The organism is Streptomyces sp. NPDC049970 (genome assembly GCF_040660235.1).
In the GTDB taxonomy this organism is placed as follows: domain Bacteria; phylum Actinomycetota; class Actinomycetes; order Streptomycetales; family Streptomycetaceae; genus Streptomyces.
Genome location: NZ_JBFALP010000004.1, coordinates 113921 through 227916, shown reverse-complemented (window position 1 = coordinate 227916; position 113996 = coordinate 113921). Strand labels below are relative to the sequence as shown.

General features: G+C 70.9%; 103 protein-coding genes and 4 tRNA genes (1 of these 107 cut by a window edge). 37 read left to right on the top strand and 70 right to left on the bottom strand.

Going from position 1 to position 113996, the window contains the following annotated elements:
• Positions 1 to 43 precede the first annotated feature (43 nt).
• The 9 genes from AB0I83_RS09720 to AB0I83_RS09680 form a co-directional block, all read right to left on the bottom strand.
• Positions 44 to 3943 (bottom strand): DNA-directed RNA polymerase subunit beta', encoded by a 3900-nt coding sequence (locus AB0I83_RS09720; protein WP_356532969.1) that lies wholly within the window; start codon positions 3941 to 3943, stop codon positions 44 to 46.
• Positions 3944 to 4072: 129 nt separating this feature from the next.
• A complete protein-coding gene (rpoB, locus tag AB0I83_RS09715) occupies positions 4073 to 7558 on the bottom strand; it encodes a DNA-directed RNA polymerase subunit beta (RefSeq protein WP_356532971.1) in 3486 nt (1161 codons plus the stop codon).
• Between the two features lie 613 nt (positions 7559 to 8171).
• Positions 8172 to 8552, bottom strand: a complete 381-nt coding sequence (gene rplL / locus AB0I83_RS09710) for a 50S ribosomal protein L7/L12 (RefSeq protein ID WP_356532973.1) — start codon at positions 8550 to 8552, stop codon at positions 8172 to 8174.
• Positions 8553 to 8634: 82 nt separating this feature from the next.
• Positions 8635 to 9192 (bottom strand): 50S ribosomal protein L10, encoded by a 558-nt coding sequence (gene rplJ / locus AB0I83_RS09705; protein WP_363304220.1) that lies wholly within the window; start codon positions 9190 to 9192, stop codon positions 8635 to 8637.
• A 388-nt stretch (positions 9193 to 9580) separates the two neighbouring features.
• Positions 9581 to 10303: a 50S ribosomal protein L1 gene (rplA, locus tag AB0I83_RS09700; protein ID WP_356532977.1), complete on the bottom strand. Its 723-nt coding sequence runs from the start codon at positions 10301 to 10303 to the stop codon at positions 9581 to 9583.
• An 81-nt stretch (positions 10304 to 10384) separates the two neighbouring features.
• Positions 10385 to 10819, bottom strand: coding sequence for a 50S ribosomal protein L11 (gene rplK / locus AB0I83_RS09695; protein WP_356532979.1), 435 nt, complete (start codon positions 10817 to 10819; stop codon positions 10385 to 10387).
• Between the two features lie 178 nt (positions 10820 to 10997).
• Positions 10998 to 11912, bottom strand: a complete 915-nt coding sequence (gene nusG, locus AB0I83_RS09690; protein WP_363304219.1) for a transcription termination/antitermination protein NusG — start codon at positions 11910 to 11912, stop codon at positions 10998 to 11000.
• 73 nt (positions 11913 to 11985) lie between these two features.
• Complete coding sequence (secE, locus tag AB0I83_RS09685) at positions 11986 to 12273, bottom strand: preprotein translocase subunit SecE (RefSeq protein ID WP_356532983.1); 288 nt, start codon at positions 12271 to 12273, stop codon at positions 11986 to 11988.
• Positions 12274 to 12379: 106 nt separating this feature from the next.
• Positions 12380 to 12452, bottom strand: a tRNA-Trp gene (locus tag AB0I83_RS09680).
• A gap of 213 nt (positions 12453 to 12665) precedes the next feature.
• Here AB0I83_RS09680 and AB0I83_RS09675 point away from each other — a divergent pair.
• Together AB0I83_RS09675 and AB0I83_RS09670 are read left to right on the top strand one after the other, a co-directional pair.
• Complete coding sequence (locus AB0I83_RS09675) at positions 12666 to 13892, top strand: pyridoxal phosphate-dependent aminotransferase (protein WP_356532985.1); 1227 nt, start codon at positions 12666 to 12668, stop codon at positions 13890 to 13892.
• Between the two features lie 123 nt (positions 13893 to 14015).
• Positions 14016 to 15029, top strand: a complete 1014-nt coding sequence (locus tag AB0I83_RS09670) for an adenosine deaminase (protein ID WP_356532987.1) — start codon at positions 14016 to 14018, stop codon at positions 15027 to 15029.
• 36 nt (positions 15030 to 15065) lie between these two features.
• On the opposite strand, the gene AB0I83_RS09665 is transcribed toward AB0I83_RS09670, so the two are convergent.
• The 6 genes from AB0I83_RS09665 to AB0I83_RS09640 all read right to left on the bottom strand — a co-directional run bounded on the left by AB0I83_RS09665 (position 15066) and on the right by AB0I83_RS09640 (position 17673).
• Positions 15066 to 16121: a UDP-N-acetylmuramate dehydrogenase gene (locus tag AB0I83_RS09665; protein ID WP_363304218.1), complete on the bottom strand. Its 1056-nt coding sequence runs from the start codon at positions 16119 to 16121 to the stop codon at positions 15066 to 15068.
• A gap of 122 nt (positions 16122 to 16243) precedes the next feature.
• Positions 16244 to 16672 (bottom strand): MaoC family dehydratase, encoded by a 429-nt coding sequence (locus tag AB0I83_RS09660; protein WP_356532991.1) that lies wholly within the window; start codon positions 16670 to 16672, stop codon positions 16244 to 16246.
• Positions 16669 to 17124: a MaoC family dehydratase N-terminal domain-containing protein gene (locus AB0I83_RS09655; protein WP_363304217.1), complete on the bottom strand. Its 456-nt coding sequence runs from the start codon at positions 17122 to 17124 to the stop codon at positions 16669 to 16671. Before AB0I83_RS09655 ends, AB0I83_RS09660 begins: the two co-directional genes overlap by 4 nt.
• Positions 17125 to 17229: 105 nt before the next feature.
• Positions 17230 to 17394: a 50S ribosomal protein L33 gene (rpmG, locus tag AB0I83_RS09650; protein ID WP_003956487.1), complete on the bottom strand. Its 165-nt coding sequence runs from the start codon at positions 17392 to 17394 to the stop codon at positions 17230 to 17232.
• An 88-nt stretch (positions 17395 to 17482) separates the two neighbouring features.
• Positions 17483 to 17555 (bottom strand) — tRNA-Met (locus AB0I83_RS09645).
• A gap of 45 nt (positions 17556 to 17600) precedes the next feature.
• Positions 17601 to 17673: transfer RNA gene (locus tag AB0I83_RS09640), tRNA-Thr, on the bottom strand.
• A 296-nt stretch (positions 17674 to 17969) separates the two neighbouring features.
• Here AB0I83_RS09640 and AB0I83_RS09635 point away from each other — a divergent pair.
• On the top strand, positions 17970 to 19184 hold the full coding sequence (locus tag AB0I83_RS09635; RefSeq protein WP_363304216.1) for an amidohydrolase family protein: 1215 nt from the start codon (positions 17970 to 17972) through the stop codon (positions 19182 to 19184).
• Positions 19185 to 19218: 34 nt separating this feature from the next.
• Positions 19219 to 19875, top strand: a complete 657-nt coding sequence (locus AB0I83_RS09630; RefSeq protein ID WP_363304215.1) for an SDR family oxidoreductase — start codon at positions 19219 to 19221, stop codon at positions 19873 to 19875.
• Between the two features lie 139 nt (positions 19876 to 20014).
• On the opposite strand, the gene AB0I83_RS09625 is transcribed toward AB0I83_RS09630, so the two are convergent.
• Positions 20015 to 20233, bottom strand: coding sequence for a DUF6243 family protein (locus AB0I83_RS09625; protein WP_356532999.1), 219 nt, complete (start codon positions 20231 to 20233; stop codon positions 20015 to 20017).
• Positions 20234 to 20453: 220 nt separating this feature from the next.
• Positions 20454 to 20535 (bottom strand) — tRNA-Tyr (locus AB0I83_RS09620).
• A gap of 162 nt (positions 20536 to 20697) precedes the next feature.
• Between AB0I83_RS09620 and AB0I83_RS09615 the strand changes: the two genes are divergently transcribed.
• Positions 20698 to 21186: a YajQ family cyclic di-GMP-binding protein gene (locus AB0I83_RS09615; RefSeq protein ID WP_356533030.1), complete on the top strand. Its 489-nt coding sequence runs from the start codon at positions 20698 to 20700 to the stop codon at positions 21184 to 21186.
• 188 nt (positions 21187 to 21374) lie between these two features.
• Here AB0I83_RS09615 and AB0I83_RS09610 read toward each other — a convergent pair whose 3' ends face one another.
• From AB0I83_RS09610 to AB0I83_RS09545, 14 genes are all read right to left on the bottom strand, one after another.
• A complete protein-coding gene (locus AB0I83_RS09610; RefSeq protein WP_356533032.1) occupies positions 21375 to 21647 on the bottom strand; it encodes a GlsB/YeaQ/YmgE family stress response membrane protein in 273 nt (90 codons plus the stop codon).
• 83 nt (positions 21648 to 21730) lie between these two features.
• Positions 21731 to 22123, bottom strand: coding sequence for a YccF domain-containing protein (locus AB0I83_RS09605; protein WP_356533034.1), 393 nt, complete (start codon positions 22121 to 22123; stop codon positions 21731 to 21733).
• Positions 22120 to 22983 carry a zinc metalloprotease HtpX gene (htpX, locus tag AB0I83_RS09600; RefSeq protein ID WP_356533035.1) on the bottom strand — a complete coding sequence of 288 codons (864 nt, stop codon included), beginning with the start codon at positions 22981 to 22983 and terminating at the stop codon, positions 22120 to 22122. Before htpX (AB0I83_RS09600) ends, AB0I83_RS09605 begins: the two co-directional genes overlap by 4 nt.
• Positions 22984 to 23202: 219 nt before the next feature.
• Complete coding sequence (locus AB0I83_RS09595; RefSeq protein ID WP_356533037.1) at positions 23203 to 23667, bottom strand: MscL family protein; 465 nt, start codon at positions 23665 to 23667, stop codon at positions 23203 to 23205.
• Between the two features lie 145 nt (positions 23668 to 23812).
• A complete protein-coding gene (locus tag AB0I83_RS09590; protein WP_356533038.1) occupies positions 23813 to 25348 on the bottom strand; it encodes an NADH-quinone oxidoreductase subunit N in 1536 nt (511 codons plus the stop codon).
• Positions 25345 to 26895, bottom strand: coding sequence for an NADH-quinone oxidoreductase subunit M (locus AB0I83_RS09585; protein WP_363304389.1), 1551 nt, complete (start codon positions 26893 to 26895; stop codon positions 25345 to 25347). The genes AB0I83_RS09590 and AB0I83_RS09585 overlap by 4 nt, the downstream gene beginning before the upstream one ends.
• A 27-nt stretch (positions 26896 to 26922) precedes the next feature.
• The gene (locus AB0I83_RS09580) at positions 26923 to 28923 is read right to left on the bottom strand and encodes an NADH-quinone oxidoreductase subunit L (RefSeq protein WP_363304214.1); all 2001 of its coding nucleotides are present in this window, start codon (positions 28921 to 28923) and stop codon (positions 26923 to 26925) included.
• A complete protein-coding gene (nuoK, locus tag AB0I83_RS09575; protein WP_363304213.1) occupies positions 28920 to 29345 on the bottom strand; it encodes an NADH-quinone oxidoreductase subunit NuoK in 426 nt (141 codons plus the stop codon). Before nuoK (AB0I83_RS09575) ends, AB0I83_RS09580 begins: the two co-directional genes overlap by 4 nt.
• Entirely contained in the window at positions 29345 to 29968 is a 624-nt protein-coding gene (locus AB0I83_RS09570) for an NADH-quinone oxidoreductase subunit J (RefSeq protein ID WP_363304212.1), read from the bottom strand. Before AB0I83_RS09570 ends, nuoK (AB0I83_RS09575) begins: the two co-directional genes overlap by 1 nt.
• Positions 29965 to 30702 (bottom strand): NADH-quinone oxidoreductase subunit I, encoded by a 738-nt coding sequence (locus AB0I83_RS09565; protein ID WP_363304211.1) that lies wholly within the window; start codon positions 30700 to 30702, stop codon positions 29965 to 29967. The genes AB0I83_RS09570 and AB0I83_RS09565 overlap by 4 nt, the downstream gene beginning before the upstream one ends.
• Positions 30702 to 31670 carry a complex I subunit 1 family protein gene (locus tag AB0I83_RS09560; protein WP_363304210.1) on the bottom strand — a complete coding sequence of 323 codons (969 nt, stop codon included), beginning with the start codon at positions 31668 to 31670 and terminating at the stop codon, positions 30702 to 30704. Before AB0I83_RS09560 ends, AB0I83_RS09565 begins: the two co-directional genes overlap by 1 nt.
• Entirely contained in the window at positions 31667 to 33142 is a 1476-nt protein-coding gene (locus tag AB0I83_RS09555) for an NADH-quinone oxidoreductase subunit C (protein ID WP_363304209.1), read from the bottom strand. The genes AB0I83_RS09560 and AB0I83_RS09555 overlap by 4 nt, the downstream gene beginning before the upstream one ends.
• Positions 33139 to 33774 carry an NADH-quinone oxidoreductase subunit B family protein gene (locus tag AB0I83_RS09550; RefSeq protein WP_356533049.1) on the bottom strand — a complete coding sequence of 212 codons (636 nt, stop codon included), beginning with the start codon at positions 33772 to 33774 and terminating at the stop codon, positions 33139 to 33141. The genes AB0I83_RS09555 and AB0I83_RS09550 overlap by 4 nt, the downstream gene beginning before the upstream one ends.
• Positions 33765 to 34166 (bottom strand): NADH-quinone oxidoreductase subunit A, encoded by a 402-nt coding sequence (locus AB0I83_RS09545; RefSeq protein ID WP_053930253.1) that lies wholly within the window; start codon positions 34164 to 34166, stop codon positions 33765 to 33767. The genes AB0I83_RS09550 and AB0I83_RS09545 overlap by 10 nt, the downstream gene beginning before the upstream one ends.
• Before the next feature lie 168 nt (positions 34167 to 34334).
• Between AB0I83_RS09545 and AB0I83_RS09540 the strand changes: the two genes are divergently transcribed.
• From AB0I83_RS09540 to AB0I83_RS09520, 5 genes are all read left to right on the top strand, one after another.
• A complete protein-coding gene (locus tag AB0I83_RS09540; protein WP_356533050.1) occupies positions 34335 to 35534 on the top strand; it encodes a sensor domain-containing protein in 1200 nt (399 codons plus the stop codon).
• A gap of 232 nt (positions 35535 to 35766) precedes the next feature.
• Positions 35767 to 37122, top strand: a complete 1356-nt coding sequence (locus AB0I83_RS09535) for a sensor domain-containing protein (RefSeq protein WP_363304208.1) — start codon at positions 35767 to 35769, stop codon at positions 37120 to 37122.
• Positions 37123 to 37345: 223 nt separating this feature from the next.
• Complete coding sequence (locus tag AB0I83_RS09530) at positions 37346 to 38005, top strand: response regulator transcription factor (protein WP_356533081.1); 660 nt, start codon at positions 37346 to 37348, stop codon at positions 38003 to 38005.
• A gap of 353 nt (positions 38006 to 38358) precedes the next feature.
• Positions 38359 to 40314, top strand: coding sequence for a 2-oxoacid:acceptor oxidoreductase subunit alpha (locus AB0I83_RS09525; protein WP_356840180.1), 1956 nt, complete (start codon positions 38359 to 38361; stop codon positions 40312 to 40314).
• Positions 40307 to 41365 (top strand): 2-oxoacid:ferredoxin oxidoreductase subunit beta, encoded by a 1059-nt coding sequence (locus AB0I83_RS09520; protein ID WP_363304207.1) that lies wholly within the window; start codon positions 40307 to 40309, stop codon positions 41363 to 41365. The genes AB0I83_RS09525 and AB0I83_RS09520 overlap by 8 nt, the downstream gene beginning before the upstream one ends.
• Positions 41366 to 41372: 7 nt before the next feature.
• Here the strand turns inward: AB0I83_RS09520 and AB0I83_RS09515 are convergent, their stop codons facing one another.
• Positions 41373 to 41777, bottom strand: coding sequence for a helix-turn-helix domain-containing protein (locus AB0I83_RS09515; protein WP_363304206.1), 405 nt, complete (start codon positions 41775 to 41777; stop codon positions 41373 to 41375).
• A 128-nt stretch (positions 41778 to 41905) separates the two neighbouring features.
• Between AB0I83_RS09515 and AB0I83_RS09510 the strand changes: the two genes are divergently transcribed.
• The 6 genes from AB0I83_RS09510 (at position 41906) to AB0I83_RS09485 (ending at position 47513) form a co-directional block, all read left to right on the top strand.
• Complete coding sequence (locus AB0I83_RS09510; protein ID WP_356533060.1) at positions 41906 to 42766, top strand: SDR family oxidoreductase; 861 nt, start codon at positions 41906 to 41908, stop codon at positions 42764 to 42766.
• 115 nt (positions 42767 to 42881) lie between these two features.
• Positions 42882 to 43892 (top strand): EamA family transporter RarD, encoded by a 1011-nt coding sequence (gene rarD, locus AB0I83_RS09505; RefSeq protein WP_363304205.1) that lies wholly within the window; start codon positions 42882 to 42884, stop codon positions 43890 to 43892.
• Between the two features lie 87 nt (positions 43893 to 43979).
• Positions 43980 to 45596, top strand: a complete 1617-nt coding sequence (locus tag AB0I83_RS09500; RefSeq protein WP_363304204.1) for an FAD-dependent monooxygenase — start codon at positions 43980 to 43982, stop codon at positions 45594 to 45596.
• A 12-nt stretch (positions 45597 to 45608) separates the two neighbouring features.
• Positions 45609 to 46058 (top strand): hypothetical protein, encoded by a 450-nt coding sequence (locus AB0I83_RS09495; protein WP_356840186.1) that lies wholly within the window; start codon positions 45609 to 45611, stop codon positions 46056 to 46058.
• Between the two features lie 130 nt (positions 46059 to 46188).
• Positions 46189 to 46638 (top strand): VOC family protein, encoded by a 450-nt coding sequence (locus tag AB0I83_RS09490; RefSeq protein ID WP_363304203.1) that lies wholly within the window; start codon positions 46189 to 46191, stop codon positions 46636 to 46638.
• A 65-nt stretch (positions 46639 to 46703) separates the two neighbouring features.
• The gene (locus AB0I83_RS09485; RefSeq protein ID WP_356840189.1) at positions 46704 to 47513 is read left to right on the top strand and encodes an HAD family hydrolase; all 810 of its coding nucleotides are present in this window, start codon (positions 46704 to 46706) and stop codon (positions 47511 to 47513) included.
• A gap of 48 nt (positions 47514 to 47561) precedes the next feature.
• Here the strand turns inward: AB0I83_RS09485 and AB0I83_RS09480 are convergent, their stop codons facing one another.
• The 5 genes from AB0I83_RS09480 to AB0I83_RS09460 all read right to left on the bottom strand — a co-directional run bounded on the left by AB0I83_RS09480 (position 47562) and on the right by AB0I83_RS09460 (position 52832).
• Positions 47562 to 48236 (bottom strand): TetR/AcrR family transcriptional regulator, encoded by a 675-nt coding sequence (locus tag AB0I83_RS09480; protein WP_363304202.1) that lies wholly within the window; start codon positions 48234 to 48236, stop codon positions 47562 to 47564.
• Between the two features lie 197 nt (positions 48237 to 48433).
• A complete protein-coding gene (locus AB0I83_RS09475) occupies positions 48434 to 49309 on the bottom strand; it encodes an ABC transporter permease (protein WP_363304201.1) in 876 nt (291 codons plus the stop codon).
• Positions 49296 to 50282 carry an ABC transporter ATP-binding protein gene (locus tag AB0I83_RS09470; RefSeq protein ID WP_363304200.1) on the bottom strand — a complete coding sequence of 329 codons (987 nt, stop codon included), beginning with the start codon at positions 50280 to 50282 and terminating at the stop codon, positions 49296 to 49298. The genes AB0I83_RS09475 and AB0I83_RS09470 overlap by 14 nt, the downstream gene beginning before the upstream one ends.
• 92 nt (positions 50283 to 50374) lie before the next feature.
• Positions 50375 to 51598 carry a DUF2092 domain-containing protein gene (locus tag AB0I83_RS09465; RefSeq protein WP_363304199.1) on the bottom strand — a complete coding sequence of 408 codons (1224 nt, stop codon included), beginning with the start codon at positions 51596 to 51598 and terminating at the stop codon, positions 50375 to 50377.
• Between the two features lie 223 nt (positions 51599 to 51821).
• Positions 51822 to 52832 carry a polyprenyl synthetase family protein gene (locus tag AB0I83_RS09460; RefSeq protein WP_356840194.1) on the bottom strand — a complete coding sequence of 337 codons (1011 nt, stop codon included), beginning with the start codon at positions 52830 to 52832 and terminating at the stop codon, positions 51822 to 51824.
• A gap of 156 nt (positions 52833 to 52988) precedes the next feature.
• On the opposite strand from AB0I83_RS09460, the gene AB0I83_RS09455 reads away from it, so the two are divergent.
• The 5 genes from AB0I83_RS09455 to AB0I83_RS09435 all read left to right on the top strand — a co-directional run bounded on the left by AB0I83_RS09455 (position 52989) and on the right by AB0I83_RS09435 (position 59109).
• Positions 52989 to 54488 carry a peptide MFS transporter gene (locus tag AB0I83_RS09455; RefSeq protein ID WP_356537364.1) on the top strand — a complete coding sequence of 500 codons (1500 nt, stop codon included), beginning with the start codon at positions 52989 to 52991 and terminating at the stop codon, positions 54486 to 54488.
• Between the two features lie 8 nt (positions 54489 to 54496).
• Entirely contained in the window at positions 54497 to 56491 is a 1995-nt protein-coding gene (locus tag AB0I83_RS09450) for a CocE/NonD family hydrolase (RefSeq protein WP_363304198.1), read from the top strand.
• Positions 56492 to 56604: 113 nt separating this feature from the next.
• Positions 56605 to 57834 carry a fumarylacetoacetase gene (gene fahA / locus AB0I83_RS09445; protein ID WP_356537368.1) on the top strand — a complete coding sequence of 410 codons (1230 nt, stop codon included), beginning with the start codon at positions 56605 to 56607 and terminating at the stop codon, positions 57832 to 57834.
• Entirely contained in the window at positions 57831 to 58571 is a 741-nt protein-coding gene (locus AB0I83_RS09440) for a GPP34 family phosphoprotein (RefSeq protein WP_363304197.1), read from the top strand. Before fahA ends, AB0I83_RS09440 begins: the two co-directional genes overlap by 4 nt.
• The gene (locus AB0I83_RS09435; RefSeq protein WP_363304196.1) at positions 58501 to 59109 is read left to right on the top strand and encodes a Uma2 family endonuclease; all 609 of its coding nucleotides are present in this window, start codon (positions 58501 to 58503) and stop codon (positions 59107 to 59109) included. The genes AB0I83_RS09440 and AB0I83_RS09435 overlap by 71 nt, the downstream gene beginning before the upstream one ends.
• A 16-nt stretch (positions 59110 to 59125) precedes the next feature.
• On the opposite strand, the gene recQ is transcribed toward AB0I83_RS09435, so the two are convergent.
• The 15 genes from recQ to AB0I83_RS09360 form a co-directional block, all read right to left on the bottom strand.
• Entirely contained in the window at positions 59126 to 61105 is a 1980-nt protein-coding gene (recQ, locus tag AB0I83_RS09430) for a DNA helicase RecQ (protein ID WP_363304195.1), read from the bottom strand.
• Between the two features lie 135 nt (positions 61106 to 61240).
• The gene (gene nuoN / locus AB0I83_RS09425) at positions 61241 to 62905 is read right to left on the bottom strand and encodes an NADH-quinone oxidoreductase subunit NuoN (RefSeq protein ID WP_363304194.1); all 1665 of its coding nucleotides are present in this window, start codon (positions 62903 to 62905) and stop codon (positions 61241 to 61243) included.
• Complete coding sequence (locus tag AB0I83_RS09420) at positions 62902 to 64473, bottom strand: NADH-quinone oxidoreductase subunit M (protein ID WP_363304193.1); 1572 nt, start codon at positions 64471 to 64473, stop codon at positions 62902 to 62904. Before AB0I83_RS09420 ends, nuoN begins: the two co-directional genes overlap by 4 nt.
• A 2-nt stretch (positions 64474 to 64475) precedes the next feature.
• On the bottom strand, positions 64476 to 66371 hold the full coding sequence (gene nuoL, locus AB0I83_RS09415) for an NADH-quinone oxidoreductase subunit L (RefSeq protein WP_356537379.1): 1896 nt from the start codon (positions 66369 to 66371) through the stop codon (positions 64476 to 64478).
• Positions 66372 to 66383: 12 nt separating this feature from the next.
• Complete coding sequence (gene nuoK, locus AB0I83_RS09410) at positions 66384 to 66683, bottom strand: NADH-quinone oxidoreductase subunit NuoK (protein WP_033297526.1); 300 nt, start codon at positions 66681 to 66683, stop codon at positions 66384 to 66386.
• The gene (locus tag AB0I83_RS09405) at positions 66680 to 67534 is read right to left on the bottom strand and encodes an NADH-quinone oxidoreductase subunit J (RefSeq protein ID WP_356840198.1); all 855 of its coding nucleotides are present in this window, start codon (positions 67532 to 67534) and stop codon (positions 66680 to 66682) included. Before AB0I83_RS09405 ends, nuoK (AB0I83_RS09410) begins: the two co-directional genes overlap by 4 nt.
• On the bottom strand, positions 67531 to 68121 hold the full coding sequence (nuoI, locus tag AB0I83_RS09400) for an NADH-quinone oxidoreductase subunit NuoI (protein ID WP_356537383.1): 591 nt from the start codon (positions 68119 to 68121) through the stop codon (positions 67531 to 67533). The genes AB0I83_RS09405 and nuoI overlap by 4 nt, the downstream gene beginning before the upstream one ends.
• A complete protein-coding gene (gene nuoH, locus AB0I83_RS09395; protein ID WP_363304191.1) occupies positions 68114 to 69562 on the bottom strand; it encodes an NADH-quinone oxidoreductase subunit NuoH in 1449 nt (482 codons plus the stop codon). Before nuoH ends, nuoI begins: the two co-directional genes overlap by 8 nt.
• Positions 69559 to 72066, bottom strand: coding sequence for an NADH-quinone oxidoreductase subunit G (locus tag AB0I83_RS09390; RefSeq protein WP_363304190.1), 2508 nt, complete (start codon positions 72064 to 72066; stop codon positions 69559 to 69561). Before AB0I83_RS09390 ends, nuoH begins: the two co-directional genes overlap by 4 nt.
• Complete coding sequence (gene nuoF / locus AB0I83_RS09385) at positions 72063 to 73436, bottom strand: NADH-quinone oxidoreductase subunit NuoF (protein WP_363304189.1); 1374 nt, start codon at positions 73434 to 73436, stop codon at positions 72063 to 72065. Before nuoF ends, AB0I83_RS09390 begins: the two co-directional genes overlap by 4 nt.
• The gene (gene nuoE, locus AB0I83_RS09380) at positions 73436 to 74251 is read right to left on the bottom strand and encodes an NADH-quinone oxidoreductase subunit NuoE (RefSeq protein ID WP_363304388.1); all 816 of its coding nucleotides are present in this window, start codon (positions 74249 to 74251) and stop codon (positions 73436 to 73438) included. Before nuoE ends, nuoF begins: the two co-directional genes overlap by 1 nt.
• 29 nt (positions 74252 to 74280) lie before the next feature.
• Positions 74281 to 75618, bottom strand: coding sequence for an NADH-quinone oxidoreductase subunit D (locus AB0I83_RS09375; protein WP_356537391.1), 1338 nt, complete (start codon positions 75616 to 75618; stop codon positions 74281 to 74283).
• Positions 75618 to 76328, bottom strand: coding sequence for an NADH-quinone oxidoreductase subunit C (locus AB0I83_RS09370; RefSeq protein ID WP_356537393.1), 711 nt, complete (start codon positions 76326 to 76328; stop codon positions 75618 to 75620). Before AB0I83_RS09370 ends, AB0I83_RS09375 begins: the two co-directional genes overlap by 1 nt.
• A complete protein-coding gene (locus tag AB0I83_RS09365) occupies positions 76325 to 76879 on the bottom strand; it encodes an NADH-quinone oxidoreductase subunit B (RefSeq protein WP_073718467.1) in 555 nt (184 codons plus the stop codon). Before AB0I83_RS09365 ends, AB0I83_RS09370 begins: the two co-directional genes overlap by 4 nt.
• An 18-nt stretch (positions 76880 to 76897) precedes the next feature.
• Positions 76898 to 77257 (bottom strand): NADH-quinone oxidoreductase subunit A, encoded by a 360-nt coding sequence (locus AB0I83_RS09360; RefSeq protein ID WP_003992243.1) that lies wholly within the window; start codon positions 77255 to 77257, stop codon positions 76898 to 76900.
• Positions 77258 to 78220: 963 nt separating this feature from the next.
• On the opposite strand from AB0I83_RS09360, the gene AB0I83_RS09355 reads away from it, so the two are divergent.
• A complete protein-coding gene (locus tag AB0I83_RS09355) occupies positions 78221 to 79051 on the top strand; it encodes a C40 family peptidase (protein ID WP_356537395.1) in 831 nt (276 codons plus the stop codon).
• Between the two features lie 66 nt (positions 79052 to 79117).
• On the opposite strand, the gene mptB is transcribed toward AB0I83_RS09355, so the two are convergent.
• On the bottom strand, positions 79118 to 80602 hold the full coding sequence (gene mptB, locus AB0I83_RS09350; protein ID WP_356840201.1) for a polyprenol phosphomannose-dependent alpha 1,6 mannosyltransferase MptB: 1485 nt from the start codon (positions 80600 to 80602) through the stop codon (positions 79118 to 79120).
• Between the two features lie 58 nt (positions 80603 to 80660).
• The gene (locus tag AB0I83_RS09345) at positions 80661 to 81944 is read right to left on the bottom strand and encodes a geranylgeranyl reductase family protein (protein WP_356537398.1); all 1284 of its coding nucleotides are present in this window, start codon (positions 81942 to 81944) and stop codon (positions 80661 to 80663) included.
• Between the two features lie 97 nt (positions 81945 to 82041).
• Here AB0I83_RS09345 and AB0I83_RS09340 point away from each other — a divergent pair, with 97 nt between their 5' ends.
• Entirely contained in the window at positions 82042 to 82563 is a 522-nt protein-coding gene (locus tag AB0I83_RS09340) for a GNAT family N-acetyltransferase (RefSeq protein WP_363304188.1), read from the top strand.
• Positions 82564 to 82584: 21 nt separating this feature from the next.
• Here AB0I83_RS09340 and AB0I83_RS09335 read toward each other — a convergent pair whose 3' ends face one another.
• On the bottom strand, positions 82585 to 83277 hold the full coding sequence (locus AB0I83_RS09335) for a demethylmenaquinone methyltransferase (RefSeq protein ID WP_356537402.1): 693 nt from the start codon (positions 83275 to 83277) through the stop codon (positions 82585 to 82587).
• Between the two features lie 186 nt (positions 83278 to 83463).
• Between AB0I83_RS09335 and AB0I83_RS09330 the strand changes: the two genes are divergently transcribed.
• Entirely contained in the window at positions 83464 to 84330 is an 867-nt protein-coding gene (locus AB0I83_RS09330) for a DUF3152 domain-containing protein (protein WP_363304187.1), read from the top strand.
• 63 nt (positions 84331 to 84393) lie between these two features.
• Here AB0I83_RS09330 and AB0I83_RS09325 read toward each other — a convergent pair whose 3' ends face one another.
• The 4 genes from AB0I83_RS09325 to AB0I83_RS09310 form a co-directional block, all read right to left on the bottom strand.
• The gene (locus AB0I83_RS09325) at positions 84394 to 85038 is read right to left on the bottom strand and encodes a hypothetical protein (RefSeq protein ID WP_363304186.1); all 645 of its coding nucleotides are present in this window, start codon (positions 85036 to 85038) and stop codon (positions 84394 to 84396) included.
• 7 nt (positions 85039 to 85045) lie between these two features.
• The gene (mqnC, locus tag AB0I83_RS09320) at positions 85046 to 86245 is read right to left on the bottom strand and encodes a cyclic dehypoxanthinyl futalosine synthase (RefSeq protein ID WP_363304185.1); all 1200 of its coding nucleotides are present in this window, start codon (positions 86243 to 86245) and stop codon (positions 85046 to 85048) included.
• 72 nt (positions 86246 to 86317) lie between these two features.
• Positions 86318 to 87988, bottom strand: coding sequence for a protein kinase (locus AB0I83_RS09315; RefSeq protein WP_363304184.1), 1671 nt, complete (start codon positions 87986 to 87988; stop codon positions 86318 to 86320).
• A 415-nt stretch (positions 87989 to 88403) separates the two neighbouring features.
• On the bottom strand, positions 88404 to 89282 hold the full coding sequence (locus AB0I83_RS09310) for a menaquinone biosynthesis protein (protein ID WP_363304183.1): 879 nt from the start codon (positions 89280 to 89282) through the stop codon (positions 88404 to 88406).
• Positions 89283 to 89567: 285 nt separating this feature from the next.
• Here AB0I83_RS09310 and AB0I83_RS09305 point away from each other — a divergent pair, with 285 nt between their 5' ends.
• The 3 genes from AB0I83_RS09305 (at position 89568) to AB0I83_RS09295 (ending at position 93439) form a co-directional block, all read left to right on the top strand.
• On the top strand, positions 89568 to 89771 hold the full coding sequence (locus tag AB0I83_RS09305; RefSeq protein WP_003967102.1) for a cold-shock protein: 204 nt from the start codon (positions 89568 to 89570) through the stop codon (positions 89769 to 89771).
• Between the two features lie 312 nt (positions 89772 to 90083).
• Positions 90084 to 93047 carry a BTAD domain-containing putative transcriptional regulator gene (locus AB0I83_RS09300; protein ID WP_363304182.1) on the top strand — a complete coding sequence of 988 codons (2964 nt, stop codon included), beginning with the start codon at positions 90084 to 90086 and terminating at the stop codon, positions 93045 to 93047.
• Between the two features lie 236 nt (positions 93048 to 93283).
• On the top strand, positions 93284 to 93439 hold the full coding sequence (locus AB0I83_RS09295; RefSeq protein WP_356531580.1) for a hypothetical protein: 156 nt from the start codon (positions 93284 to 93286) through the stop codon (positions 93437 to 93439).
• Between the two features lie 122 nt (positions 93440 to 93561).
• Here the strand turns inward: AB0I83_RS09295 and AB0I83_RS09290 are convergent, their stop codons facing one another.
• Positions 93562 to 94101, bottom strand: coding sequence for a hypothetical protein (locus AB0I83_RS09290; protein WP_363304181.1), 540 nt, complete (start codon positions 94099 to 94101; stop codon positions 93562 to 93564).
• A 214-nt stretch (positions 94102 to 94315) separates the two neighbouring features.
• On the opposite strand from AB0I83_RS09290, the gene AB0I83_RS09285 reads away from it, so the two are divergent.
• The gene (locus tag AB0I83_RS09285) at positions 94316 to 95080 is read left to right on the top strand and encodes a hypothetical protein (protein WP_363304180.1); all 765 of its coding nucleotides are present in this window, start codon (positions 94316 to 94318) and stop codon (positions 95078 to 95080) included.
• Between the two features lie 64 nt (positions 95081 to 95144).
• On the opposite strand, the gene AB0I83_RS09280 is transcribed toward AB0I83_RS09285, so the two are convergent.
• Together AB0I83_RS09280 and AB0I83_RS09275 are read right to left on the bottom strand one after the other, a co-directional pair.
• On the bottom strand, positions 95145 to 97499 hold the full coding sequence (locus tag AB0I83_RS09280; protein WP_363304179.1) for a serine/threonine-protein kinase: 2355 nt from the start codon (positions 97497 to 97499) through the stop codon (positions 95145 to 95147).
• A gap of 247 nt (positions 97500 to 97746) precedes the next feature.
• A complete protein-coding gene (locus tag AB0I83_RS09275) occupies positions 97747 to 98538 on the bottom strand; it encodes a VOC family protein (RefSeq protein WP_363304178.1) in 792 nt (263 codons plus the stop codon).
• Positions 98539 to 98928: 390 nt separating this feature from the next.
• Here AB0I83_RS09275 and AB0I83_RS09270 point away from each other — a divergent pair, with 390 nt between their 5' ends.
• The 5 genes from AB0I83_RS09270 (at position 98929) to AB0I83_RS09250 (ending at position 103393) form a co-directional block, all read left to right on the top strand.
• Entirely contained in the window at positions 98929 to 99576 is a 648-nt protein-coding gene (locus AB0I83_RS09270; protein ID WP_363304177.1) for a TetR family transcriptional regulator, read from the top strand.
• Positions 99577 to 99718: 142 nt separating this feature from the next.
• Positions 99719 to 100384: a pyridoxal 5'-phosphate synthase gene (locus tag AB0I83_RS09265; protein ID WP_363304176.1), complete on the top strand. Its 666-nt coding sequence runs from the start codon at positions 99719 to 99721 to the stop codon at positions 100382 to 100384.
• A gap of 151 nt (positions 100385 to 100535) precedes the next feature.
• A complete protein-coding gene (gene htpX, locus AB0I83_RS09260) occupies positions 100536 to 101447 on the top strand; it encodes a zinc metalloprotease HtpX (RefSeq protein WP_356840650.1) in 912 nt (303 codons plus the stop codon).
• 9 nt (positions 101448 to 101456) lie between these two features.
• Positions 101457 to 102041 carry a hypothetical protein gene (locus tag AB0I83_RS09255; protein WP_363304175.1) on the top strand — a complete coding sequence of 195 codons (585 nt, stop codon included), beginning with the start codon at positions 101457 to 101459 and terminating at the stop codon, positions 102039 to 102041.
• A gap of 170 nt (positions 102042 to 102211) precedes the next feature.
• Positions 102212 to 103393: an NAD(P)/FAD-dependent oxidoreductase gene (locus AB0I83_RS09250; protein ID WP_363304174.1), complete on the top strand. Its 1182-nt coding sequence runs from the start codon at positions 102212 to 102214 to the stop codon at positions 103391 to 103393.
• A 19-nt stretch (positions 103394 to 103412) separates the two neighbouring features.
• Here the strand turns inward: AB0I83_RS09250 and AB0I83_RS09245 are convergent, their stop codons facing one another.
• Together AB0I83_RS09245 and AB0I83_RS09240 are read right to left on the bottom strand one after the other, a co-directional pair.
• Positions 103413 to 104720 (bottom strand): MFS transporter, encoded by a 1308-nt coding sequence (locus AB0I83_RS09245; RefSeq protein ID WP_363304173.1) that lies wholly within the window; start codon positions 104718 to 104720, stop codon positions 103413 to 103415.
• Positions 104721 to 104799: 79 nt separating this feature from the next.
• Positions 104800 to 105225: a DUF2809 domain-containing protein gene (locus tag AB0I83_RS09240; protein WP_363304172.1), complete on the bottom strand. Its 426-nt coding sequence runs from the start codon at positions 105223 to 105225 to the stop codon at positions 104800 to 104802.
• Between the two features lie 60 nt (positions 105226 to 105285).
• On the opposite strand from AB0I83_RS09240, the gene AB0I83_RS09235 reads away from it, so the two are divergent.
• Positions 105286 to 106275, top strand: coding sequence for a helix-turn-helix domain-containing protein (locus AB0I83_RS09235; RefSeq protein ID WP_363304171.1), 990 nt, complete (start codon positions 105286 to 105288; stop codon positions 106273 to 106275).
• Positions 106276 to 106291: 16 nt separating this feature from the next.
• Here the strand turns inward: AB0I83_RS09235 and AB0I83_RS09230 are convergent, their stop codons facing one another.
• The 3 genes from AB0I83_RS09230 to AB0I83_RS09220 form a co-directional block, all read right to left on the bottom strand.
• Positions 106292 to 106744, bottom strand: coding sequence for an ATP-binding protein (locus AB0I83_RS09230; protein WP_356531562.1), 453 nt, complete (start codon positions 106742 to 106744; stop codon positions 106292 to 106294).
• 553 nt (positions 106745 to 107297) lie between these two features.
• Positions 107298 to 107828, bottom strand: coding sequence for an EF-hand domain-containing protein (locus AB0I83_RS09225; protein ID WP_356531560.1), 531 nt, complete (start codon positions 107826 to 107828; stop codon positions 107298 to 107300).
• An 82-nt stretch (positions 107829 to 107910) separates the two neighbouring features.
• On the bottom strand, positions 107911 to 108285 hold the full coding sequence (locus AB0I83_RS09220; RefSeq protein WP_363304170.1) for an STAS domain-containing protein: 375 nt from the start codon (positions 108283 to 108285) through the stop codon (positions 107911 to 107913).
• Positions 108286 to 108619: 334 nt separating this feature from the next.
• Between AB0I83_RS09220 and AB0I83_RS09215 the strand changes: the two genes are divergently transcribed.
• Complete coding sequence (locus AB0I83_RS09215) at positions 108620 to 109180, top strand: sigma-70 family RNA polymerase sigma factor (RefSeq protein ID WP_356840614.1); 561 nt, start codon at positions 108620 to 108622, stop codon at positions 109178 to 109180.
• Complete coding sequence (locus AB0I83_RS09210) at positions 109177 to 110427, top strand: maleylpyruvate isomerase N-terminal domain-containing protein (protein WP_363304169.1); 1251 nt, start codon at positions 109177 to 109179, stop codon at positions 110425 to 110427. The genes AB0I83_RS09215 and AB0I83_RS09210 overlap by 4 nt, the downstream gene beginning before the upstream one ends.
• Positions 110428 to 110460: 33 nt before the next feature.
• Here the strand turns inward: AB0I83_RS09210 and purU are convergent, their stop codons facing one another.
• Positions 110461 to 111357: a formyltetrahydrofolate deformylase gene (gene purU, locus AB0I83_RS09205; protein ID WP_356531553.1), complete on the bottom strand. Its 897-nt coding sequence runs from the start codon at positions 111355 to 111357 to the stop codon at positions 110461 to 110463.
• A gap of 28 nt (positions 111358 to 111385) precedes the next feature.
• Complete coding sequence (locus AB0I83_RS09200; RefSeq protein WP_356531606.1) at positions 111386 to 111832, bottom strand: hypothetical protein; 447 nt, start codon at positions 111830 to 111832, stop codon at positions 111386 to 111388.
• A gap of 174 nt (positions 111833 to 112006) precedes the next feature.
• Here AB0I83_RS09200 and AB0I83_RS09195 point away from each other — a divergent pair, with 174 nt between their 5' ends.
• Positions 112007 to 113269: an ABC transporter substrate-binding protein gene (locus tag AB0I83_RS09195; protein WP_363304168.1), complete on the top strand. Its 1263-nt coding sequence runs from the start codon at positions 112007 to 112009 to the stop codon at positions 113267 to 113269.
• Between the two features lie 72 nt (positions 113270 to 113341).
• On the opposite strand, the gene AB0I83_RS09190 is transcribed toward AB0I83_RS09195, so the two are convergent.
• Positions 113342 to 113996, bottom strand: partial view of a hypothetical protein gene (locus tag AB0I83_RS09190; RefSeq protein WP_363304167.1) — the final stretch only. 767 nt of this gene lie beyond the right edge of the window; the window shows 655 of its 1422 coding nt (coding positions 768-1422); the start codon falls outside the window, past its right edge — the gene reads right to left on this strand; its stop codon occupies positions 113342 to 113344.

Genomic DNA, 113996 nt, shown 5'->3' with positions numbered 1-113996 from the left:
CCCACCCCGTACAAGACGGGATGGGCGCCCTTCTCACTCACTTCTACTGGTTGTACGGACCGTAGTCGTAGTCCTCCAGCGGAACGGCCTGGCCGGAGCCCGTGCCGAACGGCGAGTAGTCGATGTCGTCGTAGCCGACGGCCGAGTACATCGCGGCCTTGGCTTCCTCGGTCGGCTCGACCCGGATGTTGCGGTAGCGGGACAGACCCGTACCGGCCGGGATGAGCTTACCGATGATGACGTTCTCCTTGAGGCCGATCAGGGAGTCCGACTTGGCGTTGATCGCCGCGTCGGTCAGAACCCTGGTCGTCTCCTGGAAGGACGCCGCCGACAGCCACGACTCGGTGGCGAGCGAGGCCTTGGTGATACCCATCAGCTGCGGACGGCCGGAGGCGGGGTGACCGCCCTCGGTGACCACACGACGGTTCTCGGTCTCGAACTTCGAGCGCTCGACGAGCTCGCCCGGCAGCAGTTCCGCGTCGCCGGACTCGATGATCGTCACACGGCGCAGCATCTGCCGGATGATGATCTCGATGTGCTTGTCGTGGATCGACACACCCTGCGAGTTGTAGACCTTCTGGACCTCGCCGACCAGGTGGACCTGGACCGCGCGCTGACCGAGGATCCGCAGCACGTCGTGCGGGTTGGTGGCACCGACGGTGAGCTTCTCGCCCACCTCGACCGCGTCGCCCTCGCCGACCAGGAGACGGGCACGCTTGGAGATCGGGAACGCCGTCTCCTCGCTGCCGTCGTCCGGGGTGACGACGAGCTTCTTGGTCTTCTCGGTCTCCTCGATGCGGACCCGGCCCTTGGCCTCCGAGATCGGGGCGACACCCTTGGGGGTACGCGCCTCGAAGAGCTCGACGACACGGGGCAGACCCTGCGTGATGTCGTCACCGGCCACACCACCGGTGTGGAAGGTACGCATCGTCAGCTGGGTACCGGGCTCACCGATGGACTGGGCGGCGATGATGCCGACCGCCTCACCGATGTCGACCAGCTTGCCGGTGGCGAGCGAGCGTCCGTAGCAGAAGGCACAGGTGCCGACCGCGGACTCACAGGTCAGGACCGAGCGGGTCTTGACCTCCTCGACGCCGGCGCCCACGAGGGCGTCGATCAGGACGTCACCGAGGTCGACGTTGGCAGGCGCGATCACCTTGCCGTCGATGACGACGTCCTCGGCGAGCATGCGGGCGTAGACCGAGGTCTCGACGTCGTCCGTCTTGCGGAGGACACCGTCGGCACCCTTCACCGCGATCTTCAGCTTGAGGCCGCGGTCGGTGCCGCAGTCCTCCTCGCGGATGATCACGTCCTGCGAGACGTCCACCAGACGACGGGTCAGGTAACCCGAGTCGGCGGTACGCAGGGCGGTGTCCGCCAGACCCTTACGGGCACCGTGCGTGGAGATGAAGTACTCCAGGACGGTGAGGCCCTCACGGAAGGACGCCTTGATGGGACGGGGAATCGTCTCGTTCTTGGCGTTCGACACCAGACCACGCATACCCGCGATCTGACGCATCTGCATCATGTTTCCTCGGGCACCCGAGTCGACCATCATGAAGATGGGGTTCGTCTTCGGGAAGTTCGCGTTCATCGCCTCGGCAACCTCGTTGGTCGCCTTGGTCCAGATCGCGATGAGCTCCTGCGTGCGCTCGTCCTTGGTGATCAGACCGCGCTCGTACTGCTTCTGGACCTTCTCGTCCTGGTCCTCGTACCCCTTGACGATGGCCTTCTTGGCCTCGGGGACGACGATGTCGGAGACGGCCACGGTGACGCCGGAACGCGTCGCCCAGTGGAAGCCCGCGGCCTTCAGGTTGTCGAGCGTCGCCGCCACGATGACCTTGGGGTAGCGCTCGGCCAGGTCGTTGACGATCTCGGAGAGCTGCTTCTTGCCCACCGAGTAGTCGACGAACGGGTAGTCCTCGGGCAGCAGCTCGTTGAAGAGCGCGCGGCCCAGGCTCGTACGCAGCCGGAAGGTGTCCCCCGGCTGGTACTCGGGCTCGCCCTCCTCGGCGACCGGCGGCACCCAGCCGCGCGGGGGCATGGTGCCCACCGGGAAGCGGATGTCGACCTTGGCCTGGAGCGACAGCTCGCGGGCGTCGAAAGCCATGGTGGCCTCGGCCGTGGAGCCGAACGCGCGGTCCGTGCCCTTGACGTCGCGGCCCTCTTCGTCCGTGGTGAGGAAGAAGAGGCCCAGCACCATGTCCTGGGTCGGCATGGTGACGGGACGACCGTCGGCCGGCTTCAGGATGTTGTTCGAGGACAGCATCAGGATGCGGGCCTCGGCCTGCGCCTCCGCGGAGAGCGGCAGGTGCACGGCCATCTGGTCACCGTCGAAGTCCGCGTTGAACGCGGTGCAGACGAGCGGGTGGATCTGGATGGCCTTGCCCTCGACCAGCTGCGGCTCGAAGGCCTGGATGCCGAGGCGGTGCAGGGTGGGCGCACGGTTCAGCAGCACCGGGTGCTCGGCGATGACCTCTTCGAGGACGTCGTACACGACGGTGCGGCCACGCTCGACCATGCGCTTGGCCGACTTGATGTTCTGCGCGTGGTTGAGGTCCACCAGGCGCTTCATCACGAACGGCTTGAAGAGCTCCAGCGCCATCGCCTTCGGCAGACCGCACTGGTGCAGCTTGAGCTGCGGACCGACGACGATCACGGAACGCGCGGAGTAGTCCACGCGCTTGCCGAGGAGGTTCTGACGGAAACGGCCCTGCTTGCCCTTCAGCATGTCGCTGAGGGACTTCAGGGGACGGTTACCGGGACCGGTGACCGGGCGACCGCGGCGGCCGTTGTCGAACAGCGCGTCGACGGCCTCCTGCAGCATCCGCTTCTCGTTGTTCACGATGATCTCGGGGGCACCGAGGTCGAGGAGACGCTTGAGGCGGTTGTTGCGGTTGATCACACGGCGGTACAGGTCGTTCAGGTCGGAGGTCGCGAAGCGGCCACCGTCCAGCTGCACCATCGGACGCAGGTCCGGCGGGATGACCGGCACGCAGTCGAGCACCATGCCCTTGGGCTTGTTGCTGGTCTGCAGGAACGCGGAGACGACCTTGAGGCGCTTGAGCGCACGGGTCTTCTTCTGGCCCTTGCCGGTACGGATGATCTCGCGGAGGCGCTCGGCCTCCTCGTCGAGGTCGAAGGACTCCAGGCGCTTCTGCAGCGCGGCGGCGCCCATGCAGCCGTCGAAGTACGTGCCGAAGCGGTCACGCAGCTCGCGGTAGAGCAGCTCGTCGCCCTCGAGGTCCTGGACCTTGAGGTTCTTGAAGCGGCTCCACACCTCGTCGAGACGGTCGATCTCGCGCTGCGCACGGTCGCGCAGCTGCTTCATCTCACGCTCGGCACCTTCGCGCACCTTGCGGCGTACGTCGGCCTTGGCGCCCTCGGCCTCGAGCTCGGCCAGGTCGGTCTCGAGCTTCTTGGCGCGGTTCTCGAGGTCCGAGTCGCGACGGTTCTCGACCTGCTGGCGCTCGACGGAGACGTGCGCCTCCAGCGACGGGAGGTCACGCGTGCGGCGCTCCTCGTCGACGAACGTGATCATGTACGCGGCGAAGTAGATGACCTTCTCGAGGTCCTTCGGCGCGAGGTCCAGCAGGTAGCCAAGACGCGACGGGACGCCCTTGAAGTACCAGATGTGGGTGACGGGAGCGGCAAGCTCGATGTGGCCCATGCGCTCACGGCGCACCTTGGCGCGCGTGACCTCGACGCCACAGCGCTCACAGATGATGCCCTTGAAGCGGACACGCTTGTACTTGCCGCAGTAGCACTCCCAGTCCCGGGTCGGACCGAAGATCTTCTCGCAGAAGAGTCCGTCCTTCTCGGGCTTGAGCGTGCGGTAGTTGATGGTCTCCGGCTTCTTCACTTCGCCGTGGGACCAGGTCCGGATGTCGTCCGCGGTGGCAAGGCCGATCCGCAGCTCGTCGAAGAAGTTGACGTCGAGCACTTGTCGTCAATCCCTCTTTCGGGGGTTCGAGCCCCCTCGCTTCACGCGAGAAATCGGGGCACTTCAGCAATGGTCTGAACGGGTCCGGGGAGAGCCGGCCGGATCACTGGGATCCGGCCGGCCAACCCGTCAGACCTCTTCGACGCTGCTCGGCTCTCGCCGGGACAGGTCGATACCGAGCTCCTCCGCCGCGCGGAAGACGTCCTCGTCCGTGTCGCGCATCTCGATGGACATGCCGTCCGAGGACAGCACCTCCACGTTGAGGCAGAGCGACTGCATTTCCTTGATGAGCACCTTGAAGGACTCGGGAATGCCCGGCTCGGGGATGTTCTCGCCCTTGACGATCGCCTCGTAGACCTTCACGCGGCCGGTCACGTCGTCGGACTTGATCGTCAGCAGTTCCTGGAGGGCGTATGCGGCGCCGTAAGCCTCAAGGGCCCACACCTCCATCTCGCCGAATCGCTGCCCACCGAACTGCGCCTTACCACCCAGCGGCTGCTGCGTGATCATGGAGTACGGGCCGGTCGAACGCGCGTGGAGCTTGTCGTCGACCAGGTGGTGCAGCTTGAGGATGTACATGAACCCGACCGAGACCGGCGCCGGGAACGGCTCGCCGGAGCGGCCGTCGAACAGCTGGGCCTTGCCGGAGGGCTGGACCAGCCGGTCGCCGTCGCGGTTCGGGATCGTGGCTCCGAAGAGACCCGAGATCTCGTCCTCGCGCGCACCGTCGAAGACGGGGGTGGCGACGTTGGTGCCGGGGGCGACCTGGTCGGCACCGATGGCCTGCAGGCGCTGGGCCCACTCGTCACCGAGGCCGGAGACGTCCCAGCCGCGGCTGGCGAGCCAGCCGAGGTGGATCTCCAGGACCTGTCCCGGGTTCATTCGGGACGGGACACCCAGCGGGTTCAGGATGATGTCGACCGGGGTGCCGTCCTCCAGGAACGGCATGTCCTCGATCGGCAGGATCTTGGAGATGACGCCCTTGTTGCCGTGACGGCCGGCGAGCTTGTCACCATCGGTGATCTTGCGCTTCTGCGCGACGTAGACGCGGACCAGCTGGTTCACGCCCGGCGGCAGCTCGTCGCCCTCTTCGCGGTCGAAGACGCGGACGCCGATGACCTTGCCGATCTCGCCGTGCGGGACCTTCAGCGAGGTGTCGCGCACCTCGCGCGCCTTCTCACCGAAGATCGCGCGGAGCAGACGCTCCTCCGGGGTCAGCTCGGTCTCGCCCTTGGGCGTGACCTTGCCGACGAGGATGTCGCCGGCGACGACCTCGGCACCGATACGGATGATGCCGCGCTCGTCGAGGTCCGCGAGGACCTCCTCGGAGACGTTCGGGATGTCCCGGGTGATCTCCTCCGGGCCGAGCTTGGTGTCACGGGCGTCGACCTCGTGCTCCTCGATGTGGATCGAGGAGAGGACGTCGTCCTGCACGAGGCGCTGCGACAGGATGATCGCGTCCTCGTAGTTGTGACCCTCCCACGGCATGAACGCGACGAGCAGGTTCTTGCCCAGCGCCATCTCACCGTTCTCGGTGGCCGGCCCGTCGGCGAGGACCTGGCCCTCGATGACGCGGTCGCCCTCGGAGACGACGACCTTCTGGTTGACCGACGTGCCCTGGTTGGAGCGCGAGAACTTGGCGATGCGGTACGTGGTGTACGTACCGTCGTCGTTCGTGACGGTGATGTAGTCCGCGGAGACCTCCTGGACCACACCGTCCTTCTCGGCCTTGAGCACGTCACCGGCGTCGGTGGCGCAGCGGTACTCCATGCCGGTGCCGACGAGCGGCGCCTCGGACTTGATGAGCGGCACCGCCTGACGCATCATGTTCGCGCCCATGAGGGCACGGTTGGCGTCGTCGTGCTCCAGGAACGGGATCATCGCGGTGGCGACGGACACCATCTGGCGCGGCGAGACGTCCATGTAGTCGACGTCGTCGCCCGGGATGTAGTCGACCTCTCCGCCACGACGGCGGACCAGGACACGCGGCTCGGTGAACCGCATCTCCTCGGAGAGCGTCGCGTTCGCCTGGGCGATCACGAAGCGGTCTTCCTCGTCGGCGGTGATGTAGTCGACATCGTCGGTGACCATGCCGTCGACGACCTTGCGGTACGGCGTCTCGATGAAGCCGAACGCGTTGACGCGGCCGTACGAGGCGAGCGAACCGATCAGACCGATGTTCGGGCCTTCAGGGGTCTCGATCGGGCACATGCGTCCGTAGTGGGACGGGTGCACGTCTCGGACCTCGAAGCCGGCCCGCTCACGGGACAGACCACCCGGGCCGAGCGCCGACAGACGGCGCTTGTGGGTGAGACCCGACAGCGGGTTGTTCTGGTCCATGAACTGCGACAGCTGGCTGGTGCCGAAGAACTCCTTGATGGAGGCGACGACCGGCCGGATGTTGATCAGGGTCTGCGGCGTGATGGCCTCGACGTCCTGGGTCGTCATGCGCTCACGCACGACGCGCTCCATACGGGCGAGGCCCGTACGGACCTGGTTCTGGATGAGCTCGCCGACGTTGCGCAGACGGCGGTTGCCGAAGTGGTCGATGTCGTCGGTCTCGACGACGATCGTCCGGCCGGACTCGCCGACGGTCTCGAGCTCACCGGCGTGCAGCTTCACCAGGTACTTGATGGTGGCGATGATGTCGTCGCTGGTGAGGACACCGGCGTCGAGCGGCTCTTCGGCGCCGAGCTTCTTGTTCACCTTGTAGCGGCCGACCTTCGCGAGGTCGTAGCGCTTCGGGTTGAAGTAGAGGTTCTCGAGCAGCGTCTGAGCGGCCTCGCGCGTCGGCGGCTCGCCGGGACGCAGCTTGCGGTAGATGTCGAGCAGCGCGTCGTCCTGGCCCTGGGTGTGGTCCTTCTCCAGGGTGGCGCGCATGGACTCGTACTCGCCGAACTCCTCCAGGATCTGCTCGGTGGTCCAGCCGAGAGCCTTCAGGAGGACGGTGACCGACTGCTTGCGCTTGCGGTCGATGCGGACACCGACCATGTCGCGCTTGTCGATCTCCATCTCCAGCCACGCACCCCGGGAGGGGATGATCTTGGAGGAGAAGATGTCCTTGTCGGACGTCTTGTCGATCGAGGAGTCGAAGTAGACACCCGGCGAGCGGACGAGCTGCGACACGACGACACGCTCGGTGCCGTTGATGACGAAGGTGCCCTTGTTGGTCATGAGCGGGAAGTCGCCCATGAAGACCGTCTGGGACTTGATCTCGCCGGTCTCGTTGTTGGTGAACTCGGCCGTGACGAAGAGGGGCGCGGCGAAGGTGAAGTCGCGCTCCTTGCACTCGTCGATCGAGTTCTTGGGAGGCTCGAAGCGGTGGTCGCGGAACGTGAGCGACATCGACCCGGAGAAGTCCTCGATCGGCGAGATCTCCTCGAAGATCTCCTCCAGGCCGGACTTTGTGGGGACGTCCTGTCCACTGTCCAGAGCAGCCTCGACGCGAGCCTTCCAGGCGGCGTTGCCGAGGAGCCAGTCAAAGCTCTCGGTCTGCAGCGCGAGGAGGTTCGGAACCTCGAGGGGCTCCTTGATCTTTGCAAAAGAGATGCGCAGCGGGGCGGTGCTGGCACCGTTGTTCGTATTCGAGGTCGAGGCGTTGCGCGAGGCGGCCAAGAGGGGGTCCTTCCGAGGGCTCGGACTCACTACGCGCGTACCGGCCCCCAAGCCGCACACAGAGACAGGGATCCCAAGGTCAGGGAAAGTCCGGTCATCGGTGCTGAGCGTGGGCATGCCCCTGGTGACGGGCAGGAGGCAGCTAACAGGCAGCGCAAAGGGTCAGTGTAGCCAAGCGGCACACTGATGTCCAGTCGGGGTTCTCAGAGACCCACGTTGCTTCCAACAGCTGTTCTCAACACCTATGAATAGCCCTCGCGCGATGTGCGCTCTTCTTTACTGCCCTCTTCGCTCTCGATCCATGCCTCGGATGCGGATCGAGATGACGACGCGTCCTGAGAATTGCGCGCCGCGTGCGGTTCGTCAAGGCCCCGGGGCCCCGGCGGATGTCCGCCGATCTTCACCTGCGCCCGGAGGACGCCTGTTGACGGCCCTTGGCGCGCTCCGGAGAAACGCACGGCGAAGATCACCCTACTCGCCGCGGACGGAAGATCAAGGGACCCTCGGAGGGCATGCCGAAGGGCGACCACCCGGATGGGTGATCGCCCTTCGGTGAGGTGTCTCAGCGTCTTACGGCGCCGACAGCCTCAGGAGAGTCAGAGGACTCTCGAAGTCACTTGACCTCGACGGAAGCGCCGGCGGCCTTGAGGGACTCGGCAGCCTTCTCGGCGGCCTCCTTGGCGACCTTCTCGAGGACCGGCTTCGGAGCGCCGTCGACGAGGTCCTTGGCCTCCTTCAGACCCAGCGAGGTCAGCTCACGCACGACCTTGATGACCTGGATCTTCTTCTCGCCGGCGCCGGTGAGGACGACGTCGAACTCGTCCTGCTCCTCAGCGGCCTCGGCGGCCGGACCGACGCCCGCGGGGGCAGCGGCGACCGCGGCGGCGGCGGTGACGTCGAACTTCTCCTCGAACGCCTTAACGAACTCGGAGAGCTCGATGAGGGTGAGCTCCTCGAACTGGGCGAGCAGGTCTTCCTGGCTGAGCTTCGCCATGATGGCGTCCTTCCACTAATTCGGCAGGTGCCGGATGTACATGTCGGCGGGCGTACGTGGTGCCCGCTGGACCACCGAGTGGTTACTCGGCAGCCTCGGCGGGAGCCGGCGTACCGGCACCGCCCTGCTCGGCCCTCTTGGCGCGAAGCGCTTCCGCGGTGCGGACGAACTTCGACGGCAGAGCCTGGAAGAGCTGCGCAGTCTGAGTCTGCTTGCCCTTCATGGCACCGGCCAGCTTGGCGAGCAGCACCTCGCGGGAGTCGAGGTCCGCGAGCTTCTTGAACTCATCGGCGGACAGCGCCTTACCGTCAAGGACACCGCCCTTGATGATGAGGTCGGGGTTGTCCTTGGCGAAGTCACGGAGACCCTTCGCCGACTCCACCGGGTCACCGGTGACGAAGGCAACCGCCGTCGGACCCGAGAACAGGTCGTCCAGCGTGTCGATCCCGGCCTCGTTGGCCGCGATCTTGGTCAGCGTGTTCTTCACCACGGCGTACTGGGCGTTCTCACCGAGCGAACGGCGCAGCTCCTTGAGCTGTGCCACGGTGAGACCCCGGTACTCGGTCAGCACGGCGGCGTTCGAGCTGCGGAACTGGTCCGTCAGCTCGGCTACCGCGGCAGCCTTGTCGGGCCTTGCCATGAGCGTCGGCCTCCTTCCGGGTGATGAGGACCGCTCAGAAGGGGCCGGGAAAGACGAAACGCCCCAGCACAAGTGCCAGGGCGCGGCTCGACCGGACAGAGTCCGGGAGCGTTACACAGTCACCTGCGCAGGTCGTCCGATCTAGCGGAACCTTCGGTCACCGTCCCTCTCGCGAGAGCGCGGCGACGACCAGCGGTCTTTGGCTTCTTCGTGAGCGTACGCGACCGGGGCCACCGGGAGCAAATCCGTCCCGGTTCGACCGCTGCGCGGGGTTTAGGAGCGTGTCGGGCGGCTCGCGGCCGTCCTACGAGGACGGGCCCCGCGCCCTCCGAAGAGGGTGCGGGGCCCGTCCTGTGCCGTGACGCGGCTACCGGGTGAGCGCGGGGGCTCAGACGGCGGCCGGGTCCTCCTCGACGAGGAGGTTGCGCACGCGGTTGGCGTCCAGCGGGATGCCGGGACCCATCGTCGTGCTCATGGTCGCCTTCTTGATGAAGCGACCCTTCGCGGCGGACGGCTTCAGACGGAGGATCTCCTCCAGGGCCGCGCCGTAGTTCTCGACCAGCTTGGTGTCATCGAACGACGTCTTGCCGATGATGAAGTGCAGGTTCGAGTGCTTGTCGACGCGGAACTCGATCTTGCCGCCCTTGATGTCGTTGACAGCCTTCACGACGTCGGGGGTGACGGTGCCGGTCTTCGGGTTCGGCATCAGACCACGCGGACCGAGCACGCGGCCGAGGCGGCCGACCTTGCCCATGAGGTCCGGCGTGGCGACGACGGCGTCGAAGTCCAGACGGCCCTTCGCCACCTCGTCGATGAGCTCGTCGGCGCCGACGATGTCGGCGCCCGCGGCTTCCGCGGCCGCAGCACGGTCACCGGTCGCGAAGACCAGGACCCGGGCGGTCTTGCCGGTGCCGTGCGGGAGGTTCACGGTGCCACGGACCATCTGGTCGGCCTTGCGCGGGTCGACACCCAGCGCGAAAGCGACCTCGACGGTGCTGTCGAACTTCGTGGAGGCGGTGTCCTTGGCGACACGGACGGCCTCGAGCGGGGCGTACTGGCGCTCCCGGTCGATCTTCGCGTCCGCAGCGCGGAGGTTCTTGCTGCGCTTCACTTCTGCTCCTGTGGGTTCAGGGTGTGGAGTCGTGGTGCGGACCAGCGCTTGGTCCTACCACTGAGGGACTGCGGGGCTGGCTCAGCCTTCGACCGTGATGCCCATGGAACGGGCGGTGCCAGCGATGATCTTCGACGCGGCGTCGAGGTCGTTGGCGTTCAGGTCGGGAAGCTTGGCCGTGGCGATCTCGCGGACCTGGGCAGCCGTGAGCTTGGCGACCTTGGTCTTGTGCGGCTCGCCGGAGCCCTTGTCCACACCAGCGGCCTTGAGGATCAGCTTGGCGGCCGGCGGAGTCTTCGTGATGAAGGTGAAGGAGCGGTCGTCGTAGACCGTGATCTCCACCGGCACGACCATGCCACGCTGCGACTCGGTCGCGGCGTTGTAGGCCTTGCAAAACTCCATGATGTTGACGCCGTGCTGGCCCAGTGCGGGACCGACCGGCGGCGCCGGGTTGGCCGCACCGGCGTTGATCTGGAGCTTGATAAGCCCCGTGACCTTCTTCTTCTTGGGAGGCATTGCTCTCTCCGGGTCCTAGTGAGAGTGTTTCGCCGCCATTCCGGTCATCCGGATGGAGGCATACCGCACAACGATAACGGGTATAGCTGCGCGACCAAAAACCAAGCAGGTCAGAGCGGCTGCGAAGCCGGTCTGACCTGCTTGGTAGGCATGTGTCCAGGCGCTGGCGGAAAGCCCGTCAGTTCTTCTGGATCTGGTCGAAGCTGAGCTCGACCGGGGTCTCGCGACCGAAGATCTCGACGAGGCCCTTGACCTTCTTCGAGTCGGCGTTGATCTCGTTGATCGTCGCCTGCAGCGTCGCGAACGGACCGTCGGTGACGGTGACCGAGTCGCCCACCTCGAAGTCCAGCACCTGGACCTCGACCTTGCGGGCGGGGGCCGGCTTGCCCTCGGCCTCGGCAGCCTCGCGGGCCGCCTTCTCCTCGGCCTCGGGGGCGAGCATCTTGACGATCTCGTCCAGGGTCAGCGGGTACGGGTCGTAGGCGTTGCCCACGAAGCCGGTGACGCCGGGCGTGTTGCGGACGACGCCCCACGACTCGTTCGTCAGGTCCATGCGCACCAGGACGTAACCCGGGAGCTTGTTCTGACGGACGTTCTTCCGCTCACCGTTCTTGATCTGGACGATCTCTTCCTCGGGCACCTCGGCCTGGTAGATGAAGTCCTCGACGTTGAGCGAGACGGCGCGCTGTTCCAGGTTCGCCTTCACGCGCTTCTCGTAGCCGGCGTAGGTGTGGATGACGTACCACTCACCGGGAAGTCCACGAAGTTCGTCGCGCAGGGCGACGACCGGGTCGACGGGGGCGGCCGGCTCGGCCTCCTCGACGTCTTCCTCCTCGTCGGCGGACTCTTCCTCGGCGGACTCAGCGGCGACCGCCTCGTCGTCGGCCTCGGTGTCCTCGCCGGAGTCGGCTTCGTCTTCGGATTCGACCCGCACGGCGTCCTGCTCGGCGGGCTCGCCCGCGGCGGCGTCAGCAGCTTCGACCTGGTCCGGGGCCACGGCATCCGCCGCCTCGACGATGTCGAGCTCGTCCTCGGCGGACTCGACGGCGCTCGCCGTAGGCTCGGCGTCGTCGTTCAGGTTCGGGTCAGACACGATGGCTGCTTCTTCCTGGATACATATGGGTGGAACATGCGAAAGGGGCGCCGGTGAGGCGCCCTCCGCGGGATCAGCCGAAGACGTACTTGATGACCCGCGCGAACCCGAAGTCAATCACGGTGACGAGACCGATCATCACGACCACGAACGCGATCACGACCGCCGTGTAGGTCGAGAGCTGGCTGCGCGTCGGCCACACGACCTTGCGGAGCTCGGCGACGATCTGGCGGTAGAAGAGCGCGAGACGGCCCAGAGGGCCCTTCTTTCCGCGCTTGCCGCCCTTACGGGCCTTCTTCTTCGACTCGGGGGCTTCGTCCTCGGCATCAGGCATGTCGATGGAGCCCACGGCGTCCGTCACGCTACTCACCTGATTCCGGGTCGTGGCCGTGCCGCGCCCGGTGGAGCCGCACGGCAGTGCATTGAAGTACGTACATGCGCACACATCCCGGCGAAGGAGTGTGTAGCAGGGCCGGAGGGACTTGAACCCCCAACCGCTGGTTTTGGAGACCAGTGCTCTACCAATTGAGCTACGACCCTTTGTGGTTTCCACCAACCTACCGCATCTTCCCCGGTGGGCCGGTTGGGAAAACGGTGCGGCTGATGAAGGCCAACGACAGGTGAGTGTACGTGCTCGGGGGCGCCGCGTCGAACAGACAACTACCGACCGGTCCTGTCCGGATGCTGTCCGAGTGCTGTCCGGTCCCTGAAACCGCTGTGCCCCGGGGTTTTCCGGTCTGCGAGCATGGGGGCATGAGCGCTGCAACTTCTCCGTCCGAGCGCCGGGTCTCGGCCCGCATCGGTGCGATCTCCGAGTCCGCCACCCTCGCCGTCGACGCAAAGGCCAAGGCCCTCAAGGCCGCCGGGCGTCCGGTGATCGGGTTCGGCGCCGGCGAGCCCGACTTCCCGACCCCCGGTTACATCGTCGACGCCGCGATCGAGGCGTGCCGCAACCCGAAGTACCACCGCTACACCCCGGCGGGCGGGCTTCCCGAGCTCAAGGCCGCGATCGCCGCGAAGACCCTGCGCGACTCCGGCTACGAGGTCGACGTCTCCCAGATCCTGGTGACCAACGGCGGCAAGCAGGCCATCTACGAGGCCTTCGCCGCGGTTCTCGACCCGGGCGACGAGGTCATCGTCCCCGCGCCGTACTGGACGACGTACCCCGAGTCCATCCGTCTCGCGGGCGGCGTCCCGGTCGAGGTCGTGGCGGACGAGACCACCGGGTACCGGGTCTCGGTCGAGCAGCTGGAGGCGGCCCGCACCGAGCGCACGAAGGTCGTGCTGTTCGTGTCGCCGTCCAACCCGACCGGCGCGGTGTACGACGCGGCCGACACCGAGGCGATCGGCCGCTGGGCCGTCGAGCACGGACTGTGGGTGATGACGGACGAGATCTACGAGCACCTGGTCTACGGCGACAACACCTTCACCTCGCTCCCCGCGGTCGTGCCCGAGCTGCGCGACAAGTGCATCGTGGTCAACGGCGTCGCCAAGACGTACGCCATGACCGGCTGGCGGGTGGGCTGGATCATCGGCCCGAAGGACATCGTGAAGGCCGCGACCAACCTCCAGTCGCACGCGACCTCCAACGTCAGCAACGTCTCGCAGGCCGCGGCGCTCGCCGCGGTCTCCGGTCCGCTGGACGCGGTGGCCGAGATGCGGAGCGCCTTCGACCGCCGCCGCCGGACGATCGTCCGGATGCTGAACGAGATCGACGGGGTGTTCTGCCCCGAGCCCGAGGGCGCGTTCTACGCCTACCCGTCGGTGAAGGAGCTGCTCGGCAAGGAGATCCGCGGCAAGCGCCCGGCAGACTCGGTCGAGCTCGCGGCCCTCATCCTCGACGAGGCCGAGGTCGCCGTCGTACCCGGTGAGGCGTTCGGTACGCCCGGCTACCTGCGGCTGTCGTACGCCCTGGGCGACGACGACCTGGCCGAGGGCGTCTCGCGGCTCCAGAAGCTGCTGGGCGAGGCCCGCGACTGACGCGGGCACTCACCCCGACGAGGTGGCCCCCGGCTCCGGCCGGGGGCCACCTTTCTGTTCGAGTGGTAACTCACAAGGGGATCCGGCTACCGCGACACCCCGGATGTGCGGCAAGATCCTTCAATGGAGCGTGACGTACGGCTGTTGCCCAAGGCCCATCTGCACCTGCACTTCACCGGGTCGATGCGGCCGACGACCCTGCTCGAACTCGCCGACAAGTACGGCGTGCGCCTGCCCGAGGCACTGACCGGAGGCGAACCTCCCCAGCTGCGGGCGACGGACGAACGGGGCTGGTTCCGCTTCCAGCGCCTGTACGACATCGCCCGGTCCTGCCTGCGTGAGCCCGAGGACATCCAGCGGCTGGTGCGCGAGACCGCCATGGAGGACGTCGCGGACGGCTCCGGGTGGCTGGAGATCCAGGTCGACCCGACCTCGTACGCCCCCCTGCTGGGCGGGCTCATCCCGGCCATCGAGGTCATCCTGGACGCCGTGGACCGGGCGGCCCGCGACACCGGGCTCGGGATCCGGGTGGTGATCGCGGCGAACAGGATGAAGCACCCGCTGGACGCCCGCACGCTGGCCAGGCTCGCCGTGCGGTACGCGGACCGGGGTGTCGTCGGCTTCGGCCTCTCCAACGACGAGCGGCGCGGGATGGCGCGCGACTTCGACCGCGCCTTCGCCATCGCCCGCGAGGGCGGTCTGATCGCGGCCCCGCACGGTGGCGAGCTCTCGGGGCCCTCCAGCGTCCGGGACTGCATGGACGACCTCGACGCGGTCCGGATCGGGCACGGCGTACGGGCCGCCGAGGACCCGAGGCTGCTGAGCAGGCTCGCGGAGCGCGGGGTGACCTGCGAGGTCTGTCCGGCGTCCAACGTCGCGCTCGGCGTCTACGAGAAGCCCGGCGACGTACCCCTGCGCACTCTGTTCGACGCGGGGGTGCCGATGGCCCTCGGGGCGGACGATCCGCTGCTCTTCGGTTCGCGGCTGGCCGCGCAGTACGACCTCGTGCGCCGGCACCACGGCTTCACCGACGAGGAACTCGCCGAGCTGGCCAGGCAGTCCGTACGCGGCTCGGTGGCGCCCGTCGATGTGCGGCAGAGGCTGCTGGGCGGGATCGACGCCTGGCTGGCGGGCTGATCCCGACCGGGCGGGGCGCGGAGCCCGCCCGGCCGGCTACAGGCTGACGCCGACCGTCACCGGTTCGTTGACGAGCGTGACCCCGAAGGCCTCGTGGACCCCGGCGACGACCTCGCGGGCCAGCGCCAGCAGGTCCTCGGCCGTCGCGCCGCCCCGGTTGGTGAGGGCGAGCGTGTGCTTGGTGGAGATGCGCGCGGGGCCCGTGCCGTACCCCTTGGTGAAGCCCGCCTTGTCGATGAGCCACGCGGCGGAGGTCTTCACCGCTCCGTCGCCGGCCGGGAAGGCGGGAGGCGTCACGTCGTCGCCCAGCCGTGCCCTGGCGAGGGCGAGGAACGCCGCGTACCCCGTCTCGTCGAGGACCGGGTTGGTGAAGAAGGACCCGGCCGACCAGGTGTCGTGGTCCTCGGGGTCGAGGACCATGCCCTTGCCGGCCCGCAGGCGCAGCACCGTCTCGCGGGCCGCCGCGGCGGGCACCCGGTCGCCCTGCTCGACGCCCATGACCCGGGCGGTCTCCGCATACCTCAGGGGCGCGGACCGCCCGCCCGCGTCCTCCAGCCCGAACCGGACGCGCAGGACCACGAAGCGGTCGGGTTCGGCCTTGAAGCGGCTGTGCCGGTACGAGAAGTCGCACGCCTCGTTCGCGAGGGTGACCGTCTCCCTGGTGTGCCGGTCGTAGGCGACGACCTCGGTGATGACCGAGGAGACCTCCTGCCCGTAGGCACCGACGTTCTGGATCGGTGTCGCCCCGGCGGATCCGGGAATCCCGGCGAGGCACTCGATGCCCGCGAGACCCGCTTCGACCACGCGGGCCACGGCGTCGGTCCAGACCTCGCCGGCGGCCAGTTCGAGGGTCGTACCGGAGAGCTCGAAGCCCTTGGTCGCGATGCGCAGGGCCGTGCCGTCGAACCCCTTGTCGCCGATGACCAGGTTGGAACCGCCGCCGATGACCAGCAGCGGGGTGCCGCTGTCGTCGGCCTCGCGGACCGCGGCGATCACCTCCGCGTCGGTGGTGGCCGTCAGGAGGCGGTCGGCCGGACCGCCGAGCCGGAAGGTGGTCAGGGGGGCGAGGGGGGCGTCATGGAGTTCCTGCACGGGGACAAGAGTACGGTCCGCGTCCCCGCGGCCCGGGCGGGGCCACGAGCGCGCGAAGGGCGCTCCCCCGGGGGAGCGCCCTTCGGACCGGCACCGGCCGTGCGCGAGGCGGGCCGGACCGGTCAGGCCAGGCGGACGACGGCGCGGGACATGCCCAGCACCTTCTTGCCGTCGCTCATCGCCGTCAGATCGACCCGCACGAGGTTGTCGTCCAGCTTGGCGGCGACCTTGCCGCTGACCTCGATCAGCGCACCCGTGTCGTCGTTCGGCACGACGACCGGCTTGGTGAACCGCGTCCCGTACTCGACGACCGCGCCGGGGTCACCGGCCCAGTCCGTGACCACCCGGATCGCCTCGGCCATGGTGAACATGCCGTGCGCGATGACGTCCGGCAGGCCGACCTCGCGCGCGAACCTCTCGTTCCAGTGGATCGGGTTGAAGTCGCCGGAGGCGCCCGCGTACTGCACCAGGGCCGCGCGCGACACGGGGAAGGACCGGGCGGGCAGTTCCGTACCGACCTCGACCGCCGTGTAAGCGATGTTCGCCGTCATGACGCCTCCTTGGCGGCACGGGCCACCAGCTTCATCCACGCGGTCGCGACGTGCTCACCCGACTCGTCGTGGAGGTCGCCACGGACGTCCATGATGTCGTTGCCCGCCATCGTCTTGATGCCCTCGATGGTGGAGGTGACCGTCAGCCGGTCGCCGGCCCGCACGGGGCGCGTGTACGCGAACTTCTGGTCACCGTGCACCACACGGCTGTAGTCCAGGCCCAGCTGCGGGTCCTGGATCACCTGGCCCGTGGCCTTGAAGGTGATCAGGAAGACGAACGTGGGCGGAGCGATCACGTCCGGGTATCCCAGGGCCTTGGCGGCTTCCGGGTCGACGTACGCGGGGTTGGTGTCACCCACCGCTTCCGCGAACTCCCGGATCTTCTCCCGGCCGACCTCGTACGCCGGGGTGGGCGGATAGGACCGCCCCACGAAGGACTGGTCGAGCGCCATGAGCGCGCTACCTCCTGATGAAAAGTCGAATGGGGCGTGGAACACCCCTAATACAACGACACGAGGCCGCCCCCAGTGGGGACGGCCTCGTGTACGAGCCTGTTTTCAGCGCGTTTCGCGGTGCGCGGTGTGCGAGTTGCAGCGCGGGCAGTGCTTCTTCATCTCAAGACGGTCCGGGTTGTTACGCCGGTTCTTCTTGGTGATGTAGTTCCGCTCCTTGCACTCCACGCAGGCCAGCGTGATCTTCGGGCGGACGTCGGTGGCAGCCACGTGAGTGCTCCTTGGACGGACTATGGACGGATGAACGCAAAAAAGAGTAGCCGATCGAAGGACCGACCCCACAATCGGCTACTGTTAGTAGCGGTGACCGGACTTGAACCGGTGACACAGCGATTATGAGCCGCTTGCTCTACCGACTGAGCTACACCGCTTTGATGCCGGGCTTCCCCGCCGAAGCGGAGTTACCCGATCACCAGAGCCCCAATGCGGAATCGAACCGCAGACCTTCTCCTTACCATGGAGACGCTCTACCGACTGAGCTATTGGGGCGAGCGAGGAAGACATTACACGGTCTCTCGCCGATCGCCCAAATCCGTTTCCGCCGCCCCCACCGGGCCCTCGCCGGACCCCCCGGGCACCCCTGCCACCGACCCCCTGATCAGGCCCTTGATCAGCTCGTACGTCGCCTCCGCGAGCCACCGCACGGACCCCGCCGGCCCCCGTCTCCCCACCCGTCCCGCAAGGCCACATTCGTACGACAAACTCGCCCTCCGGGTCGCCGCCCGGATGCCCGCCTAGGCTCGCCGCACTCTGCGTGATCTTGTTTCCCTCCCAGGAGCGGCGCGATGCCCGACAGCCCCAGCGACGCGCCCACGCTCCTGCTCGGCGGCGCGCGGCTCCCGGACGGGCGCTCCGTCGACGTACGGATCCGCGGCCCGCGCATCGAGGCCGTCGGCACGGCGGGCAGCCTCGGGGGCGGGGGACGCCGCCTCGACCTGCGCGGCTACCTCCTGCTGCCGGCCCCGGCCGAGCCGCACGCGCATCCCGGCACGGCGTTCACCGCGGGAGGCGCGGCGTCCTGCCGCCCCGACGACGTACGGCGCCGTGCCACGGAATCCGCGCTGCTCCAGCTCAGCCACGGCGCCACCGCTCTGCGCGGCCATGTGGACGTCGGCGGCGTACGGGGCCTCGGTGCGCTCGAAGCCGTCCTGGCGGCCGGGCGCTCCCTGCGCGGCCTCACCGACCTGACCGCCGTCGCCGTCCCACGGGCCCTCACCGGCCTCGCGGGGGCCGAGGGCCTCGCCGTGCTCCGCGACGCCGTGGAGACGGGCGCGGGCGTGATCGGCGGCCGTCCGGACCTGGACCCCGACCCGGACGGCTGCGCCGAGGCGGTCCTGGAACTCGCCGCCTCCCACGGCCTGCCCGTCGACCTCCACACGGAGGGTGACGACCCGGCCCGGCTCGGCCGCCTGGCGGAAATGGTCCGCGGGTTCCGCCCCGGTGTCTGCCTGGGCCCCTGCACGGGCCTCTCCCGGCTTCCGGACGGCGAGGCGGCCCGCACCGCCGACCGGCTCGCCGCCGCGGGCGTGACCGTCGTCTGCCTCCCGCAGGGCGGCTGCTCGGGCTCCGGGCGGCGCGGCACCACACCCGTACGGCTGCTGCGCGCGGCCGGGGTGCGGGTGGCGGCGGGCGGTGGAGCGCTGCGCGACCACGCGAACCCCGTCGGCCGCGGTGACCCCCTGGAGGCGGCGTACCTCCTCGCCTCGCAGGAGGGCCTCGGGCCGGAGCAGGCGTACGACGCCGTCTCGGCCGGCGCGAGGGCCGCCATGGGCCTGCCCGGAGTGCGGATCGAGGCCGGCTCTCCCGCCGAACTGCTCGCCGTACGCGGGGACGGTCTGGCCGGGGCGCTCTCGCTGGCGTACAGCAGGATCGTGGTGCACCGCGGCCGCGTCGTCGCACGGACCAGCGCCGTACGCGAGTACTGCGACTTCGGGAGCGCCGCCGCCCTGGACCTCCCCCGCCAGGGACGCGTGGATTCCGGCTACGGCGGCGGGCCTTGAGCGGGAGCGCGCCCCGCGGCGTACGGTCGGGAGTATGCGCATTGTCATTGCAGGTGGACATGGTCAGATCGCGCTGCGGCTCGAGCGTCTGCTCGCCGCGCGCGGTGACGAGGCGGTGGGCGTCATCCGCAACCCGCAGCAGAGCGACGAGCTGAGGGCGGCAGGTGCCGAACCCGTCGTGCTCGACCTCGAATCGGTCTCCGTGGAGGAGGCCGCGGAGGTCCTGCGGGGTGCGGACGCGGCGGTCTTCGCGGCAGGCGCGGGCCCGGACAGCGGTTCGGCGCGCAAGGACACGGTGGACCGCGGTGCGGCCGTCCTCTTCGCGGACGCGGCCGAGCGGGCTGGGGTGCGGCGATACGTCGTGGTCTCGTCCATGGGCGCCGACCCCCGGCACACCGGTGACGAGGTCTTCGACATCTACCAGCGGGCCAAGGGCGAGGCGGACGCGTACGTACGCTCCAGGCCCGCCCTGGACTGGACGATCCTGCGCCCCGGGATGCTGACGAACGACGCCGGCACCGGTCAGGTCCTGCTCGCCGCGTCGACGGGCCGCGGCCCGGTCCCCCGTGACGACGTGGCGGCGGTGCTGGTGGAGCTGCTGGACACACCGGCGACCGCGGGGCTGACACTGGAACTCATCAGCGGGAGCAAGCCGGTGACTGTCGCGGTGAAGGACGTCGCGGGGAACTGAGGCCGCTTCCACGGGATGGCCCCGGACCCGGGGCCACGCCCGCCTGCGGCTGCCGGGGGTACGGCGGCAGGGCCCGGGCCGCGCGTCGCGGTCCGGGCCCTGCGTGCTGTCCGCGGTGCCGCTCCGCGGCGGCGGTGCGTCAGCTCTGTGCGGCGCTGTCGTCGCCCGCCTGCTCGGCGCCATCGGCTGCGCCGGCCTTCTCGCGCATCTTCCGCACCAGCTCCGCCTTCTGGTCGGCCGCACCCTGGCGGTCGAGGTTGCGGTGCGGACCGTTGTTCTGCCGCTCGGCCCGGGACAGCCGCTTGCGCTGGCCGCCGCCCATGCCCACGGGGTTGTTGATGTTCTTGCTGACGGTCACGGGCTCTCCCGGTAATGATGTGAGGTGATCTACGGATTCATCGGTGGGGGACGGGCGGCTACGTCGAAGGACGTCAGCAGGGGCCCGTCACGCTCTCACCCGTGAATCGACTCCTGGAAGAACGGGCGCCGATCAGCACCTCCTGCGGCCCCGTTCCCGCACATGCAGAAACCCCGTCCGACCTGGTGTTCTATCAGGTCGGACGGGGTTTCCCGTCCTGTGGCGGCGCCAGGGTTCGAACCTGGGTAGGCTGAGCCGGCAGATTTACAGTCTGCTCCCTTTGGCCACTCGGGCACACCGCCTGGAACAACGCTTTGGAGCCCCTGGGGGCCCCTTGGCGACGACGTAAACGATACCTGATACCCGGGGGTGCTACGCCACCTGGTTGATCAGTGCTTTGAGCGGGCGGGGGTGGCTAGGCTCTGTGCCGTACCCAACGCATACGACGCAAGGAGCCACACGTCATGGCCGACTCCAGTTTCGACATCGTCTCGAAGGTCGAGCGGCAGGAGGTCGACAACGCCCTCAACCAGGCCGCCAAGGAGATCTCCCAGCGCTACGACTTCAAGGGGACGGGTGCGTCGATCTCCTGGTCCGGCGAGAAGATCCTGATGGAGGCGAACGGCGAGGAGCGGGTCAAGGCGATCCTCGACATCTTCCAGTCCAAGCTGATCAAGCGCGGGATCTCCCTGAAGTCCCTGGACGCGGGTGAGCCGCAGCTTTCCGGCAAGGAGTACAAGATCTTCGCCACGATCGAGGAGGGCATCTCCCAGGAGAACGCCAAGAAGGTGGCGAAGCTCATTCGCGACGAGGGCCCGAAGGGCGTCAAGGCGCTGGTCCAGGGCGACGAACTCCGCGTCAGCTCCAAGAGCCGCGACGACCTGCAGGCGGTGCAGGCGCTGGTCAAGGGCAAGGACTTCGACTTCGCGGTGCAGTTCGCCAACTACCGCTAGAGGGTTGGCCGCTGTGTCCAGCGGTTCGCGGGGCGGGTCATGCCGGTTCGGCGCGACCCGCCCCGCCCCGTTTCCTCCGCCGTACGCCGGTGTGGCACGCCACGGACGGCGCGGTACCGCTCCGCGCCCGCGCCTCCGCGGCGCGTGCCGCGGTTGGCGCCGGCCCCGCGCGGGCCGTGGGCCGAAGGTCAGCGGCGGTCGCGGGAGTTGCCGAACAGCAGCCTGTAGGCGATCAGCAGGACCAGGGAGCCGGCGATGGCGGCGATCCAGGTGGCCGTGTCGTAGAAGTCCGTGCTGATGGGGCGGTCCAGGAAGCGGGACGACAGCCAGCCTCCGAGGAAGGCACCCACGATGCCTATCAGTGTGGTGCCGACGATTCCGCCCGGGTCGCGGCCCGGCAGGAGGAGCTTGGCCACAGCGCCGGCCAGCAGTCCGAGGATGATCCAGCTGATGATGCTCATGTTGGCGAACCTACCCGTCACTTGTTCCTGCAAGCCATGACGCCTGGAGGACGGGTACGGTTGCCTGCCTGCCTGCCTGCTCGCTAGCGCCCCGCGAACGGCTGGTCGCTGCGCACGATCTCCTTGCCGAAGGGCATCAGCGAGACCGGGATGAGCTTGAAGTTCGCGATGCCCAGGGGGATGCCGATGATCGTGACGCAGAGCGCGATGCCGGTGAAGATGTGGCCCAGCGCGAGCCACCAGCCGGCCAGGACCACCCACAGGACGTTGCCGATGAGGGAACCGCCTCCGGCGTCGTGACGGTCGACGACGGTGTACCCGAAGGGCCAGAGGGCGTAGATGCCGATGCGGAACGCGGCCACGCCGAAGGGGATGCCGATGATCGTGATGCAGAGCAGGAGTCCCGCGGCCATGTAGCCGAGGAACATCCAGAATCCGCACAGGACCAGCCATATGACGTTCAGGATTGTCTTCACGGTCGATACCCTGCCATCTGCTCTAGTCGGGAGATGCGTTCGGCCATGGGCGGGTGGGTGGAGAACATCTTGGACATGCCCTGGCCGGGACGGAACGGGTTCGCGATCATCATGTGACTCGCGGTCTCGATCCGTGGTTCGGGTGGGAGCGGAAGCTGTTTGGTGCCGGCGTCCAGCTTGCGCAGGGCACTGGCCAGCGCGAGCGGGTCGCCGGTGAGCTGGGCCCCGGACGCGTCGGCCGCGTACTCGCGGGAACGGCTGACGGCGAGCTGGATCACCGATGCGGCCAGCGGGCCGAGGATCATGACCAGGAGCATCCCGAGGAGCCCCGGGCCGTCGTCGTCGTCCGACCGGCCTATGGGGATGAGCCAGGCGAAGTTGACGAGGAACATCACGACGGAGGCGAGGGCGCCCGCGACGGACGAGATGAGGATGTCGCGGTTGTAGACGTGGCTCAGCTCGTGGCCGAGTACGCCGCGCAGCTCGCGTTCGTCGAGGATCTGGAGGATGCCCTCGGTGCAGCACACGGCGGCGTTGCGCGGGTTGCGGCCGGTGGCGAACGCGTTGGGCGCCTGGGTCGGTGAGATGTAGAGCCGGGGCATGGGCTGGCGGGCCGCGGTCGAGAGTTCACGGACCGTGCGGTAGAGCTGCGGCGCTTCGAATTCGCTGACCGGGCGGGCCCTCATGGCCCGCAGTGCGAGCTTGTCGCTGTTCCAGTACGCGTAGGCGTTGGTGGCGAGCGCGACGAGGACGGCCACGATCAGGCCGGTCCGTCCGAAGAAACTGCCGATGACGATGATGAGGGCCGAGAGGCCCCCGAGGAGAACAGCGGTTTTCAGCCCGTTGTGCCGGCGGTGCACGGTACGCCCTCCAAATGGTGCGGCAGGGGAACCCTTGCTCGGTGGTGCTCCACTCTCCAGTGGAGCCTCCCTTACTGGTCAACGCCAGGCGAAGGAAGCTAGTTCCCTTGTGCTCGGAGGCCGGAGGCAACGCCGACAGGGGCGGATCCGGCTGGATCCGCCCCTGGGCCGTACGGGTGGATGGTGCTGGGGCGTGGGCCCGGGAGGCCCGTGGCGCGGTCAGCGCTGGAGGGGAAGTCCCGCGAGCGCTCGCGCCTCCGCGTCAGGCTCGACGTCACTGGTGCAGTGGCCGCAGCGGGTGGCGACGGCGGGGATCTCGGTGAAGCAGCGGGGGCAGTCCCGCAGGGCGGCCCTGATGTCGATCTTCTCCTGCTCCTGCTTGGCCGTGAAGCGGTTCTGGACCTTGGCCATGGGCACGACGACCAGGAAGTAGAGCACAGCGGCGGTGATGAGGAAGGCGATGGCGGCGCTGACGAAGAGGCCGTAGGGGAACTCGACCCCGTCGACGGTGTAGTGGGCCTTGCTGAAGTCGCCCGCACCGCGGGTGAAGATCCCGATCAGCGGCACGATGAACGCGTTGCTGAAGCCGGTGACCACCGCGGTGAAGGCTGCTCCGACGGCGAGGCCGATCGCCACGGAGATGACGTTCCCGCGAAGGATGAAGTCCTTGAACCCGTTCAGCACCGCTCTGGCTCCTCTGTGCTCTTCTCGCATGCTCTGCGCGCTCGTCGCGTGCTCGTCGCGTGCTGGTCTTCGGTGACGTGTGCACGCACGACCATGCCCTGTTCGCGGCTCGCCGGGCAAGCCGGTCAGAGGTGATCGGAACCGGTCAGAAGAGGTTGACGGCGGCAAAGCGGAGGATGAGCTGGGGAGCGCCGGAGAGTGTGATTCCGGTTACTGCGGTGAGGGCGATCGCAGCGGTGAGCGGGGCGGGAACCCGGTGTCCGGGCCCGACGGGCACCTGTCCGGCGGTGGTGTCCGGCGCGGGGGCCTTGAAGAGCGTGGCGGTCCACCGGAGGTAGTAGTACAGGGCGATCACGACGTTGACGGCCATGACGACGGCGAGCCAGCCGAGCCCCGCGTCGACGGCCGCGGAGAAGACCGTCACCTTGGCGAAGAGGCCGATGACGCCGGGCGGCAGACCGGCCAGGCAGAGCAGGAAGAAGCCCATGGCGAGTGCGGCCAGAGGGCGCGAGGCGTACAGGCCCCGGTAGTCGCCGATGCGGTTGCCCGGGTGGGTGCGGGCGACCAGGGCGGCGACCGCGAAGGCACCGAGGTTCACCACGGCGTACATGAGCGCGTAGGCGACGGTGGAGCCGATCTGCATGTCGCTGGAGTACGCGGCGGCTGCGATCGGGACCAGGAGGTAGCCGGCCTGGCCGACGGACGACCAGGCGAGGAGGCGCACGGCGCTGCGGGCGCGGGTGGCGGACTGCCGGAGTGCGGCGACGTTGCCGACGGTCATGGTGAGCGCGGCGAGGACGGCCAGGGCGGGGCCCCAGACGTCGGCGTAGGCCGGGAAGCCGATCACCGTGACGAGGACGAGCCCGGAGAAGCCGACGGCCTTGCCGACGACCGAGAGGTACGCGGCGATGGGGAGCGGGGCTCCCACATAGGTGTCGGGGACCCAGAAGTGGAACGGTGCGGCTGCCGTCTTGAAGGCGAACCCGACGAGCGTGAGCACCACACCCGCCTCGGCGAGGGTCTCGAACCGTCCGGGTACGTCGTCGAGCCGGGCGGCGAGCTCGGTGAGGTGCAGGGTGCCGGTGGTGGCGTAGACGAAGCTGACGCCGAGCAGCATGACGGCGGTGGCGACGACCGAGGAGAGGAAGAACTTCAGGGCCGCTTCGGAGGAGCGCCGGTCGCCGCGCACGATACCGACGAGGGCGAACGCGGGGAGGGAGGCGACTTCGAGAGCGACGACGAGCGTGGCGAGGTCCCGGGCGGCGGGCAGGAGCGCGGCGCCCGCGGCGGAGGAGAGCAGCAGGAACCAGAACTCGCCCGCGGGGAGCTTGCGGGTGTCGCCGATCGAGAGCAGCGCGGTGAGCAGCGCCCCGCCGAGCACGAGTGCCTGGATGACCAGCGCGAAGTGGTCGGCCGTGTAGCTGCAGGCGCGGGCCCCGTCGGTGAGGCAGAAGGTGGAGCGGTTCCCGGCGCGCAGCGGGAGGAGCAGGGCGAGCGCGACGACGAGCCCGGCCACGGCGCCGTAGCCGAGGAGCGGCTTGCGGCGTTCGCCGGTGAAGAGGTCGGCGACGAGGACCAGCAGGGCCACCGCCGCCACGACGACGGGAGGTGCGATCGCGAGCCAGTCGACGGACTGGACAAGGCTCGCCGCCCCGGTTGCGCTGTCGGCTGCCACGGTCACGACTTGCCTCCTGCGAGGAGCTTCTGCACGGCCGGGTCGGTGAGGCCGAGGAGGACGGCGGGCCAGAGTCCGGCGAGGACGGTCAGGGCGGCGAGCGGGGTCCAGGCGGCGAGTTCGTAGCTCTGGATGTCGGCGACCGCCTGGGGCTGCTCAGGCTTCTCGCCCATGCATACACGGCGTACGACGACCAGCATGTACGCCGCCGTGAGCAGGGTGCCGAGGGCGCCGATGGACATGAACGTGAGGAAGGCGGGGCGGCTGAGCCCGTCGGCGGGGTCGAAGGCGCCGAACAGGGTGAGCATCTCGCCCCAGAAGCCGGCGAGGCCGGGGAGCCCGAGCGAGGCGACGGCGGCGAAGGCGAGGAGGCCGCCGAGTCGGGGGGCCCGGCCGTACAGGGCCCCGCCCGTGGCGCCGGACAGGGTGTCGAGGTCCGCCGTGCCGTAGCGGTCCTTGACCGCGCCGACCAGGAAGAACAGCAAGCCGGTGATGAGGCCGTGGGCGATGTTGGCGAAGAGCGCGCCGTTCACGCCGGTGGGGGTCATCGTCGCGATGCCGAGGAGCACGAAGCCCATGTGGCCCACGGAGGAGTACGCGATCAGCCGCTTGAGGTCGCCCTTGGCGCCGGGGCGGGCGAGGGCCAGGCAGGCGAGGGACCCGTAGATGATCCCGACGACGGCGAACGCCGCGAGGTAGGGCGCGAAGGTCCGCATCCCGTCGGGGGCGACGGGGAGCAGGATGCGGACGAACCCGTACGTTCCCATCTTCAGCATGACGCCGGCGAGGAGTACGGAGCCGACGGTCGGGGCCGCGGTGTGGGCGTCGGGCAGCCAGCTGTGCAACGGCCACATCGGGGTCTTCACCGCGAGCCCGATCCCGATCGCCAGTACGGCGATGACCTGCACGGACGAGGTGAGGCCCCGGCCGTTGTCAGTGGCGAGTGCCACCATGTCGAATGTGCCGCTCTTCAGCCCGACCAGGAGCAGCCCCAGCAGCATGACCACGGACCCGAGCAGGGTGTACAGGATGAACTTCCAGGCTGCGGGCTGCTTCCGGTCGCCGCCCCAGCGGGCGATGAGGAAGTACATCGGGATGAGGACCATCTCGAAGGCCAGGAAGAACAGCAGCAGGTCGAGGACGGCGAAGGTCGCGAGGGTGCCGGACTCGAGCAGGAGGACGAGCGCGACGAAGGCCTTCGGGGAGGGGCCCGCGGGGAGCTTGAAGTAGCTGTAGAGCGCGCAGAGGAAGGTCAGCAGCGCGGTCAGCACGAGAAGGGGGAGCGAGATGCCGTCGGTGCCGAGGTGGATCCTGACGTCGAGTGCCGGGATCCAGCTGATGTCGGTGGTGGCCTGCATCTTCGACGGGTGGTCGTGGTCGAAGCCGGCGGCCAGGACGAGCGCGGCGAGGAGCACGGCGCCGGTGACTGTCACGCCGTGGCGGAGCACGGCCTGGTCGGGGTTTCGGCCCTTGAGCCCGGGCGGGGCGGGCAGGAGCGCTGCGGCCGCCCCCAGGAGCGGCACGACCACGACGAACGCCAGAAGGAACTGCATCACGGATGCGCTGATATCGAACACGGCTCACGCCCCGGCGTAGACGTTGGCAAAGACGACGGCGGCGATCGCCAGGACAAGGGTTCCGGCGAGCAGGGCGCCGAGGTAGGTCTGCACGTTTCCGGTCTGGGCGCGGCGGACCAGGGTGCCGAGTCCGCGGGCGATGCTGCCCGCGCCGCGTACGTAGGTGTCGACGACCTCGCGGTCCAGGAAGCGGACGAGCCGGGCGGCGGCCTCGACGGGGCGGACGAACAGCGCCGTGTACAGCGCGTCGAGGTGGAAGCCGGTGACCGCGTGGCGGTGCAGCGGTCCGAGCAGGAGCCGGCCGGGGTCCGAGGGGTCGGGGGCGTCCGCGATCGTGCCGTACGCCGCGGTGTGGGAGGTCATGGCCTCGGCCTCCACGAGCGCGGGTTCGGCGTCGGGGTGGGCGGCGACCGCGCCGACCGGGGGGCGGTCGGCGAGCGCCGTGGTGTGACGCCAGGCTCCGTAGGTGACGAGTCCGCCGACGAGTCCGACACCGGTGGACAGGACCGCGGTCGCGAGGGAGGGGGTGAGGCTGTGTCCGTCGAACCAGTCGGCGAGTGTGCCGACGGTGAGACCGAAGGCGATGGTCGGGACGGCGAGCACCCAGAGGACGGAGGTCATCGCGACGGGCTGCCTGCCGTGGTCGGGGGCCTCGGGGCCGCGCCCGCGGAACACCAGGAGCCACAGCCGGGTGGCGTAGGCGGCGGTGAGGAGGGCGGCCACGAGTCCGGCGACGAGGACGGTCCATCCTGCCGCGGCGGGGGCGACGTCCCGGTCCCCGAAGGCGGCGTGCTCGGCGGCGACGAGGACGGCTTCCTTGGAGAAGAAGCCGGCGAAGGGAGGGATTGCGGCCAGCGCGAGGAGGGCGACGGTCATCGTCCAGTAGGCGTCGGGGATGCGCTTCGTCAGCCCGCTCATCCGGGACATGGCGGCGAGTGAGTTGGTGCCCGCCGCGTGGATGACGACGCCCGCCGCCAGGAAGAGGACGGCCTTGAACGCACCGTGCGACATGAGGTGGAAGACGGCCGCCCCGCGGTCGCCGACGGCCAGGGCGCCGGACATGTAGCCGAGTTGGCCGATGGTCGAGTAGGCGAGGACGCGCTTGATGTCGTCCTGGGCGAGTGCGGCGAGCCCGGATCCGATCATCGTCACGGCCGCCATCACCGCGAGGACGACGAGGGCCGCACCGGAGGCGGCGAAGACGGGAAGGAGCCTGGCCACGAAGTAGATGCCGGCGGCGACCATCGTCGCGGCGTGGATGAGCGCGGAGACGGGCGTGGGCCCGGCCATCGCGTCGGGCAGCCAGGTGTGCAGCGGGAACTGTGCGGACTTGCCCGCGACACCGGCGAGGAGCAGCAGGGCGATGAGAGTGGGGTGGTCGAGCCCGCCGTTGCCGACGGCGGCCAGGATGCCGGTGATCCGGAACGTGCCGGTGTCCGCGGCGAGGGCGAACAGGCCGATGAGGAAGGGCACGTCGCCGAGCTTGGTGACGAGGAAGGCCTTGAGGGAGGCAGCGCGGGCCTCGGGGGTCTCCCAGTAGTGGCCGACGAGGAAGTACGAGCAGATGCCCATGATCTCCCAGCCGACCAGGAGCACCATCAGGTCGCCGGAGTAGACGACGAGCAGCATCGCGGAGGTGAAGAGCGACACGAGAGCCGCGTACGAGGGGTAGCGGGCGTCGCCCTTGAGGTACGCGGTCGAGTAGACCTGCACACAGGTGGCGACGAGCCCGACGAGTACGGCCACGAGGACGGCGAAGCCGTCGAGGTGCAGGGCCAGGTCGATCGGTACGGAGCCGGTGGGCGTGAGCCGGGTCGCGGCGTCGATGGCAGGCCCGCCGCCCTGCCGTGCGGCGACGACCACGGCGAGGGCGGCGGCCGCGAGGGTCGGCAGTACGGCGAGTGGACGTACGAAGCCGGGTGCGGTGCGTCCCAGGAGAAGTCCGGCCGCGGCACCCAGGAAGGGGAGAAGGGGGACGAGGACGGCGAGGGTCGTGGTGGTCACGCGGTGGCCTCTGCCTTCTTTGCCTTCCCTGCCGTAGCAGTGGCCTGGTCTGCGGAGCCGTGGGCGGCCTCGTCGGTGTGCGGGCCCGCGCCGTCGGGGAGCGTTTCGGCCTCGTCGGTCTCCGCGGTGTCGCGGAGGCGGTCCACGTCCGAGCTGCCGCGGTTGCGGTGGACGGCCAGGACGATCGCGAGGCCGATACCGATCTCGGCGGCGGCGATGGCGATCGTGAAGAGGGTCAGGGCCTGGCCCGCGTGGAGGGCGTCGCGGAGCCAGACGTCGAAGGCGACCAGGTTGAGGTTGACGGCGTTGAGCATGATCTCGACTGACATCAGGACGAGGATCGCGTTGCGACGGGCGAGCACTCCGTACAGCCCGGTGCAGAAGAGGAGGACGGCGAGTACGGCCGGATAGGCGAGGTGCATCAGCTCTTGTCCTCCCGGTTCGTGACCTGACGGCCTGGTCGGCGCTGCGGGACCTGCCCGGCCCGTGCACCCCGTGCGTCCGGCCTGTCCTTGCGGGACACGACGATGGCGCCCACCAGGGCGGCGAGGAGCAGGACGGAGAGTGCTTCGAAGGGCAGGACCCAGTGCCTGAAGAGGAACTCGCCCGAGGCCTTGGTGGAGCCCTGGGCGGGGCCGTCCAGGTCGATCCAGGTAGTGCGGAAGGCGTCCACGACGACCCAGACGAGGGCTGCGGCGGAGGCGGCGGCGACACCGAGCGCGATCCACCGGTTGCCCGAATCCGCGTCGGGGGAACGTCCGATGGGGGCTCTGGTCAGCATCAGTCCGAAGAGAAGGAGGACGACGACGGAACCGACGTAGATCAGTACCTGGACCCAGGCGATGAACTCGGCCGTGAGGAGCAGGTACTCCACGGCGATGCCGCCGAGCGCCACCACGAGCCAGAGCGCCGCGTGCACGAGCTGCTTGGTCGTGACGGTGATCAGGGCAGCGCCGAGGGTGGCGAGACCGACCAGGAGGAAGGCGATCTCGACGCCGGTCGGCGAGAGGAAACCGGGGTGTCCGGCAGTGGCCGCGAGAATCACTCCAGCCCCTCCTCTTCAGCTGCCTGGCCCGGGCGGGCCTCCCGCGAGTCCTGGGCCTGCCGGGCTCCGTCGGCCCGGTGGGGCTGCTGGGCCCCGTCGGCCTGCCGGGCTTCGGGCGCCGGCTTGGTTTCGGGCACCTGCTGAGCTGCCTCGGTCTGCGGGGCTTGCTGGGCTTGCTGGGTTTCGTGAGCCTGCTGGGCCTTCTGGGCTTCCTGTGCCTGGAGCTTGTCGGCCGCCTTCCGTGCGGCGGCGATCTCCTTCGGCTCCTCGGCTCCCGGATCGAGCGCGGGTGGTTCGGGGACCGTCCACATCCACTCGCGCAGCTTGTCGCGCTCGTGGGTGAGTTCGTGGATGTCCGTCTCCGCGTACTCGAACTCGGGCGACCAGAACAGCGCGTCGAAGGGACACACCTCGATACAGATACCGCAGTACATGCAGAGGGCGAAGTCGATCGCGAAGCGGTCCAGGACGTTGCGGCTGCGCTCGCGGCCGCCGGGCGCGGCTGCGGGCACCGTCTCCTTGTGGGAGTCGATGTAGATGCACCAGTCCGGACACTCGCGGGCGCAGAGCATGCAGACCGTGCAGTTCTCCTCGAACAACCCGATGACGCCGCGTGAACGGGGCGGCAGTTCGGGCTGGACGTCCGGGTACTGGGCGGTCACCGTCCGCTTCGTCATGGTCCGCAGGGTGACGGCAAGACCCTTGGCCAGGCCTGAGCCGGGGATCGGGGGCACTAGTTGATCGCCACCTTCACGATGCCGGTGAGCGCGATCTGCGCGAGGGCGAGGGGGATGAGCGTGGTCCAGGCGAGCTTCTGCAGCTGGTCCTCACGCAGGCGGGGATAGGTGACCCGGAGCCAGATCACGACGAACGCGAGGACGGCGATCTTGAGCAGGGTCCAGACCCAGCCGAGCCCGTCCGCGCCGAGCGGCCCGTGCCACCCGCCGAGGAAGAGCACGGTCGTCAGCGCGCACAGGACGACGATCCCGGCGTACTCGGCGAGCAGGAACAGGGCGAAACGGAGACCGGTGTACTCGGTGTACGCGCCGAAGATGATCTCCGAGTCGGCGACCGGCATGTCGAAGGGCGGGCGCTGGAGTTCGGCGAGCCCCGCCACGAAGAAGACCAGGGCGCCCACGATCTGCCAGGGCAGCCACCACCACTCGAAGGCGTCGAGGATGCCGGGGAGCGACACGGTGCCCGCCGCCATGGCCACGGAGGCGGCGGCGAGCAGCATCGGGAGTTCGTAGGCGAGCAGTTGCGCAGCGGTGCGGAGACCACCGAGGAGGGAGTACTTGTTGGCCGACGCCCAGCCCGCCATCAGCGAGCCGAGTACGCCGACGCCCATGACGGCGAGCACGAAGAAGATGCCCGCGTCGACGACCTGACCGACCGCCCCCTCCCCGGGGCCGATCGGGATGGCGACGAGTACGAGCAGGTACGGCAGCAGGGCCACGGCGGGGGCAAGTTGGAAGATGCGGCGGTCGGCGGCGGCCGGTACGACGTCTTCCTTCTGCGCGAACTTCACCCCGTCCGCGACGAGCTGGGCCCAGCCGTGGAAGCCGCCGGCGTACATGGGACCGAGACGGCCCTGCATATGGGCCATCACCTTGTGCTCGGCCTGCCCCACGACGAGCGGGACGACCATGAACACGGCAAAGACGATGACGAGGCGGAGGGCGACGTCGAGTGCGTCGTTCACGCGGTATCGCCTCCGGCGGAACGGCCAGGACCTTCGGAGCGGTCGGGGCCTTGGGAACGGTCTGGGTCTTCGGAGCGGTCGGGGGCTTCGGACCGGCCGCTTCGGGGAGGACGGTCGGCCGGGGAGTCGGCCGAGGGACCGGAACCGGTGGCTGGGGCGGAGGTTCCGGGGTCTCGCCGGGGCTCGGAGCCCTCCTCGCGAATGGGGTCCGGCGTGGGCTCGGAGTCCGTCCCACGCGCCGAGTCCGTCGCCGTCTCAGGCTCTGTCTCGGGCCCCGCCTCTGCCCCGGTGTCCGCCTCGGGCTCGCTCTCGCTCCCCGCCCCCGGCCCGGTGCTGTTTCCCGGTTCCGACGGTTCCGACGGCCGGCCGGGCTTCCGCCGCTCGGGCCGCTCCGGGGTTTCGTCGAACGCCGGGCGCGCGTCGTGCCAGGGCGCGTCGGCGGCACCGGCGGCCCCCGGCCGTACCGCCTGTGCTCCGCTCCGTGCGGTGCCGGTGTCGGCACCCGTATCGGGCGCACCGGCGTCCGGTACATCCGGACCCGAACCGGTACCGGAACCAGGGCCGGAACCCGTACCCGGACCGGACTCCGGCTTCGAACCCGGCCCCGGCTCACCCTGGCCGGCCGAGCCCTGCGAGGCGCTGCGGCTGCGGCGCGGCGGCGCCGTGCGCGTGGCCTCCGCGGCGTCCGGCGCGGTGACGGCGCCGGGCGTGCCCGCGGCGTCCGGAGTCCCGGCGCCGGGCGTGGCGGGTGCCACCGGCCGCTGCCCCGCCGAGCCCTCACTCGCGCTGCGTGCCCGGCGTACAGGCCGGTCACCCCTCGCACCCGCACCACCGGCACCCGCACCCGCCGCGCGGGCGCCTCTGACAGGACGCGCCGGTGCGGGCGGGAGCTGGCCCTTGAGCGGGCCCCATTCGTTCGGGTCGGGCACGCCGGGCGGCAGCATCGTGCGCCGCTTGGGCCCGCCGTGTTCGGACTCGCCGGGCTCCTTGGCACCGGGCCAGGCCTTGGCGACCCGGGCCGCCAGGACGAAGTCCTTCCGCAGCGGGTGGCCCTCGAAGGCCTCGGGCAGCAGCAGCGGGACCAGGTGGGGATGGTCCGCGAAGTCGACGCCGAACATCTCGTGCGTCTCGCGTTCGTGCCACTCGGCGCCGGCGTAGACGCCGACGGCGGTGGGCAGGACGGCCGCGTCGTGCGGGACGGTCGTACGGACCAGCAGGCGCCGGACCGTGCCGTCGCCGAGCGCCGCGACATGCGCGCAGACGCGGAAGCCGGTGCCCGGCTCGTCGACCGCGCTCAGCCAGTCGAAGTAGGTGCAGCCCAGTGCGTCGCGGGCCGTTTCGAGGGCGGCGGTCCAGGAGGCGGCGGGTACGTCGACCGTCAGCAGGTCGTAGGCGTACGCGGCGGTGGCGTCCGGGCCGAAGATGTCGGAGGCGGCGTCGGGCAGCCGGCCGTAGAGGTCCGCTGCGGTCACTTCCGCTCCTCCCCCGGTGCCTTCGGGGCTGCGACGAGGCCGCTGCGCAGGGCGGCGGCCGAGGGGCGGGCCGTCTCCTCGGTGGCGTACCGCTCGGCGAGCGATTCGCGCGCGATCTTCTCCTGGAGCTTGAGGATGCCCTGCAGGAGCGCCTCGGGCCGGGGCGGGCAGCCGGGGACGTACACGTCGACGGGGATGATCTGGTCGACGCCCTTCGTCACGGAGTACGAGTCCCAGTACGGGCCGCCGCAGTTGGAGCAGGCGCCGAAGGAGATGACGTACTTCGGTTCGGGCATCTGCTCGTAGAGCCGCTTGACGGCCGGGGCCATCTTGTCGGTCACCGTGCCGGACACGACCATCAGGTCGGCCTGCCGGGGTCCGGGCGCGAACGGGATGACGCCGAGCCTGATGAAGTCGTGCCGCGCCATCGAGGCCGCGATGAACTCGATGGCGCAGCAGGCGAGTCCGAAGTTGAAGACCCAGAGGCTGTAGCGGCGGCCCCAGTTGAGGACCACCTTCATCGGTTCGGGCGCGAGCCGGGACAGCACGCCGAGCTTCTTGGGCTCGGGCAGCAGCGTCGGATCGGGCAGCGAAACGGGGGGTTCGGGGTTCGGCCGACTCGTCACGCCCATTCGAGGACGCCCTTCTTCCATGCGTAGAGCAGTCCCACGGCCAGGAAACCGAGGAAGATGAACATCTCGACCAGCGTCGTCGCTCCGTACCCGGGCGCCGCGAAGACCGTCGCCCACGGGAACAGGAAGATCGAGTCGACGGCGAAGATCACGTACAGGAAGGCGTACACGTAATAGCGAACCTGGGTGTGGGCCCAGCCCTCGCCCACGGGGTCCACCCCGCACTCGTACGTGAGGAGTTTCTCCGGCGTCGGGACCACGGGCCTCAGCAGGCGGCCGGCGCCGAAGGCGACGGCGACGAACAGCACGCCGACCAGGGCGAGCAGTCCGACCACTGAGTAGCTCTGGAAGTAGTCCGACGCGAGAACGGTCGGTCCCGGCACGTCCGCCACGTCCGCCCCTCGCTCCCTCAACCTGTTCGACGGTCTGTACGCACGGGAGTCTAGGCCCTGTCAAAGAGCCGGTAAGCAGCCCCGTCGGACAAGGGGTGGGGTTATCCCTACTCCGCCTCACCCACGAACCCCATGGCGTGGGACCTTCCCGCCCGGCACGCTGGTCGTATGACCATGAGCCCCTCAGCGCCGGACGACGACCGGCCGCCGCCCCCTCGCTCCGCCCTCGACCGGTGGACGTGGAGGGAGATCGCGTACCTCCTGACGAATCTCCCGGTGGCGATCGCCGGTTTCGTCTACACGGTCTTCCTGGTCGGCGTGGGCACCGGACTCTCCGTGACCGTGGTCGGCCTGCCGTTGCTCGCACTCGGGCTGCAGGGCGCGCGCGGACTCGGCCGGGCCGAGCGCGGGCGCGCGCGGCTGATGCTCGGTCTGCGGATCGACGAGCCGAGCCGGATGGCGCGCGTCCGCCGGGACCGGGGGTTCTTCCCGTGGCTGTGGTCGGGGCTGAAGGATCCGGTGGCCTGGCGGACGCTGCTGTACTCGTTCATCCGGCTGCCGTGGGGGGTGGCGACGTTCGCGGTGACGCTGGTGAGCCTGTTCGTGCTCTGGCCGGTGCTCCCGTACATCGCACGGGTCCTGACGAACGCGGACCGGGCGATGGCGCGGGCGCTGCTCTCGCCGTCGGACGAGTTGGAACGCAGGATCGAGGAGTTGGAGTCGGATCGTGGGGTGGTCGTGGACACCGCCGCCGCCGACCTGCGCCGCATCGAACGCGACCTCCACGACGGCGCACAAGCCAGACTCGTCGCCCTCGCCATGGACCTCGGCCTCGCCAAGGAAAAACTCACCGACGACCCCGAAGCAGCCGCCCGCATGGTCGACGAAGCCCACGGCGAAGTAAAAGTCGCCCTCCAAGAACTCCGCGACCTCGCCCGCGGCATCCACCCCGCCGTCCTCACCGACCGCGGCCTCGACGCAGCACTCTCCGCCATCGCCTCCCGATGCACCGTCCCCGTCACCGTCACCGTCGACCTACCCACCAGACCCGCACAAGCCATCGAAGGCATCGCCTACTTCACCGCCTCCGAACTCCTCCAGAACATCAGCAAACACGCCCACGCCACCCACGCCACCATCGACCTCTGGCGCACCACCAACCACCTCATGCTCCAAATCACCGACAACGGCCACGGCGGAGCGCGCCTGGACGGGGGTACGGGCATCTCGGGGCTTGCCGAGCGGCTCGGCGCGGTCGACGGGGGTCTCGTCGTGGACTCCCCCGCCGGTGGTCCGACCAAGGTGACGGCCGAACTGCCCTGGCGTGACCGGGCGGACACCGCCGCCGAGCGGGTGGCGGCACCGTGAGCCGATGGTGGGGAAAACCCCCCGTCGGATACGGAGACCGCCCTCATGGTGCGGAAACCCTCCGTACACGAGCCTTGGGACACCGGCCGTCACAGCGGCTCACGGGGCGCTCCCGCCCGAAGGAACCGTCCACGGGACCCTCCCGCACGGAAGAAGCACTCGCGGGACTCCCCCGCCCGGAAGAAACGGCCTGCGGGGATTCCCCGCTCGAAGAAACGGACGGACCCCACTGATGGCCACGGCATACGGACCGGACACGCGGGACCGCTACGGCACCGGCGCCGGGCCAGGGGTCGATCCTCCGGCGAGGCGCCTCCTTCCCACGGCGGTTCGTGCCCCCTTCGAGGCGCGCACCTGGCGCGAGCTGGCCTATCTGCTCCTGAGCCTCCCGATCAGCCTGGTGCTGTTCGGCTTCGCGGTCACGATGACGTCGCTGGGCCTGGGCATGCTGATCACCTTCCTCGGCATTCCGATACTCGCCGCCGGCCTGGTCGTGTGCCGGGGGTTCGGCGCGGTGGAGCGCGCCCGGGCGCGCGGGCTGCTGAAGCTGGACGTCGCGGACCCGGCCCCGGTGCGCGGCCGGACGGGTGGCCTGATGTCGTGGGTCGGCGCGGTGCTGAGGAGCGGGGTGTCCTGGCGGCACCTGCTCTACGCCCTGCTGCACATGCCGTGGGCGGTGTTCGCGTTCACCGTGTCGGTGACGTTCTGGGCGTACGGCTGGGCCGCGTTCACCTATCCGCTGTGGCACTGGGTCTTCCCGGCGTACGCGGGGGTCGGGGGCATCCAGCTGTACGGCGACGGCATGCACCAGGTCTATCTCGACTCGCCCTTCGATCTGGCGGCCACCGCCGCGGTCGGCCTGGCCCTGGTCCTGGTCACGCCGTGGATCATCCGCGGTCTGGCTTCCGTGGACCGGGTCATGGTGGCGGGCCTGCTCGGCCCCTCCCGGCTGGCCACCCGCGTCTCGGAGCTGGAGTCGGATCGTGGGGTGGTCGTGGACACCGCCGCCGCCGACCTGCGCCGCATCGAACGCGACCTCCACGACGGCGCACAAGCCAGACTCGTCGCCCTCGCCATGGACCTCGGCCTCGCCAAGGAAAAACTCACCGACGACCCCGAAGCAGCCGCCCGCATGGTCGACGAAGCCCACGGCGAAGTAAAAGTCGCCCTCCAAGAACTCCGCGACCTCGCCCGCGGCATCCACCCCGCCGTCCTCACCGACCGCGGCCTCGACGCAGCACTCTCCGCCATCGCCTCCCGATGCACCGTCCCCGTCACCGTCACCGTCGACCTACCCACCAGACCCGCACAAGCCATCGAAGGCATCGCCTACTTCACCGCCTCCGAACTCCTCCAGAACATCAGCAAACACGCCCACGCCACCCACGCCACCATCGACCTCTGGCGCACCACCAACCACCTCATGCTCCAAATCACCGACAACGGCCACGGCGGAGCCGACGTGTCGGCGGGCAGCGGTCTCGCCGGGCTGACGGACCGGCTGGACGCGGTCGACGGCGTCCTGGTGGTGGACTCCCCCGCGGGCGGTCCGACCACGGTCACGGCCGAACTGCCCTGGCGGGGCTGAGGCCACGGCTCCCGCGGGGCACAGTCGCAGCCGCCCCGGCCGCCACTACGGCGGCCGGGGCGGTGCGGCTGTGCCCCGCGCAGATAGGGGCCGCCCGCCGCCGGAAGCCCTTACGGGGCACATCGGGGCGCCGATGCTGGAATGCTGGACGCACAGGGGCGGCGCGGACAGCGGCGTGCACGAGGACACCGACAGTGGGGGAACCAAGGCCGTGGGAGAAAGAGTGCGGGTCGTCATCGCCGAGGATTCGGTGCTGCTCCGGGAGGGGCTCACCCGGCTGCTGACCGACCTGGGGCACGACGTCGTCGCGGGGGTGGGCGACGCCGAGGCGCTGCTGAAGACGGTGGGTGACCTCGCGGCCGAGGACGCGCTCCCGGACGTGGTGGTCGCCGACGTGCGGATGCCGCCGACCCACACCGACGAGGGGGTGCGGGCGGCGGTGCGGCTGCGCAAGGACTACCCGCGGATCGGGGTGCTGGTGCTCTCCCAGTACGTCGAGGAGCAGTACGCCACCGAGCTGCTGGCCGGCAGCAGCCGGGGGGTGGGCTACCTGCTCAAGGACCGGGTCGCCGAGGTCCGGGAGTTCGTCGACGCCGTGGTGCGCGTCGCCCGGGGCGGTACGGCCCTGGACCCCGAGGTGGTCGCTCAGCTGCTGGGCCGCAGCAGGAAGCAGGACGTGCTGGCGGGGCTCACCCCGCGCGAGCGGGAGGTCCTCGGCCTGATGGCGGAGGGCCGTACGAATTCAGCCGTCGCCCGGCAGCTGGTGGTGAGCGACGGTGCCGTCGAGAAGCACGTCAGCAACATCTTCCAGAAGCTGGGGCTCTCTCCCAGCGACGGGGACCATCGGCGTGTTCTGGCCGTCCTCACTTATCTGAAGTCGTGACAGAACGATGATCTGTCCGCAATGATCAGTCCGTGATGATCCCGGTCGCCTCGATGCCGGGGTACGTCTCGATGATCGATGATCTCTGTCATCTCGATGCAGCGTTCCGTCTCGATGATCCACCCGTAGTGAAGCGAGACCCAGGCCCACAGCGAAAGGATGAGCACCGCAGGCGCGTTCATCCAGTGACTGGGGGTCCGGGAATATGGCGAAGCGTGACGAATTCACGTCCCGAAAACGCGTCCGCCATACGAACGGTCCAAGGAAGGCGACCCTTACAGAAGTAGGGTGGGGCGCGGACCGCCGGCGGGCCGGCCGGTCCCGAGCCGCCGCCCCGAGGGAGGTCCAGTTCAGTGACCAGCCAGGTCAGTAGCCCAGCCGGAAAGTCCGACGAGGCCAGCGAGGCTGTCGTCGGGGAGCAGCGCGCCCCCCGTATTGATCGTAGTGGTGCGACCGAGAAGGAAGTCCGCCGTCTCGACCGTGTGATCATCCGTTTCGCGGGTGACTCCGGGGACGGCATGCAGCTGACGGGTGACCGGTTCACGTCGGAGACGGCGTCGTTCGGGAACGACCTGTCGACGCTGCCGAACTTCCCGGCCGAGATCCGGGCCCCCGCGGGCACCCTGCCGGGTGTCTCTTCGTTCCAGCTGCATTTCGCGGACCACGACATCCTGACACCGGGCGACGCACCGAACGTACTGGTCGCGATGAATCCCGCCGCGCTCAAGGCGAATATCGCCGATGTGCCGCGCGGGGCCGACATCATTGTGAACACGGACGAGTTCACCAAGCGCCCGATGGCGAAAGTCGGCTATGCGGAGTCCCCTCTCGAGGACGGATCGCTTGAGGCGTACAACGTCCATCCGGTACCGCTGACGACCTTGACGATCGAGGCTTTGAAGGAGTTCGGCCTTTCCCGCAAGGAGGCCGAGCGGTCGAAGAACATGTTCGCTCTCGGTCTTCTCTCCTGGATGTACAACCGTCCGACCGAGGGGACGGAGACGTTCCTCCGGTCGAAGTTCGCGAAGAAGCCCGCCATCGCCGAGGCGAATGTGGCGGCGTTCCGCGCGGGCTGGAATTTCGGTGAGACGACGGAGGACTTCGCGGTCTCGTACGAGGTCGCGCCGGCGACGCAGGCCTTTCCCACGGGCACGTACCGCAACATCTCCGGAAACCTCGCCCTGTCGTACGGGCTCGTCGCGGCGGGCCGACAGGCGGACCTTCCGGTTTACCTGGGGTCCTATCCGATCACTCCGGCCTCCGACATCCTGCACGAGCTCAGCAGGCACAAGAACTTCGGTGTGCGGACCTTCCAGGCGGAGGACGAGATCGCCGGGATCGGGGCGGCGCTCGGTGCCTCGTTCGGCGGGTCCCTGGGTGTGACGACCACGTCGGGGCCGGGTGTCGCGCTCAAGTCGGAGACGATCGGTCTGGCGGTCTCCCTGGAACTGCCGCTGCTGATCATCGACATCCAGCGCGGCGGCCCGTCCACCGGCCTGCCGACCAAGACGGAGCAGGCCGACCTGCTCCAGGCCATGTACGGGCGCAACGGCGAGGCCCCGGTCCCGATCGTGGCGCCGAGGACCCCGGCGGACTGCTTCGACGCGGCCCTGGAGGCCGCCCGTATCGCGCTGACGTACCGGACTCCGGTGTTCCTGCTCTCGGACGGCTATCTGGCGAACGGCTCCGAGCCGTGGCGGATCCCCGAGACGGACAGCCTCCCGGACCTGCGGACACGGTTCGCGACCGGACCGAACCACGAACTCGCGGACGGTACGGAGGTGTTCTGGCCGTACAAGAGGGACCCGGAGACGCTGGCCCGCCCCTGGGCCGTGCCGGGCACCCCGGGGCTCGAACACCGCATCGGCGGGATCGAGAAGCAGGACGGTTCGGGGAACATCTCCTACGATCCGGCCAACCACGAGTTCATGGTGCGCACCCGCCAGGCGAAGGTCGACGGCATCGTGGTCCCCGACCTGGAGGTCGACGACCCGGCGGGCGCCGGGACCCTGGTGCTGGGCTGGGGATCGACGTACGGGCCGATCACGGCGGCGGTACGCCGTCTCCGCGCGGCCGGCGAGACGATCGCGCAGGCGCATCTGCGCCACCTCAACCCGTTCCCGCGGAATCTCGGCGAGGTGCTGGCGCGTTACGACAAGGTCGTGATCCCGGAGATGAACCTCGGCCAGCTCTCCACCCTGGTGCGGGCCAAGTACCTCGTGGACGCACGGAGTTTCACCCAGGTCAACGGAATGCCCTTCAAGGCCGAGCAGCTCGCCACAGCCCTCAAGGAGGCCATTGATGCCTGACACCAACGAACTCCTCCAGCTGGTCCCCAAGGCCGAGGGCAAGCAGTCCATGAAGGACTTCAAGTCCGACCAGGAGGTGCGCTGGTGCCCGGGATGCGGTGACTACGCGGTCCTGGCGGCCGTGCAGGGCTTCATGCCCGACCTCGGGCTGGCCAGGGAGAACATCACGTTCGTCTCCGGCATCGGCTGCTCGTCCCGCTTCCCGTACTACATGAACACGTACGGGATGCACTCCATCCACGGTCGCGCCCCCGCCATCGCGACGGGCCTGGCCACCTCCCGGCGCGACCTGAGCGTCTGGGTCGTCACCGGTGACGGCGACGCGCTGTCCATCGGCGGGAACCACCTGATCCACGCCCTGCGGCGCAACGTCAATCTCAAGATCCTGCTGTTCAACAACCGGATCTACGGGCTCACCAAGGGGCAGTACAGCCCCACGTCCGAGGTCGGCAAGATCACCAAGTCGACGCCGATGGGCTCGCTCGACGCGCCCTTCAACCCGGTGTCCCTCGCGCTGGGCGCCGAGGCGACCTTCGTCGCCAGGACCGTGGACTCCGACCGCAAGCACCTCACGGGCGTGCTGCGCGCGGCGGCCGACCACCCGGGCACGGCCCTGGTGGAGATCTACCAGAACTGCAACATCTTCAACGACGGCGCCTTCGAGGTCCTCAAGGACAAGGAGCGGGCCGAGGAGGCGGTGATCCGCCTCGAACACGGTAAGCCGATCCTGTTCGGCGCCGAGAACTCCAAGGGTGTCGTCCGCGACCCCCTCACGGGCGACCTGGCCGTCGTCGCGGTCACCGAGGAGAACCAGTCGCGGATCCTCGTCCACGACGCCCACAACCCCAGCCCGACGACCGCCTTCGCGCTGTCCAGGCTGGCCGATGCCGACACCCTCCACCACACGCCCATCGGTGTGCTGCGGAGCGTGGAGCGCCCCGTCTACGACTCGCTCATGTCCGACCAGCTCGACACCGCGATCGAGCAGCACGGCAAGGGCGACCTGAGCGCCCTGCTGGCAGGCAACGACACCTGGACCGTGGTCGGCTGACCTTCCGTCAGCCCTGGACGGGGCCCGGAGCCGGCAGGCTCCGGGCCCCGTCGTACGTCTCGCGGGCCGCCTCCACCGCGTCCAGCCGGCGCTCTACCCACCGGGCCAGCCCCCAGACCTGCTCGGCCGCCTCCCTGCCGAGCGGGGTGAGGGTGTAGTCCACCCTCGGCGGGATCACCGGCCTGGCGTCACGGTGCACGAAGCCGTCGCGCTCCAGCGTCTGCAGGGTCTGGGCCAGCATCTTCTCGCTGACGCCCCCGACGGCGCGGCGCAGCTCGCCGAACCGGTACGAGCGCTCCAGCAGGGCGGCGAGCACCAGCACCCCCCAGCGGCTGGTGACGTGTTCGAGGACCAGCCGGGAAGGGCACATCGGCCGGCTGACACTCGGGGTCCTGACTGGACTTACGCTCATACCAGTACCTTACTTGAAAGTGGGTACTTTCGTTTGGATAGTGCACCTCCTAGAGTGAGCACAAGAGTCCGCATCCGAGGATCGGCGCACCCGCCGGCGGCCCGCCGGCACACCAGGAGGAGAACCCCATGAGCATCGTTGTCACCGGAGCCACCGGCGAGCTCGGCCGTCTCGTCGTCGAGCGACTGCTCGCCACCGTCCCGGCGGAATCCGTCGCCGCGGTCGTCCGCGACAAGGAGAAGGCCGCCGCCCTCGCCGCCCGCGGCGTCGAGATCCGCATCGCCGACTACGACCGCCCCGAGACCCTCACCGAGGCCTTCCGGGCCGGTGACCGGGTGCTGCTGATCTCCGGCAGCGAGGTCGGGAAGCGGGTCGCGCAGCACGCCGCCGTGATCGACGCCGCCAAGGCCGCGGGCGTCGCGCAGCTCGCCTACACCGGCGTACTGGGCGGGCCCGGCGCGGACTTCCTGCTGGCGGCCGAGCACAAGGCGACGGAGCGGCTGATCCTGGAATCGGGGCTCCCGCACACCTTCCTGCGCAACGGCTGGTACACCGAGAACTACACGGCGAACCTGGGTCCCGTCCTGGAGCACGGCGCGGTCGTCTCGAACGCGGGCGAGGGGCGCGTCGCCTCGGCCACCCGCGCCGACTACGCGGACGCGGCCGCCGCCGTACTGACGGGCGAGGGCCACCTCGGCGCGGCGTACGAGCTGAGCGGTGACGTCGCGTGGTCGCTGGCCGAGTACGCCGCCATGGTGTCCGCGGCGACGGGCCGGGAGATCGTCCACACCGAGGTCCCGGCCTCCGCGCACCTGGACATCCTCGTCGGGGCCGGGGTCCCCGCGCCGTTCGCCGAGATCCTCGTGGACGTGGACGAGGCGATCGGGCGCGGCCTGCTCGCCGGGACGAGCGGCGACCTGGCCCGCCTGATCGGACGGCCGACGACCCCCGCGTCCGAGACGGTCGCCGCCGCCGTGGCGGCCGCCTGACGGGCACCCGGCGCTGTCACGACCGTTTCCGTGAGACGGCAATGACACGGACCTCCTCCGGCGGCTACCGTCGTGCGGTCGGCCCATCGCCGGCACAGGAACGCCGGGAGGGCCCGTGAAGGGGAAGAACGAACAGCGGGCCGGCCTGCTGTACGGAGCCGGCGCGTACGGGATGTGGGGGCTCGTCCCCCTGTTCTGGCCGCTGCTGCAACCGTCGGGGGCGGTGGAGATCCTCGCCCACCGGATGGTCTGGTCGCTGGGAGTCGTCGGCATCGCCCTGCTGGTGCTGCGCCGCTGGGCGTGGGTGGGCGAGCTGGTACGCCGGCCCCGCACGCTCGGGCTGATAGCGGTCGCCGCGACGGTGATCTCGGTCAACTGGGGCCTCTACATCTGGTCCGTCAACAACGGCCACGTCGTCGAGGCGTCGCTCGGCTACTTCATCAATCCGCTGGTCACCATCGCCATGGGCGTCCTGCTGCTCGGCGAGCGGCTGCGCCCCGTGCAGTGGACCGCGGTGGCGACCGGCCTCGCGGCGGTGCTCGTGCTGGCGATCGGCTACGGGCAGCCGCCGTGGGTCTCCCTGGCGCTGGCGTTCTCGTTCGCGACGTACGGCCTGGCGAAGAAGAAGGTCGGCATGGGCGGCCTGGAGTCCCTGGCCGCCGAGACCGCGGTGCTGTTCGTGCCCGCGTTCGGCTTCCTGGTGTGGCTCGGGGTGCGCGGCGACGCGACCTTCCTGACCGGCGGCGCCGGGCACGGCGCCCTCCTCGCCGCCACGGGCCTCGTCACCGCGGTCCCGCTCGTCTGCTTCGGCGCCGCCGCGATCCGGGTGCCGCTGTCCGTACTGGGCCTGCTGCAGTACCTGGCGCCGGTGTTCCAGTTCGGGCTCGGCGTCCTCTACTTCCACGAGGAGATGCCGCCGGAGCGCTGGGCCGGCTTCGGGCTGGTCTGGGTGGCGCTGACCCTCCTGACCTGGGACGCGCTGCGGACGGCCCGGCGGAACAGGGCCGAGGCCCTGCGCCTGGCCGTGAAGGCCGCGCAGGCCGGGACGCCCGTCGGGGCGGACCCCACGCGCCCGCCGGACAAGGGCGTCGGCGCGGCCACGCAGGACCGGACCCCCACGCCCTGAGCGGAGCCCCCTCATAAGTTACTCGGTTGCTTTTTTTACTCGGTTGCGTTTTCCTGTCGGTCAGGACGACGCGACCGAGGAGCGGGCATGAGTGACGTACTGATCGTGGGCGCGGGCCCGACCGGACTGACGCTGGCCTGCGACCTCGCCCGGCGCGGCGTCGGCGTACGCATCGTGGACAAGTCACCCGACCACCCGCGCAGTTCGCGCTCCAAGGGGCCCAACCCCCGCTCCCTGGAGGTGCTGGAGGACCTGGGGGTCGTCCGGGCCGTACTGGAGGCGGGTTCGGCGCCCCTCCCGATGCGCAAGTACCGCGACGGCGTACCCGTCGCCGACGCCGACCCGTACGCGGACTCCGCGCCGACGCCCGACGCGCCCTACGACCGTGGCCGGCTGATCGCCCAGTGGCGGCTGGAGGAGATCCTCCGCGACCGCCTCGCCGAGCACGGCGTGACCGTCGCCACGGGCACCGAGGTCGTAGGCCTCGACCAGGACGGTGCTTCGGTGACCGCCTCGTTCGCCGACGGCTCCCGCGCCGGGGCCCGGTACGCGGTGGGCTGCGACGGCGCCCACAGCCGCGTACGGAAACTGCTCGGCGTCCCGTTCGACGGGGAGACGGACGAGGAGCAGGTGATGGTCTGCGGCGACGTCGGGATCGCACCCGGTGTCCTGGACCGGGGCGTCTGGCACCAGTGGTTCGACGCCGACGGGGCCGTCATGCTGTGCCCCGTCCCCGGTACCCGGACGAGCTGGTGGTTCCAGGCGGGACCCGAACGGGACTCCGCGGGCCGGCCTCTCGCCCCCTCCCTGGACGGCTTCCGGCGGCTCTTCGCCCGGCACACCCGGCTCCCCGGCTCCCACCTCACCGGGGCCGCGCTGCTCTCGACGTACCGCGTCAACGTGCGCATGGCCGACCGCTACCGGGTGGGCCGGGTGTTCCTGGCCGGCGACGCCGCCCATGTGCACGCCATCGCGGGCGGCCTCGGCATGAACACCGGCATCCAGGACGCCTTCAACCTGGGATGGAAACTCACCCAGGTGCTGCGCGGGCGGGCGGCGGCGGAACTGCTGGACACGTACGAGGAGGAGCGGCTGCCGGTCGCCGCCTGGACGCTGGATCTCACGTCCGACCGGCTGCGGGCCACCCTGGAGGCGATCAGGGAGCCGGGCGGCGGCCTCGACAGCGCGATCACCCCGGCGACCACGGGCCTCGACCGGGGGTACCGCTGGAGCTCCCTCGCCCGGCCGGGCGGTGCCGGTGGTGTGCGGTCCGGGGACCGCGCACCCGACGCCCCCTGCCACGAGGCGGCGACCGGCGCGCCCACCCGCCTCTTCAACGTCTTCGCCGGACCCCACATCACCGTGCTGGGCTTCGGCGCCGGCACCGAGGACACCCTGCGGGAGGCCGCGGCGGCGCACGGCGACACCGTACGGACCTGCCGGGTGTACGGCGCCGGGGACCCGGGGCCGGGGACACCGGGCGCTGGTCCGTACGCCCTGCACGACCGCGAGGGGCTCGCCCGCGCGGCGTACGGCGTCGGCCGGGACACCGTCGTCGTGGTCCGGCCCGACAACCACGTGGGGCTGTTCGCGGGGGCGGACGAGACCCGTGCCGTGCGGAGGTATCTCGACGTGCTGGACGGGGCCGCCCGGCCGGACCGGACAACTGCGGGAGGCGTGGTGGACGGGGCACCCAAAGGCTGATTGAGTGCCCGGATGAGGACGATCCTTGGGGACATGAGGCACGTTCAGTGGCATGAGCTGCGCCATGCCCGGGGCTCCGCCTCCCAGGTCCCCGGGATGCTGTCGCGCATCGCCTGGGGGGACAGCGAGTCGGCCGAGGACGCGCTGAACGACCTGGGTCGGTGGATAGCCGCGATGGCCGTGTTCGACGCGACGGTGGCCACGGTGCCGTTCCTGTGGGAGCTCGCCGCCATGGAGACGGTGAAGGACCGCGTCGGCGTACTCGGGCTGCTCGGGACGATCCTCGCGCGCGGCCAGGCGCACCAGCCGGAGTGGACCAGGGACGCGCACCTGGCGGTCCTGGCCGGCCGGCCCACGGCCGAGCGGCTTTCCGGGGACGGCGATCCGGCGGTCCGCGCGGCGGCCGGGGAGCTGCTGGCCGCGCTCGGCGGCCACGACTGCCTGAGCTGCCCGCCGCGCTGAGGACCGGCGTGCGCGCACCCGCAGGGCGGGCGCGGGCACACGCGGGAGGCGGGCATTCACGGGGCGCACAAGTCCCGCGTCCGGCGCGCCCGTTGCCCTGCCGACCGGGTAACCAGTACAAACGGTTTTCATGACCCTGCACTGGAAAGTCGTCATCGACGCGGGAGACCCGCACGCCCAGGCCGACTTCTGGGCCGAGACCCTCGGCTATCTCGTCGAGGACAACAGCGCCCTGATCGGGGAGCTGCTCGGCGCCGGAGCCGTGCCGGAGTCCAGCACCGTGGAACCGCACGGGCGCCGGGCCTGGCGCGATCTCGCCGCCGTGCGGCACCCGGACGACCCGTACGACAGCAGGAGCGGGACCGGGCTCGGGCGCCGGCTGCTCTTCCAGCGCGTCCCGGAGCCGAAGACGGTGAAGAACCGCCTCCACCTGGACGTGCACACGGCACCCGGGCAGCGTGACGCGGAGGTGGAGCGGCTCACGGAGCTGGGCGCGAGCGTGCTGCGGGTCGTCGAGGAACCCGGTGGGTCGTGGCAGGTGCTCCTGGACCCGGAGGGCAACGAGTTCTGCGTCCACTGACGCGGCGCACCGTCCCCGCAGGCCGGCGGCGTACGGCGGCGGGGCGATCTCTCTAGGCTGGCCTCATGTTCACGCCACCCGCCGCATACACCCTGGTCGCCACGGATCTGGACGGCACGCTGCTGCGTTCCGACGACACCGTGAGCCCCCGGTCCCGCGCCGCCCTCGTCCGCGCCGCGTCGGCCGGCGCACGGCATCTGATCGTCACGGGCCGCCCGGTGCCCGGCATACGCGCCCTGCTCACGGACCTCGGGTACGACGGGCCCGTGGTCTGCGGGCAGGGCACCCAGGTCTACGACGCGGGATCCGCCCGCATGCTGAGGTCGGTGACCCTCGACCGGGAGCTGGCGGACACGGCGCTCGGCAAGATCGAGGCCGAGGTGGGACAGGTGTACGCCGCGGTGGACCAGGACGGCACCGACGGCCGGACCCTCGTCGAACCGGGCTACCGCATGCCGCATCCCTCGCTCCCCGCGCAGCGGGCCGGGCGGCGCGCGGACCTGTGGGCGGCGCCGGTCATCAAGGTCCTGATACGCCACCCCGAGCTGACGGACGACGAGCTCGCCGCGGCGGCCCGTGGGGCGGTGGGCGATCTGGCGTCCGTCACGATGGCGGGGCCCGGCACGGTGGAACTGGCACCGTACGGCGTCGACAAGGGCACCGGGATCGCCCTGGCGGCGGAGCTGCTGGGCCGCGACCTCGCGGGCGCGGTCGCGTTCGGCGACATGCCCAACGACCTGCCGATGTTCCGCCGCTCGGGCCACGGTGTGGCGATGGCCGGAGCGCACGCGGAGCTCAGGGCCGTGGCCGACGAGATCACGCTCTCGAACGACGACGACGGTGTCGCGGCCGTCCTGGAACGCCTCTTCGGCTGAGCCTCCGGGCCGGGGCGCCCCTCCGTCACGGCCGGGGCACCGGACCGCTCAGCCGGTGCGGCCCGGAGCGGGGCCGCCCTGGGCGGGGACGCCCGGAGCCGCGACAGCGGCGTCGCCCCCGCCCCCCGGAGCGCCCCCCGTGGGCCCGTGCAGGGAGCGCAGTACGTGGTCCACCAGCAGGGCGACCTCCGCCTCGTCCTGGATGGGCTTCCGCAGCAGGTTGCGGTAGTAGACCGGGCCGTAGAGCATCTCGACCGCGAGCGGCAGGTCGGCGCCGGCGGGGACCTGGCCCAGCTCCTGGGCGCGGCGCAGGCGCACCACGGCGGCCTCGAAGCGCGGGTCGACGAGCTGCTCGCGGACGGTCCGCGCGAGGACGTCGTCGTGGTGCAGTTCCGACAGGATGCCCGAGTAGGCCGGGCCGTAGGGTGTCGTGGACACCAGCTTCACCGCGGCGTTGATGTGGGTCCGCAGGTCGGCCGCGATGTCACCCGTGTCGATGAACGGCGTGGCACCGATGAACACCTCGGCGAACGCCTCCAGCATCACGGCGCCCTTCGACGGCCACCAGCGGTAGATCGTCTTCTTGCTCACACCGGCGCGGGCCGCGATGGCCTCGATCGTGACCCGGCCGTATCCCTTCTCCGTGCACAGCTCCAGGGCGGCGTCCAGCGTCGCCCGTCGTGACCTCTCGCTACGGCGCAGGGAACTCTGCGATGTGATCATTCGGTGAGCATAGGGGGATTACACCCACCGCTTGTTGACAGGTCGTCGCCAGAAGTCGAACAATAACCAGGCTGGAAACGGAACGTACCGTGTCGTGAACGTTCTGTGCAGCACACCGTTCGTGCCGTTCGTGCCGCGACGAGCCGATCGGGGGACGGCTCGACCGGCCGACGGTACGGACGGCCCGTGAAGCCCCCTCAGACGGTGATGTCCCTCGTCGTGAAGCGCGCCCAGGCCGCGGAGCCGAAAACCGCCGCGTACAGCGCCTGCAACCCCAGGTTCCTGGCCATCTCGTCCCAGTAGACCGGGTCGCGCAGGAGGTCCGTGAAGGACAGCCAGTAGTGCGGGAAGAGATACGGGTGGATCCCGTGCAGCTGCGGCACGGAATCCAGGATCTGCACGGTGACGAGCACCCCGACCGTGGCGGCCATCGCCGCGATCCCGCTGTCGGTGAGTGTGGAGACGAACAGTCCCAGCGCCGCGAACCCGATCAGCGACGCCGCCACCGCGAGCGCGATCAGGCCCGCCCGCAGGAGCCCTTCGCCGAACCCGATCCGGGTCCCCGAGATCGTGGTGACCTCGCCGACCGGGAAGAGCAGGGCCCCGGCCGCGAGGGCGGACACCGCGACGACGAGGGTGGCGGCCAGGCAGAACACCAGCACGGACGCGTACTTCGCCAGCAGCAGCCGGGTGCGGCCCGCCGGGGCGACCAGCAGGTAGCGCAGGGTGCCCGCGCTCGCCTCGCCCGCCACCGAGTCCCCTGCGACCACACCGACCGCCATGGGGAGGAAGACGGGAAGCGTCACGGAGAGGGCCGCGAAGACGAGGAACAGGCCGTTGCCGGTGACCTGGGAGATGAACGCCGGGCCGCCCCCGCCACCGGGACCGCCACCCGTCTCGGTCCGCACGGCGACCCCGACGAGCACCGGCACCGCGGCCAGCACCCCGAGCAGGGCCAGGATGCGCCACCGGCGCAGGGTGACGGTGAGCTCGGAGCGGAGGAGCCCGAGCGTCCACAGCGTGCGGGGCGGCACGCGGGGCACCGAGACCGGGGTGAGTTCAGCCTGCGACATCGAATCCCTCTCCGGTGAGTGCGACGAAGGCGTCCTCCAGCGAGGCCCGTTCGACGCCGAAGGCGCGCACGCGGACACCGCCGCGCACCAGGGTCGCGTTGACGTCGGCGAGGTCCACCTCGCCGGGCGGGGCGTCGGCGCCCACCCGGTCCCCGTCGACCGTGACACCCGTCGCCCCGTGCTCCGTGAGGATGCGGGCGGCCTCGCCCGGGTCGGGTGTGGTGACGGCCAGCCGGCCCCGGGTGCCGGCCGCGAGGGCGGCGACCGGGCCCTGGACGACGAGACGGCCACGGGCCATGACCGCCGCGTGGGTGCAGACCTGCTCGATCTCGTCGAGCAGGTGGGAGGAGAGGAAGACGGTGGTGCCGTCGGCGGCCAGCTCGCGGACCAGCGAACGGATCTCGCGCATGCCCTGCGGGTCGAGGCCGTTGGTCGGCTCGTCCAGCACGAGCAGCGCCCGCGGCTGGAGCAGCGCGGCGGCGAGCCCGAGGCGCTGCTTCATGCCGAGGGAGTACGCCTTGGCCTTCTTGCCTCCGGCCGAGGCGAGACCGACCCGCTCCAGGGCGTCCCCCACCCGTGCTCGCCGGGTACGCGGATCGGCGGCCGGGTCGGCGGAGTCGAAGCGCAGGAGGTTGTCACGGCCCGTCAGGAATCCGTACAGCGCGGGCCCTTCGATGAGCGCGCCGACGTGCGGGAGCACCGTGCGGACGGCGGCGGGCATGGGGTGGCCCAGGACGTGCGCGGTGCCGGAGGTGGGGGCGACGAGGCCCATGAGCATCCGGATGGTGGTGGTCTTGCCGGAGCCGTTGGGCCCCAGGAAGCCGAAGACGCTGTCGGCGGGGACCGTGAGGTCCAGCCCGTCGACGGCGAGCTGACCGCCTCGGTAGCGCTTGGTGAGCCCGTGCGTCTCGATCACGGCGCCGGCCCCGGGGCCCGTGTCCGGCCGCGCCGTCGCGGCCGCTGTGTCGGTCATGCGCCCTCCCGCTGCTGTCCCCCGCCGGGTACGGGTCCGCCCCGCCGTACGGAGCGTACGACGGGGCGGGGGCCTGCAGCGGGAGGGCTGTCCTACTTGGCGGTGTCGGCCGCCTTCACCAGCGCGTCCTTGGTGACCGCGCCGACGTAGACCTTGCCGTCTTCCGTCATCAGGGCGTTGACCAGGCGGGTCTTGAAGACCGTGCCCGAGCCGAAGTCGCCGGTGACCTTGTCGCCGAGCGCGTCGAGGAACTGCTGCGCCTGGGCCGGCATGTCGCCGGAGCCCTCGGCGGGGAGCCCCGAGCCGCCCGGGACCTCGATCTCGGCGACGGCGTTCCAACCCTCGCCGATGACGTTCAGGCCCTTGAAGTCCTCCAGGGCTCCGAGGTCCTCGGGCGCCTTGCCGGCCACGCCGTCCTTACCGGCGGTGTCCTTCAGGTCCTCGGCCTCGGTCACCTTCGCGCCCTTCGGCGGGGTGAAGGAGAAGGAGGACGCCGCGGGCTTCTCGAAGTCGACCTTGGTGAAGCCGGCGTCGACCGCGGCCTTGCCCCCGGCGCTCGGAGAGAGCGTGAACTTCAGCGGTACGCCGGTCGCGGAGTCGACGGCCACCCGGATGGAACCGATCGTCGAACCGGACTGCTTGGGCTTGATCAGCAGCTGGTACGCGTCGCGTCCCGCCACCTGCGCCGTGCCGTCGACCGTGACGGACGTGGTGTCGCCCGCGGCGTCGAGCGCCTCCTCGGCGAGCGCCTTCGGGGTGGCGGGCACGCCCTTGGGCGCCTTGTGCTTCCCGCCCTGCCGCTCGGTCCCGTCGGACTCCGCGTGGTAGACCTCGTTGCTCTCGCTGTCGTAGCCCCAGACGTCGTCCCCGTTGTGGACGAGGCTGTACTCCGAGCCCTCGCCGAGGATGGACAGGCGCTGCTTGTCGGGTCCGTCCGCGGCCACCCGGAGCGTGTGCGTCCCGGAGGCGAGCTCCATCAGCCTGGACTCCGGGGCGGCGCTCGCATCGCCGCCGCCCGCGTCCGGCGCGAACGAGCCCGCGAGACCCCCGAGGGACGGGATGCCGAGGTCGGTGCTGATCTTCACCGTGCCGGAGAGCTGTTCCTCGTCCGACGCGGCGATCTTCTCGATGAGCTTCTGCGCCGTGATGTCCGGCAGCTCCGGGTCACCGGAGTCGGCGAGCGCCGGGACGAGCCCGATCGTCGCCGCCGCCACTCCCGCAACCGCGAGCGGGACGATGTAGCGCGCCTTCTTCCGTCGGCCCACGACAGTGCCCGTGGCCTCGCCGTTGCTCTCCGCGCTGTCGTTCGGTGCCATGTGTGCTCTACCTCCGTGGTCGGCGGCTGCCATCCCGTTGCACTCGTCCACTCCTCGCCGCCATTCTCACCCGATGTGGTCAGGAGTGCTGTTGTCCATATGACCAAATCCGGCGGGAACAAGCGTCAGCCCTCGGGAGCAACTCCACGTACCTCTCCGGGATGACCCCGGGGCGCGGAGTGTCGGGGTACCCCTGGGGTCCGTGGGCCGAAGGCCCCGGGCGTCAGCCCGCGCGGTGCACCACGGCGTCGCACAGCTCTTCGAGTGCGGCCTTCGCATAGCACTCGGGAAGCGGCGCCAGCGTCGCCCGCGCCTCCTGCGCGTAGCGGACGGTGTCGCGTCGTGCCTGCTCCAGCGCCGGGTGGGCGCGCAGCCTGCGCAGTGCCTCCGCGAGCCGGGCGTCGTCGGCGAGGTCGCCGTCCAGCAGCTCCACGAGCTCCTGGTCCTCGGCCCTGCCCTCGGCCGCGGCCCGCGCGCGCAGATGGAGGACCGGGAGGGTGGGGATGCCCTCGCGCAGGTCGGTGCCCGGGGTCTTGCCCGACTCGTGGGAGTCGGAGGCGATGTCCAGGAAGTCGTCGGCGAGCTGGAAAGCGATGCCGAGGCGTTCGCCGTACTGGGTGAGGATGTCGACGACGGACTCGTCCGCGCCGGCCATCAGGGCGCCGAACCGTCCGGACACGGCGACCAGCGAGCCGGTCTTGCCGCCCAGCACGTCCATGTAGTGGTCGACCGGGTCGCGGCCGTCACGCGGGCCCGCGGTCTCCAGGATCTGACCGGTCACCAGGCGCTCGAACGCCTCCGCCTGGATGCGTACGGCCTGCGGGCCCAGGTCGGCCAGGATGTGCGACGCGCGCGCGAAGAGGAAGTCGCCGGTCAGGACGGCGACGGAGTTCCCCCAGCGGGTGTTGGCGCTGTCCACGCCCCGGCGCACGTCCGCCTCGTCCATCACGTCGTCGTGGTAGAGCGTCGCCAGGTGCGTCAGCTCGACGACCACGGCAGCGGGGACGACTCCCGGGGCGTCGGGGTCACCGAACTGGGAGGCCAGCATCACCAGCAGCGGCCGGAAGCGTTTGCCCCCCGCGCTGACGAGGTGCTGTGCGGCCTCCGTGATGAACGGGACCTCGCTCTTGGTGGCAGCCAGCAGCCCCGCCTCGACAGCGGCCAGACCGGCCTGGACATCTGCCTCAAGCGCCTGGTCCCGCACGTGCAGCCCGAACGGCCCGACGACGGTCACGAGGGGATCTCCTGTCTGCTGACGATCACACGGAATGTCGATGTGTCGTTGTCATCACTCGACTCAGCGTATCCGGTCCCGTTTGGATCACCGTGGGCGCCTTCCCGCCACCGCCGGTATGTTCGGGTTCAGCTCATACGATCAGGAGTTGTCGCTTTGTCCCACACCACGACCGACGCCGAGCCGACCGAACCGCCCCCCGAGGACGACCGGGCGTTCTTCGGCCAGCCACGCGGCCTGATGACCCTGTCCGGACTGGAGGTCTGGGAGCGGTTCTCGTTCCTCGGGATGCAGGCGATCCTGGTCCTCTTCTTCGCCGACAGGGTCTCGGACGGCGGCATGGGCATGGACCCGGGCACGGCCGCCTCGGTCTCGGCCGCGTACGGCACCCTGGTCTACCTGGTCTCCGTCGCGGGCGGCTGGCTCGCCGACCGCATCCTCGGCTCCTACCGCGCCGTCCTCTACGGCGGCGTCCTGATCGCCTGCGGCCACTACTCCATGGCCGTGCCCACCGCCACGATGACCTGGGTGGGCCTGGGCCTCATCAGCGCCGGCACCGGCCTGCTCAAGCCCAACGTCGCCTCCATGGTCGGCAAGCTCTACGGCACCGAGGACCAGCGCCGCGACGCGGGCTTCGCCCTCTACTACATGGGCATCAACATCGGCGCCTTCGCCGGTCCGCTGGTCACCGGCTGGCTCGGCGAGCACGCGAGCTGGCACTGGGGCTTCTCCGCCGCCGCCTTCGGCATGACGCTCGGCCTGATCCAGTACGTCGCCGGCCGGCGCCACCTGGCCGGCCGTGAACACGGCGCCGAGTACGCCCTGGCCCCCGGCCCGATGCGCAGGGCCGTACGGCTGATCGTGGGAGGCGCCGTCGTGGTCGCTCTCGTGGCGACCGCCCTGGTCCTGGCCGGATGGCTGACGATGGACCGCTTCGTCGACGTCCTCACCGTCATCTCGGTGATCGCACCCGTCGTCTACTTCGCGGTGATGTTCCGCAGCCCGCGGGTGACACCGGAGGAACGCGGCAGGCTGCGCCCGTACGTCGTGCTGTTCCTGGCCTCCGTGGTCTTCAACTTCATCCTCTTCCAGGCGTACTCGACGATGATCCTGCTCGCCTCCACCAACGCGCGTACCGAGATCTTCGGCTTCCACTTCCCGGCGAGCTGGTACGCCTCGGCGCTGGGCGCGTTCGAGGTCGCGCTCGCGCCCGTCGTGGCCGCCGTGTGGGCCAGGATGGGCCCGCGCCAGCCGCACGCCTCGAACAAGATCGCGATCGGGGTGATCCTCGGCGGCCTGTCCTTCCTCCTGATGGTCCTGCCGACCTCGGGCCACGCCGACGACACCTTCGAGATGGCCGCCTGGTGGATCGTCGGCTCCTACCTGCTGCTCGGGCTCGGCGACATCCTCCTGGAGACGTCCGGCATGTCCGCCACCACCAAACTCGCGCCCAAGGCGTTCGCCAGCCAGACCATGGCGCTGTGGTTCCTGTCGCTGGCCCTCGCCAACGGCATCCAGTCACAGATCGTGAAGCTGTACGGCGAGGTGTCCAACCCCGCCTACTTCGGTGTCAATGGCGCCATCGCGGTGGCGGCCGGTCTGGCCGTCATCGCAGCCGCTCCCTGGCTCAGGCGCACCATGCACCCCGTCCACTGAGGTTCCCCATGCAGATCCGCACCGAATTCCCGTACGAGACGACCCACGAGGACCTCTACATCCCGCTTGCCGGGGGCACCCAGCTGTACGCCAGGATCTGGCGGCCGGTCACCGACGAACCGGTGCCGGCGCTGCTGGAGTACCTGCCCTACCGGCTCAGCGACTGGACGGCGCCGCGTGACTGGCAGCGCCACCCCTGGTACGCGGGCCACGGCTACGCCTCGGTGCGCGTCGACGTGCGGGGGCACGGCAACAGCGAGGGCATGCCGGGCGACGAGTACGACGCGACGGAGCTCGCCGACGGGGTCGCGGTCGTGCACTGGCTCGCCCAGCAGGAGTGGTGCTCGGGCCGGGTCGGCATGTTCGGCATCTCCTGGGGAGGTTTCAACTCCCTCCAGATCGCCGCACTCGCGCCGGAACCCCTGAAGGCTGTCGTCACCGTCTGCTCGGCCGACGACCGCTACGACAACGACGTCCACTACATGGGCGGCTCCGTGCTCGGCGTCGACATGCACGCCTGGGCCTCCACCATGCTGGCCTTCGTCTCGCGCCCCCCGGACCCGGCGGACGTCGGCGACGACTGGCGGGACATGTGGCTGCGGCGGCTGGAGAAGGTGGAGCCGTTGATCCATACGTGGCTGGCGCACCAGACGCGGGACGACTACTGGCGGCACGGCAGCGTCTGCGAGGACTACGGCGCGATCAAGGCGAACGTCCTGGCGGTGGGCGGCTGGCACGACCCGTACCGCGACACCGTCCTGAGGCTCGTCGAGCACCTGGACCCCGCGAAGGTGCGCGGGCTGATCGGCCCCTGGTCTCACCAGTACCCGGACCGGGGGCTGCCCCCGGGGCCCGCCATCGGCTTCCTCCAGGAGACGTTGCGCTGGTGGGACCAGCACCTGAAGGACAGGGACACCGGGGTGATGAACGAGCCCCTCCTGCGGTCCTGGATCAGTGGCTCGCATCCTCCGGCCACCGTCTACGAGACACTGCCCGGCCGCTGGGTCGGCGACGCCTCGTGGCCGTCCGAGAACGTCACCCCGGTGGCGTACGCGCTGGCGGGCGGGGAGCAGACGGTCCGCTCACCGCAGCAGACCGGGCTGGACGCGGGCCGCTTCTTCCCGTTCGGCAACGACGCGGACCTGCCGCCCGACCAGCGGGACGAGGACGCCAAGTCGGTGTGCTTCGAGTTCCCGGTCGAGGAGGCACCCATCGAGATCCTCGGCCGGGCGAGGGTGAGGCTCCGCGTCCGGATGGACGTACCGCGCGGGCAGGCTGTCGCGCGGCTCTGCGACGTGGCACCGGACGGTTCCTCCACCCTGGTGACCCGCGGCGCCCTCAACCTGGCAACCCGCCACGGGCGCGACCGCGCCGAGGACTGGCCGGTCGGCGGGACCGAGGACGTCGCCTTCGAGCTCAACGGCATCGGCCACACCTTCCCGCCCGGGCACCGGATCAGGCTGGCCGTCTCGTCCTCGTACTGGCCGTGGATCTGGCCGCAGGCGGGCTCGGCGGGCTTCACGCTGGAGGCGGACGGCAGCCTCGTCGAACTCCCGGTCCGCCGGCACACCGAGGACCCGGGCATCACCTTCGGCCAGCCGGAGCAGGCGGAGCCGCTCGGCGTGGTCCACCCGGTCACGCTGGACGAGCAGCGCCCGGAGCGCCTGGTGGTCCGCGACGTCGCCAAGGGCGAGTGGCGGCTGGAGGTGGATCCGCGCTACGGCGGCACGCGCGTCTACCCCGACGGCCTGGAGTTCACCGAGGACGCCCTGGAGACGTACACGATCCAGCAGGACGACCCGCTCTCCGCCAGGGCCCGCTCGGACTGGACGATCCGGCTGCACCGGCCGGAGATGTCGTGGGACGTACGGGTCGAGACGCGGTCGGAACTGAGCTCGGACGCGAACGACTTCATCACGTCCAACGAGGTCGTCTGCAAGGACGGCGGCGAGATCGTCTTCCACCGGACCTGGGAGAAGCGCATCCCTCGGACAGCGGGCTGACCAGGGTTATCACGTAACTTTCCGGGCATTACGCCTACTTGAGGCACTGCCGCCGGGAAACGGCGCCGACGTAACGTGTCCCTCAAGCGACCCGGAAAGCGAGGCAGCAACAGATGCCCGAGCAGAGCAGCCCGCTCGATCTGGCCGAGGGCGACCCCTTCGGCCCGCACAACCTTCCGTACGGCGTGTTCTCCACCCCGGAGCACCCGGCGGACCGCAGGGTCGGCGTACGCGTCGGCGACCACGTGCTGGACGCCGGCGCGGCGGCGCACGCGCTCGGTTCGCCGTACGCCCAGCTGCTGGCGCAGCCCAGCCTGACGCCTCTCCTGGCAGCCGGCCGGACCGCCTGGCGCGATGTGCGGCGGGCCCTGACCGCGTGGGTGACCGTCCCGGCCCACCGCCCGGACATAGAGCCGCTGCTGCACCCGCTGGACGCGGTGACGCTGCACCTGCCGTACGAGGTCGCGGACTACGTCGACTTCTACGCCAGCGAGCACCACGCGACCAACGTGGGCCGGATCTTCCGGCCGGACGGCGCGGCCCTCACCCCCAACTGGAAGCACCTGCCGATCGGTTACCACGGGCGCGCCGGCACCGTCGTGGTGTCGGGTACGGACGTGGTGCGCCCCTCCGGGCAGCGCAAGGCTCCCACCGACCCGGCCCCGGTGTTCGGTCCGTCGGTGAAGCTGGACATCGAGGCGGAGGTCGGCTTCGTCGTCGGTGTCCCCTCGGAACAGGGCTCCCCCGTCGCGCTCGGCGACTTCCGGGAGCACGTCTTCGGGCTCTCGCTGCTCAACGACTGGTCGGCGCGGGACATCCAGGCCTGGGAGTACGTGCCGCTGGGCCCGTTCCTCGGCAAGTCCTTCGCCACCTCCGTGTCGGCGTGGGTGACTCCGCTGGAGGCCCTGGACGCGGCCCGCACCCGGCCGCCGGCCCGGGACTTCCCGTTGCTGCCGTACCTGGAGGACGCGGACGACGAGGAGCCGGGCGGCTTCGACATCCGCATCTCGGTCGCCGTCAACGGGCGGACCGTCTCCGAACCGCCGTTCTCCTCGATGTACTGGACGGCCGCGCAGCAGCTGGCGCAGATGACGGTGAACGGCGCCTCGCTGCGGACGGGTGACCTCTACGGCTCCGGCACGGTCAGCGGTGCCGAGCCGGGTGAGCGCGGGTCCCTGCTGGAACTCACCTGGAACGGCCGCGATCCGCTGGACCTGCCCGAGGGGAAGCGGACGTTCCTGGAGGACGGCGACACGGTCACGCTCACGGCCTGGGCCCCGGGTCCGCACGGCACCCGGGTCGGCCTCGGGGACGTCACCGGACGAATCACGGCCTCTACGTGACGGACCCGGCGCCGACGCTCCCCGAGGAACTGCTGCTGCTCGCCCTGGACCCCGTGCGCGGCGGGCCGCACTGCCGCGGCCGGTCCCTGGAGTACGGCGTCGCGGGGGCCGCCCTGGCCGAGCTGGAGCTCCAGGGGCGGATCGCCGAGGAGCACGGCCGGGTGGTGGTCGTGAACCCGCTGGACCCGCCGGACCCGCTGCTCGGCGTGTTCCTGCGGAGCCTTCCGCCGCCGGGGAAGCGCGGATCCGGCTCCAGGGTCTCCGCCGGGCGGTGGGTGCGGCAGGCCGGACGGCAGGCCGAGGAGCTGTACCTGGACGCCCTCGTGGAGCAGGGCACGCTGCTCAGGGAGACCCGCCGTTTCATCGGCCTGTTCCCGTACCGGCGCCACCCCGCGGGGCGGCTCGGGCGCTCGCCCGCGAGGAGTGGCCGGCCGAGGCGGTGCACCGCAACGTGCGGCAGGACAGGGCCGCCCGGTCGGGCGGCGGTGCGAGCCGTGGCGGTGGCGGTGGCGGTGGCGGTGGCGACGACTGAAGCGTGTCGCGGAAGCCCGGAGCCGGGGCAGCGGTCAACGACGCGTCGGTCGTGCACACGTGCGGGTGGGCTTGATCGGGTTGTCGGCGGATACGCTGGACGGACCCGCGAGACTCCTTCGTATGGGAGCACTGATGAGCATCGAACCCGAGGCCCCCGAGCCGCGGTGGGCGGTTCCGCCCGTGGGCGGCTGGACCGCCGATGACCTGGACACACTCCCGAATCTGCCTCCGCACACGGAGCTGATCGACGGGAGCCTTGTTTTCGTGAGTCCGCAGACCCTGTTCCATTCACGGGCGGTCAGCTTCTTCGAATGGCAGTTGCAGTCGCTGGCCCCGCCCGATCTGGACGTGGTGCGCGAGTTCACCATCGACATCGACCGCTTCAATCGGCCCGAGCCCGATGTGATCGTCGTGCACGGCGAAATCGTTCAGGATCCGGACCAGACCCGCTTCCCTGCCGAATCGGTGCTGCTCGCGGTCGAGGTTGTCTCACCCGAGTCCCGGTCGCGTGACCGGGAGACCAAGCCGGTGAAGTACGCCCGGGTCAAGATCCCGCACTTCTGGCGGGTGGAGAACCACGACGGCCGTGCGGTGGTCTACGTCTTCGAACTGGAGCCGGCCACCGGTGCTTACACATCGACAGGGATCTTCCACGACCGGATGAAGGTCTCCGTCCCCTTCGAAGTGGATCTCGACCTCACGGCCATCACCCCCCGCCGCCGGGCCCCGGACCCCCGCTAGCGCACGCCGCCCCGGCTCACTCGAACTCGGGCGGCTCCTCGTCCCAGCCGAACTCCGGATCCGCTTCCCGGACGGCGGGCCGGGCCGCCGGCACCGGGGCACGGGCCGGCGCGGGGGCAGCTTCCGCTTCGGGGGCCGCCGACGGAGCCGGAGCCCCCAGCTCGGCCAGCACCTCCAGGACTCCCTCGCCGTACGTCGCCAGCTTCTTCTCGCCCAGTCCGCTGACCCCGCCCAGCTCCGCCAGGGAACCGGGGCGCAGTGCCGCGATCTCCCGCAGGGTCGCGTCGTGGAAGATGACGTACGCCGGGAGGCCCAGCTCCTTGGCCTGGGCGCCGCGCCAGGCGCGCAGCGCCTCGAAGACCGGGACGGCCTCCGCCGGCAGGTCGGCCACCGCGGCGGCCGACTTGGCCTTGCGCTCGCCGCCGCCGGACCTGGACGTCGGCTTCTTCGGCTCCTTGCGCAGCAGCACCTCGCGCTCCCGGCCGAGCACGGTGCCGCTCTCCTCGGTCAGCACCAGCGTGCCGTACTCCCCCTCGACTGCGAGCAGCCCCTGGGCCAGCAGCTGGCGCACCACACCCCGCCACTCCGCCTCCGCGAGCTCCTCGCCGATGCCGAACACCGAGAGCTGGTCGTGGTCGAACTGGATGATCTTCGCGGTCTTGCGGCCCAGCAGGATGTCGATGATCTGGCCGGCCCCGAACTTCTGGTTCCGCTCCCGCTTAAGCCGGACGACGGTCGACAGCAGCTTCTGCGCGACCACCGTGCCGTCCCAGGTCTCGGGCGGGGTGAGGCAGGTGTCGCAGTTGCCGCAGGCCTGCTCCCCGGGCTCCTGGCCGAAGTACGTCAGGAGCTGGGCCCTGCGGCACTGGACGGTCTCGCAGAGCGCCAGCATCGAGTCGAGGTGCGAGGCCGCCCGCCGCCGGAAGGCCTCGTCGCCCTCGCCGCCCTGGATCAGCTTCCGCTGCTGGACGACGTCCTGGAGGCCGTACGCCATCCAGGCCGTGGACGGCGCCCCGTCACGGCCGGCCCGGCCGGTCTCCTGGTAGTACCCCTCGACGGACTTCGGCAGGTCGAGGTGGGCGACGAAGCGCACGTCCGGCTTGTCGATGCCCATGCCGAAGGCGATGGTCGCGACCACGACCAGGCCCTCCTCGCGCAGGAAGCGCGACTGGTTGGCCGCTCGCGTCCCGGCGTCCAGGCCCGCGTGGTACGCCACGGCCTCGATGCCGTTGCGGCAGAGGTACTCGGCGGTCTTCTCCGTCGAGTTGCGGGAGAGGCAGTAGACGATGCCGGCGTCCCCCGCGTGCTCCTCCTTGAGGAAGGTGAGCAGCTGCTTCTTCGGGTCGGACTTCCCGACGACGCGGTACTGGATGTTGGGCCGGTCGAAGCTGGCGACGAAGTGCCTGGCCTCGGGCATACCGAGCCGCTGGGTGATCTCGCGGTGGGTGGCGTCCGTCGCGGTGGCGGTCAGCGCGATGCGCGGCACACCGGGCCAGCGCTCCCCCAGGACGGACAGGGCCAGGTAGTCGGGACGGAAGTCGTGGCCCCACTGGGCGACGCAGTGCGCCTCGTCGATGGCGAAGACGGAGATCTCGCCGCGCGCGAGCAGGGAGAGTGTGGAGTCCAGGCGCAGCCGCTCGGGCGCCAGGTAGAGCACGTCGAGCTCACCGGCCAGGAACTGGGCCTCCATCGAGCGGCGCTGGTCGAAGTCCTGCGTGGAGTTCATGAACCCGGCGCGGACGCCGAGGGCGCGCAGGGCGTCCACCTGGTCCTGCATGAGCGCGATCAGCGGGGAGACCACGATGCCGGTGCCCGGCCTGACCAGGGCGGGGATCTGGTAGCAGAGGGACTTGCCGCCACCCGTGGGCATGAGCACGACCGCGTCGCCGCCGGCGATCACGTGGTCGATCACCGCGCCCTGCTCGCCGCGGAACGCCTCGTACCCGAATACCCGGTGCAGCGTCTGCTGCGCCACGCTCTCGGTCGTCACACCCATCGTCCCGTTCCGCCCGTCCGTGCCGTCCGTGTCGCCGTGAAACCGTCTCACCGGCAACCATAGGCGCCAGGTACGACAGCGCCGGACGGGCTTGACTTCCAGGGCCCGTCCGGCGTCGTCGTGTGCTGCGGCGCGTTACCGCACGAACACTCCGGCCTGGCTCGCCAGGTCCAGGAAGTACTGCGGGGCGAGGCCCAGCACCAGGGTCACGGCGACTCCGACGGCGATCGTGGTCATCGTCAACGGGGACGGGACGGCGACCGTGGGGCCGTCCGCCTTCGGCTCGCTGAAGAACATCAGGACGATGACCCGGATGTAGAAGAAGGCGGCGATGGCCGACGAGATCACACCGACGACGACGAGACCGCTCGCGCCGCCGTCCGCCGCCGCCTTGAAGACGGCGAACTTCCCGGAGAAGCCCGAGGTGAGCGGGATACCGGCGAAGGAGAGCAGGAACACCGCGAAGACCGCCGCGGTCAGCGGCGAGCGGCGGCCGAGCCCGGCCCACTTCGACAGGTGCGTCGCCTCGCCGCCCGCGTCGCGCACCAGCGTGACGACGGCGAAGGCGCCGACGGTCACGAAGGAGTACACGGCCAGGTAGAAGAGGACGGACGAGATGCCCTCGGGGCTGGCCGCGATGACACCGGCGAGGATGAAGCCGGCGTGCGCGATCGAGGAGTAGGCGAGGAGCCGCTTGATGTCGGTCTGGGTGATCGCGACGATCGCGCCACCCAGCATCGTGACGATCGCGACACCCCACATGACGGGGCGCAGGTCCCAGGTGAGCCCCGGCAGCACCACGTACAGCAGGCGCAGCAGCGCGCCGAACGCGGCGACCTTCGTGGCCGCGGCCATGAAGCCCGTGACCGGGGTCGGGGCGCCCTGGTAGACGTCCGGGGTCCACATGTGGAACGGCACCGCGCCGACCTTGAAGAGCAGGCCCATGAGGATCATCGCCCCACCGATCAGCAGCAGCGCGTCGTTGCCCATGGTGTCGGCGAGCGCCGGGTCGATCTGCTGGACGGTCCCGTCGACGACGTTCGCGATGCCCGCGTACGAGACGGTGCCCGAGTAGCCGTAGAGCAGGGCGATCCCGAAGAGGAGGAACGCCGAGGAGAAGGCGCCGAGCAGGAAGTACTTCACCGCCGCCTCCTGCGACATCAGCCGCTTGCGGCGGGCGACGGCGCACAGGAGGTAGAGCGGGAGGGAGAAGACCTCGAGCGCGATGAACAGCGTCAGCAGGTCGTTGGCCGCCGGGAAGACGAGCATGCCCGCCACGGAGAAGAGGACCAGCGGGAAGACCTCTGTCGTGGTGAAGCCGGCCTTGACGGCCGCCTTCTCCCCCTCACTGCCCGGGACCGAACCTGCCTGTGCGGCGAAGGAGTCCACACGGTTGCCGTTCGATGCCGGGTCCAGGCGGCGCTCGGCGAACGTGAAGACGGAGACCATCGAGACGAGCAGGATGGTGCCCTGGAGGAACAGGGCCGGGCCGTCGACGGCGATGGCGCCCATGGCGGCGATGTGCGCGTTCTTCGTGGCGTACCCGTCGGCGGCGAGGCCGATCACCGCGGCGAACGCCGCGGCGAGGGCGACGACCGTCAGGAACACCTGCGCGGTGTAGCGGGACCGGCGTGGGACGAACGCCTCCACCAGGACGCCGAGGACGGCGACGCCGACCACGATCAGGACGGGTGCCAGTTGGGCGTACTCGATGTTCGGCGCGGGGAACGCGTCTCCCGGAGCGGCCGATGTCACCCCGCCCGCCGTCGTCCACAGGCTGTGGACAGCTGTTGCGCTCACTTGGCGGCCTCCACCTCGGGCTGGGGGTCCTTCTTCTGTACGTCCTGCATGGTGTGCTGCACCGCCGGGTTCACGACATCGGTGAGCGGCTTCGGGAAGACGCCCAGGAAGATCAGCAGGGCGATCAGCGGCAGGGCGACCGCGAGTTCACGGACCCTGAGGTCGGGCATGCCCCCGATCCCCTCCCGGACCGGTCCGGTCATCGTCCGCTGGTAGAGCACGAGGACGTAGAGCGCGGCGAGCACGATGCCCACGGTGGCGATGACGCCGGCCACCGGATACGCGCTGAACGCCCCGACCAGGACCAGGAACTCACTGACGAACGGCGCCAGGCCGGGCAGCGAGAGCGTGGCCAGACCGCCGATCAGGAAGGTCCCCGCCAGGACGGGGGCCACCTTCTGCACCCCGCCGTAGTCGGCGATGAGCCGCGAGCCGCGCCGGGTGATCAGGAATCCGGCGACCAGCATCAGCGCGGCCGTCGAGATGCCGTGGTTGACCATGTAGAGAGTGGCACCCGACTGGCCCTGGCTGGTCATCGCGAAGATCCCCAGCACGATGAACCCGAAGTGCGAGATCGACGCGTAGGCGATGAGCCGCTTGATGTCCCGCTGGCCCACGGCGAGCAGTGCGCCGTAGACGATGGAGATCAGCGCCAGGACGAGGATCACCGGTGTCGCCCACTTGCTGGCCTCGGGGAACAGCTGGAGGCAGAAGCGGAGCATCGCGAAGGTGCCGACCTTGTCGACGACCGCGGTGATCAGGACGGCCACCGGGGTGGTCGCCTCGCCCATGGCGTTGGGCAGCCAGGTGTGCAGCGGCCACAGCGGGGCCTTCACCGCGAAGGCGAAGAAGAACCCGAGGAACAGCCACCGCTCGGTGGAGGTCGCCATGTCCAGCGAGCCGTTGGCCCTGGCCTCGGCGATCTCGGAGAGCGAGAAGCTCCCCGCGACGACGTAGAGGCCGATGACCGCGGCCAGCATGATGAGGCCGCCGACGAGGTTGTAGAGGAGGAACTTCACCGCCGCGTAGCTGCGCTGCGCCGCCGCGTTCTCGTCGCTGCCCGAGTGCGCGCGGTCCCCGAAGCCGCCGATGAGGAAGTACATCGGGATGAGCATGGCTTCGAAGAGGATGTAGAAGAGGAAGACGTCGGTGGCCACGAAGGAGAGGATCACCATCGCCTCGACCATGAGGATCAGGGCGAAGAAGCCCTGGGTCGGCCGCCAGCGGCTGGAATGCGTTTCCAGGGGGTCGGCGTCGTGCCAGCCCGCCAGGACGACGAAGGGGATCAGCAGCGCGGTGAGCGCCAGGAGCGCGACCCCGATGCCGTCGACGCCCAGTTCGTAGCGGACGCCGAAGTCCTTGATCCAGGCGTGCGATTCGGTGAGCTGGTAGCGCTCGCCACCGGGCTCGAAGCGGGCGAAGACGATGCCCGCGAGGAGCAGGGTGCCCAGCGAGACGAGCAGCGCGAGCCATTTGGCGGCGGTGCGGCGTGCGGCCGGGACGGCGGCGGTGGCGATCGCGCCGATGGCCGGGAGCGCCGCCGTCGCCGTCAGCAGGGGAAAGGACATGATCAGACCGCCCTCATCAGCAGGGTCGCGGCGATGAGTACCGCCGCACCGCCGAACATCGAGACCGCGTAGGAGCGGGCGTAGCCGTTCTGCAGCTTGCGCAGCCGGCCGGAGAGCCCGCCCATCGTCGCGGCCGTGCCGTTGACGACGCCGTCGACCAGGGTGTGGTCGACGTAGACCAGGGAGCGGGTGAGGTGTTCGCCGCCGCGGACCAGGACCACGTGGTTGAAGTCGTCCTGGAGGAGGTCGCGGCGGGCCGCCCTGGTGAGCAGCGAGCCGCGCGGCGCGGCGACGGGTACGGGCTTGCGCCCGTACATGGCCCAGGCGATGGCGACACCGACGACGAGCACCACCATGGTGGCGGCGGTGACGGTGGTCGCGCTGACCGGGGCGTGTCCGTGGTCGTGTCCGGTGACCGGCTCCAGCCAGTGCATGAACCGGTCGCCGATGGAGAAGAAGCCTCCGGCGAAGACCGACCCGAAGGCCAGCACGATCATCGGGATCGTCATGGACTTGGGCGACTCGTGCGGGTGCGGCTCGTGGCCGTCCGCGTCGGGCTGCCAGCGCTTCTCCCCGAAGAACGTCATCAGCATCACGCGCGTCATGTAGAACGCGGTGATCGCGGCGCCCAGCAGGGCGACGGAGCCGAGGATCCAGCCCTCGGTGCCGCCCTTGGCGAAGGCCGCCTCGATGATCTTGTCCTTGGAGAAGAAGCCGGACAGGCCCGGGAACCCGATGATCGCGAGGTAGCCGAGGCCGAAGGTGACGAAGGTGACCGGCATGTACTTCCGCAGGCCGCCGTACTTCCGCATGTCCACCTCGTCGTTCATGCCGTGCATGACCGAACCGGCGCCGAGGAAGAGCCCCGCCTTGAAGAAGCCGTGCGTGACCAGGTGCATGATCGCGAAGACGTAGCCGATGGGCCCCAGGCCCGCGGCGAGGATCATGTATCCGATCTGCGACATCGTCGAACCCGCGAGGGCCTTCTTGATGTCGTCCTTCGCACAACCGACGATCGCACCGAAGACGAGGGTGACGGCTCCGACGACCACGACGACCAACTGGGCGTCGGGCGCGGCGTTGAAGACGGCACCGGAGCGGACGATGAGGTACACACCGGCGGTGACCATGGTGGCGGCGTGGATGAGGGCCGAGACCGGGGTCGGGCCCTCCATCGCGTCACCGAGCCACGACTGCAGCGGCACCTGGGCCGACTTGCCGCAGGCCGCGAGGAGCAGCATCAGCCCGATCGCGGTGAGCTTGCCCTCGCTGGTCTCCCCGGTCGCGTCGAACACCGGGCCGAAGGCGAAGGTGCCGAAGGTGGTGAACATCAGCATGATCGCGATGGACAGGCCGATGTCGCCGACCCGGTTGACCAGGAAGGCCTTCTTCGCCGCGGTGGCCGCGCTGGGCTTGTGCTGCCAGAAGCCGATGAGCAGGTACGACGCCAGACCGACGCCCTCCCACCCGACGTACAGCAGCAGGTAGTTGTCGGCGATGACCAGGATGAGCATCGCCGCGAGGAACAGGTTCAGATAGCCGAAGAAGCGGCGACGCCGCTCGTCGTGCTCCATGTAGCCGATGGAGTAGATGTGGATCAGCGTGCCCACACCCGTGATCAGCAGGACGAACGTCATCGACAACTGGTCGAGCTGGAAGGCCACGTCGGCCTGGAACCCCTCGACGGGGATCCAGCTGTACAGGTGCTGGTACAGGGCGCGGTCCTCGGCGCCCTTGCCCAGCATGTCGGTGAACAGCACGGCACCGATGACGAAGGACGCGGCGGCGAGCACCGTGCCGATCCAGTGTCCGGCCCGGTCGAGCCGGCGGCCGCCGCAGAGCAGGACCGCCGCTCCGAGCAGAGGCGCCGCTACGAGCAGCGCAATCAGGTTTTCCACGATTCCGACCCCTTACAGCTTCATCAGGCTGGCGTCGTCGACCGAGGCCGAGTGGCGGGAGCGGAACAGCGACACGATGATCGCGAGCCCGATGACGACCTCCGCGGCGGCGACGACCATCGTGAAGAAGGCGATGATCTGGCCGTCGAGGTTGCCGTGCATCCGGGAGAACGCGACGAGCGCGAGGTTGCAGGCGTTGAGCATCAGCTCGATGCACATGAACACCACGATCGCGTTCCGCCTGATCAGCACACCGGAGGCGCCGATCGTGAACAAAAGGGCCGCGAGGTAGAGGTAGTTGACCGGATTCACTTTGCGACCTCCTCCTCTTCCTCCGCGTGGCCGTCCGACGTCCCGCCGTCACGGCCCAGTCGCTCCACGGAGCGCTGTTCCAGTGCCTTGAGGTCGGCGAGCGACTCGCTGGACACGTCGCGGATCTGTCCGCGCTGCCGCAGGGTCTGCATGACGGTGAGCTCGGACGGGGTGCCGTCCGGGAGCAGTCCGGCGACGTCCACGGCGTTGTGCCGGGCGTAGACACCGGGGGCGGGCAGCGGCGGGAGGTGACTGCCGCGCACCCTCTCCTGGGAGAGCTCCCGCTGCGTCTTCGGGCGCTCCGTGCGCTCGCGGTGCGTGAGCAGCATCGCGCCGACGGTCGCCGTGATCAGCAGGGCGCCGGTGATCTCGAAGGCGAAGACGTACTTGGTGAAGATGAGGTTGGCCAGTCCCTCGACGTTTCCGCCGTACCTGGCGTTCGCCGCGCCGAGACCGTTGAACGACTTCAGGGACGCCTGTCCGATACCGGCGATCAGCAGGATGCCGAAGCCGATTCCGCAGGCGGCGGCAAGCCAGCGCTGGCCCTTGAGGGTCTCCTTCAGCGAGTCCGCCGCCGTGACGCCGACGAGCATGACCACGAAGAGGAACAGCATCATGATCGCGCCGGTGTAGACGACGACCTGGACGATGCCCAGGAAGTACGCGCCGTTGGCGAGGTAGAAGACCGCCAGCACGATCATGGTGCCGGCGAGCGACAGCGCGCTGTGCACCGCCTTCTTCATCAGGACCGTGGAGAGCGCGCCGATGACGGCGACGGCGCCGAGCAGCCAGAACTGGACGGCCTCGCCGGTCGAGGTGGCGGTGGCGGCAGCGGCCAGGGCGGGGCTCATGCGTCCACCCCCTTCTCTCCCTTGGAGACCGCGGTCTGACGCTCCGTGCCGTCCGCGGCCTCGGTCACCAGACCCCGGTAGTAGTCCTGTTCGTCCATGCCGGGGAAGATCGCGTGCGGACTGTCGACCATGCCTTCCTCCAGCCCGGCGAGCAGCTCGTCCTTGGTGTAGATGAGGCTCTCGCGGGTGGTGTTGGCGAGCTCGAACTCGTTCGTCATGGTCAGTGCCCTGGTGGGGCACGCCTCGATGCAGAGTCCGCACAGGATGCAGCGCGCGTAGTTGATCTGGTAGACGCGGCCGTAGCGCTCTCCCGGGGAGTAGCGCTCCTCGTCGGTGTTGTCCGCGCCCTCCACGTAGATCGCGTCCGCGGGGCACGCCCAGGCGCACAGCTCGCAGCCGACGCACTTCTCCAGCCCGTCCGGGTGGCGGTTGAGCTGGTGCCGGCCGTGGAAGCGCGGCGCCGTCACCTTCGGCGTCTCCGGATACTGCTCGGTCAGCCGCTTCCTGAACATGGCCTTGAAGGTCACGCCGAAGCCGGCCACAGGATTCTGGAACTTCTCCCCTGAGGGATCTGATGACTCAGACACCGTCGGCCTCCCTTCCGTCACTCGAACTTCCGGCACCGGAACCTTCGGCGCCCGGGCTTGCCGTACTCGCGTGTTCGTCACTCCGAGTGTCCGGGGCGCCACTGACAACGAGCTCCCGCTCACGCCGCGACCCGCGCCTCGGCACCGGCGGCATCGTCTGGCCCGGCAGCGGGGGCACCGGGAATCCGCCCGCCATCGGGTCGAACGCCGGTTCCGGTCCGGCCGCCTCGTCGGCGGCCCTGGCCCTGCGGTCCCGGAAGACGTCGGCGACGAAGGAGATGAGCAGTACGGCGATGACGGCTCCCGCGACGTACAGCAGGATGCTCGCGAAGTCGTAGCCCTCGTTGTTCAGCGCCCTGACGGTCGCGACCAGCATCAGCCAGACCACCGAGACCGGGATCAGGACCTTCCAGCCGAGCTTCATCAGCTGGTCGTAGCGGACCCGGGGAAGCGTGCCGCGCAGCCAGATGAAGAAGAACAGCAGCAGCTGCACCTTGAGGACGAACCAGAGCATCGGCCACCAGCCGTGGTTCGCGCCCTCCCAGAAGGTGCTGACCGGGTACGGAGCCCGCCAGCCGCCCAGGAAGAGGGTCACGGAGACCGCGGAGACGGTGACCATGTTGACGTACTCGGCGAGCATGAACATCGCGAACTTGATCGAGGAGTACTCGGTGTTGAAGCCGCCGACCAGGTCGCCCTCGGACTCCGGCATGTCGAACGGGGCCCGGTTCGTCTCACCGACCATCGTGATGATGTAGATGATGAACGAGACCGGGAGCAGCAGGACGAACCAGCGGTCCTCCTGGGCCGCCACGATCTCCGACGTCGACATCGAGCCCGAGTAGAGGAACACCGAGGCGAACGCGGCGCCCATCGCGATCTCGTAGCTGATCATCTGGGCGCAGGAGCGCAGCCCGCCGAGCAGCGGGTACGTCGATCCGGAGGACCAGCCGGCCAGCACGATGCCGTAGATGCCGACGGAGGCGACCGCGAGGATGTAGAGCATCGCGATCGGCAGGTCGGTCAGCTGCATCGTCGTGCGGTGGCCGAAGATCGAGACCTCGTTGCCGGCGGGGCCGAACGGGATCACCGCGATCGCCATGAACGCCGGGGCCGCGGCGATGACCGGGGCCAGGATGTAGACGACCTTGTCGGCCCGCTTGACGACGACGTCTTCCTTCAGCATCAGCTTCATGCCGTCGGCGAGCGACTGGAGCATGCCCCAGGGGCCGTGCCGGTTGGGGCCGATGCGCAGCTGCATCCACGCGACGACCTTGCGCTCCCACACGATGGAGAAGAGCACGGTCAGCATCAGGAACGCGAAGCAGAAGACCGCCTTGACGACGACGAGCCACCAGGGGTCCGTGCCGAACATGGAGAGGTCCTCGGCTGCGAGGACGGCACCCCGTGGCGCAGCGGCGAGTTGGGCGAGGCCGGTCACTCTCCTACCTCCGATGTCGCGACGTGGGAACCCGGGGCGGCCGGACCGATCCTGACCAGTCCGCCCGGCAGGGCGCCGGTGTCGGCGGGAACGCCCCGGCCGACGGAGTCGAGCGGCACCCACACCACCCGGTCGGGCATCTCGGTCACCGCCAGCGGGAGTTCGGTGGTGCCGGCGGGGCCGGTGACGGCCAGCAGGTCGCCGTCCCTCACCCCGGACTCGGCGGCGGTGGCCGCGGAGAGCCGGGCGACGGCCGCGTGCCGCGTGCCGGCCAGCGCCTCGTCGCCCTCCTGGAGCCGGCCGCGGTCGAGCAGCATCCGGTGGCCCGCCAGGACCGCCTCGCCGTCACCGGGCCGGGGCACCGGGCGGGACGTCACCCGCGGGTCGTCGGCGTGCGCGCCCTGCCGGCCGCCGAGGCGGTCGAGTTCACGGCGGGCCGCCCGCAGGTCGGGCAGCGCGAGGTGTACGTCGAGCGCGTCGGCCAGCATGTGCAGCACCCGCGCGTCGGTCGGGCAGAGCGTCCTCGGCATCTGCTCGGGCTTCAGCGCGGCCTCGAACATCCGCGCCCTGCCCTCCCAGTTGAGGAAGGTGCCGGGCTTCTCCGCGACCGCGGCGACGGGCAGGACCACGTCGGCGCGCTCGGTGACCGCGCCGGGCCGCAGCTCCAGCGAGACCAGGAAGCCGACCTCGTCGAGTGCCCGGAGAGCCCTCGCGGGGTCGGGCAGGTCCTCGGGGTCGACTCCCGCGACCAGCAGTGCGGCGAGTTCGCCTTCGGCTGCGGCCTCCACGATCTGGCCGGTGTCGCGGCCGAAGCGGGACGGGAGTTGGGCGACGCCCCACACGGACGCCACCTCCTCCCGGGCCCGCGGGTCGGTCGCGGGACGGCCGCCGGGCAGCAGCGACGGCAGCGCGCCGGCCTCCAGCGCGCCGCGTTCGCCGGCCCGGCGCGGGATCCACACCAGTGCGGCGCCGGTGGCGGCTGCGGTGCGTACGACGGCGGTCAGCGCGCCGGGCACCGCTGCGAGCCGCTCGCCAACCACGATCAGGGCGCCCTCGCCGCGCAGCGCCTCCGCCGCCACGGCTCCGTCGCCCTCCAGGCCGACCCCGCCCGCGAGGGCGTCCAGCCATTCGGTCTCCGTGCCGGGTGCGGCGGGCAGCAGCGTGCCGCCCGCCTTCACGAGGCCGCGGGTGGCGTGCGAGGCGAGCGAGTACGTCCGCTGCCCGTGCTTGCGGTGGGCCTTGCGCAGTCGCAGGAAGACGCCGGGCGCCTCCTCCTCGGCCTCGAATCCGGCCAGCAGGACGGCCGGCGCGTTCTCCAGCGAGGTGTAGGTGACCCCGCTGCCGTCCAGGTCACGTCCGCGTCCGGCCACCCGGGCGGCCAGGAAGTCGGCCTCCTCGGCGCTGTGGACGCGGGCCCTGAAGTCGATGTCGTTCGTACCGAGGGCGACCCGCGCGAACTTGCTGTAGGCGTAGGCGTCCTCGACGGTCAGCCGGCCGCCGGTGAGGACACCGGTCCTGCCGTGTGCCGCCCCGAGCCCGGCCGCCGCGGCCTCCAGTGCCTCGGGCCAGCTCGCCGGCTCCAGCACACCCTCGGCGTTGCGCACCAGCGGAGTGGTGAGCCGGTCGCGCTGCTGGGCGTAGCGGAAGCCGAAGCGGCCCTTGTCGCAGAGCCACTCCTCGTTGACCTCGGGGTCGTTGGAGGCGAGCCGCCGCATGACCTTCCCGCGCCGGTGGTCGGTCCGGGTCGCGCAGCCGCCGGCGCAGTGCTCGCACACCGAGGGCGTCGACACCAGGTCGAAGGGCCGGGAACGGAAGCGGTACGCCGCCGAGGTGAGCGCCCCGACGGGGCAGATCTGGATGGTGTTGCCGGAGAAGTACGACTCGAAGGGGTCGCCCTCCCCGGTACCGACCTGCTGGAGCGCGCCACGCTCGATCAGCTCGATCATCGGGTCGCCCGCCACCTGGTTGGAGAACCGGGTGCAGCGTGCGCAGAGCACGCACCGCTCACGGTCCAGCAGCACCTGGGTGGAGATGGGCACGGGCTTCTCGAAGGTGCGCTTCTTCCCGTCGAAGCGGGAGTCGGCGCCGCCGTGCGACATCGCCTGGTTCTGCAGGGGGCACTCGCCGCCCTTGTCGCAGACCGGGCAGTCCAGGGGGTGGTTGATGAGCAGGAGCTCCATCACCCCCTTCTGGGCCTTCTCCGCGACCGGCGAGGTGATCTGCGACTTCACGACCATGCCGTCGGTGCACGTGATGGTGCAGGACGCCATCGGCTTGCGCTGGCCCTCGACCTCGACGATGCACTGCCGGCAGGCGCCGGCCGGGTCGAGGAGCGGGTGGTCGCAGAAGCGCGGGATCTCGATGCCCAGGAGTTCGGCTGCGCGGATGACCAGGGTGCCCTTCGGCACGCTGATCTCGATGCCGTCGATCGTGAGCGTGACCAGGTCCTCGGGCGGGGTGGCCGCCTCGCCGCCCCCGGAGGGCGCACTCGTGGTGACTGTCATGCGTTCACCCCCCGGTGAGCGTTCTTGTCGTCTTCGTCGTCGGCCCAGAGGGTCGACCTGGCGGGATCGAAGGGGCAGCCCTTGCCGGTGATGTGCTGCTCGTACTCCTCGCGGAAGTACTTGAGCGAGGAGAAGATCGGCGAGGCGGCGCCGTCGCCGAGGGCGCAGAAGGACTTGCCGTTGATGTTGTCGGCGATGTCGTTCAGCTTGTCGAGGTCGGCCATCTCGCCCTTGCCGGCCTCGATGTCACGGAGCAGCTGGACGAGCCAGTACGTCCCCTCGCGGCAGGGCGTGCACTTGCCGCAGGACTCGTGGGCGTAGAACTCGGTCCAGCGGGTGACGGCCCGTACGACGCAGGTGGTCTCGTCGAAGCACTGCAGCGCCTTGGTGCCGAGCATGGATCCGGCGGCGCCGACTCCCTCGTAGTCCAGCGGGACGTCGAGGTGTTCCTCGGTGAACATCGGGGTGGAGGAGCCGCCGGGGGTCCAGAACTTCAGGCGGTGCCCGGCCCGCATGCCGCCGCTCATGTCGAGCAGCTGGCGCAGGGTGATGCCGAGCGGGGCCTCGTACTGGCCGGGGCCGGTGACGTGCCCGCTGAGCGAGTACAGCGTGAAGCCCGGGGACTTCTCGCTGCCCATGGACTTGAACCAGTCCTTGCCCCTGTTGAGGATCGCGGGAACCGAGGCGATGGACTCGACGTTGTTCACCACGGTGGGGCAGGCGTACAGGCCGGCGACCGCGGGGAACGGGGGACGCAGCCGGGGCTGGCCGCGCCGCCCTTCGAGCGAGTCGAGCAGTGCTGTCTCCTCACCGCAGATGTACGCGCCGGCACCGGCGTGCACGGTGAGTTCGAGGTCGAGCCCCGGGCCCAGGGCGTCCTTCCCCAGGTACCCCGCTTCGTACGCCTCGCGTACGGCCTCGTGCAGCCGCCGCAGTACGGGCACGACCTCGCCGCGCAGATAGATGAAGGCGTGCGAGGAGCGGATCGCGTAGCAGGCGATCACGATGCCCTCGATGAGGCTGTGCGGGTTCGCGAAGAGGAGCGGGATGTCCTTGCAGGTCCCGGGCTCCGACTCGTCGGCGTTGACGACGAGGTAGTGCGGCTTGCCGTCGCCCTGGGGGATGAACTGCCACTTCATACCGGTGGGGAAGCCGGCCCCGCCGCGTCCGCGCAGACCTGAGTCCTTCACGTACGCGATGAGGTCGTCCGGTGCCATGGCGAGGGCCTTGCGCAGTCCCTCGTACCCGTCGTGGCGGCGGTAGGTGTCCAGGGTCCAGGACTCGGGCTCGTCCCAGAAGGCGGAGAGCACGGGGGCCAGGAGCTTCTCCGGGCTGGTCCCGTTCTTGTCGATCTCGGCTGCCAAGGTCATCACTCCCCCTCCTCGGCGGCGGGCCCGGCCGGGTGCTCCGGGTCGGAGGCCGAGGTCTGCTGTGGCGCGTCATGAGAGCTGAGGTGCTCGGCGCCCTTCTGCGGCTGGTCGCCCGGTGCCTCGCCCCGGGGGCCGACCACGCGTGTCTGCGAGCCGGTCTCGCCCTTGGCGAGCTTGAGCCCGACCAGGGAGGCGGCGCCCGCCCCGCCGCTCGCCGCGACCGCGCCGGGGCGCTGGTCGGGGAAGCCGGCGAGGATGCGCGACGTGTCCTTGTAGCCGCACAGCGGCGCGCCACGGGTGGGCTCCACGGTGCGGCCGGCGATCAGGTCGTCGACGAGCTGTGTGGCGCTCTCGGGCGTCTGGTTGTCGAAGAACTCCCAGTTGACCATCACGACGGGGGCGAAGTCGCAGGCCGCGTTGCACTCGATGTGTTCGAGGGTGACCTTGCCGTCGTCGGTCGTCTCGTCGTTGCCGACGCCCAGGTGGTCCTTGAGCCGGTCGAAGATGGCGTCGCCGCCCATGACCGCGCACAGGGTGTTGGTGCAGACCCCGACCTGGTAGTCGCCGCCGGGGCGGCGCCGGTACATCGAGTAGAAGGTGGCGACCGCCGTGACCTCGGCGGTGGTGAGGCCGAGCCGGTCGGCGCAGAACGCCATGCCGGTACGGGAGACGTGACCTTCCTCGGACTGCACCAGGTGCAGCAGCGGGAGCAGCGCGGAACGGCTGCCGGGGTATCGGGCGATCACCTCCTCCGCGTCCGCTTCGAGCCGGGTGAGTACCTCGGCCGGGTAGGCGGGGGCGGGGAGCTGCGGCATCCCCAGGCTGACTTCTCGGTTGGACGCGGTCACCGGTCGACGCCTCCCATCACGGGGTCGATGGACGCGACGGCGACGATGACGTCGGCGACCTGGCCGCCCTCGCACATCGCCGCCATGGCCTGGAGGTTGGTGAATGACGGGTCGCGGTAGTGGACCCGGAAGGGGCGCGTGCCGCCGTCCGAGACGACGTGCACGCCGAGTTCGCCCTTGGGGGACTCGATGGCGGTGTACGCCTGCCCGGCCGGGACCCGGAAGCCCTCGGTCACCAGCTTGAAGTGGTGGATCAGGGCCTCCATGGAGGTGCCCATGATCTTCTTGATGTGGTCGAGCGAGTTGCCGAGTCCGTCGGGTCCCAGCGCGAGCTGCGCGGGCCAGGCGATCTTCTTGTCGGCGACCATGACCGGGCCGGGCTCCAGCCGCTCCAGGCACTGCTCGACGATCCTGAGCGACTGGCGCATCTCCTCGAGGCGGATGAGGAAGCGGCCGTAGGAGTCGCAGGTGTCCGCGGTCGGTACGTCGAAGTCGTACGTCTCGTAGCCGCAGTACGGGTCGGACTTGCGCAGGTCGTGCGGGAGCCCGGCGGACCTGAGGACCGGGCCGGTGGCGCCGAGCGCCACGCAGCCGGTGAGGTCGAGGTATCCGACGTCCTGCATACGGGCCTTGAAGATGGGGTTGCCGGTCGCGAGCTTGTCGTACTCCGGCAGGTTCTTCTTCATGGTCTTCACGAACTCGCGGAGCCGGTCGATCGCGCCCATCGGGAGGTCCTGGGCGAGACCGCCGGGCCGGATGAACGCGTGGTTCATGCGGAGGCCGGTGATCAGCTCGAAGAGGTCGAGGACGAGTTCACGATCGCGGAAGCCGTAGATCATGATCGTCGTGGCGCCGAGCTCCATACCGCCGGTGGCGATGCACACGAGGTGCGAGGAGATGCGGTTGAGCTCCATCAGGAGCACTCGCAGGACCGTGGCCCGGTCGGGGATCTGGTCCTCGATGCCGAGGAGCTTCTCGACCCCGAGGCAGTACGCCGCCTCGTTGAAGAACGGGGTCAGGTAGTCCATGCGGGTCACGAAGGTGGTGCCCTGCGTCCAGTTCCGGAATTCGAGGTTCTTCTCGATGCCGGTGTGGAGGTAGCCGATGCCGCAGCGGGCCTCGGTGACGGTCTCGCCGTCGATCTCCAGGATCAGCCGCAGCACACCGTGGGTGGACGGGTGCTGGGGACCCATGTTCACGATGATGCGTTCGTCGTCCGACTTGGCCGCGGACTCGACGACCTCGTCCCAGTCGCCGCCGGTGACCGTGTACACGGTCCCCTCGGTCGTGGCTCGGGCGTCGGAGGGCGACGGGTGGGAGTGGGGAGTGGTCATCAGCTGTACGACCTCCGCTGGTCCGGAGCCGGGATCTGGGCGCCCTTGTACTCGACGGCGATGCCGCCGAGCGGGTAGTCCTTGCGCTGTGGGAAGCCCTGCCAGTCGTCCGGCATCATGATCCGGGTCAGGGCGGGGTGCCCGTCGAAGACCAGCCCGAAGAAGTCGTAGGTCTCGCGCTCGTGCCAGTCGTTGGTCGGGTAGACCTCGACGAGGGACGGGACGTGCGGATCGCTGTCGGGAGCGGACACCTCCAGGCGGATCAGCCGCCCGTGGGTCAGCGACCGCAGGTGGTAGACCGCGTGCAGCTCACGCCCCTCGTCCCCGAGGTAGTGCACACCGCTGACGCCCGTACAGAGCTCGAAGCGCAGGGCCGGGTCGTCGCGGAGGGTGCGGGCGACCTGGGGCAGGTGCTCGCGGGCGATGTGGAAGGTGAGCTCGTTCCGGTCGACGACCGTCTTCTCGATGACGTCGGCGGGAAGCAGGTCCTGTTCCTCCAGGGCCCCTTCCAGCTCGTCCGCCACTTCGTCGAACCAGCCGCCGTACGGCCGGGACGTGGCTCCCGGCAGGGTCACGGTGCGGACGAGTCCGCCGTAGCCGGAGGTGTCGCCGCCGTTGTCGGCGCCGAACATCCCCTTGCGTACGCCGATGGCCTCACCGGTGTCGTCACGCGGGGCGGGCACCCCGTTGCCGTTCTGTTCGTCGCTCACCGCAGCAGCCCCTTCATCTCGATCAGGGGCAGTGCCTTGAGGGCCGCCTCCTCCGCCTCACGGGCGGCCTCCTCCGCGTTGACCCCGAGCTTGGAGCCCTGGATCTTCTGGTGGAGCTTGAGGATGGCGTCGATCAGCATCTCGGGACGCGGCGGGCATCCCGGCAGGTAGATGTCGACCGGAACAATATGATCAACACCCTGAACAATTGCGTAGTTATTGAACATTCCACCCGACGATGCGCAAACCCCCATGGAGATGACCCACTTGGGGTTCGGCATCTGGTCGTAGACCTGCCGCAGCACCGGCGCCATCTTCTGGCTCACGCGCCCGGCGACGATCATCAGATCCGCCTGCCGCGGTGATCCGCGGAAGACCTCCATCCCGAAACGGGCCAGGTCGTACCGCCCGGCGCCGGTCGTCATCATCTCGATGGCGCAGCAGGCGAGGCCGAAGGTGGCGGGGAAGACGGAGGACTTCCGTACCCAGCCGGCGGCCTGCTCGACAGTGGTCAGCACAAAGCCGCTAGGCAGCTTCTCTTCGAGTCCCATGGTGTGCCCCTCAGCCCCTCAGTCCCATTCCAGGCCGCCCCGGCGCCACACATACGCGTAGGCGACGAAGACGGTGAGCACGAAGAGCAGCATCTCCACGAGCCCGAAGATCCCCAGGGCGTCGAAGGTGACCGCCCAGGGATAGAGGAAGACGATCTCGATGTCGAAGACGATGAAGAGCATCGCCGTCAGGTAGTACTTGATCGGGAAGCGGCCGCCTCCGGCCGGAGTGGGGGTTGGTTCGATGCCGCACTCGTACGCTTCGAGCTTTGCCCGGTTGTACCGCTTGGGGCCGATAAGCGTGGCCATGACCACGGAGAAGATCGCAAACCCTGCCCCGAGGGCGCCGAGCACGAGGATGGGCGCGTAGGCATTCACGCTCCTCGCTCCTTCCAGTCGTCCTTGACCGTTGGACCGCATCGGGCGACCGGCTCGCCACCTCATCAAGATCGTGCACATGTGAGGCAGTTCACAAGCCCGACTGCCCCGCATCCTATGCCTGCCGTCCTGTGATCTGCGACACGGGGTGCACCAACGTCTTTGTGATCTCCACCACCTGACGAACGATCATGAAGTCGGATGAGCGGTGATCTTCGTACACGAAGCGGCCGACCGGTTACGAGACGTGACATCTCGCGGCGTTACCGCTGGTCAAGGGCGCACGGCTCTATCAATCGACGCCCTGTACAAGCAAATTGGCAATGGACAGCCGCGGGTGATATGCGAATCCCCCCTCGGGCTCGGGCCACTCGGACGGGGGGCAGGCCGTACCGATGTGGACATTGCGCATTCATTCACGATCTTCCGGGCGGGCGGCGGGCGCACACCCCTGCGAGCGGCGGGGGCACCTCGACGCCACTCCGGGCCGCACCCGCGGGAGGGCCCCGGAGGGCATCGCGGCGGACGCTCCCGCCACCCCCTCCGACACCGCGGCCAACTCCCCGACCGGCGTTCCGCCGGGCACCCCGACGAGTAGACGCATAACCGGACATGACTCACCAATAGGTCAGCCGATCACCGAACGGCGGCCCGGACGCCCCCGCACGCGCCACGGGCACGCGGGGTTGCCTCTCACCGGACAGCCACGCTGTGACCTGCGCCACTCCACGCGAGCCCCAAGAAAGGTGGGCTTGGCCATCGGTGTGAACGGATGGTAAGTGACGGGCAATTCGGACGTATTGAAAGAACGCCGTGATCACGGCCGTGATCAGGTGTGCCCGTTTTGCCCGTTAGGGCGTCAATAAGGGCCCCGGATAAGCGGATTCACAGATTCCGAACGTAACTGTGTCGCAACACACGTTTCTTGATGGGACCCCTACAGCCCTGATAGCGCTAGTACCCATGTCCCACACCGCTCACATACCCAGCCACCGGAAACCCCGCCAGAGTGCCTCGAAGACGGCGCTGAGGGCCGGAGTTGCCGGTGGCGTCCTCAGCACCATCGCGGTCGCAGGCGCCGCCGCCCCGGCCCAGGCCGAGCCGGTCACCCAGACCATCGAGATGCCCACCATCACCGCCGGGCTCTCCACCTCCGTCGCCGCGTCCGCGCAGGCGACCCAGGCGGTCGCTCTCGACCTCCAGGCGCAGGCCGACGAGGACGCCGCGGCGGCCGACGCCGCGAAGACCGCCAAGAAGGCCAAGGCCGAGGCGGTCCGCAAGGCCGAGGCCAAGAAGAAGGCCGAGGCTGCCGCCGAAGCCAAGGCGGAGGCCGCCGAGCGCGCCTCCCGCAGCGCCGAGCGCACCACGCTCAGCGCCTCCACCGGCTCGTCCGCCTCCCCCGCCTCCGCCTCTTCGTCCAGCTCCAGTTCCAGCGCCACCGGTTCCGCCGCGTCCGTCATCTCGTTCGCGCAGTCCCAGGTCGGCGACGCGTACGTCTCCGGCGGCACGGGCCCGAACTCGTGGGACTGCTCGGGCCTCGTCCAGGCCGCCTTCCGCACGGTGGGCGTCGACCTGCCGCGCGTCTCGCAGGACCAGTCGACGGCCGGCACCCAGGTCTCGCTCGACAACCTGCAGCCCGGCGACATCCTGTACTGGGGCGGCGCGGGCAGCGCGTACCACGTCGGGATCTACGTCGGCGGCGGCCAGTTCGTCGGCGCGCAGAACTCCAGCACCGGTGTGGTGCAGAAGTCCCTGGACTACGACCCGCCGTCGGGCGCCGTCCGCGTTCTCTGATTCACAAGCTCCGTACGTCCGAGCGCGACCGCGGGCCGTCACTCCCCCAGCCGGAGTGACGGCCCGTCATCGTGCGGCGGGCCGGACGTCCTGCTCCGCCGGCGAGTCCGCCGGCCTGCGCGGGCCAGGCACCTGTCCGTCCGGCGCCGCGGCCCGCTCCCGGCGCAGGTGCAGCACCGCCGCCACGCAGGCGAGCGCGGCCAGGACGAAGCCGTACGGCGGTGTCGAGCCCGAGGGCTGCGTCTCGTACACCAGCGCCGCCGACAGCACCGTCACCGTGCCCAGCGCGCGGCCGCCGGACGCGGTCGCGGCGATCACCGCCGTGGCCCACAGCAGGTACCACGGCTGCACCATCGGCGAGAGGGCCACCAGGACCAGCAGCGCGGTCCCCAGGGCGCGCACGGGCTCGGTACGTCCCGTCGCGGCGTGCCACGCGAGACGGCCGATGAGCACCAGGGCCACCAGCAGACCCAGGTTCTGCACGGCCGACCTGACCACGTCCGGGTCGGTGCCGGCCGACATCCGCAGGAGTTCGCCGAGCCCGAGGCCCAGATCGCTGCTGACGGACAGCGCGGTGTGGATGCGCCCGGCGACACCCTGGGTCCCGAGCCAGCCGAAACCCGTACCGCAGACGAGTGTGGCGCCGACGGCGACCGCCCCGGCGACCAGGCCGGGTGCCAGCAGCCCCTTCGCCACGCGCCGTACGGTGGGACCGCTCGCGGCCCGGCCCACCACGACACCGACGAACAGCAGCGCCAACGCCGCGGGCGACTTGACCATCACGGCGAGTCCGATGAGCACCGAGCCGGTGATCCACCTCCCGCGCAGGGCGAGCAGGACACCGGCCAGCATGAGGCCGGTCATCAGCCCGTCGTTGTGGACACCGCCGACGACGTGGATCAGCAGCAGCGGGTTCAGCGCTCCCAGCCACAGCGCGGCGCTCTCGCTGCGGCCGTGCTCCCGGGCGAGGCGCCGCAGGGCCCAGACGATCAGCACGAGGGCCAGCAGGGCGACGAGGCGCATCCCCAGCACCGCGGGGACGATCGTGCCGCCGGTGGCCGCGGCGACGCCCCGCGCGAGGATCAGGAAGAACGGCCCGTACGGCGCCGGGGTGTCGGTCCAGTGCCCGCCGACGCTCGCCGCGGCGTCGCCGCCGGGTCCGCCGGGGTCCAGGACGGACGGCCCGACGCTGTAGACGTCGTGCCCCTGCATGACCATGACGCCCTGCGAGATGTAGCTGTAGACGTCCGCGCTGTACAGCGGCGGCGTCAGGACGAGCGGCGCCGTCCACCACCCGAGGGTGACCAGGGTGTGGCGCACGGAGGCGCCCGCCCGCCCGTAGAACCACCAGGCGACGACGAGCACGGTCAGTCCGCCGTACGCCGCCGCGTAGCCCGCCGCGGTCACGGCGGGCCCGTGCGGCACCCACAGTCCCCACGGGTCGTGGGCCGGCAGCGTACCGACGGCCCAGCCTCCGAGGGCGGCCGCGGCCGATCCCGCCGCGCCCAGCCGGCGGCAGCCGCCGGCGCTCCATGCCCCCGTTGCCCGCATGGCCCGAAACCTACCGCAGCCCGGGGCGCGGGGAGCAGGCCGCCCCGGGCCCGTGTGCTCAGGCCTTCGGGGCCACCTTCGAGAGGCCGTTGATGATGCGGTCCATGGCGTCGCCGCCCGTGGGGTCGGTGAGGTTGGCGAGCATCTTCAGCGTGAACTTCATCAGGACGGGGTGCGTCAGACCGCGCTGCGTCGCGATCTTCATGACCTTCGGGTTCCCGATCATCTTCACGAAGGCGCGGCCCAGCGTGTAGTAGCCGCCGTAGGTGTCCTTGAGGACCTTGGGGTAGCGGTGCAGGGCCAGTTCACGCTGTGCGGGGGTCGCGCGGGCGTGTGCCTGGACGATGACGTCCGCGGCGAGCTGGCCCGACTCCATGGCGTAGGCGATGCCCTCACCGTTGAACGGGTTGACCAGGCCTCCCGCGTCACCGACGAGCAGCAGGCCCTTGGTGTAGTGCGGCTGGCGGTTGAAGGCCATCGGGAGCGCGGCGCCGCGGATCGGCGTCGTCATGTTCTCGGGGGTGTAGCCCCAGTCCTCGGGCATGGAGGCGCACCACGCCTTGAGCACCTCGCGCCAGTCGAGCTCCTTGAAGGCGGAGGAGGAGTTGAGGATGCCGAGCCCGACGTTGGACGTGCCGTCGCCCATGCCGAAGATCCAGCCGTAGCCGGGCAGCAGCCGGTCCTCGGCGCCGCGCCGGTCCCACAGCTCCAGCCAGGACTCCAGGTAGTCGTCGTCGTGGCGGGGCGAGGTGAAGTACGTGCGCACCGCGACGCCCATCGGACGGTCCTCGCGGCGGTGCAGGCCCATGTGGAGGGAGAGCCGGGTGGAGTTGCCGTCGGCGGCGACGACGAGCGGGGCGTGGAAGGTGACCGGGGTCTTCTCCTCGCCGAGCTTCGCGTGTACGCCGGTGATGCGGCCGGTGCGCCCGTCGGTGATCGGCTCACCGACGTTGGCGCGCTCGTACAGCCGCGCTCCCGCCTTCTGGGCCTGGCGGGCGAGCTGCTCGTCGAAGTCGTCGCGCTTGCGGACCAGACCGTAGTCCGGGTAGGAGGCGAGGTCCGGCCAGTCCAGCTGGAGGCGGACGCCGCCTCCGATGATGCGCAGGCCCTTGTTGCGGAGCCAGCCCGCCTCTTCGGAGATGTCGATGCCCATGGAGACGAGCTGCTTGGTGGCGCGCGGGGTGAGACCGTCGCCGCAGACCTTCTCGCGCGGGAAGGCCGTCTTCTCCAGGAGGAGGACGTCGAGTCCGGCCTTGGCGAGGTGGTACGCGGTCGTGGAGCCGGCTGGGCCCGCTCCGACGACGATCACGTCCGCGCTGTGCTCGGAGAGGGGCTCGGTCACGGTCGGATCTCCCGAAGACTCGAATTCGCGTGCCGCGCGGCACATGTCGCGTGCAGTCTATGGGTGCCTGCTGGTCAACCTCCCGAAGGGCTCCCCGATGCCGCAGCACGTGCCTGAGTCGACCCCGTCCGTACACCTGCGCGTCCCCACCGACGAGGACGCCCTGTCCTGGTACCGGGTGTTCGCCGACCCGGAGGTGATGGAGTTCCACGGCGGCCGCCCGGCGGAGTACTCCGTCTACGACGAGTTGACCGCTCGCCAGCGCCGGCACGACGCGGAGCTCGGCCACTGCCTGTGGACGGTGCTGGACGACTCCGGCCAGGTGCTCGGCTTCACGGGGGCCCAGCCGTGGCCGCACGAGTCGTTCGGCCCGGTGGGCGAGATCGAGATCGGCTGGCGGCTGGGCCGGGCCGCGTGGGGGCACGGCTACGCGACGGCCGCCGCGCGGGACACGCTGGAGCGGCTGAGGGCTCTGGGCCTGCGGGAGGTCGTGGCGATGGTCAACTCGCGGAACGCCCGTTCGGTGGCGGTGGCCGGACGTCTCGGCATGAAGCGGGCCGAGTCGTACACCATCCCGCTGACGGACCAGGAGGCGTACTGCTTCCGCCTGGAGCTCTGAGCGACCCGCCGGGGCCCTCGCTCAGTCGCGTACGCCCCGGTGCAGCGCCACCACGCCGCCGGTGAGGTCGCGCCATGCCACGTCCGACCAGCCGGCCTTCTGCAGCAGTGCGGCGAGGCCGGGCTGGTCGGGCCAGGCGCGGATGGACTCGGCGAGGTAGACGTAGGCGTCGGGGTTGGACGACACCGCGCGGGCGACCGGCGGCAGCGCGCGCATCAGGTACTCGGTGTAGACGGTCCGGAAGGGCGCCCAGGTCGGCTGGGAGAACTCGCAGATCACCACCCGGCCACCGCGCCTGGTGACCCGGTGCAGCTCGCTCAGCGCGGCGACGGTGTCCTGGATGTTGCGCAGCCCGAAGGAGATGGTGACCGCGTCGAAGGTCTCGTCCTTGAACGGGAGCCTCATGCCGTCACCCGCGGTGAACGGCATCCACGGGTGGCGCTCCTTGCCGACCCTGAGCATTCCGATCGAGAAGTCGCACGGCACCACGTAGGCACCGGCCCGCGCGAACGGCTGCGAGGAGGTGCCTGTGCCGGCCGCCAGATCGAGGATCTTCTGGGCCGGGCGGGCGTCGACGGCCCGGGCGACCTCCTTGCGCCAGAGCCGCGCCTGTCCCAGCGAGAGCACGTCGTTGGTGAGGTCGTAGTTCGCCGCCACGCCGTCGAACATCGAGGCGACTTCGTGCGGCTGCTTGTCCAGGGATGCTCGGGTCACCCTCCCATTCAAGCAGCCCCGCCTCCGGCCGCTCCCGGCGGCGTGGAGCCGGGCCGCAACCCTTCCGGCCCGGTGGCACTCGGTACGGGTACGAGGCCACCCGGCCACGCCCGCGGACCGGGGAGGAGAGCACGGGACGGGCGGCCCCGCCACGGTGCCACCAAGATCACGGATAATCACGGGAACATGCAGAGCAACGACACCCAGCGAATACGTTCCGCTGCCGCACCCCGCCGCCAGGCGTTACGGACAGCTCCCGGACGACGTGCACGGCGTAGGACGAGACAACGGATCCGGACCCGCCGAAGACACGCGGCCGTCCTCCTCCTCGCGCTCGCGGCCGGCTCGGCCTACCTCTGTGCGGACCCGCCGTGGCGTGACGGCGACCCGGCCGCCGCCGCCGGCCGCGAGGAGGCCGGCCCCACTCCTGACGGGGCGGCCGAAGCGTCCCCCACTGCCTCGCCGAGCGCCCAGGAACCCGCCCCGCCGAAGGTGCCGGAGTCGGGCCCGGGCACCTTCACGGTGGCCCGCGAGGGCGTCGGGACGTCGAGCGGCGGCAGCCCCTACCGCGTCGAGGTCGAGGACGGCAGCGGGGTCGACCCCGACGAGGCGGCCGACGACGTCGCGGAGGTACTCGCCCACCCGCGCGGCTGGAACAGGTCGGGCACCCACGCCTTCCGCCAGGTCGCCGACGGCTCGGCCGGGCTGGTGATCCGTATAGGCACACCGGTGACCACGGACCGCCTGTGCGGCCGGTACGGCCTGAACACCCGCGGCGAGCTCAACTGCCGCGGCGGCAAGGACGTCCTCGTCAACCTGCGCCGCTGGCAGCTGGGTTCGCCGGAGTTCGACGGTTCGCCGGAGGAGTACCGTGCCCTGATCATCAACCACGAGGTCGGACACTGGCTGGGCCACGGCCACGAGACCTGCCCGGGACCCGGACTCCCCGCACCCGCGATGATGCAGCAGATCAAGGGGCTGAAGGGGTGCGTGTCCAACGCCTGGCCCCACGACGCGGAGGGGCGCTACCTCGGCGGGCCCTCGGCACCGTGAGACGCACCGCCCGGACAGCCCCGGGGAACCTCGCGCACCCTCCGGAACGGCGGGCCCGGTGGCTCAGCGCCGCCGGTACACCAGGCGCCCGCCGAGCACCGTCGCCACGCAGGCCGCACCGCCCGCCGCACAGAGCCCCGCCTCGTCCGGGACGTCGAACACCGCGAGGTCGGCGCGACCGCCGACGGTGAGGGGCCCGTGCACGGACCCCGCCAGGCCGCCGCCCCGCGCGAACGGGTCCAGGGACGGCTCGCCGGCCGGGATCCCGGAGGCCACGACCACCGTCAGGCCCGCACGGCCGGCCGCGGTGCGGACGGCCGGCTCGCCGAGGACGCCCGCGACATGGGTGGTGCCGTGGCGGAGCATCCGCTGCAGTCCACGCCGCACGCTGCCGGCCCGGCGGGGCTCGTCCATCCGCACCGCCGACCGGGCGAGCTCCGCCCCGGTCAGCGGCTGCTCCCCCAGCTCGTCCGCCTCGCGCGGGTCGGGGTGGTAGCAGCGGGTCAGCAGCGGGAGGCCGTCGCGCTGGACGAGGCCCGGGGTGAGGACGCCCGGCCACCGACGGACCCTGGCCGCCGGGTGGGCGGCCAGGACCTCGTCGTACGGCCCGAGGGCCACGACCGTGTCGCCGTCCACGGCGACCGCTCCGCCGGACACACCGGCCGCGCCGACCGGAAGGACCAGTGGCGCGGCGTGAACGGTGAGCACGGTCGTATCAGTTGGCGTCGAGGAGCTTCAGCTCCGGGTGCGCCGTGCCGCCCGCGATCGCGGTGGAGGAGATGTGCGAGACGACGCGCTCGTCGACCGGGTCGTCCGCCGGGTCGTCGTGGACGACGAGGTGCTCGTACGTCGTGGCGCGCTGGGCGGGGACGCGGCCCGCCTTGCGGATGAGGTCGATGATCTCCAGCCGGTTGGAGCGGTGCTTGGCGCCGGCCGAGGAGACGACGTTCTCCTCCAGCATGATCGAGCCGAGGTCGTCCGCGCCGTAGTGCAGGGACAGCTGGCCGACCTCCTTGCCGGTGGTCAGCCAGGAGCCCTGGATGTGGGCGACGTTGTCCAGGAAGAGCCGGGCGATGGCGATCATGCGCAGGTACTCGAAGAGCGTGGCCTGCGTCTGCCCCTTCAGCTTGTTGTTCTCCGGCTGGTAGGTGTACGGGATGAAGGCGCGGAAGCCGCCCGTACGGTCCTGGACGTCGCGGATCATCCGCAGGTGCTCGATGCGCTCGGCGTTCGTCTCGCCGGTGCCCATCAGCATCGTGGAGGTGGACTCGACACCGAGGCCGTGCGCGATCTCCATGATCTCCAGCCAGCGCTCACCGGACTCCTTGAGCGGGGCGATCGCCGTACGCGGCCGGGCGGGCAGCAGTTCGGCGCCGGCACCGGCGAACGAGTCGAGACCGGCGGCGTGGATCCGCTTGACGGCCTCCTCGGCGGAGACGCCGGAGATCCGGGCCATGTGCTCGATCTCCGAGGCACCCAGGGAGTGAATCACCAGTTCCGGGAACGCCTTCTTGATCGCGGAGAAGTGCTCCTCGTAGTACTCGACGCCGTAGTCCGGGTGGTGGCCGCCCTGGAACATGATCTGCGTGCCGCCCAGCTCGACGGTCTCCGCGCAGCGGCGCAGGATGTCGTCGAGATCGCGCGTCCAACCCTTGGCGGTGTCCTTGGGAGCCGCGTAGAAGGCGCAGAACTTGCAGGCCGTGACGCACACGTTGGTGTAGTTGATGTTGCGCTCGATGATGTACGTCGCGATGTGCTCCGTACCGGCGTAACGACGGCGGCGGACGGCGTCGGCCGCGCTCCCCAGCGCGTGCAGCGGCGCCGACCTGTACAGGTCGAGCGCCTCCTGCGGAGTGATCCGCCCGCCCTCGGCGGCGCGGTCGAGGATGGGCTGAAGGTCGGCCTTCTCGGTCACCGGGCTGTCACCTTTCGGCGGTTCTTCTGCGGATCCACGGACCGATCCAGCGTACGCCAGCCGCTGCCGGAGTCAGCCGCCGGACCTGGTGAGCGTGCCCTTCGGCGTGCCCGCCGCCTTCTCGTGGGACACGTAGGCCAGGGAGTCGGCCGAGGCGAGGGTGAAGTCGAGGTCGGCCTCGCCGCCGGTGCACAGGGAGCCGGTGGCGGAGTCCGGGTCGGGGCGCTCCCGGATCCTGAGCTCGGTGGCCGTGCCGGAGACGAGGCTGCCGATGCCCTTGCAGACGACGCTCGTCCCGAGCACGTCGAGCTCGTAGGACAGCCGGACCACGTCCTGGCCCTTCTTCCCCTCGGTGAACACGGCGGTGAGCGTGCCGTGCGGTGACCCGTTGCGCTCGGTCGTCGGCCCCTTCCAGGTGCCGGCGAACGCCTTGGGCAGCGCGTCCGCCCGGGTTGGTGCGGACGGGGTGGCCGACGGGGGCTGCGCGGCGTCCGGCGGCCCCGTCGACCGGGTGGCCGACGGGGGCTCAGCGGCCCCGTCGTTGCTGTGCCCCGGGTCGCCGCCGCTGCCGGTGAACAGGTCGCCGAGCGTCGCGGCGCCCACGGTCACCACGGCGAGGGCGCCCGCGACGGCCAGCGCCACGGTGCAGCTGACGCGGCGTCCTCGGCGCACTCCGGACTGCGGGCCGGTGTCCACGGTGACGGCGACCCGGGGGCCCGGTCCCGGGTCGGCGGCGGCCGGGGGTCCGGGCGGAGGGGGCAACAGAGGCGGGCCGAACACCCCGAGCGCGGCGCTCCCCAGCGACGCGTTGCTGAACGGTACGGGCCCCGACCGCACCGGCTCCTCCTGCGGCTCCAGGTCCAGCAGGGCCACCGCCGACCGGCTGACCTCACGCACCAGGGGGTCCGGCAGCCAGCCCGGCGCCACCAGCACGGCGGCCCCGCCGGGGGCGAGCCTGCGGGCGAGGTCGGCGGGGGCGGGCCGGTCGGCGGGGTCCTTGGCGAGGCACCCGGCCACCACATCCCTCAGTTCGCCCTCCAGGTCGCCGAGTTCGGGTTCCTCGTGCACCACCTTGTAGAGGAGTACGGCCGAGGAGTCCCCGAGGAAGGGGGCGTTGCCGGTCGCCGCGTACGCGAGGACCGCGCCGAGCGAGAAGACGTCCGCCGCCCCTGAGATGTCCAGGCCCCGGATCTGCTCCGGGGCCATGTAGCCGGGTGAGCCGACGGAGACGCCGGTGGAGGTGAGGGAGACGGTGGCGCCGAGGGCGCGGGCGATCCCGAAGTCGATCAGCCTGGGCCCGTCGAGGGCGAGCAGGACGTTGGAGGGCTTCACGTCGCGGTGGATGAGGCCGTGTCCGTGCACGGCGTCGAGCGCCTCGCCGAGCCCGGCGCCCAGGGTCCGCACCGCGTACTCGGGGAGCGGGCCGTAACGGGGCACGGCGTCGGAGAGCGGCGGCCCGGCGACGTAGCCGGTCGCCACCCAGGGGACGGGGGCGTCCGGGTCGGCGTCCAGGACGGGGGCCGTCCACCGGGCGCCGAGGCGGCGGGCGGCGTCCACCTCGCGCCGGAATCTGGCGCGGAACTGCTCGTCGAGGGCGAAGTGGGGGTGGACGACCTTGACCGCGACGGTGCGTCCGCCCGCGCTGCGGCCCAGGTAGACCCGGCCCATACCGCCGGCTCCGAGCCTGCCGAGCAGCCGGTAGGCACCGATGGTGTGCGGTTCGCCGGCTTCCAGCGGCTGCATACGGTCTCCCCCCGTGGAACCCAGGACTCGGACGGCAGCCTAGGCGGCCCGGGTCGCAGGGTCACCGACACCCCTTCTGCCGATTTCGCCCCTATGGGCACGAAGCAGGGATTTCGCCACACCGAAAGGCGCGAATACGCCGTTCGTGCGCGCCGATCGGGGTTCCGGAAGGGATAGGGGAAGGCGTTCCGGACGCCTTCCCCTATTTCACCGCGCGTGCGGGCGCAGAGCTTCGGGAGCGGCTTCACCGCGAGGCCCCGGGCATTCCCGCCCTTTCCCGGGAAGGGAATGCCGGGCCGAAAGCGGGACCTCTCCGGGTAAGGCTCGGGGAAGGCCAGGACAAGGACCCGGGAATGGTACGGGATTCACCTTCTTGCCCGCGCCATTCCCGTACTCCCGTCACGTCCTCCCCGCGTCAGCCGCCGAGCAGCTCGACCTTGACGTCCGCAGGGAAGCCGGTCGTCGGGCCGGTACGCCGCGCGAACTCGCGCACGCCCGCCAGCTGGTCCGGACCGAACCGGAAGTCCAGCGTGGTGAAGTAGCGCTCCAGCACCTCGGCGTCGAAGGACTCCCAGCGCGCGGCCTGCTCGGCCACCTTCGTGACTTCTTCCAGGGAGAGGTCGCGCGAGGCCAGGAACGCCTCGTGCACCTTCGCCACGTAGTCGGGGTGGGCGGCCAGGTAGTCCTTGCGCGCGGCCCAGACCGCGAAGACGAACGGCAGCCCCGTCCACTCCTTCCACATCTCGCCCAGGTCGTGGACCTGCAGTCCGAGCCGGGGCGCGTCGTGGAGGTTGGCGCGCAGCGCGGCGTCGCCGATCAGGACGGCGGCGTCCGCCTCCTGCATCATCAGGCCGAGGTCCGGCGGGCAGGTGTAGTAGTCCGGGGTGACGCCGTAGCGCTCGGAGAGCAGCAGCTGGGCCAGGCGTACGGAGGTGCGCGAGGTCGAGCCGAGGGCCACCCGGGCACCGTCGAGCCGGTCCAGCGGGAGCTGCGAGACGATCACGCACGACATGACGGGCCCGTCGCAGCCGACCGCGATGTCGGGGAGGGCGACGAGGTCGTCGGCGTTGCGCAGGTACTCGACCAGGGTGACGGGACCGATGTCGAGGTCCCCGCGGACCAGCTGCTCGCTGAGTCTTTCCGGGGTGTCCTTGGACAGCTCCAGATCGAGCAGGGTCCCGGTCCGTGCCAGTCCCCAGTACAGGGGGAGGCAGTTCAGGAACTGGATGTGGCCGACGCGCGGCCTGCTGCGACGGTCGTCGCCTTCTACGGGAGAGACGGTTGAATTGTCCACATCCCGAGGCTAGACCCGTGCCCGTCGGCGGGTGGCATCGGGGCGTCCCGACCGTCCTCGGAAGGCCTGTCGGGCCAACGGTCGGGCGGTACGGAAAACATCGGAGTCGGGTGATCTTTCCCTCTACCGCTCCCCGCGGACCGCGTGCTAGGCTCGCCCGCAAGTTGCAGTTTGGTTTCCCTTGCAGTACAGAGCCTGCGGAGCATGTGACCCGCAGGCTTTTGTAGTTTTCAGACTTGTATGCAGGTTCTGGAGCAGGGCAACCCTTTGGCCCAAGGAGGGCTTATGGCTACCGGAACCGTCAAGTGGTTCAACGCTGAAAAGGGCTTCGGCTTCATCGCCCAGGACGGCGGCGGCCCGGATGTCTTCGTCCACTACTCCGCGATCAACGCGTCCGGGTTCCGCTCCCTCGAGGAGAACCAGGTCGTGAACTTCGACGTCACTCAGGGACCCAAGGGTCCGCAGGCTGAGAACGTCACCCCGGCCTAGTTGCCCGGGTCGGCCGATCGCGGCCGAGTGAGCAGTACCCAAGGAGCCCCGCTCCCCCGCCCCGGCGGAGGAGCGGGGCTCCTGCCCTTTGCCTTCCGGGCCGCGGTGCGCGAACGCCCGCCCGCGCACCGGGCGGCTGCCGCGGGTCCCGAACAGGGCGCCGCCGCCTGATGGTTGTCGAGGGCCTGTGCGGAGCATCACCCGATGCTGCCGATCCCGCCCGCGACAAGGCAGACTGTTGAGCGCGATACCAGCGGTACGGAGCAGGGCGGGATCGGCAGGACCGGCGGGGCAAGCAGGACAGGGGGCATCATGGACCGCGACAACGCGCCCGGAGTGCGTGGTCCGGAGCAGCGGGCCGCGCGGGAACGGGCGGCCGGCACCGAACTGCGCTTCACCGTGCTGGGCCCCGTACGCGCCTGGCTGGGCGGCGAGCCCCTGCCGTCCGGCTCCCCGCAGCAGAGGGCCCTGCTGGCAGCCCTCCTGCTGCGTGACGGCCGCACCGCCACGGCGGCCGAACTCATCGACGCCCTCTGGGGTGACGACCCCCCGGCCCGCGCGCTGGCGACGGTACGGACGTACGCGTCCCGGCTCCGGAAGACCCTGGGCCAGGACACCCTGGTCAGCGAGGCAGGCGGCTACGCGGTGCGGATCCCCCGCGAGGCGCTCGACCTGACCCACGCCCAGGACCTGGCCGCCGAGGCGGAGAAGGCCCGCGGCGGCGGGGACCGGTTCCAGGCCCGCACCCTCATCAACAAGCTGCTGGGCCTCTGGGACGGCGAGGCGCTCGCCTCCCTCCCCGGCCCGTACGCGGACAACCGGCGGGCGGGCCTGGAGGAATGGCGCCTCCAGCTCGTCGAAACCCGGCTGGACCTGGACCTGGAGGTCGGCTCCCACGCGGAGGCCGTGTCCGAACTGACCGCGCTCACCGCCGCGCACCCCCTGCGCGAACGGCTGCGGGAGCTGCTCATGGTCGCCCTCTACCGCAGTGGCAGGCAGGCCGAGGCCCTCGCCGTGTACGCCGACACCCGCAGGCTGCTCGCCGAGGAACTGGGAGTCGACCCGCGTCCCGAACTCGCCGCCCTGCAACGGCGCATCCTGCGGGCCGACGAGGAACTGGCCCGCCCGGTCGACCCGACGCCCCCGGCCCCCGCCCCGGTCCGTCCGGCCCAGCTCCCGGCCACCGTCCCGGACTTCACCGGCCGCTCCTCGTTCGTACGCGAACTGGGCGACCGGCTCGCGTCCAGCGAGGGTTCCGTCATGGCGGTCTCCGCGCTGGCCGGTATCGGCGGCGTGGGCAAGACGACCCTCGCGGTGCACGTCGCGCACCAGGCACGCCGCCACTTCCCGGACGGCCAGCTGTACGTCGACCTCCAGGGCGCGGGGGCGAGGGCCGCCGAGCCCGAGACGGTGCTCGGTTCGTTCCTGCGCGCCCTGGGCACGTCCGACTCGGCGATCCCGGACTCCCTGGACGAGCGGGCCGCCCTCTACCGCTCCACCCTCGACGGCCGCCGCATCCTGGTGCTGCTCGACAACGCCCATGACGCGGCCCAGATCCGGCCCCTGCTGCCCGGCACCGAGGGCTGCGCCGCGCTGGTCACCAGCCGCGTCCGCATGGTCGACCTGGCGGGCGCACACCTGGTGGACCTGGACGTGATGTCACCCGAGGAGGCGTTGCAGCTCTTCACCCGCATCGTCGGCGACGAACGCGTCCGCTCGGAGCGCAAGGCCGCCCTGGACGTGGTGGCCGCCTGCGGCTTCCTGCCGCTGGCCATCCGCATCGCCGCCTCCCGGCTCGCCTCGCGCCGCACCTGGACGGTCGCGGTCCTGGCCGCGAAGCTCGCCGACGAGCGCCGCCGGCTGGACGAACTCCAGGCGGGCGACCTCGCGGTGAAGGCCACCTTCGAGCTGGGGTACGGCCAGCTGGAGCCTGCCCAGGCCCGGGCCTTCCGCCTGCTGGGCCTGGCCGACGGCCCGGACATCTCCCTCGCGGCGGCGGCCGCGCTCCTCAACCTGGAGATCCACACGGCGGAGGACGTCCTGGAGTCCCTGGTCGACACCAGCCTCCTGGAGTCGGCGGCCCCGGGCCGCTACCGGTACCACGACCTGGTGCGCCTCTACGCGCGTGCGTGCGCGGAACGCGACGAACAGCCGCCGGTGGAAAGGGAGCTGGCGCTCTCCCGGCTGCTGGACTTCTACCTGGCGACGGCGGCGGGCGTCTACGCGCTGGAGCGGCCGGGAGACCGGCTGGTCGACCACCTGCAGCCGACGGAGCACCCCGGCCTGTCGTTCGACGACCGGCACAGGGCGCTGGACTGGCTGTACGCCGAGGCGGGCCCGCTCCTGTCCTGCGTACAGCAGTCGTACGCCCCGGGCACGTTGCGCAGGGCCGTGGACCTGCTGTGGGCGTCGCTCGACCTCGGGGAGTCCGGCGCCGACTCCAAGCAGTACGAGACGGTCGCCATCTCGGTGCTGAACGCGGCCCGCGCCGGCGGCGACCGACGGACCGAGGTCCGGGCGCTGATGACCCTGGCCGACGTGCACCACACCTCGGGCCGGTTCGACCAGGCCGAGGAGGAGGCGCAGCAGGTGATGCGGCTCGTCGAGGCGGACACGGACCCGCTGCCGGGCTGCTGGGCCGCGAACGCGCGCGGAATCATGGCGCTCTACCAGAGCCGGCACGAGGACGGGGAGAAGTACCTCACCCAGGCCATCGAGAGCTTCCGGCGCGTCGACGACCGCCCCGGCGAGGCGAGCGCGCTGTGCAACCTGTCCCGCATACACCTGGCGACGGGCCGGATCACCAGCGCGGTGTCCCTCGCCCAGGAGGGGACGGCGATCTACGACGGCATGGGGCACGCCCTGCGGAGCGCGAACGGGCGCTACGCGCTGGGGATGGCCCACACCCGGAGCGGCCAGTTCGCCGAGGCGACGGACCGCCTCCTGGAAGCGCTCGACGTCTTCCGTGACAGCCGTCAGCGGCTGTGGGAGGGCATGACGCTCTTCCGGCTGGCGGAGGTCGACATCGCGGCCGGAGCGGCGGCGGACGCGGCGACCAAGGCGGAGCAGGCCTTGACCGCCCTGCGGGGCATCGGTGGTGCGTGGCGGCGGGGCAACGTCCTCACGGTGCTCGGCCGCGCCCTGGCCGACATCGGGCAGATCGGGCGGGCGGAGGCCTGCTGGCGCGAGGCTCTGAGCATCTACGACGAGCTGGGTTCGCAGGAGGCCGACGGCGTGCGGGCCCTGCTCCCGTCCGGCGACTCCGTGGCGGCCTGAGGGCTGTCCCACGGCGGCCCGAGGACTCTCCCGCCCCACCCGGACGGAGCCGTTCATCATTCGTTTATCGCGATACGGCAGTCTCGTGCACGTCAACCCGTCGCATCGGGGGGCAGGCGGGCTGATGTCGTGGCCGTGAGCACTATCGTGAACGGCCCTGATACGCCCGCCCGGCAGTCCACGGGGGAACAGCCGGGCGGGCATCGGCCGATCGACACCAACGGGAGCGGATCACCATGGCGGACGCAGCGAAGAAGAACCCTGAGATCAAGCCGCAGGACATGCACGCCACGGGCGGCGACGCAGGCAAGGTCACGACGAAGGACATGCACGCGACGGGTGGTCAGGCCACCACCGACGACATGCACGCGACCTCGGAGCCGGCCAACTAGACCTCCATCTCACGGGGAACGGCCGCGGCGGCGCGGAGGGGGAGCCGTCGCGGCCGCGGCGTGTGCGCGGAGCGGGGCCCGAGCCGTCGGCTCGGGCCCCGCTCCGTGTGCCGCCGACGTCATCAGTAGGCGGGCTCCGCCGTGACCGTGCAGCGCTTCACCCGGGAGACCAGGCGGGGGCTGTCCATCCGGACCGTGAGTGTCTTGGCCCCGCCGGAGTCGAGGTCCACACTGGCCTCACCCGTGTCGACCGTCAGCCCCTTGGCGTCCAGGAACGTCACGTCCACGTCGTACGTCCGCGTGCCGGTCGTGGTCGAGGTGATCTCGACCGTGGACGAGGTCACCGCCCGGCGCTTGCCCTTCTTGGCCTGCGCGCAGCGGACGACGCGGACCTGCGGGGCCCCGGACGCGGTGGAGCCGGGTGTCGGCGTCGAGTAGGTGGAGCCGCCGGACGAGCCCGACGAGCTGTCGTAGTCGTCGTCGTCATAGTCGTTGTGGCGGTAACCGCTGTTGCTCTTCTTGGAGTTGGAGCAGCCTCCACCTCCGGATCCGCTGCTGCGGCTCTTCCCGCTCTTCCCTCCGTGGCTGGACGTGGAGAAGCCCGTGAGTGCGAGCACCACCACGACCAGTACGGTCGCGAACCTGATTCGTCGCCGCATCATCGACGCAGCCCCCCTTGCGGTAGTTCGGCCTCTCCGGGTCTCGCGCGACCGCGCGACACCGTGAGGCACAGCATTCCCGGCTCTTGCCCATGATCCCGTCATGGCCCTGTCACGGTCTCGTCATGGTCTCCGATGGCAGGGAAGATCGGCCAGGCGTAGCGTCGAGGCGGGGAGCGGTGCGCACAGCCGTGCGCCAAGGCCCGGGAGGCTGACCATGGTCCGCAACGTCCTCGGCTCGGTCGTCGCGCTCGTCGGCGCGGCGGCGGCGGCCCAGAGCCCCTTCCACAGCTGGTACGACTCCCGCCTCGGGCGGGACTACCGCGTCCAGGACCTGTTCGACGGCGTCACCGGGGTCTCGTCATCCGTGATGACCTCGATCCTGCTGCCCTTCCTGTTCGCGGCCCTGGTGACCCTGGTGGGGGTCGTCCTGCGCTCACGCTGGGTGGTGGCCTTGGCGGGCCTGATCGTGCTCGGCTTCACCGTGCTGTGGATGGTCCGCGTGGGACAGGCCGCGGGAAGCCTGACCGTCGACGGTGACGGTGCCGGACTCCGGTGGGGCGTGGCGCAGGCGCTGGCCGGCGGTGTGCTGCTCCTGCTGGGCGCCCTGCTCATGTCGGGACGACGGCGGGTGCGCGGCGGGAACACCGCCGAGCCGTATCCCGTGCCGCCGGACGACCGTCCGGACACCTGGCCGCCCACCCAGGAGCCGGGCCCGGCCGCGCAGACGTCCCCCGGCCCGGAACCCGAGGCGGACCCGTACACCGGGCCGGGCCGCCACCGTGCGGCGCCCGAAGGCCCACCCGCCGGACCGCGCGGAGGTCCGGACGCCGGACCGCCCGGAGGTTCGCACACCGGACCGCCCACCGCCTCACGCGGCGACGAGGACACCGCCGCGTACCCGGTGCAGGACGGGGACACGTATCCCGGACGGGACGAGGGCGGCCAGGAGCGCGACCGGTACCACCCGCCGCACCCCTGAGGCCCCCCGCCCCGCTCACGAACCCGCCCCGCTCGCGAACCGGTCACCGGGGCCGGGACGGCCGTCAGACCCGCGCCCTGTTCCCCGTCCCCGTGCCCTTCAGCGCGTCCAGGGCGTACACGCAGCGGTCCTTGCTGCACGCGTACACGACGCCCGCCTGCGCCACCGGGGAGCCCGTGATCTCGCCGCCCGTGGCCAGCTTCCAGCGGAGCTGCCCGCCCGCGGCGTCCAGGGTGTAGAGCACGTGGTCCGCGGAGCCGAAGTGGACACGGCCGTCCGCGACCACCGGGGCTCCGACGACCTCGCCGCCCGCCGCGAACCGCCACTTGGGCGTGCCGGTCACCGCGTCCAGCGTGTACAGCGCGCTGCCGCTGCCGACGTGCACGTTCCCCGCCGTGACGAGGACCGGCTCGATGGACTGCCGGGCCTCCGTCGCGATGCGCCACCGGTCCTTGCCGGTCGAGGCGTCCAGGGCGTAGACGGTGCCGAGGTAGTCGGCGAGGTACACCCCGCCGCCCGTGACCGCGGGGCCCGGCGCGAAGGCGGGCGGGGACAGGAAGACGGCCGGTGACTCGAAGTGCCAGCGCACGCGCCCCGACACGGCGTCCACGGCCAGCACCCGGGTGCCCGCCGCGACGTACACGAAGCCGTCCGGCGCCGGGGTCACCCGGACGGGCACCCCGCCGCAGGACGCGGCGTCGCCGACGGGGTAGGACCAGCGCTCCGCGCCGGTGCGCGCGTCGACGGCCCGCAGCCGCGCCTCCTGCCAGAGGAACACCGTGCCGTCGTGGATGACGGGCCCGGCCTCCGCCGTCTCGAAGTCCGTCTGGACCCCCCTGACGTCCCACAGCTTCTCGCCGCTGGACGCCTCCCACGCCTGCACGCCACCGCCCCGCGTGGCGGTCACGACGGTGCCCCGGTCGGCCTTGAGCGAGTACACCCAGGCATCGGTCCCGAGCCGCCAGCGCTCGGCGCCGGTCGCGGCGTCCAGGGCGTACAGCGACGGGCCGTCCGAGGCGTGGATCCGGCCGCCGTCGACGGCCATCGACCAGGCCACGTCCCGGGTCTTGAACTGGCGGCGGCCGTTGCCCACGTCCAGGGCGTGGACCTCGAAGGACGTCACGTACAGCAGGTCGCCGACGACGACGGGCGTACCCCACACGTCGTTCGACATGCGGAAGCGCCAGGGCCGCCAGCGCTCCGGTGCGGCGGGCGCCGCGTCCGGGGCGGGCCCGGGTGCGGGCACCGGCACGGCCGGCGCCGCCGCGGTCTGTCCGCCCGGCCGGCGTACCCAGCCGGTGGCCGGGTCGGCGTGCGCGGCGGCGGGTCCGCGCACGTCCACCGGTCTCGGTCCGGGTCCGATCGGCACCTTGGCCCCGGGCAGGCGCACGGGGCCGCCGTCGGGCGCGGGAGGCACCGGCGCGGGAGCGGTCGGCAGGTCGCCCCCGCCGCCCCACGCCGCCTCCGGCGGCCGCTGCGGGGGCGGCGGTGCCGCCACGGGGGCGGGTGCGACGGCGACGGTGCGGCCGCCGCCGCGGCGCAGCTCGATCATCGCCGTCGCCACGCTCGGCAGCCAGGCCGAGGCCGTGCCGCTGTCGTCGCCGCCGGACGCGAACAGGTGCGGGGCGAGCTGGGCCTGCAGATCCGCCGGGCTGGGCCGCCGGGACGCGTCCATCTGCATGCAGGACTCGATGAGCGGACGCAGGTCGTCGGGCAGCCCCTCCGTGTCGGGGCCCTCGCGCAGCAGCATGAACACGGTCTCGACCGGGTTCGCGCCGTGGAAGGGGGCATGGCCGGTCGCCGCGAAGACGAGTGTCGAGCCCAGCGAGAACACGTCGCTCGCGCCCGTCACGCTGCGGGAGTCGCGGGCCTGCTCGGGAGACATGTACGCGGGGGTACCCACCGCGACGTTCGTCATGGTCAGCCGGGTGTTGGAGACGCCCGACGCGATGCCGAAGTCGATGACCCTGGGTCCGTCCTCGACCACGAGCACGTTGGACGGCTTCATGTCGCGGTGGACGAGCCCGGCCCCGTGGATCGACTGCAGGGCCTCGGCGATCCCGGCGGCAAGCCATCTCACCGCCTGCGTCGGCATCGGCCCGCACTCACTCACTATCTCCTCGAGCGAGGGGGCCGGGACGTAGGCGGTCGCCAGCCAGGGCACGGCCGCCCTCGGATCGGCGTCGACCACGGCGGCGGTGTAGAAGCCGCTGACCGCGCGGGCGGCCTCCACCTCACGTGTGAAGCGGACCCGGAACAGCTGGTCCTCGGCCAATTCCGTACGAACAGTTTTGATCGCCACACGCCGGCCCGACGCCGACCGCGCGAGATAGACCAGCCCCATGCCGCCGGCCCCGAGCCGTCCCAGCACCTCGAACGGGCCGATCCGCCTCGGGTCATGCTGCGTCAGCTGCTCCACTTGCCTGCCACCTCCCCGTACGGACCTCAGGAACAGAAGCCCGCGAATTCCCGCCCTGTGCAGCGTCTCACCACTGGGCACCACTTGGCGGTGCGCACCCTGATTCTTCCTGGCTCGGGGCCCGGTTGCGAACCCGGGGGCGGATCAGGGTGTCTTGTGACACTCCCGCACCTTCAGGACGCCGTCACCACGGGTACGGGTTTGCGGCCCCGCCGTTCGCGGAACGGCCGGCACCTCCCGGCCCGGCTCAGGTCAGCAGCTCGGTCGGCTGGAGTACGGCGAAGGCGGCGCCCTGGTCGTCCTGGAGGACCGCCATACGCCCGTACGGGATGTCCATCGGCGGGGCCGTGATCCGGCCACCGAGGCGTTCGGCGGTCTCGACGGTGCGGACGCAGTCGGTGACGGCGAAGTAGCTGAGGAAGTGGCTGGGCATCATCTCGGGGAACGCGTCCGTGATGACGGCGCGTCCGCCGATCGCGGTGTCGTCACCCGGTTCGGTCCCGGCCGGGGACCACATCCGGAAGCCCTCCGCCGTCCCGGAGCCGCCGGGCAGCTCGATGTCGGTGCCCTGGAAGCCGAACACCTCCTCGTAGAAGGCGTCCACGCGCTCCGGCTGCCGGGTGTAGACCTCGGTCCAGCAGAAGGCGCCGGGCTCGTTCCGCTTCTCGAAACCCGCGCGGTCGCCCGCCTGCCAGAGGCCGAAGACCGCGCCGCCGGGGTCGGCCGCCTGGGCGAGGACCCCGGCCCGGCCGGCGCGCACCGGATCGGTGATGATCAGGCCCCCCGCCTCCCTGATGCGGGCGACGGTGGCGCGGATGTCGTCGGTGGAGAAGTAGACGCCCCAGGTCGTCGGCATGCGGCCGTCCTGCTTGGCGGCGAGCGCGGCGACGAGTCCGCCGTCGCTGTACGCGTCGGCGAAGGGCATTCCGTCGCCCGCCCGGAAGGTCCAGCCGAAGAGCCCGCCGTAGAAGCGCTTGCCCGCCTCGAGATCGGAGAGCTGTACGTCCGCCCAGCACGGCACCGACTCGAATACGGCCATGGCCCGGTCCTTCCGTGGGCTGGGGACAACGGCGGCGGCGCGGCGCACCGCGACGAGGGCGACGGTGACGCCCGTCACATTCAACGTATCGTCGGGGGCCGAGTGGCGCGCCCCGAGCGGCCAAATAGAACCTTTGCCCGAATCGTGAAGATTCCGCACCGCCGGTGGACACGAGTTGTCCACCGAAGTTATCCACAGCCTGTTGATAACAACATCGCACCGGAGCGCACCCCGGCACGGAAAGAAGCGCAATTCAATTACCCGTCGCACCAGCGGAAAAGGCTTCCGGGCGCCTCCGTGAATTGCGCGCTCCACCCCGCGCACACTGGCCCGTTCCCCATTTGCAGTCGGCCAGATCGCGCTGGGATCACCCCTCGGTAAGCTGACGGCATGACAGGACAAGTGCGCACCGTCGACGGCCGCGTGGCTGGTCGGCGAGGTCAGGCGACGCGGCAGAAGCTGCTCGACTGCCTCAGCGAGATGCTCAGCTCCTCGCCGTACCGGGACGTCAAAGTCATCGACGTGGCCCGTAAGGCCGGGACTTCACCCGCGACTTTCTACCAGTATTTCCCCGATGTCGAGGGCGCCGTCCTCGAACTCGCCGAGGAAATGGCCAAGGAGGGTGCCGGGCTGACCGAACTGGTCGGCGGCCGCTCCTGGGTCGGCAAGGCCGGCTGGCAGACCTCCGAAGACCTCGTCGAGGGGTTCCTCGACTTCTGGCGCCGCCACGACGCGATCCTCCGGGTCGTCGACCTCGGCGCGGCTGAGGGCGACAAGCGGTTCAACAAGATCCGCATGAAGGTCCTGAACTCGGTCACCAACTCCCTGACCGACGCGGTCAAGGAGCTCCAGTCCAAGGGCAAGGTGGACAAGGACGTCAGCCCCGGGGCGGTGGCGGGCTCCCTGGTCGTCATGCTCGCGGGGGTCGCCTCGCACCAGAAGGGCTTCACCACCTGGGGCGTGAAGCAGGCCGAACTCCGTCCCAACCTGGCCCTGTTGGTACACCTGGGCATCACCGGCAAGAAGCCGGTCAGGTAGGCGCCGGCCAGGACTCCCCCGCATACACCGGGAGCCGCACCTCCTTCGCGGCTCCCCATGTCCTGTCTCACCGAAGGCGGACCACCCGGGTGGTCCGCCTTCGGCGTCCCCGCACCCGGCCGCGACCCTGTGGAATGGGCACATGAGCGATACACAGAAGGCCTTCCGCGACCTGCTCCGCGCGCAGCGCGTCTGGGACGTCACCCTCCCCGGGTTCGACCCGTCCGCCGCACCCGCCGACCCCCTCGCCCTCTTCCACACCTGGTTCGCCGAGGCGGTGGCCGCCGGGCAGACCGAGCCGCACACCATGACCCTGGCGACGGCGGACGCCGAGGGCCGCCCCGACGTGCGCACGCTGATGCTGCACGACGCGGACGGGCACGGCTGGCACTTCGCCACGCACGCGACCAGCGCGAAGGGGCGCCAGCTCGCCGCCCGCCCCCACGCGGCCCTCGGTCTCTACTGGCCCGCGCAGGGCCGCCAGGTACGGGTGCGGGGCGGGGTCGTCCGGGCGGGCCGCGCGGCGAGCCGGGCGGACCTGAGGGCCAGGTCGGCCGGAGCGCTGGCCTCGGCGCTGACCGGGTCGCAGAGCGAGGTGCTGCCGGCGCACCAGGACCTGGTGGAGGCCTCGGAGGCCGCCTGGGAGCGCGCGCGGGCCGAACCCGACACCGAGGCGGAGACCTGGACGCTGTACGTGGTCGAACCGGAGGAGGTGGAGTTCTTCCAGGGCGACGCGCGGCGTCGGCACGTGCGGCTGCGCTACCGCCGGGAGGGCGCGGGCTGGACCCGCGAGCTCCTCTGGCCCTGAGACCCGGCGTCCGGTCCGGCCCGCCGACGGAAGCCCGTCGGCGGAACAAGTCCGTCCGGTCCGCCCGGGGAAACGGCGAAGGGGCAGCAGCGACGTCCGGTCCGTCCCGGAAAGGGGCACTATGGGAGCAGGTGGACTGCTGGAGGCACCCATGGCACGAGCCCGTTCCCGCTACGCCCCGGACCGCGGACTGACCACCCGCATGGTGAGCACGATGTTCTTCATCGGGCTGCTGTACGTGGTCCTGGTGGGCGTGCTCCTCGCCGTCCTGCGCGGCGCCTGGCCGGTCGTCCTGGTCGTCGCGGGCGGCCTCTTCGTCGCCCAGTTCTGGTTCAGCGACCGCATCGCGGCGTACGGGATGGGCGCCCGGGAGGTCACCCCGCAGGAGGCCCCGGAGCTGCACGGCGCGATCGACCGGATCTGCGCACTGGCCGACATGCCCAAGCCGCGGGTGGCGATCGCGCGGAGCGACGTGCCGAACGCCTTCGCGACCGGCCGCAGCGAGCGGACCGCCCTGGTCTGCGCCACGACAGGGCTGCTGCGGAGACTGGAGCCCGAAGAGCTCGAAGGCGTCCTGGCCCACGAGATGTCGCACGTCGCGCACCGCGACGTGGCCGTGATGACGATCGCGTCCTTCCTCGGGGTGCTCGCCGGAGTGGTCACGCGGGTCGCCCTGTGGGGCGGCTTCGCGCGCGGCAGCAGGGGCAACGACCCGGTGGGCGTCATCATCATGCTCATCCCGCTGATCAGCGCGGTCGTGTACGCCCTGAGCTTCCTGCTGACCCGGCTGCTCTCCCGCTACCGCGAGCTGTCGGCCGACCGCACCGCCGCCCTGCTCACCGGCCGCCCGTCGGCGCTCGCCTCCGCCCTGACCAAGGTGAGCGGACAGATGGCCCGGATCCCGACGGAGGACCTGCGGAAGGCCGAGCCGTACAACGCCTTCTACTTCGTGCCCGCCTTCGCCACGAAGGAGAGTCTCGGCAGGCTCCTCTCCTCCCACCCGACCCTCGAACAGCGGCTGGACCAGCTGGCCCGCATCTCCGCCGACCTGTCCCGCCCGTAAGGAGTCCCCGTGGGCCTGCTCGACAGCATCCTGGGGCGCGGCAAGCCGGTGCGCCCCGACCTCGACCAGCTCTTCGCCGTGCCCTCCGCCGCTCTCACCCTCCAGGCGGGTACGGGCTTCACGCCGACCGGGCTCGGCTCGGTGTGTTTCGCGGGGGTGGAGGGCGGCGCGTTCGCCCGTGTCCGGCAGGACGTGCGGGAACTGCTCGACGCGGACACCGGGCGTGGCGGGATTCCGGTGGCGTTCACCCGGGACGGCTACGGCTACACCTGGCTGCTGGCCCGCCAGGCATCCGGCGACACGGCCGCCCTGGTCAACGACCTGCACGCGGTCAACAGCCTGCTCCAGGACGGCGGCTTCGGACCGCAGCTGCTCTGCTCGCTGATCGGGTTCCGCAGCCCCGAGGGGCGTTCGCTGGCGCTGGTCTACCTCTACAAGCGAGGCACGTTCTACCCGTTCGCGCCGGCTCCCGGCGGCGGGGAGAAGCGCGACAGCCAGCTGGAGCTCCAGGTGCGGGCGGTGCTCGGGGACGACCTCCGGGTGGAGGCCGACCTCGCGCGCTGGTTCCCGGTCTGGGGCGCTCCGGGGCTCTGAGCAAGGGTCCCCGCGGCCGGTCCAGGCCGGGGCGAGGGAGCGGGGAGTCGTGGTCCGGGGGCCCGAACCGGGGGCGATACGCCCCGGATCGCCCGCCCCGTGATCATTTCGCAACCGATTCCCGCCCGGACCGGAACCCATCATGTTCATGTCCGATTACGCTCCGAACCATGTCAGACAGCACATCCACGCCCGGCGCCCCGCCCGCCTCCGTCGACCGCACCGACGGCCGGCCGGTCTATGTGATCGGCGGCGGCCCGGGCGGCCTCGCCGCCGCCGCGGCCCTGCGGGAAAAGGGCGTACGGGCGGTGGTGCTCGAGAAGTCCACCCGGGTCGCCGACTCCTGGCGCCGCCACTACGACCGGCTCCACCTCCACACGACCCGTCGCTGGTCGGCGCTGCCGGGGCTGGCGATGCCGCGGCGGTTCGGGCGCTGGGTGTCGCGCGACGACATGGTGCGCTACCTGGAGAAGTACGCCGAGCACCACGAGTTGGAGATCGTCACCGGGGTCGAGGTCTCCCGGATCGACCGGACCGCCGACGGCACCGGCTGGCAGCTGAGCGCGACCGGCGGCCGGGTGCTGACCGGCCGCGCGGTGGTCGTGGCCACCGGCTTCAACCACACCCCGCACGTACCGGCGTGGCCCGGCGTCGAGGGCTTCACCGGAGAGCTGGTGCACGCCTCGCGCTACCGCGACCCGGCGCCGTACGCGGGCAAGGACGTCCTCGTGGCCGGTATAGGCAACACCGGGGCCGAGATAGCCGTCGACCTGGTGGAAGGGGGCGCGGCCCGGGTGCGGATCGCGGTCCGCACGATCCCGCACATCGTGCGCCGCTCCACGGCGGGCTGGCCCGCGCAGGCCACCGCGGTCCTGGTCCGCAGGCTGCCGGTGCGGCTCGTCGACGGCGCGGGGCGCCTGCTGTGCCGCGTGGCCGTCCCCGACCTGGCCGAACAGGGCCTGCCCCGCCCCGACACCGGCCTGTACTCCCGGGTCAAGGAGGGCGCGATCCCGGTCCAGGACGTCGGGCTGATCAACGCGGTGAAGCGCGGCCGGGTGGTACCCGTGGCGGCCGTCGACTCCTTCGACGAGGGCACGGTGGTACTGGCCGACGGAACCCGGATCACCCCGGACGCGGTGATCGCGGCGACCGGCTACGAACGCGGCCTGGAGGACCTGGTCGGCCACCTCGGCGTACTGGACGCCCGGGGCCGCCCGGTGGTGCACGGCGCCCGCACCCCGGATCAGGCGCCGGGCCTGTACTTCACCGGGTTCACCAACCCGATCAGCGGCATGCTCCGCGAGATCGCCCTGGACGCGCGGAGGATCGCCGGGCGCCTGGCCCGGCACTGACACCGGGGACGCGGGGCGCTCAGCCGGCGGCGGGTACCGGTTCGGCGCCCCTCCCGCGCCGGATCATCAGGACCATGAGGGCCGCCGTCGCGCACAGCGCCCCCGAGGCGTACCAGACCAGGTCGTAGGAGCCCGTCGCATCGCGGGCCACGCCGCCGAGGAAGGCCACCAGGGCCGCTCCCACCTGGTGCGAGGCCAGGACCCAGCCGAAGACGATCGCACTGTTGTCGCCGTACCGCTCACGGCACAGGGCCAGGGTCGGCGGCACCGTGGCCACCCAGTCGAGGCCGTAGAACACGATGAAGAAGACCATCGGTGGATGCACTGCCGGAGCCATCAGCATCGGCAGGAGCAGCAGCGAGACTCCGCGCAGCGCGTAGTAGACGGCCAGCAGCCGCCGGGCGTCGAAGCGGTCGGTGAGCCAGCCGCTGAAGACGGTGCCGATGACGTCGAAGACGCCGATGACGGCCAGTAGCGAGGCCGCCGCGGTGATCGCCATGCCGTGGTCGTGCGCCGCGGGCACGAAGTGGGTGCGGACCAGGCCGTTGGTGGAGGCACCACAGATCGCGAACGAGCCCGCCAACAGCCAGAAGGGGCCGGTACGGGCCGCGTCCAGCAGCACGCGCAGGGCGCGGGTCGCGGCACCCGTGGCGGGCGCCGGCTTCTCCACGAACGTGCCGCCGTAGGGGGCGAGGCCGACGTCGGCGGGGTGGTCCCGCATCAGGATCAGGACGAACGGGACGACGACGAGGGCCGCGAGGGCGACCGTCACCGAGGCCGGGCGCCAGCCGTGCCGGTCCACGATCCAGGCGCACAGCGGAAGGAAGACCAGTTGGCCGGAGGCACCGGCCGCGGTCAGGATTCCGGTGACGAGCCCCCGGCGGGCGACGAACCAGCGGTTGGTGACGGTCGCCGAGAACGCCATCGCCATCGAACCCGTGCCCAGTCCGACGAGCAGCCCCCAGTAGAGCATCAGCTGCCAGGACGCCGTCATCCAGACGCTCGCCAGCGCCCCGGCCGCGACGGCGCAGAGAGCGGCGACCACGACCCGGCGGATGCCGAACCGGTCCATGAGCGCGGCGGCGAACGGCGCGGTCAGCCCGTACAGCGCCATGTCGACGGACACGGCGAGACCGATCTCGCCGCGTGACCAGCCGAACTCCGTGTGAAGGGGGTCGATGAGGAGGCCCGGCAGCGAGTTGAACGCCGCGCCGCCGATGATCGTCACGAAGGTGACGGCCGCGACGATCCACGCCCGGTGGATCCGCGGGCCGGTGGAACGGGCGGGCGGCGGGGCGACGGCCGCGCCGTCGGTCGTCCGAGTCACGCGGCCCAGCTTCCGGCTCTCCGCACCTTCCGGACGAGTGGCCGGACAGACACGCTTCGCAGGGATCGGGCCACTCGGGTCACGGCCGCGCCGCGGGGCGCCACGAGGCGAGCCGGGTGTGCACGGCCCAGGCCGAAGCGGCGCCCACCGCGTACCAGAGCAGGTCGGGTGCGTTGAACGTCGAGCCGAGCACCAGCCGCGCCACCGTGCTCCGTCGGGACAACTCCGCGGGTACGCCGGTCAGCTGGGCCAGTTCCACCGCCCAGCTGAACACCAGGGCGGCGCCCGCGGCCCCGGCCGGCCGCACCCGGGGCGCGAGGAGCACCACCACCGCGTGGACCAGCACGGTGTACAGCGCGTCCCCCGCGTACTTCGCGAGGTCCCCGCCCGCCACCGACCGGACGCCGAGCCCCGCCGCCACGGTCGCCAGGGCGGCTGCCGCCGCGACCGCCCGGTGCGCCGTCACCGGGGGAATGAACGGGCCTCCTGCCGACTTCTCCTTCATGCAGTACGTGTACCAGTCCGGAACCGGCGGCGGCGAGTCCGCGAGGGAGCAGGAGACCGTATGCGGCACCGTGTCGTCGTACTAGCCCTGGACGGGGTGCTCCCCTTCGAACTGGGCATCCCGCAGCGGATCTTCGGCCGCGCCCTGGGTGCGGGCCCGCCGGACGCGGGCCGCGAGCTGTACGAGGTCGTGACGTGCTCGGTGCGCCCGCCCGGCCCGGTACGCACCGACGCCGACTTCAGCATCCTGGTGGAGCAGGGCCCGGAGGCCCTCGCCACCGCCGACACGGTCGTCGTACCGGCGTCGTACACACTGGGCCCCGTCCACGAGGAGGGGCGGCTCACCGGTGAACTCGCCGCCGCGCTGGCGCACATCAGCCCCGGGACGCGGCTGGTCTCCATCTGCACGGGCGGATACGTGCTGGCCGCCGCCGGGTACCTCGACGGCCGCCCCGCCACCACGCACTGGGCGTCCGCGGAACACTTCCAGCGGCTCTTCCCCGAGGTCCGTGTCGATCCGAACGTGCTGTTCATCGACGACGGGGACGTGCTGACCTCCGCCGGTGTGGCCGCCGGGATCGATCTCTGCCTGCACATCGTGCGACGCGACCACGGCTCCGCGGTCGCCAACGACGTCGCCCGTCGCACCGTCGTGCCCCCGCACCGGGACGGCGGTCAGGCGCAGTACGTCAGGCGGCCGGTGCCCGAGAGGCGGTCGGCCACGACGACGGCCGCGCGGGCCTGGGCACTCGGGCGGCTGGAGCAGCCGATCCTGTTGCGCGACCTGGCGCGGCAGGAGTCGATGAGCGTGCGCACCTTCACCCGCCGCTTCCGCGACGAGTCGGGCATCAGCCCGGGGCAGTGGATCACCCGGCAGAGGGTGGAGCGGGCGCGGCACCTGCTGGAGTCCTCGGACCTGTCCGTCGACCAGGTGGCGCGGGACGCCGGGTTCGGTACGGCCACCTCACTGCGGCAGCACATGCAGGCCGCGCTGGGGGTGTCGCCCACGGTCTACCGGCGTACGTTCCGGGCGAGGGCTGCTGCCCGCTGAGGATGTGGCGGGTCGTTCAGAGGCGTACCGGGTCGGCGGGCTGCTCCTGGATCACCGGGACCCTGACCGGGACGCACCGGTCCACCTCGCACCAGATCCGCTTCCCGGCGCCTTCCGGCTGCCAGCCCCAGCGGTCCGCGAGGCCGTCCACCAGTTCCAGGCCGCGGCCGCCCGTGTCCTCACCCTCCGCGTGGCGTGGCCGGGGCGGTCGGCAGCTGGTGTCGGCCACCTCGACCCGGACCGTTCCGGTGGAGCCGGTCGAGCCGAACAGCATCCGGAGCACGGCCGGACAGCCCGTGTGGACCACCGCGTTGGTGACGAGCTCCGAGATCAGCAGGATGAGCGTCTCCGCGACCGGCTCGTCGTCCTCCATCCCGGACCCGATCAGCCGCGACCGCGCCCATCTGCGGGCCCGTCCCACTTCCGCGGGATCCGCCCCGACTTCCAGCTGCACCTGAAGCACCTGCACCGCTCACACCATCCGAACCGGCGGACACATCGCCTCGCGCCTCCTGAGGGTCACGGAACGTGACTCCCCTGCGAGACAGCATGGTTGACGTACAGTCACCGCAACAAGCGCTTCGGGCATATTCCAGCGCGAAGGAGTACGCGTGCCGCATACTGTGCGACGCGTGCTGCGGGGAGTCGAACAGGAACGCTTCCGCACCCCGGGAACCGGGCACCCGGCGAGCCCGTCCCAGCTCCGCGGGCCGCGAGCGGCGCGCCCTCGACGGACGGGGCCGGCCGCACGGGCCAGACCCGGAGCCTCAGGTTCCAGTACCACTCGCATCCGACGGAGCGTACCCGAGCGGCGCCCGTCGACTCCGGCCGGTGACAGAACAACCCGGCGGCGGACCGGGGTTCCGGATGCGCTGCGTCACCCGCCGGACACGTCCGGTAGGCCCCGGGGCAGCCACTACGCCGCAGGCCGACCCCGCGACCGGGGCCGGCCCGACGCCGGATCCGGCCCCGGGCCGGACGCGAACCGCTCACGCCCTCGGGCGTGTTGGGCGGGACAGCCCTCAGGCGTCGGGTTCGATCACGGTGAAGTACGCGGAGAACGCGGCGACCGCCTCCTCCTCGGCGATCCGGCCGTCCTGGTCGGTGTCCAGACTCCGGGCCGCGACGCTCGCGATGTCCTCCGGGGCGCCCAGCACCCGCAGGGCGCGTTCCACCGAGGCGACCGGGGCCGAGGCCGCGCCCTCGGGGTCCGTCCCCGCCGCGACGGCGAGGGCGGCCCGCAGGAACGGGCGCGCGATCTCCGCGAAGCGTTCGGGGCTGTCGCGCAGCCGCTTCACGGCCCCTCCGGCGAACTCTCCCCGGGTGACCCGCTGGTCCCCGTCCACGTCGGCGATACCCGCCATGCCCTGCCAGAAGGCCTCAGCACCCGAATAGAGCGCCTGGCCCCTGTCGCAGCGGGCTGTCGTGCCGAACTCGGCGAGCAGCCGGGCCGCGGCGGCGTTGAAATCGGCGCGATCGATGTAGCCGTTGCCGTCCTGGTCGAAGGCGGCGAAGCGGTGCCCGATCTTGCGCTCGTACTCTGCGCTGTCCATGCGGGGAGCGTACGACGCCGATCGGCGTCACGTGTCACCAACTCCCCTTGGCGGTGTTACAACCTCGCACTGACCCGGCGTGTCACGCGCTGAGCGGCTGGGATTCCCCGTCGGTCGCCGCGTCCGAGTCGGGGTAGCAGTCGAACAGCCGGCGTACGCCGAGGGCGCCGAGCACCTTGTTGACGTGCGAGCCGTCCACCGCGCCCCGGGCCGGGAGGATCAGCCGCAGACGGCCGCCGCAGGACTTCATGAGGCGGCGGGAGGCGATCAGGACGTTGACACCGCTGGAGTCGCAGAAGAGGACGCCGGAGAGGTCGAGGACCACGTGGTGCCGGCCTTCGGCCACCGCCTCGTGCACGGACTGACGCACGACGGGTGAGCTGACGAGATCGAGTTCACCCCGTATCCGGAGCACGGTCCACGGGTCCTGCTCCGTCTCGTACACCTTCAGCGTCACGCGACTCGGCCTCTCGTTCCGGGGGTTCCGGAGCATCGATCCGGAAGTTACCGTTCCTCCTCGCGGTTTCCCGCTCACCCGACGGCGAAACAAACCGGCCCGTCGGTGGAACGTCCGTCCGCCCGTGGGACAGCATTCCACCGACAGGCCAGAGGCGGGGAATCATCCAAAAACGATCAATTGAGGGGTGTTTACCCGATCAGGAAGCGGCAAGACGTGCAGCATTCTCTATCATCCGAGGCCACTTGGGGGACGTACTTGCCGGAAAGGTGCGTGCTCGGAGCAGGCTGCGGACTACATTCGACGTGACGAGGGGCACAGGGCTGGGGGCTGGATGGTGAAGGACGCACCACCTCGCTGGGACCGCCGGATGCAGCAGCGGCTGGCGCGCGGCGAGGCGGCGGCCCTCGGCGAGCTCTACGACCGGTTCGCCGCGCTCGTCCACAGCCAGGCCCACCGGATGCTCGAGGACGAGGACGCCGCGGACCAGGTGACCCGCGAGGTCTTCGGCCGCGTCTGGGAGAACCCCGACGCCTACGACCCCAGGCACGGCTCGATGCGCTCCTGGATGGCGCGGCTCACCCACCGGGAGTCCGTACGGCGGCTGCGCGGCACGGACGACGGCGCCGAGGACGAGGAACTGGAGCGCCGGGTGCTCGGGGCCACCACCGCCGCCCGCGCCGACTACATCGTCGCGTCCATGCCCTCCCCGCTGCGCGCCGCCCTGGAGCTCGCCTACATCCAGCGCCGGGACTACCGGCAGGCCGCCGCCGACCTCGGAGTCACCGGGGACGAGGCCAGACGCCGGCTGCGGCTCGGGCTCCAGCTGCTGTCGACCGCGAACGTCCGCCCGCCCGCGGGCTCCGCCCCACCCGGATACGGACCGACGTCGTGACCGGGGCCGACGGCGGCGGCACCCGCGGCGGGGAGCCCCCGGTCGAGCGGCGCATACCTGGCCCCAGGGCCGCCGCGGACGACCGCGAGTTCCTGCCGCCCGCGGAGCCCGCGCGGCCCGCGGCCCCGGAGCCACCCGCCCCGCCCGCACTGCCGCACAGGGTGCTCAAGTCGCTCCTGGGCGCCTGGGCCCTGGCCGCCTGCTCCGCCGGGGAGACCGCGGCGGTCGAGGAGCACCTCACGGAGTGCGCCGGGTGCGCGGACGAGGCCCTGCGGCTGCGCGACGCCGTGGGCCTGCTGCACACCGAAGGCACCCTGGACCTGGACCCGATGCTGCGCTCACGGGTCCTGGAGGCCTGCCTGGGACGCCGCCCGGCCCGCATCCCGGTCCCTGAGTGGGCCGCCCCGTACGACGCGGAGACGGCGCGTCTCGACGCGCTGCTGCGGGACATCGGCGCCGCCGAGTGGCACGCGCCGGTGCGGCTGAAGTGGTTCGAGGGCGACGAGCAGGTGAACCGCAAGACGACGGTCGCCGGGGTCATCAGCCATCTGACGGCCGTCGACGGCCTGGTCTCCAAGGCGCTCGGCCTGGAGGACCCGCTCGGCGGGGGCGACAGGCCGCTGTCGCCGACGGAGCGCACCGAGACGCACTGGTCGGCCGCGGGACGGCCGCCCACCCGCACCGTGCGGGAGCCGTGGCGCGACCAGAGCCACGCCCTCCTGCGTACGGTGTCCTTCGCCGGTCGCGGGGTCGCCGAGCTCTCCGTCGCGTACGGGGACTTCGCACTCCCGCTGCGGGACTCGCTCCTGGAGCGGGCCTTCGAGTGCTGGGTGCACGGCGGGGACATCGCGGACGCGGTGGACTACCCGTACGAGCCGCCCGCCCCCGCCCATCTGCACCGGATGATCGACCTCGCGGTGCGGCTGCTGCCGGGCGTCCTGGCCGAGCGGCGCCGCGCGGGTCTGGCGGCGCCGGCCCGGCACCTGGTCAGCGCCGGAGCCCCGGGCCGGTCCCTGCACCTGGAGGTCGAGGGCCGGGGCGGTGGCGACTGGTACGTCCCGCTGGACTCACCGGCCGCCCTCGGCTCCCCCGACCTCGCGGTCGCGCAGGTGGCGCTCGACGGGGTCGAGTTCTGCAGGCTGGTCGCCGGACACGTGCTGCCCGTGGAGGCCGCGGCCGGACAGGAGGGCGACCGCGAGGCCATCCGCGACGTACTGTTCGCCGCGGCCTCGCTCAGCCGGCTGTAGGGGCGCCCCGCGGATCCCGGGGGCCGCCGGGATCTACGGGAAGACGACCGTGCGGCGGCCGTTGAGCAGGATGCGCCGCTCGGCGTGCCACTTGACGGCGCGGGCGAGTGCCTGGCACTCCACGTCGCGTCCGACGGCGACGAGCTGGTCCGGCGTGACACCGTGGCCGACCCGCTCGACCTCCTGCTCGATGATCGGCCCCTCGTCGAGGTCTGCGGTCACGTAGTGCGCGGTGGCGCCGATCAGCTTCACACCGCGCGCATGGGCCTGGTGGTACGGCTTCGCGCCCTTGAAGCTCGGCAGGAACGAGTGGTGGATGTTGATGATCCGGCCGCTCAGCTGCTTGCACAGGTCGTCCGACAGAACCTGCATGTAGCGGGCCAGGACGACCACCTCGACGTTCTCCCCGCGGACGAGCTCCAGCAGCTGCGCCTCGGCCTCGGCCTTGTTCTCCCTTGTGACGGGGATGTGCCGGAAGGGAATGCCGTACGAAGCGACGAGCTCGGCGAAGTCCGTGTGGTTGGAGACGACCGCCACGATCTCGACCGGCAGCGCGCCGGTGCCGGACCGGAACAGCAGGTCGTTGAGGCAGTGCCCGAACCTGCTCACCATCAGCACGACCCGCATCCGGTCGGTCGCCCGGTGTATCTGCCACTCCATCCGGAACGAGTCACCGATCGCGGCGAAGCCGGCCCGCAGCTTCCCGACGTCGATCGTGTCGGCCGAGAAGTGGACGCGCATGAAGAAGAGACCGGTGTCGTGGTCGCCGAACTGCTGGCTGTCCTCGATGTTGCAGCCGGTCATGAGGAGGAAGCTCGACACGGCGTGCACGATGCCCGGTTTGTCGGGGCAGGAGAGCGTGAGGACGTACTGCTCGGGGGTGGCTTCCGAGGCAGCGGGTACGGGTTCGGCGGGCTGCGGCGCGGTCATCCCCGTAGGGTGCCACACCGCCCCGAGGTCACGCCGAACTGGTCATGATGCGGAGGACGTCCAGGGTCCTCGGCGGGACGTCGGGGTCCTCGGCGTCGTTGGTGGCGAGCATCACGTGGGCCTCGCGGGCGGCCTGGACCGCCTCCGGCCAGCCCGGGTGCTCCAGGTAGGCGGAGACGGGGGCGTCGGCGCCTATCTGGTGCATGATGCGCAGCACCCGCAGGGCGGCGACGTCGACGAGGGCCGCCTCCGCGGAGTCGCGGAAGATCGTTCCCACGTACTTCTCGGCGGACCAGTTGTCGAGCCAGGTGTCCTCGACCAGGCGGTACACGGCGTCGGTGACGTCCCCGTACCCTTCACGGCCGGCGAGCCAGCACTCGTGGTGGAAGACGGGGTCGGAGAGCATGTGCAGCGCCGAGCGCACGTTGCTGCGCCAGCGCCACCACGGCATGTCGTTGAGCGGCATGCCGCCCATGGTGGAGGAGCGACGGCCGCGACGGGAAGAGTTCTCCGAACCTTGCTGCACGATTGTCGATCGTACGTTCCTCCACGGCACCCCCGCACGGCCCCCCGCAATTCACCTCGGCGTCACCGTGCGTCGACCACGACACACCGTGGCGTTACGCGTGACCCGCAAAAGTTCATGCCCATGACCGGATGGCGACGCCTCACCTCACTCCGTCCCTACGAGCTCGTCACATCGGCGGTGGCCGGGGCGCTGCTGATATCGGGGTGCGGCTCCCTCCCCGGGGCCCAGGGGGGCTCCAGGGAGCCCGTCACCGTGATGACATGGGCCCCGGACACCACGGGGGCGGACTCGGTGAACATGGCGGGCATGCCGGCCATGGCACGGACCTACGCCCGCTGGACCAACGAGCGGGGCGGGATCGGCGGCCACGAGCTCCGGGTGCTCACCTGCAACGAGCAGGACACCGCCGAGGGTGCGTCGAAGTGCGCCCGGCGGGCGGCCGACGAGGACGTGGCCGCGGTGGTCGGCTCGTACAGCAGGCACGGGCGGGCGTTCCTGGCCCCGCTGGAGGCCGCCGGGATCCCGTACATCGGCGGGTACGGCGCATCGGCCGACGAGTTCACCAGCTATCTCTCCTATCCGGTCAACGGCGGCCTGGCGGCGCTCGTGGCGGGCAACGGCGAGCAGCTGGCGGCCGGTTGCGAACGGGTGGCCCTGGTGCGGCCCGACACCCTGGTCGGCGACTCGCTGCCGGGCCTGCTCGACGTGAGCCTCAGTCGGAACGAACTCCCCCGCTCCCACGACATCAGGGCGCCCGAGGAGGCCACCTCGTACGACTTCCAGGCGGCCGAGGCCGTCGAGGAGGCGGGGGAGGACGGATGTGTGACGGCGGTGCTCGGCAAGCGCACGGAGACGTTCTTCGACTCCTTCCGCCGGCTCGGACGCGAGGACTCCGGCGTGCGGATCGCCTCCGTGCTGGGCAGTGTCGGCCAGCCGCTCGTCGACCGCACGGGCGGGCGGAACAGCCCCTTCGAGGGGGCCCTGGTCACCGGCTGGTACCCGGCCCCCGGCGACGCGCGCTGGAACGAGATGCGCGAGGTGATCCGGAAGTACGCCTTCGGCGACAACCGGATCGATCCCGAGGACACGGGCGTGCAGACGACCTGGATCGCCTACACCGTGCTCAGGGCGGTCGTCGAGGCGATGGACCGGCCCGAGATCCTGGCGGGCGGCGTCTCCGTCGGCCTCAACCGGGGCACCGAGGTGGACACCGGAGGGCTCACGCCGGTCCTGCGCTGGCGTTTCCAGGACGCGGTCGGCGCGCCGGACTACGCGCGCGTCGTCAACGGGCAGGTGACGTTCCAGGTGGTCAGGAACGGCAGGCTGACCTCGGCGAAGGAGGGGTTCGTGGACGTCACCGAGACCCTCCTGGACGCCGGCTGACCCGACCCCGCCGCCGACGGCCCCCGGCATCCCGCCGGCACCTGACCGGCGGCGGTCCTGACGGGCGGTACGTCAGAGCTGGGTGGGGGCGCGCTCGGTCAGCCCGTACTTCCGGGCGATGGAGTTCCAGAGGCCCGAGGCCTGCCGCTTGGCGGTGGTGGCCTCGCCACTGGACGCGTTGGCCTTGGCCGTCTCGTCGGTCGAGCGGGCCTTGCCGCCCTTGCAGACCTTCTTGTCGTTCTTGGCCTGGCCCGCCCACGCGGCGTAGTGGTCGTCGGCCTCCGCCGACGCCTGCCACGCCGTGGTCAGGGACGCCTTGAGCTCCGCCTTCCCGGGGAGCCGGTCGACGCTCAGCGCTTCGAGCCGGGTCACCAGGTCGCGGCGCTGTCCGGCCGCGCCGGACAGATCGGTGGCCGCCTGGTCCAGTGCCCGGCAGCTCTTGATCTTCTCCACGGCGCCGATCACGGCCGCGCGGCTGTTGTTGCTGTCGGCGAGGAGCTTGTCGAGCGCCTCCGCCTGCGGTTTCGCCGGGTCGTCCGCCTGCGACGAGGGATCGGCCCCGGCCGAACTCTGCGACGAGACCGGCTGCTTGTCGTCCTTGGACGTGTCGTCGCCACCGCTGAGGAGCGCCCCGGCACCGAGCCCGACGACGGCGCATCCGACGACGACCGCGGCGATCAGCGGGATGTGCGCGGACCGTCTGCGCTGCGTACCGCGCCCCTGGCCC

What these genes read in the sequence shown, in the direction of transcription:
- rplL (WP_356532973.1), bottom strand. Translation starts at nt 8,552, where the DNA reads ATGGCGAAGCTCAGCCAGGAAGACCTGCTCGCCCAGTTCGAGGAGCTC.
- rplJ (WP_363304220.1), bottom strand. Translation starts at nt 9,192, where the DNA reads ATGGCAAGGCCCGACAAGGCTGCCGCGGTAGCCGAGCTGACGGACCAG.
- rplK (WP_356532979.1), bottom strand. Translation starts at nt 10,819, where the DNA reads ATGCCTCCCAAGAAGAAGAAGGTCACGGGGCTTATCAAGCTCCAGATC.
- AB0I83_RS09675 (WP_356532985.1), top strand. Translation starts at nt 12,666, where the DNA reads ATGAGCGCTGCAACTTCTCCGTCCGAGCGCCGGGTCTCGGCCCGCATC.
- AB0I83_RS09670 (WP_356532987.1), top strand. Translation starts at nt 14,016, where the DNA reads ATGGAGCGTGACGTACGGCTGTTGCCCAAGGCCCATCTGCACCTGCAC.
- AB0I83_RS09660 (WP_356532991.1), bottom strand. Translation starts at nt 16,672, where the DNA reads ATGACGGCGAACATCGCTTACACGGCGGTCGAGGTCGGTACGGAACTG.
- AB0I83_RS09655 (WP_363304217.1), bottom strand. Translation starts at nt 17,124, where the DNA reads ATGGCGCTCGACCAGTCCTTCGTGGGGCGGTCCTATCCGCCCACCCCG.
- AB0I83_RS09635 (WP_363304216.1), top strand. Translation starts at nt 17,970, where the DNA reads ATGCCCGACAGCCCCAGCGACGCGCCCACGCTCCTGCTCGGCGGCGCG.
- AB0I83_RS09630 (WP_363304215.1), top strand. Translation starts at nt 19,219, where the DNA reads ATGCGCATTGTCATTGCAGGTGGACATGGTCAGATCGCGCTGCGGCTC.
- AB0I83_RS09615 (WP_356533030.1), top strand. Translation starts at nt 20,698, where the DNA reads ATGGCCGACTCCAGTTTCGACATCGTCTCGAAGGTCGAGCGGCAGGAG.
- AB0I83_RS09610 (WP_356533032.1), bottom strand. Translation starts at nt 21,647, where the DNA reads ATGAGCATCATCAGCTGGATCATCCTCGGACTGCTGGCCGGCGCTGTG.
- AB0I83_RS09585 (WP_363304389.1), bottom strand. Translation starts at nt 26,895, where the DNA reads ATGCAGTTCCTTCTGGCGTTCGTCGTGGTCGTGCCGCTCCTGGGGGCG.
- nuoK (WP_363304213.1), bottom strand. Translation starts at nt 29,345, where the DNA reads ATGCACCTCGCCTATCCGGCCGTACTCGCCGTCCTCCTCTTCTGCACC.
- AB0I83_RS09550 (WP_356533049.1), bottom strand. Translation starts at nt 33,774, where the DNA reads ATGGGCGTGACGAGTCGGCCGAACCCCGAACCCCCCGTTTCGCTGCCC.
- AB0I83_RS09540 (WP_356533050.1), top strand. Translation starts at nt 34,335, where the DNA reads ATGACCATGAGCCCCTCAGCGCCGGACGACGACCGGCCGCCGCCCCCT.
- AB0I83_RS09535 (WP_363304208.1), top strand. Translation starts at nt 35,767, where the DNA reads ATGGCCACGGCATACGGACCGGACACGCGGGACCGCTACGGCACCGGC.
- AB0I83_RS09520 (WP_363304207.1), top strand. Translation starts at nt 40,307, where the DNA reads ATGCCTGACACCAACGAACTCCTCCAGCTGGTCCCCAAGGCCGAGGGC.
- AB0I83_RS09515 (WP_363304206.1), bottom strand. Translation starts at nt 41,777, where the DNA reads ATGAGCGTAAGTCCAGTCAGGACCCCGAGTGTCAGCCGGCCGATGTGC.
- AB0I83_RS09510 (WP_356533060.1), top strand. Translation starts at nt 41,906, where the DNA reads ATGAGCATCGTTGTCACCGGAGCCACCGGCGAGCTCGGCCGTCTCGTC.
- AB0I83_RS09500 (WP_363304204.1), top strand. Translation starts at nt 43,980, where the DNA reads ATGAGTGACGTACTGATCGTGGGCGCGGGCCCGACCGGACTGACGCTG.
- AB0I83_RS09495 (WP_356840186.1), top strand. Translation starts at nt 45,609, where the DNA reads ATGAGGACGATCCTTGGGGACATGAGGCACGTTCAGTGGCATGAGCTG.
- AB0I83_RS09490 (WP_363304203.1), top strand. Translation starts at nt 46,189, where the DNA reads ATGACCCTGCACTGGAAAGTCGTCATCGACGCGGGAGACCCGCACGCC.
- AB0I83_RS09485 (WP_356840189.1), top strand. Translation starts at nt 46,704, where the DNA reads ATGTTCACGCCACCCGCCGCATACACCCTGGTCGCCACGGATCTGGAC.
- AB0I83_RS09480 (WP_363304202.1), bottom strand. Translation starts at nt 48,236, where the DNA reads ATGATCACATCGCAGAGTTCCCTGCGCCGTAGCGAGAGGTCACGACGG.
- AB0I83_RS09475 (WP_363304201.1), bottom strand. Translation starts at nt 49,309, where the DNA reads ATGTCGCAGGCTGAACTCACCCCGGTCTCGGTGCCCCGCGTGCCGCCC.
- AB0I83_RS09470 (WP_363304200.1), bottom strand. Translation starts at nt 50,282, where the DNA reads ATGACCGACACAGCGGCCGCGACGGCGCGGCCGGACACGGGCCCCGGG.
- AB0I83_RS09465 (WP_363304199.1), bottom strand. Translation starts at nt 51,598, where the DNA reads ATGGCACCGAACGACAGCGCGGAGAGCAACGGCGAGGCCACGGGCACT.
- AB0I83_RS09450 (WP_363304198.1), top strand. Translation starts at nt 54,497, where the DNA reads ATGCAGATCCGCACCGAATTCCCGTACGAGACGACCCACGAGGACCTC.
- fahA (WP_356537368.1), top strand. Translation starts at nt 56,605, where the DNA reads ATGCCCGAGCAGAGCAGCCCGCTCGATCTGGCCGAGGGCGACCCCTTC.
- AB0I83_RS09435 (WP_363304196.1), top strand. Translation starts at nt 58,501, where the DNA reads ATGAGCATCGAACCCGAGGCCCCCGAGCCGCGGTGGGCGGTTCCGCCC.
- recQ (WP_363304195.1), bottom strand. Translation starts at nt 61,105, where the DNA reads ATGGGTGTGACGACCGAGAGCGTGGCGCAGCAGACGCTGCACCGGGTA.
- AB0I83_RS09420 (WP_363304193.1), bottom strand. Translation starts at nt 64,473, where the DNA reads ATGTCCTTTCCCCTGCTGACGGCGACGGCGGCGCTCCCGGCCATCGGC.
- AB0I83_RS09405 (WP_356840198.1), bottom strand. Translation starts at nt 67,534, where the DNA reads ATGAGCCCCGCCCTGGCCGCTGCCGCCACCGCCACCTCGACCGGCGAG.
- AB0I83_RS09390 (WP_363304190.1), bottom strand. Translation starts at nt 72,066, where the DNA reads ATGACAGTCACCACGAGTGCGCCCTCCGGGGGCGGCGAGGCGGCCACC.
- nuoF (WP_363304189.1), bottom strand. Translation starts at nt 73,436, where the DNA reads ATGACCTTGGCAGCCGAGATCGACAAGAACGGGACCAGCCCGGAGAAG.
- nuoE (WP_363304388.1), bottom strand. Translation starts at nt 74,251, where the DNA reads ATGCCGCAGCTCCCCGCCCCCGCCTACCCGGCCGAGGTACTCACCCGG.
- AB0I83_RS09375 (WP_356537391.1), bottom strand. Translation starts at nt 75,618, where the DNA reads ATGACCACTCCCCACTCCCACCCGTCGCCCTCCGACGCCCGAGCCACG.
- AB0I83_RS09365 (WP_073718467.1), bottom strand. Translation starts at nt 76,879, where the DNA reads ATGGGACTCGAAGAGAAGCTGCCTAGCGGCTTTGTGCTGACCACTGTC.
- AB0I83_RS09355 (WP_356537395.1), top strand. Translation starts at nt 78,221, where the DNA reads ATGTCCCACACCGCTCACATACCCAGCCACCGGAAACCCCGCCAGAGT.
- mptB (WP_356840201.1), bottom strand. Translation starts at nt 80,602, where the DNA reads ATGCGGGCAACGGGGGCATGGAGCGCCGGCGGCTGCCGCCGGCTGGGC.
- AB0I83_RS09340 (WP_363304188.1), top strand. Translation starts at nt 82,042, where the DNA reads ATGCCGCAGCACGTGCCTGAGTCGACCCCGTCCGTACACCTGCGCGTC.
- AB0I83_RS09330 (WP_363304187.1), top strand. Translation starts at nt 83,464, where the DNA reads ATGCAGAGCAACGACACCCAGCGAATACGTTCCGCTGCCGCACCCCGC.
- AB0I83_RS09315 (WP_363304184.1), bottom strand. Translation starts at nt 87,988, where the DNA reads ATGCAGCCGCTGGAAGCCGGCGAACCGCACACCATCGGTGCCTACCGG.
- AB0I83_RS09305 (WP_003967102.1), top strand. Translation starts at nt 89,568, where the DNA reads ATGGCTACCGGAACCGTCAAGTGGTTCAACGCTGAAAAGGGCTTCGGC.
- AB0I83_RS09300 (WP_363304182.1), top strand. Translation starts at nt 90,084, where the DNA reads ATGGACCGCGACAACGCGCCCGGAGTGCGTGGTCCGGAGCAGCGGGCC.
- AB0I83_RS09295 (WP_356531580.1), top strand. Translation starts at nt 93,284, where the DNA reads ATGGCGGACGCAGCGAAGAAGAACCCTGAGATCAAGCCGCAGGACATG.
- AB0I83_RS09290 (WP_363304181.1), bottom strand. Translation starts at nt 94,101, where the DNA reads ATGATGCGGCGACGAATCAGGTTCGCGACCGTACTGGTCGTGGTGGTG.
- AB0I83_RS09285 (WP_363304180.1), top strand. Translation starts at nt 94,316, where the DNA reads ATGGTCCGCAACGTCCTCGGCTCGGTCGTCGCGCTCGTCGGCGCGGCG.
- AB0I83_RS09275 (WP_363304178.1), bottom strand. Translation starts at nt 98,538, where the DNA reads ATGGCCGTATTCGAGTCGGTGCCGTGCTGGGCGGACGTACAGCTCTCC.
- AB0I83_RS09270 (WP_363304177.1), top strand. Translation starts at nt 98,929, where the DNA reads ATGACAGGACAAGTGCGCACCGTCGACGGCCGCGTGGCTGGTCGGCGA.
- AB0I83_RS09265 (WP_363304176.1), top strand. Translation starts at nt 99,719, where the DNA reads ATGAGCGATACACAGAAGGCCTTCCGCGACCTGCTCCGCGCGCAGCGC.
- htpX (WP_356840650.1), top strand. Translation starts at nt 100,536, where the DNA reads ATGGCACGAGCCCGTTCCCGCTACGCCCCGGACCGCGGACTGACCACC.
- AB0I83_RS09250 (WP_363304174.1), top strand. Translation starts at nt 102,212, where the DNA reads ATGTCAGACAGCACATCCACGCCCGGCGCCCCGCCCGCCTCCGTCGAC.
- AB0I83_RS09240 (WP_363304172.1), bottom strand. Translation starts at nt 105,225, where the DNA reads ATGAAGGAGAAGTCGGCAGGAGGCCCGTTCATTCCCCCGGTGACGGCG.
- AB0I83_RS09235 (WP_363304171.1), top strand. Translation starts at nt 105,286, where the DNA reads ATGCGGCACCGTGTCGTCGTACTAGCCCTGGACGGGGTGCTCCCCTTC.
- AB0I83_RS09225 (WP_356531560.1), bottom strand. Translation starts at nt 107,828, where the DNA reads ATGGACAGCGCAGAGTACGAGCGCAAGATCGGGCACCGCTTCGCCGCC.
- AB0I83_RS09215 (WP_356840614.1), top strand. Translation starts at nt 108,620, where the DNA reads ATGGTGAAGGACGCACCACCTCGCTGGGACCGCCGGATGCAGCAGCGG.
- purU (WP_356531553.1), bottom strand. Translation starts at nt 111,357, where the DNA reads ATGACCGCGCCGCAGCCCGCCGAACCCGTACCCGCTGCCTCGGAAGCC.
- AB0I83_RS09200 (WP_356531606.1), bottom strand. Translation starts at nt 111,832, where the DNA reads ATGGGCGGCATGCCGCTCAACGACATGCCGTGGTGGCGCTGGCGCAGC.
- AB0I83_RS09195 (WP_363304168.1), top strand. Translation starts at nt 112,007, where the DNA reads ATGACCGGATGGCGACGCCTCACCTCACTCCGTCCCTACGAGCTCGTC.